72 protein-coding genes, 1 tRNA gene, 2 rRNA genes and 1 pseudogene (2 of these 76 running past the window's edge) are annotated in these 90,000 nt (G+C 59.7%); 37 read left to right on the top strand and 39 right to left on the bottom strand.

What is annotated here, in order from left to right; translation table 11 throughout:
* The 6 genes from ACP90_RS03890 to ACP90_RS03865 all read right to left on the bottom strand — a co-directional run.
* Window positions 1-695, bottom strand: the 5' portion of a protein-coding gene (locus ACP90_RS03890) for a dihydropteroate synthase (RefSeq protein ID WP_023000157.1). 190 nt of this gene lie to the left of the window's left edge; only the first 695 of its 885 coding nucleotides appear in the window; it begins with the start codon at window positions 693-695; its stop codon lies beyond the left edge, outside the window.
* A 99-nt stretch (window positions 696-794) separates the two neighbouring features.
* Window positions 795-1,193, bottom strand: coding sequence for a dihydroneopterin aldolase (locus ACP90_RS03885; protein ID WP_062486879.1), 399 nt, complete (start codon window positions 1,191-1,193; stop codon window positions 795-797).
* 117 nt (window positions 1,194-1,310) lie between these two features.
* The gene (gene uxuA, locus ACP90_RS03880; protein ID WP_062486877.1) at window positions 1,311-2,492 is read right to left on the bottom strand and encodes a mannonate dehydratase; all 1,182 of its coding nucleotides are present in this window, start codon (window positions 2,490-2,492) and stop codon (window positions 1,311-1,313) included.
* A gap of 80 nt (window positions 2,493-2,572) precedes the next feature.
* A complete protein-coding gene (locus tag ACP90_RS03875; protein ID WP_062486875.1) occupies window positions 2,573-3,313 on the bottom strand; it encodes an FCD domain-containing protein in 741 nt (246 codons plus the stop codon).
* Window positions 3,310-5,130: a glycoside hydrolase family 2 gene (locus ACP90_RS03870; protein WP_062486873.1), complete on the bottom strand. Its 1,821-nt coding sequence runs from the start codon at window positions 5,128-5,130 to the stop codon at window positions 3,310-3,312. Before ACP90_RS03870 ends, ACP90_RS03875 begins: the two co-directional genes overlap by 4 nt.
* A gap of 40 nt (window positions 5,131-5,170) precedes the next feature.
* Window positions 5,171-6,151 carry a TRAP transporter substrate-binding protein gene (locus ACP90_RS03865; protein WP_031269012.1) on the bottom strand — a complete coding sequence of 327 codons (981 nt, stop codon included), beginning with the start codon at window positions 6,149-6,151 and terminating at the stop codon, window positions 5,171-5,173.
* A gap of 247 nt (window positions 6,152-6,398) precedes the next feature.
* Here ACP90_RS03865 and ACP90_RS03860 point away from each other — a divergent pair, with 247 nt between their 5' ends.
* From ACP90_RS03860 to ACP90_RS03845, 4 genes are read left to right on the top strand one after another with little or no spacing between them, the layout of a single operon-like run.
* Complete coding sequence (locus ACP90_RS03860; RefSeq protein WP_088665207.1) at window positions 6,399-6,923, top strand: TRAP transporter small permease; 525 nt, start codon at window positions 6,399-6,401, stop codon at window positions 6,921-6,923.
* A gap of 25 nt (window positions 6,924-6,948) precedes the next feature.
* The gene (locus tag ACP90_RS03855; RefSeq protein WP_023000150.1) at window positions 6,949-8,250 is read left to right on the top strand and encodes a TRAP transporter large permease; all 1,302 of its coding nucleotides are present in this window, start codon (window positions 6,949-6,951) and stop codon (window positions 8,248-8,250) included.
* Between the two features lie 8 nt (window positions 8,251-8,258).
* On the top strand, window positions 8,259-10,649 hold the full coding sequence (locus ACP90_RS03850) for a TIM-barrel domain-containing protein (RefSeq protein ID WP_062486871.1): 2,391 nt from the start codon (window positions 8,259-8,261) through the stop codon (window positions 10,647-10,649).
* Window positions 10,646-12,082: a mannitol dehydrogenase family protein gene (locus ACP90_RS03845; protein WP_062486869.1), complete on the top strand. Its 1,437-nt coding sequence runs from the start codon at window positions 10,646-10,648 to the stop codon at window positions 12,080-12,082. Before ACP90_RS03850 ends, ACP90_RS03845 begins: the two co-directional genes overlap by 4 nt.
* A gap of 42 nt (window positions 12,083-12,124) precedes the next feature.
* On the opposite strand, the gene ACP90_RS03840 is transcribed toward ACP90_RS03845, so the two are convergent.
* The 11 genes from ACP90_RS03840 to ACP90_RS03790 all read right to left on the bottom strand — a co-directional run bounded on the left by ACP90_RS03840 (window position 12,125) and on the right by ACP90_RS03790 (window position 23,365).
* On the bottom strand, window positions 12,125-12,979 hold the full coding sequence (locus ACP90_RS03840) for a pyrroline-5-carboxylate reductase (protein WP_228148129.1): 855 nt from the start codon (window positions 12,977-12,979) through the stop codon (window positions 12,125-12,127).
* A 277-nt stretch (window positions 12,980-13,256) separates the two neighbouring features.
* Window positions 13,257-14,282 carry a proline racemase family protein gene (locus ACP90_RS03835; RefSeq protein ID WP_062491330.1) on the bottom strand — a complete coding sequence of 342 codons (1,026 nt, stop codon included), beginning with the start codon at window positions 14,280-14,282 and terminating at the stop codon, window positions 13,257-13,259.
* 25 nt (window positions 14,283-14,307) lie between these two features.
* Complete coding sequence (locus ACP90_RS03830; RefSeq protein WP_062486865.1) at window positions 14,308-15,411, bottom strand: cis-3-hydroxy-L-proline dehydratase; 1,104 nt, start codon at window positions 15,409-15,411, stop codon at window positions 14,308-14,310.
* 22 nt (window positions 15,412-15,433) lie between these two features.
* Window positions 15,434-16,684 carry an FAD-binding oxidoreductase gene (locus tag ACP90_RS03825; protein ID WP_062486863.1) on the bottom strand — a complete coding sequence of 417 codons (1,251 nt, stop codon included), beginning with the start codon at window positions 16,682-16,684 and terminating at the stop codon, window positions 15,434-15,436.
* Between the two features lie 76 nt (window positions 16,685-16,760).
* Window positions 16,761-18,191: an aldehyde dehydrogenase family protein gene (locus ACP90_RS03820; protein ID WP_062486861.1), complete on the bottom strand. Its 1,431-nt coding sequence runs from the start codon at window positions 18,189-18,191 to the stop codon at window positions 16,761-16,763.
* Between the two features lie 19 nt (window positions 18,192-18,210).
* Window positions 18,211-19,143: a proline racemase family protein gene (locus ACP90_RS03815; RefSeq protein ID WP_062486859.1), complete on the bottom strand. Its 933-nt coding sequence runs from the start codon at window positions 19,141-19,143 to the stop codon at window positions 18,211-18,213.
* A complete protein-coding gene (locus ACP90_RS03810; protein WP_062491327.1) occupies window positions 19,134-20,093 on the bottom strand; it encodes a dihydrodipicolinate synthase family protein in 960 nt (319 codons plus the stop codon). The genes ACP90_RS03815 and ACP90_RS03810 overlap by 10 nt, the downstream gene beginning before the upstream one ends.
* Before the next feature lie 92 nt (window positions 20,094-20,185).
* A complete protein-coding gene (locus ACP90_RS03805; protein ID WP_062486857.1) occupies window positions 20,186-20,908 on the bottom strand; it encodes an amino acid ABC transporter ATP-binding protein in 723 nt (240 codons plus the stop codon).
* Complete coding sequence (locus ACP90_RS03800) at window positions 20,905-21,567, bottom strand: amino acid ABC transporter permease (RefSeq protein WP_023000138.1); 663 nt, start codon at window positions 21,565-21,567, stop codon at window positions 20,905-20,907. Before ACP90_RS03800 ends, ACP90_RS03805 begins: the two co-directional genes overlap by 4 nt.
* A 10-nt stretch (window positions 21,568-21,577) precedes the next feature.
* A complete protein-coding gene (locus ACP90_RS03795) occupies window positions 21,578-22,240 on the bottom strand; it encodes an amino acid ABC transporter permease (RefSeq protein WP_055661559.1) in 663 nt (220 codons plus the stop codon).
* Between the two features lie 324 nt (window positions 22,241-22,564).
* The gene (locus ACP90_RS03790) at window positions 22,565-23,365 is read right to left on the bottom strand and encodes a transporter substrate-binding domain-containing protein (RefSeq protein ID WP_062491325.1); all 801 of its coding nucleotides are present in this window, start codon (window positions 23,363-23,365) and stop codon (window positions 22,565-22,567) included.
* 393 nt (window positions 23,366-23,758) lie between these two features.
* On the opposite strand from ACP90_RS03790, the gene ACP90_RS03785 reads away from it, so the two are divergent.
* Window positions 23,759-24,418, top strand: coding sequence for a GntR family transcriptional regulator (locus tag ACP90_RS03785; protein WP_055661557.1), 660 nt, complete (start codon window positions 23,759-23,761; stop codon window positions 24,416-24,418).
* A 17-nt stretch (window positions 24,419-24,435) separates the two neighbouring features.
* On the opposite strand, the gene ACP90_RS03780 is transcribed toward ACP90_RS03785, so the two are convergent.
* The 4 genes from ACP90_RS03780 to ACP90_RS03765 form a co-directional block, all read right to left on the bottom strand.
* On the bottom strand, window positions 24,436-24,762 hold the full coding sequence (locus ACP90_RS03780; protein WP_062486855.1) for a hypothetical protein: 327 nt from the start codon (window positions 24,760-24,762) through the stop codon (window positions 24,436-24,438).
* Between the two features lie 32 nt (window positions 24,763-24,794).
* Window positions 24,795-25,475, bottom strand: a complete 681-nt coding sequence (locus ACP90_RS03775; protein ID WP_023000133.1) for a L,D-transpeptidase — start codon at window positions 25,473-25,475, stop codon at window positions 24,795-24,797.
* Window positions 25,472-26,419, bottom strand: a complete 948-nt coding sequence (locus tag ACP90_RS03770; protein ID WP_228932626.1) for a glycine betaine ABC transporter substrate-binding protein — start codon at window positions 26,417-26,419, stop codon at window positions 25,472-25,474. Before ACP90_RS03770 ends, ACP90_RS03775 begins: the two co-directional genes overlap by 4 nt.
* 161 nt (window positions 26,420-26,580) lie before the next feature.
* Window positions 26,581-27,945: an MBL fold metallo-hydrolase gene (locus ACP90_RS03765; RefSeq protein ID WP_201030450.1), complete on the bottom strand. Its 1,365-nt coding sequence runs from the start codon at window positions 27,943-27,945 to the stop codon at window positions 26,581-26,583.
* Between the two features lie 390 nt (window positions 27,946-28,335).
* Between ACP90_RS03765 and ACP90_RS03760 the strand changes: the two genes are divergently transcribed.
* Window positions 28,336-29,478 (top strand): patatin-like phospholipase family protein, encoded by a 1,143-nt coding sequence (locus ACP90_RS03760; RefSeq protein WP_082809657.1) that lies wholly within the window; start codon window positions 28,336-28,338, stop codon window positions 29,476-29,478.
* 18 nt (window positions 29,479-29,496) lie between these two features.
* Here ACP90_RS03760 and ACP90_RS03755 read toward each other — a convergent pair whose 3' ends face one another.
* On the bottom strand, window positions 29,497-30,153 hold the full coding sequence (locus ACP90_RS03755) for a TetR/AcrR family transcriptional regulator (protein WP_055661552.1): 657 nt from the start codon (window positions 30,151-30,153) through the stop codon (window positions 29,497-29,499).
* Between the two features lie 283 nt (window positions 30,154-30,436).
* Between ACP90_RS03755 and ACP90_RS03750 the strand changes: the two genes are divergently transcribed.
* Genes ACP90_RS03750 through ACP90_RS03740 form a run of 3 tightly spaced genes read left to right on the top strand, consistent with a single transcriptional unit; the run spans window position 30,437 to window position 36,208 of the window.
* Window positions 30,437-31,555, top strand: a complete 1,119-nt coding sequence (locus ACP90_RS03750) for an efflux RND transporter periplasmic adaptor subunit (protein WP_205838739.1) — start codon at window positions 30,437-30,439, stop codon at window positions 31,553-31,555.
* Window positions 31,555-34,692: an efflux RND transporter permease subunit gene (locus tag ACP90_RS03745; protein WP_062486849.1), complete on the top strand. Its 3,138-nt coding sequence runs from the start codon at window positions 31,555-31,557 to the stop codon at window positions 34,690-34,692. The genes ACP90_RS03750 and ACP90_RS03745 overlap by 1 nt, the downstream gene beginning before the upstream one ends.
* A gap of 10 nt (window positions 34,693-34,702) precedes the next feature.
* On the top strand, window positions 34,703-36,208 hold the full coding sequence (locus ACP90_RS03740) for an efflux transporter outer membrane subunit (protein ID WP_062486847.1): 1,506 nt from the start codon (window positions 34,703-34,705) through the stop codon (window positions 36,206-36,208).
* 50 nt (window positions 36,209-36,258) lie between these two features.
* Here ACP90_RS03740 and ACP90_RS03735 read toward each other — a convergent pair whose 3' ends face one another.
* On the bottom strand, window positions 36,259-37,143 hold the full coding sequence (locus ACP90_RS03735; protein WP_023000125.1) for a LysR family transcriptional regulator: 885 nt from the start codon (window positions 37,141-37,143) through the stop codon (window positions 36,259-36,261).
* A gap of 105 nt (window positions 37,144-37,248) precedes the next feature.
* On the opposite strand from ACP90_RS03735, the gene ACP90_RS03730 reads away from it, so the two are divergent.
* Complete coding sequence (locus ACP90_RS03730; protein ID WP_062486846.1) at window positions 37,249-38,811, top strand: proton-conducting transporter membrane subunit; 1,563 nt, start codon at window positions 37,249-37,251, stop codon at window positions 38,809-38,811.
* A gap of 15 nt (window positions 38,812-38,826) precedes the next feature.
* Window positions 38,827-41,205, top strand: a complete 2,379-nt coding sequence (locus tag ACP90_RS03725; RefSeq protein WP_062486844.1) for a DUF2309 domain-containing protein — start codon at window positions 38,827-38,829, stop codon at window positions 41,203-41,205.
* Between the two features lie 55 nt (window positions 41,206-41,260).
* Here ACP90_RS03725 and ACP90_RS03720 read toward each other — a convergent pair whose 3' ends face one another.
* The 3 genes from ACP90_RS03720 to ACP90_RS03710 all read right to left on the bottom strand — a co-directional run bounded on the left by ACP90_RS03720 (window position 41,261) and on the right by ACP90_RS03710 (window position 43,053).
* The gene (locus ACP90_RS03720; RefSeq protein ID WP_062486842.1) at window positions 41,261-41,944 is read right to left on the bottom strand and encodes a YafY family protein; all 684 of its coding nucleotides are present in this window, start codon (window positions 41,942-41,944) and stop codon (window positions 41,261-41,263) included.
* A gap of 65 nt (window positions 41,945-42,009) precedes the next feature.
* A complete protein-coding gene (locus ACP90_RS03715) occupies window positions 42,010-42,405 on the bottom strand; it encodes a Rid family hydrolase (protein ID WP_062486840.1) in 396 nt (131 codons plus the stop codon).
* 216 nt (window positions 42,406-42,621) lie between these two features.
* Window positions 42,622-43,053 (bottom strand): nuclear transport factor 2 family protein, encoded by a 432-nt coding sequence (locus ACP90_RS03710; protein WP_055661544.1) that lies wholly within the window; start codon window positions 43,051-43,053, stop codon window positions 42,622-42,624.
* 171 nt (window positions 43,054-43,224) lie between these two features.
* Here ACP90_RS03710 and ACP90_RS28165 point away from each other — a divergent pair, with 171 nt between their 5' ends.
* From ACP90_RS28165 to ACP90_RS03655, 11 genes are all read left to right on the top strand, one after another.
* Window positions 43,225-43,734: a sigma-70 family RNA polymerase sigma factor gene (locus ACP90_RS28165; protein ID WP_201030449.1), complete on the top strand. Its 510-nt coding sequence runs from the start codon at window positions 43,225-43,227 to the stop codon at window positions 43,732-43,734.
* On the top strand, window positions 43,731-44,495 hold the full coding sequence (locus ACP90_RS03700) for an anti-sigma factor (protein WP_062486838.1): 765 nt from the start codon (window positions 43,731-43,733) through the stop codon (window positions 44,493-44,495). Before ACP90_RS28165 ends, ACP90_RS03700 begins: the two co-directional genes overlap by 4 nt.
* Window positions 44,496-44,649: 154 nt before the next feature.
* Entirely contained in the window at window positions 44,650-45,447 is a 798-nt protein-coding gene (locus ACP90_RS03695; protein ID WP_062486836.1) for a substrate-binding domain-containing protein, read from the top strand.
* A 188-nt stretch (window positions 45,448-45,635) separates the two neighbouring features.
* Window positions 45,636-46,733 carry a LacI family DNA-binding transcriptional regulator gene (locus ACP90_RS03690; RefSeq protein ID WP_062486833.1) on the top strand — a complete coding sequence of 366 codons (1,098 nt, stop codon included), beginning with the start codon at window positions 45,636-45,638 and terminating at the stop codon, window positions 46,731-46,733.
* A 399-nt stretch (window positions 46,734-47,132) separates the two neighbouring features.
* Window positions 47,133-48,185, top strand: coding sequence for a sugar ABC transporter substrate-binding protein (locus tag ACP90_RS03685; protein ID WP_062491318.1), 1,053 nt, complete (start codon window positions 47,133-47,135; stop codon window positions 48,183-48,185).
* 95 nt (window positions 48,186-48,280) lie between these two features.
* Window positions 48,281-49,087, top strand: a complete 807-nt coding sequence (locus tag ACP90_RS03680; protein ID WP_062486831.1) for an ATP-binding cassette domain-containing protein — start codon at window positions 48,281-48,283, stop codon at window positions 49,085-49,087.
* A gap of 14 nt (window positions 49,088-49,101) precedes the next feature.
* Window positions 49,102-50,349 (top strand): ABC transporter permease, encoded by a 1,248-nt coding sequence (locus ACP90_RS03675; RefSeq protein ID WP_062486829.1) that lies wholly within the window; start codon window positions 49,102-49,104, stop codon window positions 50,347-50,349.
* Between the two features lie 27 nt (window positions 50,350-50,376).
* Window positions 50,377-51,105 carry an SDR family oxidoreductase gene (locus tag ACP90_RS03670; RefSeq protein WP_062486828.1) on the top strand — a complete coding sequence of 243 codons (729 nt, stop codon included), beginning with the start codon at window positions 50,377-50,379 and terminating at the stop codon, window positions 51,103-51,105.
* A gap of 3 nt (window positions 51,106-51,108) precedes the next feature.
* On the top strand, window positions 51,109-52,725 hold the full coding sequence (locus ACP90_RS03665) for an FGGY-family carbohydrate kinase (RefSeq protein WP_062486826.1): 1,617 nt from the start codon (window positions 51,109-51,111) through the stop codon (window positions 52,723-52,725).
* Window positions 52,726-52,757: 32 nt separating this feature from the next.
* Window positions 52,758-53,411 (top strand): fructose-6-phosphate aldolase, encoded by a 654-nt coding sequence (fsa, locus tag ACP90_RS03660; RefSeq protein ID WP_062486824.1) that lies wholly within the window; start codon window positions 52,758-52,760, stop codon window positions 53,409-53,411.
* 126 nt (window positions 53,412-53,537) lie between these two features.
* Window positions 53,538-53,831 (top strand): hypothetical protein, encoded by a 294-nt coding sequence (locus tag ACP90_RS03655; protein ID WP_062486822.1) that lies wholly within the window; start codon window positions 53,538-53,540, stop codon window positions 53,829-53,831.
* A 27-nt stretch (window positions 53,832-53,858) separates the two neighbouring features.
* Here the strand turns inward: ACP90_RS03655 and ACP90_RS03650 are convergent, their stop codons facing one another.
* The 7 genes from ACP90_RS03650 to ACP90_RS03620 form a co-directional block, all read right to left on the bottom strand.
* Window positions 53,859-54,542: a hypothetical protein gene (locus tag ACP90_RS03650; RefSeq protein ID WP_062486819.1), complete on the bottom strand. Its 684-nt coding sequence runs from the start codon at window positions 54,540-54,542 to the stop codon at window positions 53,859-53,861.
* 317 nt (window positions 54,543-54,859) lie between these two features.
* Entirely contained in the window at window positions 54,860-56,371 is a 1,512-nt protein-coding gene (locus ACP90_RS03645) for a caspase family protein (protein ID WP_208993449.1), read from the bottom strand.
* Window positions 56,372-56,695: 324 nt separating this feature from the next.
* Entirely contained in the window at window positions 56,696-58,036 is a 1,341-nt protein-coding gene (locus ACP90_RS03640; RefSeq protein WP_031269001.1) for an HlyD family type I secretion periplasmic adaptor subunit, read from the bottom strand.
* A 42-nt stretch (window positions 58,037-58,078) separates the two neighbouring features.
* On the bottom strand, window positions 58,079-60,049 hold the full coding sequence (locus ACP90_RS03635) for a type I secretion system permease/ATPase (RefSeq protein WP_062486815.1): 1,971 nt from the start codon (window positions 60,047-60,049) through the stop codon (window positions 58,079-58,081).
* A gap of 12 nt (window positions 60,050-60,061) precedes the next feature.
* Complete coding sequence (locus ACP90_RS03630) at window positions 60,062-62,026, bottom strand: hypothetical protein (RefSeq protein WP_145915712.1); 1,965 nt, start codon at window positions 62,024-62,026, stop codon at window positions 60,062-60,064.
* Window positions 62,027-62,238: 212 nt separating this feature from the next.
* On the bottom strand, window positions 62,239-62,991 hold the full coding sequence (locus ACP90_RS03625) for a hypothetical protein (RefSeq protein ID WP_023000103.1): 753 nt from the start codon (window positions 62,989-62,991) through the stop codon (window positions 62,239-62,241).
* Window positions 62,992-63,128: 137 nt separating this feature from the next.
* Window positions 63,129-63,854, bottom strand: a complete 726-nt coding sequence (locus tag ACP90_RS03620; protein ID WP_023000102.1) for a hypothetical protein — start codon at window positions 63,852-63,854, stop codon at window positions 63,129-63,131.
* Between the two features lie 730 nt (window positions 63,855-64,584).
* On the opposite strand from ACP90_RS03620, the gene ACP90_RS28585 reads away from it, so the two are divergent.
* Together ACP90_RS28585 and ACP90_RS03610 are read left to right on the top strand one after the other, a co-directional pair.
* Window positions 64,585-65,304: a response regulator transcription factor gene (locus tag ACP90_RS28585; RefSeq protein ID WP_023000101.1), complete on the top strand. Its 720-nt coding sequence runs from the start codon at window positions 64,585-64,587 to the stop codon at window positions 65,302-65,304.
* A 2-nt stretch (window positions 65,305-65,306) separates the two neighbouring features.
* Window positions 65,307-65,816, top strand: a complete 510-nt coding sequence (locus ACP90_RS03610; RefSeq protein ID WP_228866363.1) for a hypothetical protein — start codon at window positions 65,307-65,309, stop codon at window positions 65,814-65,816.
* Window positions 65,817-66,050: 234 nt separating this feature from the next.
* On the opposite strand, the gene ACP90_RS03605 is transcribed toward ACP90_RS03610, so the two are convergent.
* Both ACP90_RS03605 and ACP90_RS03600 read right to left on the bottom strand, forming a co-directional pair.
* On the bottom strand, window positions 66,051-67,544 hold the full coding sequence (locus tag ACP90_RS03605; RefSeq protein WP_062486812.1) for an aldehyde dehydrogenase family protein: 1,494 nt from the start codon (window positions 67,542-67,544) through the stop codon (window positions 66,051-66,053).
* A gap of 2 nt (window positions 67,545-67,546) precedes the next feature.
* The gene (locus tag ACP90_RS03600; RefSeq protein ID WP_062486810.1) at window positions 67,547-68,653 is read right to left on the bottom strand and encodes a mandelate racemase/muconate lactonizing enzyme family protein; all 1,107 of its coding nucleotides are present in this window, start codon (window positions 68,651-68,653) and stop codon (window positions 67,547-67,549) included.
* Window positions 68,654-68,783: 130 nt separating this feature from the next.
* On the opposite strand from ACP90_RS03600, the gene ACP90_RS03595 reads away from it, so the two are divergent.
* The 7 genes and pseudogenes from ACP90_RS03595 to ACP90_RS03565 all read left to right on the top strand — a co-directional run bounded on the left by ACP90_RS03595 (window position 68,784) and on the right by ACP90_RS03565 (window position 77,398).
* Window positions 68,784-70,271 (top strand): PLP-dependent aminotransferase family protein, encoded by a 1,488-nt coding sequence (locus ACP90_RS03595; RefSeq protein ID WP_055661528.1) that lies wholly within the window; start codon window positions 68,784-68,786, stop codon window positions 70,269-70,271.
* Window positions 70,272-70,386: 115 nt separating this feature from the next.
* Window positions 70,387-71,463, top strand: coding sequence for an extracellular solute-binding protein (locus ACP90_RS03590; RefSeq protein ID WP_023000096.1), 1,077 nt, complete (start codon window positions 70,387-70,389; stop codon window positions 71,461-71,463).
* A gap of 129 nt (window positions 71,464-71,592) precedes the next feature.
* Window positions 71,593-72,717: an ABC transporter ATP-binding protein gene (locus ACP90_RS03585; protein ID WP_055661527.1), complete on the top strand. Its 1,125-nt coding sequence runs from the start codon at window positions 71,593-71,595 to the stop codon at window positions 72,715-72,717.
* Window positions 72,714-73,586 (top strand): ABC transporter permease, encoded by an 873-nt coding sequence (locus ACP90_RS03580; RefSeq protein WP_023000093.1) that lies wholly within the window; start codon window positions 72,714-72,716, stop codon window positions 73,584-73,586. The genes ACP90_RS03585 and ACP90_RS03580 overlap by 4 nt, the downstream gene beginning before the upstream one ends.
* Before the next feature lie 12 nt (window positions 73,587-73,598).
* Entirely contained in the window at window positions 73,599-74,459 is an 861-nt protein-coding gene (locus ACP90_RS03575) for an ABC transporter permease (RefSeq protein WP_055661526.1), read from the top strand.
* An 8-nt stretch (window positions 74,460-74,467) separates the two neighbouring features.
* Window positions 74,468-76,091 (top strand): annotated as a pseudogene (locus tag ACP90_RS03570) (choline dehydrogenase).
* Between the two features lie 8 nt (window positions 76,092-76,099).
* Window positions 76,100-77,398, top strand: a complete 1,299-nt coding sequence (locus ACP90_RS03565) for an FAD-binding oxidoreductase (RefSeq protein WP_062486808.1) — start codon at window positions 76,100-76,102, stop codon at window positions 77,396-77,398.
* 55 nt (window positions 77,399-77,453) lie between these two features.
* Here the strand turns inward: ACP90_RS03565 and ACP90_RS03560 are convergent, their stop codons facing one another.
* On the bottom strand, window positions 77,454-78,374 hold the full coding sequence (locus ACP90_RS03560; protein ID WP_055661523.1) for a LysR family transcriptional regulator: 921 nt from the start codon (window positions 78,372-78,374) through the stop codon (window positions 77,454-77,456).
* A 167-nt stretch (window positions 78,375-78,541) separates the two neighbouring features.
* On the opposite strand from ACP90_RS03560, the gene ACP90_RS03555 reads away from it, so the two are divergent.
* The 6 genes from ACP90_RS03555 to ACP90_RS03530 all read left to right on the top strand — a co-directional run bounded on the left by ACP90_RS03555 (window position 78,542) and on the right by ACP90_RS03530 (window position 87,471).
* Window positions 78,542-79,339 carry an alpha/beta hydrolase gene (locus ACP90_RS03555; protein ID WP_023000088.1) on the top strand — a complete coding sequence of 266 codons (798 nt, stop codon included), beginning with the start codon at window positions 78,542-78,544 and terminating at the stop codon, window positions 79,337-79,339.
* 59 nt (window positions 79,340-79,398) lie between these two features.
* Complete coding sequence (locus ACP90_RS03550; RefSeq protein ID WP_023000087.1) at window positions 79,399-80,589, top strand: efflux RND transporter periplasmic adaptor subunit; 1,191 nt, start codon at window positions 79,399-79,401, stop codon at window positions 80,587-80,589.
* Between the two features lie 123 nt (window positions 80,590-80,712).
* The gene (locus tag ACP90_RS03545; RefSeq protein WP_062491316.1) at window positions 80,713-83,901 is read left to right on the top strand and encodes a multidrug efflux RND transporter permease subunit; all 3,189 of its coding nucleotides are present in this window, start codon (window positions 80,713-80,715) and stop codon (window positions 83,899-83,901) included.
* Window positions 83,902-84,408: 507 nt separating this feature from the next.
* Window positions 84,409-85,401, top strand: a complete 993-nt coding sequence (locus ACP90_RS03540) for a TRAP transporter substrate-binding protein (protein ID WP_023014615.1) — start codon at window positions 84,409-84,411, stop codon at window positions 85,399-85,401.
* A gap of 182 nt (window positions 85,402-85,583) precedes the next feature.
* On the top strand, window positions 85,584-86,159 hold the full coding sequence (locus tag ACP90_RS03535) for a TRAP transporter small permease (protein WP_031268996.1): 576 nt from the start codon (window positions 85,584-85,586) through the stop codon (window positions 86,157-86,159).
* A complete protein-coding gene (locus tag ACP90_RS03530) occupies window positions 86,125-87,471 on the top strand; it encodes a TRAP transporter large permease subunit (RefSeq protein WP_201030448.1) in 1,347 nt (448 codons plus the stop codon). The genes ACP90_RS03535 and ACP90_RS03530 overlap by 35 nt, the downstream gene beginning before the upstream one ends.
* Before the next feature lie 521 nt (window positions 87,472-87,992).
* Here ACP90_RS03530 and ACP90_RS03525 read toward each other — a convergent pair.
* The 3 genes from ACP90_RS03525 to ACP90_RS03515 form a co-directional block, all read right to left on the bottom strand.
* Window positions 87,993-88,069: transfer RNA gene (locus tag ACP90_RS03525), tRNA-Met, on the bottom strand.
* Window positions 88,070-88,318: 249 nt separating this feature from the next.
* Window positions 88,319-88,433: ribosomal RNA gene (gene rrf / locus ACP90_RS03520) — 5S ribosomal RNA — on the bottom strand.
* Between the two features lie 201 nt (window positions 88,434-88,634).
* Window positions 88,635-90,000: ribosomal RNA gene (locus tag ACP90_RS03515) — 23S ribosomal RNA — on the bottom strand (it continues 1,357 nt past the right edge of the window).

Below are 90,000 nucleotides of genomic sequence, written 5' to 3'. Positions count from 1 at the left end.
GACTGGAGAATACTGTCGGTCTGATACCGGATCCGGTCCGGCCCGTCCGGCAAGTGCAGCGCAAAGCCGAAGCCGGGATCAACCCACAGGCGCTCGATCCCGGCTTCCGTGGCCAGATGGACCCTCTCGCGGAAGAATGTGAGCTGGTGATCGAAGATATCTTCAGCCGGCGGCAGGTAATCGTCGGAACGGGCATTCTTGCCCGGCGTGTAACACAGGACGATACCGGCCTGATGCTTCGCAATCGCCTCGTAGAAGGCCGGGTCGTCAACGCGTCCCGTCAGATTGACCACTCCTGCGCCGGCCTCCAGCAGGGCGACACCCACTTCCGGATGATAGGTTTCAACGGAAACAAGAATGCCTTCGTCGGCAAGAGCCTTTACGACCGGGCGCATGCGGTCGATCTGACGCTCGGCCGCGACGATGTCCGCAGTCTCGCCGGTCGACTCCGCGCCGATGTCGACCATCGCCGCCCCCTCCAGCGTCATGCGCCGACCACGATAAAGCGCCGCTTCGAAGGTATGGCAGACCGTTTCGCGATAGGTGCTGTCCGGTGACAGGTTCAGGACGCCCATCTGATAGGTGCGGTCCTCGAACCGCCGGCCAAACTTTTCAAATTCGAAGGTTCGGATCGGCGCTTCGAGAGCGTCGCGATATTTGAGCCAGAGAGGCAGCAGGCGGTCGGCGGAAATCATGTGAGGCGGGGCTCCCGGTGTCGAACCTCTTGCCCGGAAAAGCCGGGCGGGATCAGGCAGGTTTCAGGGCAGATAGGAAAATGCGGTGAGAGGGCAAGGTCAACGGGACGGCCGGCGGCGCTTGATGCGAATGCCGACACCCGCGGCTTCCTCAAAGATGTCCGGCTTGGTGACCTTCACGCTGACGCCTTCAACCAGCTCATTCGTCAAAACGAAATCCGCAACGGCTTCAGCCCAATCCTCGACCAGGTCGATATGACCGCCGGAGGCTGCCTTCTGCAGAATGAATTCGACCGCGTCGGCATAGGAAACAAACGCACCCGTTTCGCACACGATCCGGCGATAGCCGGTAACGGTCTGCATTTCGATATCGAAGCAGACGGTTTGTGTCCGGTTTTTCTCGCTGTCCAGAATGCCGATCTGCGTCGCGACTTTCAGTCCTTCGATGAGGATGACATCGTGCCCGTCCTCTACAAGGGTATCGACATTCTTTTCCATTCAGGTCTCCGGGATCTCGGGCATGACCGGTGCCATCGCCATTGCCGTGAAGTTTCTCAGCAGATGGATGTAATCGGATACCGCGCCCGGTCAAGGTTGTTGCCCTGCCCGAATGACCTATTCAGCCGCCGCTTCGACTGTGTCCAGAATATCAACCGCCCGGGTCACACCGCGCAGCTCCGCCAGTCCCCGCAACCGGCCGATCGCCGGATACCCGGGCGTCGAGGTTCCACTGAGATCGTTCAATATACGATGCCCATGATCCGGCCGCATCGGGATCCACTTACCCGTTTGTCGTTCCATGCGCCGCAGTGCACGAATGATGGCGACCATATCGACGTCGCCCTCAAGATGCGCATCTTCGCGGAAACTGCGGGGATCCTGCTCGCGCCTGGTTGCCCTCAGATGGGCGAAATGGATCCGCTCACCCAATGCATCGACGATTTCGGGAATATTGTTGCCGGCGCTGACACCAAGCGACCCGGAGCAGACGGTAAAGCCGTTTGCCATTGACGGGTTCATGCCGGCAATTCGCTGCAGATCACCGATCGACCCGACGATTCGCGGCAAACCGAAGAGAGACCTCGGTGGGTCATCCGGGTGGATGGCCAGTACGGCACCCTCCTCCTCGGCGGCCGGCACGACGATTTCAAGGAAGTTCTGAAGGTTCCGGAAAAGCTCTTCTCGGCCGATACCGCGATAAGACGCGAGGCGGTCCCGGAATGTCTCCAGCGTGTAGCTTTCTTCCGAACCGGGCAGTCCTGCAATGATATTGGCGGTCAGTCTGTCCCGCTCCTCGATGGACATCCGGGCAAAGCGTTCTTCGGCAAGCGCAACATCGGCAGCATCATAGTCCGCCTCAGCGCCCTCCCGCTGCAGGATGAACAGATCGAAAGCGGCATAGGCCGCGAACTCGAACCGCAGGGCGGTTGCACCGTCTTCCAGTTCGTAGTCGAGATCCGTCCGGGTCCAGTCCAGCACGGGCATGAAATTGTAGCAAATCGTCCTGATGCCCTGGCGCGCGAGGGCGCGAACCGTCTCCGCCCAGTTTACCGCCCACTTTTCCCATCCGGGCGCCCCGGTCTTGATGTCCTCATGCACCGGAATGCTCTCGGTGACGACCCATTCCAGGCCGGCTGCCTCGATCATGCGGCGGCGGGACGCGATTTCCTCTTCCGGCCAGAAGGTGCCGTTGGGAATGTCATGCAGGGCGGTGACGATGCCGCGTGCACCTGTCTGGCGGATATCCCTCAGGGAGATGGGGTCCTGCGGTCCGAACCAGCGCCAGCTTTCGATCATCGCCTGAAGTCTTTCTTGTTGTTATCGCTGCAGCGTTTTGTGTTTGGGGTCTTGCGTCTGGCGCACATGATGCCCGGCGCTCAGGGCGCGGCCTGTGCCGGGGTATAAAGGTAACCGTCGAAATCAGGGTCGCCGACGTCGGAAAGCTCAAGCAGGGTCAGGCGAACGTTTTCCAGGTGCTGCCACATGGCAAGGCGCGCCTTCTCGGAGTTACGGTGGCGCAATGCCTCCAGAATTTCGGCGTGATCATCCAGCCATTTGGCCCGGTAGCTGAGATCGAAGATGCGGTCATGCAGCCGAGCCCACATGGAACTGTTTTCACGCTTGTTCCAGAGGTCTTCCACCTGGTCCACCAGAACACTGTTCTGGGTTGCTTCGGCGATCTGCCGGTGGAACTGCCGGTCGGCGGTGTAATCTTCCTCACCGTGTTCGATCGCCCTGCGCTCCAGATCAAGCGTCTCCCGCAGATGAATGATGTCGCTTTTGGTGATCGTGTTGGCGGCAAAGCCGGCAATGCTGCTTTCCAGGAGTTGGCGGGCCTGCAGCAATTCGAAGGGGCCGTAGTCTGCTTTCGGAATATGAAGCGAAATCTTCTCGCCGGCGGCCACATAGCTGCCGGACCCCTTGCGCACATCGAGATAGCCCTCGATTTCAAGAACGATGAAAGCTTCGCGCACCAGGGAGCGGCTGATACCGAGTTCGACCGAAATCTGTCGCTCGGTCGGAAACTTGTCGCCGGGCCTGTAGCCCTCCTCCTCGATACGCCTTGCGAGAAGTTCGGCAATTTCCTGGTACCGGCGCTTTGCAGCATCGCTGGTCATGAGGCCTTCCTTGCACCCTCCCCGGCAGCTGCAATCTCGCGATAATGGTCGGCCAGGATATGGAATGCTTTTTTCTTGGTTTTCTTGTCGGCGGCAATCAGCCCCTTGTGGTTATAGCCGTTCTGAAAAATATTTTGGCGCCGCTCAACACGGAAATCGTAAAGTATCCACGGCGACATGCCTTTGATATATCCAAGTTCGCGCAGAGTTGCGATCTGCCTGATGTAGACTTCGGCCATGTAATCTTCGCTGAAGAGGCCAGACTTCGGACCTTTCTCACCGATAACGCCGTCAGCACCAGTTTCCGAAATCACCACCGGACGGTCCGGGTCCGAGTTCTCCCCGATCGCGGCAAGGTCATCGAAATTCTCTTCATACCATCCGTAATATTCGTTGAGGCCGATGATATCGATATGCGCCGCGAGCCTGTCTTCGATCCGGTTCCGGGCGTGGTTCACCAGACAGGCTGCGGAAGTCAGCCGGGTCGGGTCGAGACGTTTGCAGGTTTCGGCAAGGCCTTTCATGAAGGTAAGCCGGGCATCCGTGTCAGGATTCTCGTTTCCGACTGACCAGATGACGACACTTGCCCGGTTGCGATCCCGCTTGATCAGTTCAGACAACTGGTTTTCAGCGTCGCGATAGGTTGCCGGATTGGCGAAATCGATGGCCCAGTAGACCGGGATTTCCTCCCACAGCAAAAAGCCGAGTTCATCAGCAATCTGAGCCGCCCGTTCGTGATGCGGATAATGTGCAAGACGCAGATAGTTGCAGCCCAGTTCGCGCGCATCGGCAAAGCGGCGGCGCAAATCATCCTCATTTGTCACCTTGCCGAGGAGTGCATCGTCCTCGTGGACGGAAATCCCGCGAAGGAACAGAGGCGCCCCGTTCAGCAGAATATCCGTGCCGCGGCGCTCGATCTGGCGAAAGCCGATCCGGTCGCACACACGGTCTTCGCCGCACGAAACGCTGACATCATAAAGGACGGGCGTTTCCGGGCTCCACAATTGCGGCCGGGCTGAAATGTCGAGCGTTCCCTTGCCGTCCGCATCCAGCAAAATATCTTTTTCGATGCCAAGCCCGGGAATGGAAAGGGTCACATCACCAGCCGGCACACCGTCGACGGCGACTTCGGCTCGCAGCGTGGAATATGTGCCGTCCGGCACAAGGTAAAGAAAGAAGTCCTTGATAAGGGTCTTCGGAGTTTCGAAGAATGACACTTCCCGATAGAGACCACCATAGTTGAACCAGTCTGTATTGCGCATCGGCACCCGGTCGCGTGTCCGGGTGTTGTTGACGCAGGCCATGATCCAGTTGCGGCCGGTCTTCAGTTTGCCCGTCAGCTCGACGCAGAAAGGTGTCGAGGCACCGTAGTGGTTACCAAGGAACTCGCCGTTCAGGAAGATCTTGCAGTCGTAGCTCGCGGCACCGAACCTCAGAAACTGGCGCTTGGAACTGTCCACCGTCTCCATGTCGAGAGCCCGCGTGTACCAGGCGCTGCCTTCGAAGAAGTACCACTTCTCCTTAATCGTCGCCCAGTTGGACGGAACCGGAACCGTTTCCCCCATGTAGGGATCATAGTCCCAGGGTTCAGTGCGGTTTTCCGGCGCCTCCGGCAGCATGGCAAACCATTTCTGCCGGAGGCCGGTGTCGAGCAGATCGACACAGAAAGTCCAGTCGCCATCAAGGCTTTCCGATGCCCGCCCACCCATGAAGATCAGGCCGTCATGACACAAGGACTGCGTGTTGAAGGGCACGTCATAGTCTTCGTCATGCAGCGCCTGCAAGGCGTTGTCGGCGAGATGGGAGCGTTCGAGCATCGGTCAGGTCTCCGGCGGGACTTTCAGGTGTTTTCAGATGTTATTGCGCAGCTGCCTTGATGCGCTTGATCAGGTCGGCAACGACCGGAGACTTGGCCGCTGCTTCCTCATGCATCGGCAGGACCGCTTCGATGAACGGGCCCTTTTCCACTTCGACGAATTCCACGCCGAGTTCGCTCTTCGCAGTCTCGACCGCTTCCGCACTCATGGCGTCCCACTGCTCGCGGTGGAAATCCATGGATTCACGTGCGGCCGTGCGCATGGCTTCCTTCTGCTCGTCGGTCAGATCGTTCCAGGAGCTGGTGGAAATCATCACGACGGACGGGATCATGGTGTGGCCGTCGTCGGAATAGAACTTGGAAACCTCGCCGTGACGGGCGGACGTAAGCGCGATCGGGTTGTTTTCAGCGCCATCGACAACACCCTGCTGCAGGGCGCTGTAAAGCTCGCCCCAGGCAATCGGGGTCGGGTTGGCACCGAGCAGCTCAACCATGCGAATGGCGGACGGGCTCGGCTGAACGCGGATCTTCATGCCTTTCAGGTCGGCCGGGGAATGGATCGCCTTGTTGGCGTAGAAGGAACGTGCGCCCTCGATGTAATAGGCAAGGCCGATGAAGCCCTTGTCTTCGGACGAGGCAAGAATGTCCGCGCCGATGTCATTGGTCAGAACATCGTAGTAGTGGTCGGCACTGACGAAGATGTAGGGCAGGTTGAGCGCACCGTAGGATTCCTCGAAGGCCTCCAGCTCGGATGCGTTGGAACGGGCCATGTCCAGGGAACCGTTCTGCATCAGCTCCATGGATTCACGCTGGGTGCCAAGCTGAGCATTGGCATAGATGCGGATTTTCAGATCGCCGTCTGTCAGCTCTTCAACGCGCTCGGCCATGAACTGCATCGACTTGTGCAGCGGATGGTCTTCCGGGTTGTTGTGGTTGAGGCGCAGCGTCTTGGCGCTGGCGGCAGAACCCAGAGCGACGACGCCCGCGGCAAGAACAGCCGCCAGCTTAACGAATTTCGACATGATTTCCTCCCAATTGCAGCCTTGGCCGCAGGACTTGCGTTCCGTGCCGGAACGGATCGGTTGGCCGCGGGACTTGCAAGGCCAGACCGCCGCGGATGAGGAATTGTTCGTCCAATTTTCAAAATCAGTCAACCTTTTTTGGAAAATTGGTTGACCAATTTAATTTCCTGACGCATGTCTTAAAGTGTCGGAGCCCACGCCGCGCCTGTTGCCGCGGCAAGAACGAGGCCTGCGCGGGAGGAATATCGTGACAGTCATCACCAGAGGCGTGGACATGGTCCTGCGTCTCGTCATCACCATCGCCTTCGCCGTCCTGGTTGCCTGTGTCGTCTGGCAGGTCGTCTCGCGCTACGTGCTGCAAAGCCCGAGCACGGTGACAGATGAAATGGCCCGTTTCCTGTTCATCTGGGTTGCTCTGCTTGGCGGGGCTTACACCTTCGGCCAGCGACGACACCTTGCCATCGACCTGCTGCCCGTCATCACCACCGGCATCCTGCGCCTTCTTGTCAATGTCGGCATCATTGCCGCCATCGCACTCTTTGCAGGGGTCGTGATGGTCTACGGCGGGCTCGACCTGGTCAGCCGGACGCTGGAAACCCAACAGGTATCCCCGGCGCTGCGCCTCCCCATGGGCCTCGTCTATATCGCGATCCCGTTCTCCGGGCTCTGCATTCTCTACTACTGCCTGACATTTCTGGCCGACCTCTTTCGCACTGGCCGCGGCCCGAACGAGCAGGAAGGCACCGCCAGCGTCGGCGGCCCTCTGGACTGAAACCTGACCGGGAACGAGTAACTTCATGGATATCCAATCTGTCCTCGTCCTGTTCGGGACATTCGCCTTTCTGATGATCCTGGGCGTACCGATCGCCTTCGCCATCGGTCTTGCAGCTTTCGCCACTTTCCTGCTGTTCATGTCGTTCGACCAGTCGGTCTATATCGTCGCGCAGCAGGTCGCCTCCGGTCTCGACAGCTTCACCCTGCTGGCCATTCCGTTCTTCATTCTGGCGGGCAACATCATGAACCGGGGCGGCATCGCCATGCGCCTGATCGAGTTCGCCAAGGTTCTGGCCGGCCGCCTGCCCGGCGCGCTTGCCCACTGCAACGTCATCGCCAACATGATGTTCGGCTCCATCTCGGGCTCCGCCGTTGCCTCGGCCGCCGCTGTCGGCGGCGTGATGTCTCCGCTTCAGAAGAAGGAAGGCTACGATCCGGCGTTCAGCGCGGCGGTCAACATCGCCTCCTGCCCGACAGGCCTTTTGATCCCGCCGAGCGCAACCTTCATCGTCTATTCGCTGATTACCAACGGCACCTCCATCGCGGCCCTGTTCGTTGCCGGATACATTCCGGGCATCCTGATGGGGCTCAGCTTGATGGTTGTCGCCGGCATCATTGCCAAGCGCAGGGGATATCCGGTTGCCGAACGGCCCAGTGGCCAGGAAGTTATCGCCAAGACGCTGGACGCCATGCTGCCGCTTGGCCTGATCGTGATCGTCATGGGCGGCATCATCGGCGGCATCTTCACCGCAACCGAAGCTTCAGCCGTTGCTGTTGTCTATACGCTCTTCCTGGGCGTGATCTGGTACAGGGAAATCTCGCCGCGCGAACTTCCAGGCATCATCCTGGAAAGCGCGGTGACAACGTCCATCGTGCTGCTGATGATCGGCTGTTCCATCGCCATGTCGAAAGCGATGGCCTTTGCGGATATCCCCTATTCGATCTCCGATACGCTGCTGAGCCTTTCTGAAAATCCGCTCGTCCTGCTGCTGATCATCAACCTGGCGCTGCTTGTGGTCGGCACCTTCATGGACATGACGCCCGCATTGCTGATCTTCACCCCCATCTTCCTGCCGGTGGTGGAAGATCTCGGCATGGACCCGGTGCATTTCGGCGTCGTCATGACCTTCAACCTGTGTATCGGCATCTGTACACCGCCAGTGGGGTCGGCACTCTTTGTCGGCTGCTCGGTCGGCGGGGTGAAGATCGGCCAGGTACTCAGACCCATGCTCGGCTTCTACGCGGTTCTGGTCGCTCTCCTGCTGCTGGTCACTTACGTACCTGCCCTCAGCCTGTTCCTGCCGCGCGTTCTCCTCGGCTACTAGGATCTGTCATGAAAGTCCTCAAAAACTGGCGTTACCTGGGCCGCTCCAGCGCCGGGATCGCACTTGAAGTCGAGAACCGGCACCGCCTGGTGGTCAAGGTTCTCGAAAATGCGCTCATCCGCGTTGTTCTGCTGAAGGACGGGACCTATCGTCTGGATCGGACCTGGGCCATCGCACCGGAAGGCGACGTGCCGTTCGACGGCCGTACGCGGGACGACCTCGCAGGCTTCTCCTGCCCCGACTTCGTGCTGGAAGAGCAGGAAGGCAGGCTTGTCCTGGAAACGGAAAACCTGCGCCTGACCATCAATACCCCGCTTGCCTTGGTCTGGGAAAGCCGGCCCGCTGCCGGCGAACCCTGGCAGGAGATCGCCCGCGACCGGCCCCAGGACGCCTACATGATCGGGCGCCGCGACCATCGCAATCATCATTTCATGCGGCGAAACCCGGATGAGCGTTACTACGGTCTCGGCGAAAAGGCCGGTGGCCTGGAGCGCACCGGCAGGCGCTTCGAGATGCGCAATCTCGATGCCATGGGATACGACGCGCAAACCACCGACCCGCTCTACAAGCACATTCCCTTCACCATCACCGACAAGGGCCGGCTCGGCGCAGTCGGGCTCTACTACGACACGCTGGCTCCCTGCTGGTTCGACCTCGGCAACGAGAAAGACAATTACCACCTGCCTTTCCGCGCCTTCCGCGCTGCCGATGGTGACCTTGACTATTACTTCAGCTGGGCACCGAGCGTTCTGGATATCGTCAAGCAGCATCACGGGCTGACAGGCGGCACCGCCTTCATGCCGCGGTGGGGGCTTGGGTACTCCGGCTCGACCATGGCCTATACCGATTCCGAAAATGCACAGGAACGGCTGATGGAGTTCCTTGGCAAGCTGTCGGAAGAAGACATGCCATGCGACAGTTTCCAGATGTCCTCGGGCTATACCGCCATCAAGGGCAAGCGCTACGTGTTCCATTGGAACACCGACCGCTTCCCCGATGTCGAGACCATGACCCGCGCCTATGCCGAGGCCGGCATCAACCTCATCGCCAATATCAAGCCGGTGCTTCTGGACGACCACCCGCTGTTCAAGGAAGCAGCCGAGGCCGGGCTCTTCATTCGCGACAGTGAAACCGGCACACCCGAGCAGTCACCTTTCTGGGACGGCTATGGTTCACACCTTGACTTCACCAACGGGGACACTGTCCGCTGGTGGCAACAAAACCTGAAGGACAAGCTCTTTTCCAGGGGCATTCCCTGCACCTGGAATGACAATAACGAATATGAGGTGTGGGACGACGAAGCCGTCTGCGCCGGCTTCGGCAAGCCGATCCCGGTCAATCTGATCCGTCCGCTGCACAGCCAGCTGATGACACGGGCCTCGTTTGAGGCCCAGGTTGCCCACCAGCCGAAAAAGCGGCCCTACCTGATTTCCCGCTGCGCCTGCCCCGGCACGCAGCGCTATGCCCAGACCTGGACAGGCGACAATTTCACCAGCTGGGACACGCTGCGCTGGAACATTCCGATGGGCCTCGGCCTCAGTCTCTCCGGCTTCTACAACATCGGCCACGATGTCGGCGGCTTTGCCGGCCCCCGGCCGGAGCCGGAGCTGTTCCTGCGCTGGGTACAGAACGGCATTTTCCATCCGCGTTTCACGATCCATTCCTGGAACGACGACGGCACCGCCAACGAAGCCTGGATGTATCCGGAAATAACGCCGCTCGTACGCAACGCGCTGAAGTTCCGGGCGCAGCTGATCCCTTATCTTTACGGCCTGCTGCACCGTGCCGTGACCGAAGGCGAGCCGATGCTGCGGCCTCTGTTCCTGGATTACCCGAACGACCCTGCCTGCCGGGAGGCTGAATTCGACTTCCTGCTGGGCCGGGATCTTCTGGTCGCGACAGTGGTCGAGGAAGGCGCAACGTCGCGGCGGGTCACGCTGCCTGCCAACGAAGAAGGCTGGTGGGCCTTTGACGGCAGCAGCAGGCATGAAGGCGGCCAGGTGGTCGACGTGCCGGTGGCTCTTGACACCATTCCGCTGTTCGTTCGAGGCGGTACGGTGCTGCCGATGGCAGCCGAAAACCTGAGGTCGACACCGTCTTCCGACACCTTGCGCACGTGGCGCATCTATCCCCAGCCGGAAGGAACACCGGACAGGCACTCGCAATTTTATGACGATGACGGTGACACGGTGGACGCACTGGCAGGCGAGAGCTGTTTGACCCGGCTTTGCCTTTCCCTAACAGGGGAAACAGTCCATCTGGATTGGCAAAGATCCGGCAACTGGCAACCCGCCTTCGACAAGGTCACCCTTTGGCTCGCTGGTGCCGGCACGTTGACCGTCAACGGAACTGAGCGGAAAACGGGCGATACCATTGACTTCACGGTGAGCCAATCATGACCGGTATCAGTCACTTGGTTGAAACGGTCGACTACGACCGGACAAAGCTGCGCATCCGACTGCTGCACATCGGCTTTGGCGCCTTTTCCAAGGCGCATGTTCTGGTGTTTCACGACGAGATGCTGCGCGGAACAAAAAGCGACTGGGGTGTCGCGGTTGCCCGGCTCAACTCCGGTGCCGACGACCTGACGCGCCTTGACGAGGCTGACGGGATCTACACCGTCGGCGAAATGTCGGGCGATGACCTCTCTCTGCGCCAGGTCGGCGTCATATGCGCGACCGTCCACCCCAAGCGCGACGGCATCGATGCCCTGCCGGACCGGATCGCCGATCCGGACCTTGCCGTGATCACGCTGACGATCACCGAGAAGGGCTATTGCCTGAAGGACGGCAGGCTGGACGAAGACAACGCCGGCATCCGGCAGGACCTCGCAACGCCCGAAGCCCCTTCCACCGCCGTCGGCGTGCTGGTGGAAGGTCTCAGGCGGCGGCAGGCAGCCGGTCTCGCCGGTTTGACGATCCTTTCCTGTGACAATCTTCCCGCCAACGGCGCGCTGTGCCGCCGTGCGGTTCTGGACTTCGCGGCACTTCTGAGCCCTGCCCAGGCGGCCTGGATCGAGGACACTTGCACCTTTCCCTGTTCCATGGTGGATCGCATCACCCCGGCCATGACGGACAGTTCGTTCGAGACCCTGGAGAACGCTCTTGGCCGCAAGGACCGGAACGGCATCCTGTGCGAAACGTTCCGCCAGTGGGTGATCGAGGACCGGTTTGCCGGCCCGCGTCCGGACTGGCATCTGGCCGGCGCCGAATTCGTGGACGATGTCGCCCCGTTCGAAGACATGAAACTTCGGATGCTGAACGGCAGCCATTCGTTTCTCGCCTATCTTGGGGCGCTGGCAGACAAGGAAACGATTGCCGACTGCATGGCCGATCCCGTTTTCCGGCAAGCTGCCCTGGATCTCATGCTGAGCGAACAGGCCCCGACGCTGACTGTCCCGGACGGTGTCGACATCAAAGCCTATGCCGAGGCCCTGATCGCGCGGTTCGAAAACACCGCCCTTCACCACAAGACCACCCAGATCGCCTCCGACGGCAGCCAGAAACTGCCGCAACGGCTACTGGCGCCGATCCTGCAACACCTGAAGGACGGCAGTTCCTGGAAACTCTCCGCACTCGCCGTTGCCGCATGGATGCTCTATTGCCGCGGTGTTTCAAGAACGGGCGCCTCGCTGCCGTTGAACGACCCCCTGTCCGCAAGGATTGGCACCATTGTGCAGGAAACGGACGGCAACGCGTATGTCGACAGGATGCTGTCGCTCTCGGAGGTTTTCGGCGACGACCTGCCAGGATCAGCGGCCTTTGGCAGCACAATCAAATCCGCTTACCAACGGCTGCAAACCTCGGATATAGCCTCAGTTCTGAAGGCCTAGAGACCTACAGAAGAGCCAGGTGGGGTCTGCTGGAAACCGCCACTAGTCCCTGACGAGCCGCAGGGTCCGGGGCTGCTCGGCAGGTTTCAGTCCGGACAGTTCCTTGCAGCGCTCGGCAGCGGCTTCAACCGTGCGGCGGGCGAGATCCTGAATGCCGTTCTCGTCAGCCATGAACTCCAGCATGCCTGCTTCGGTCGTGCCGCCTTTGGACGTCACGGCGACGCGGAACCCGGTCGCATCCGCGTCTGGCTGCGCAAGCATGCGCCCGGCGCCGGCCACTGTGCGCACGGCCAACTCATGAGCAAGGTCCTCCGGCAGACCAAGGCGTGCCCCTGCCGCGGCAAAGGCCTCGGCCATGGCAAACACATAGGCAGGCCCCGCACCGGACAAGGCAGTAACCACCGGCAGCAGGCCTTCGTCCGGCAATTCAACAACCGAGCCGAAGGCGGCAATCAGCTTGAGGGCTTCCACCTTCTGGCTGGCAGTCAGCGCCTCGTTGGCAACAAAGGTCGAGACAGCAGAGCCGACCGTTGCCGGCAGGTTGGGCATCGCGCGAATGATTGGCGTTCCATCCGGGAATTGCTTTTCCAGCACCGAAATCGGTTTACTGGCCGCAATCGACAGGATCACCGTTTCGCCACCACCGAAGGAGCCGAGCGGCGCCAGAACCTTCTCCACGATCTGCGGACGAGTGGCGATGACAATCGCGGCCGGAGACGCCGGGAAAGGCTCGTTGATGTTGACGCCCGCCTGGCTTTGCAGCCAGCCGGATGGTCGGGGATCGCGCACGTAGATGGAACCGGCAGGCATTCCCTTTGCCAGCCAGGCTTCCACCAGAGCCTTGCCCATGAAACCGCAACCAATGAGGCAAACGCCTCTTTTCGCCAATTTGTCCATAATCATGCGTTCGCAAATATTCAGGTCTTGGCGCTACTAAAATGCTTTCCTGCACCACTCACAAGTCTTAACCGGCCGATACTGGTAATTTTTCCTTTCCTCCAAAATTCGCTTTAGAGGAATGGAGTTGAGGAATTCAGTTTACTTGACGTTTTTCCTTATAGACGAATGACGTAAGGAAGCTTGCCAGTAGAGCCATATCGATATTTATGACAAGTCCCGCTAGGGAAACACCCCAACAAGACCAGTCATTCTCTACGTCACCTCAGCCCGACAATCACGCACCCCAGGTATCGCTAAGCTTGTAGCCGCCAGGCCAGGGGTCGCTTGGGTCGAGCATGTGTTGGTGAATGCCGGTGACCCAGCCACGCCCGGAAATTTCCGGAATAATCCCGGCCCGGTCGCCCGCCATCTGTTGTGAAACGATCCGGCCGGTGAAGGTGGACCCGATGATGGAAACGGCTTCGAAGGTGTCGCCGACGTTCATTTGCCCCTTCGCCGCCATCAGCGCCATCCGGGCAGAAACGGCCGTACCCGTGGGGGAGCGGTCGACCTTGCCCGGCTGGATGGCAACAGCGGACCGACCGGAGAGGCCCGTCGGCGTCTTCGACAGCGGGCCGCAGAAGGCGCAGAAGGAGATGTGGTTCCAGTCGGCATTTTCCGGATGGGAAAAGCCGAGCTGTTCGTTGGCTGCATTGGTGATCCGGACACCCAGGCGGGCAATGTCTTTGGCCTCGTCTTCGACGATCCCGAACCCGAGCGCCTCGGCGTCGACGACCACGAAACTGTCGCCGCCATAGGCGGTGTCGACCGTCAGCGTGCCGATGCCTTCCACTTCCAGCGGCACTGACAGTTTGTCGGCAAAGCTGGTGACGTTCTGGACGAAGATGCGCTCCGCCTTGCCATTTCGGCATTCGGCCTTCACCCGCACCAGTCCGCCGGGTGCTTCCAGAACCATCTCCGTGACCGGTTCGACCATCGGAACAATACCGCCGTCAAGCAGCACCGTGGAGACGCAGATGGAGTTGGATCCTGACATCGGCGGCGTGTCTTCCGGCTCCATGATGATGAAGGCGGCATCCGCCTCCGGATGTTTGGGCGGGACAAGCAGGTTCACATGACGGAACACACCTCCGCGCGGTTCGTTCAACACGAAATTGCGCAGCGTCTGGTCCTTCGCAATGAAGCTTCTCTGTTCCCAGAGCGTTTCGCCCGGCGGAGGGGCGACGCCGCCGACGATCACGTCGCCGACCTCGCCTTCCGCGTGGCAGGAAATCACATGGATGGTCTTGCTGCTGCGCATGTCTCTGCCCTTGAGGTCAGCCGGTTCAGGAATAGCGAGCGACAGGTTCGCCCAAAGCATCGAAGATCGGCGTGACACCGAGGCCCGGCAGCTCGGAAGCCGTCATGCGGCCATTGACACGCTTGGGTGCGCCTTCCGCGATATCGACCGTGCCGTAGCTGTTGAAGTCCGTAGCCGAGAAAGTGAAATCCGATGGAGTCGAGCGCGCCAGATGGGCGATCGCCGCCGTAACGATGTCCCCACCCCAGGTGTCTTCGATCGTCATCGGAATACCGTGGGCAATGCAGAGATCACGCATCAGCTTGGCCTTGGTCAGGCCACCGACCTTCGAGATCTTCAGGTTGATGCAATCCATCGCGTCTTCGGAAATGCCGCGCACCAGCGTGTTCGGCCCGTCGATCACCTCGTCCAGAACGAAGGGCAGCGCCGTCCGGCGGCGAATGGAGACGCTTTCCTCATATGTGAGGCAGGGTTGCTCGATATAGACATCAAGCGAGGACACTGCCCCGACGACGCGCGCGGCTTCATGCCGGGTCCAGCCGGTGTTGGCGTCGGCCACTAGCAGATCCGATTTCTTCAAAACTTCGCGGGTGGCGTGGATGCGGTCGATATCGTCATTGGCATCGCCGCCGACCTTCAACTGGAACTTGGTATAGCCTTCGGCCGCATACCCCTCGATCTTCTTTGCCATGATCTCCGGCGCTTCCTGGCTGATCGCCCGGTAAAGCACCACGTCGTCCTGGGCTGCACCGCCAAGCAACGTATAAAGCGGCTGGCCCGTCGCCTTGCCCAGCAGGTCCCAGCAGGCGATGTCGATCGGCGCCTTGGCATAGGGATGACCGCGCAGCGCAGCATCCATCACCCGGTTGATTTCACCGATATTGAGCGGATCCTTCCCGATCAGGTGGGGTGCCAGTTCCTGAAGTCCTGACCGCACCCCAAGGGCATAACTCGGCAGATAGGCAGACCCGAGCGGGCAGCATTCGGCGTAGCCCTTGAGGCCTTCGTCGGTCTCGATCTCGACAACGGTGCTGTCGAAGACTTCCACGAAATTGCCGTTGGACCAGCTGTAGCGCCCTTCTTTCAGGGGAAGGTCGACCTGAAAGACGTTGATGGCCGTAATTTTCATGAAGTTCCTCCTCCAAAAGAGTTTAGAAGCGCCGCGCGGAAAAGGCGGCCATATCGACGGGGTTTTGTGTATCGGATACGAGATTGGCGACCAGTTCCGCCGTCCCTGCGGACTGCGTCAGGCCGAGGTGACCATGCCCGAAGGCATAGACGACCCGGTGGTCACCGGGTGAGCGGTCGATGACGGGCAGGCTGTCGGGCATGGAGGGCCGGAAGCCCATCCATTTCTTGCCGCCGTCCGTTTTCAGGGCAGGCAGGAACCGCCTGGCCTTGTCCAGCAGGATGTCGGCGCGCTTGAAATTCGGCGGAAGCGTCAGCCCGCCCAATTCGACGGCCCCACCGACACGGACGCCGCCATTGATCTTGGTAACGACGAAGCCGTGACCGGAAAAGGTCAGGTGGGTTTTCAGGTCAAAGGAACCTTCCGGCAACGTCGTATTGTAGCCGCGTTCGGTCTCAAGAGGGATGCGGTCGCCGATCGTCTTTGCAAGGCGGTGCGACCAGGCACCTGCGGCCACGACGACCTGTTTCGCCATCCCGGCCTTATCGGAAGCTTCGATCTGAACACTGTCTTCACTCGGCTTCAGACCTGATACGTCAGCGCTTTCGATCCGTCCGCCCCGCTGCAGGAAGACAGACGTCAGATGCGCCAGCCAGCGGGCGGGATCACAAGTGTTGGTCCAGTCCGGCGTGAAGGCGGCATGAGTGAAGCGACGGTCAAGACCCGGCTGAATGGCGGCGATAGCCTCCGGGCTCTCAAGCAATTCGAAGCGGATGTCATGTTGCTTGCGCAGCTCCCAGCCGGGCAGGCTGGCGCGGAATTCCGCTTCACCTTCATAAAGCTGCAGCTGCCCTTCGGCCTGGATCAGGGAGGCTGCTCCGGTGTCCGAAACCTGCCGGGCAAGGGCGTCCTGCGCCAGCTTCATCAAGGCGGCCTGTGCCGACATCGACGCCTGGTAGCGATCCGGCCAGCTTGCCCGCCAGAACCGCAGCATCCAAGGTGCGATCTTGAGGGCATAGGCGGGTGGAACGGAGAGAGGACCAAGCGGATCGAGCAACCATTTCGGTGCCTTGCGCATGATGCCGGGCGTTGCCAGCGGGACGATATCGGTAAAGGCGAAAGCTCCGGCGTTCATCTCCGATGCACGCGCTGTTTCTGCCTGCCGATCTAGCACAAGCACCTGCCGCCCCGTTGCCTGCAGGGCAAGCGCGGAACTGATGCCGATGATGCCGGCGCCGATCACGATGATATCCTGGACGGTCTCGTCCGCCATTTTCAAAGTCTTTCAAAAAGGCCTGCGAGGCAGGGCGAAGTGCCCCGCAGGCAGTTTGCTGCCCGTTGGCCACACTTTAGGGGAGCGTGTAGGCAGTCTTGACCGAAGTGTAGAATTCTGCTGCGTAACGGCCTTGCTCGCGCGAGCCGAAGCTGGATCCTTTGGTGCCGCCAAAAGGCACGTGATAATCGACACCTGCCGTCGGCAGATTGACCATCACCATGCCGGCTTCGGCATTGGCCTTGAAGTGGCTGGCGTGCTTCAGTGACGTGGTACAGATACCAGCGCTCAACCCGAATTCCGTATCGTTGGCGACGGCCAGCGCTTCCTCGTAATCCTTCACGCGAATAACGGATGCGACCGGGCCGAAGACCTCTTCGGTGTTGATCCGCATGGCGTTGTCGGTTTCGCTCACCAGGGCCGGCGCCATGTAGAAACCTTCCGTGTCGCGGTTGAGCCGTTCCCCGCCCTGAACCTTGCCGCCTTCCTTTGCCGCGATATCGACATAGGAAAGGTTCTGCTGCAGTTGCCGCTCATCGACCACCGGCCCCATCTGCACGCCATCTTCCAGGGCGTTGCCGACCTTCAGCGCCTGCATGCGCTCGGCAAGGGCTTCGACGAACCGGTCGTGAATGCCCTCGGTCACGACCAGCCGCGAGCTTGCCGTGCAGCGCTGGCCGGTCGAGAAGAAGGCACCGTTGAGCGAAGCTTCGACGGCGATGGCAAGGTCGGCATCGTCCAGAACCACCATCGGGTTCTTGCCGCCCATTTCCAGCTGCACCTTCTTCAGGTGCTGACCACAGGCCGCCGCGATTCCCCGCCCAGTCGGCACCGAGCCGGTAAAGGAAATCGCCTTCACCTTCGCACTTTCCACCAGGCGCGGACCAATCTGCGAGCCACGTCCCATCACGAGGTTGACCACGCCTTCCGGCAAGCCGGACCGGGACAGGATCTCGATGAGCGCATGTGCGCAACCCGGCACCAGCTCAGCCGGTTTCAAGATGACTGCGTTGCCGTAGCAAAGTGCCGGAGCAATCTTCCAGGCAGGGATTGCAATCGGGAAGTTCCAAGGTGTGATCAGCCCGACAACCCCGATCGGAAACCGGGTGACGTCAACTTCGATACCGGGCCTGACGGATGCCAGTCTGTCGCCAGCGAGGCGCAATGCTTCGCCGGCAAAGAATTTGAAGATCTGCCCGGCACGCGCCACCTCGCCAATACCTTCCGGCAGTGTCTTGCCTTCCTCACGCGAAAGCAGACGGCCTAATTCGGCCTTGCGAGCCAGAAGTTCTGTCCCGACGAAATCCAGCACATCAAAACGCTGCTGCGGCGTCGACGCCGCCCAGCCAGGTGCTGCCTGATGCGCTGCATCGATGGCCTGGTCCAGCTGATCGACACCGGCCTTCGCCGCGTAGCCGAGGATATCGCTGATATCGGACGGGTTGACGTTGGGCGTGCTGTCGGTTGTTTCGAGCCACTGCCCGCCGACTAAATTCCTGTAATCCATGACTTGGCTTATCCGGGGCTTAAAGGCGTATCCCTGCGCGGTAGGGGTCCGCCGGATTGAAAATCAGGTTGGCATCGGACGTGACGAAGGCCTGTCCGGTGATGGTCGGAATAACGCCGCCGCCCGGGCCGGGCTGGTAGCTGATCTTGTAGGTGCTGCCGATGACGCTTTCCTGCAGATAGTCCTCACCCGGTGCCAGCGCACCATCGGCGGCAAGGCAGGCCAGCTTGGCCGAACAGCCTGTTCCACAAGGCGAGCGGTCATACGCACCACCCGGGCACAGCACGAAGTTGCGGCTTTGCGCGGACGGGTCTTCGGCCGGCCCGAACAGCTCGATATGGTCGATCCAGGCACCGTCCTTACCGGTAACACCGGCCTTTTCCAGCGCATCGCGGATCTTCAGCGTGAGGTCGGTCAGCGGGCGGATATTGGCACCCGTCAGGGCAACCGGGCTGTTCTTGACCAGGAAGAACCAGTTGCCGCCCCAGGCGACATCACCGGTGACCGGACCAATGCCTTCGACCTCAAGCGTGACATCCTTCGCCAGTCGGTAGCTCTCGATGTTGACCACCGACACCGTGTTGGCGTCGATCAGATCGATCTCGACAACGCCCACCGGCGTTTCGAACTTGTGCCGCCCCGGCCCGATCCGGCCGAGGTGCGCCAGGGTGACACCAAGGCCGATGGTGGCGTGGCCGCACATGCCAAGGTTCTGCAGGTTGTTGAAGTAGATCACCCCGGCAACACAATCCGGATTGGACGGCGGCACCAGCAGCGCACCGATAATGGCATCGTGACCGCGCGGTTCCAGAACGACGGAAGCGCAGAAATCGAGATGCTCGGCTTCCAGCCGGGCGGCGCGTTCCGCCAGTGTCCCCGATCCGAGATTGGGGCCACCATCGAGCACGACGCGGGTCGGTTCACCCGCGGTATGGCTGTCGATTACGCGCATTCGGCGATCACGCCGCCTTGCGTGCTCCAGTCGGCGTACCAGGTCTTGAACAGCTTGTACTGCGCTTCGACATAGTTGCGCTGCGCATCGTTGAGGGCATCGGTCTCGTTGAAGTGCAGCGTGTATTCGGTGTCGCCGTTCAACACCATCAGGTGCTTGTAGTAGAGCACCAGGTCCGGGCCTTCATCGAAACTGGACAGAACAGCCAGCGCCTCTTCCAGTTCCTTTGCCCGCAGGCGCGCTTCCGCATGGCCTTCTGCGGCCTTCTTGCAAAGCGCCACCAGATGCAGGACTTCCTTGGGAATGGCATTGCCGATACCTGTGATCGCACCGGTCGCACCACAGTTGATGAAGCCGTGATAGACGGCGGTGTCGACACCGACCATCAGCGTCACCTGGTCGTCCTGCGAAGTGATGTTTTCAGCCGCATAGCGCAAGTCCGCAAGGCCGCCGAATTCCTTGAAGCCGATCAGGTTCGGGAATTCCCGGCGCAGGTCGAAGAACAGGTCGGCGCGGGTGGCGAAACCGTAATAGGGGCTGTTGTAGATTACTGCTGGCAGGTTCGGAGCCGCTTTCAGGATATCGCTGAAATGGTTGCGCTGCGCCGACACGGAAATGCCGCGAGACAGAACGCGCGGGATGACCATGAGACCATGCGCGCCAACCATTGCCGCATGGGCGGCATGGGCAACGGCGGATTTGGTGTTGACCGCCCCGGTTCCAACGACCACCGGTACACCCGCCTTCACCAGACGCTCGACGCCTTCCATGCGCTGCTCGTCCGTCAGGAGAGGCCAGTCGCCCATGGAGCCACAATAGACGACGGCGGACATGCCGGCTTCGATCAGTTCCTTGCCCTTCTTCACGAGGGCATCGAAATCGGGCGAACGGTCGGCCTTGCACGGGGTCATCAGGGCAGGCATGCAGCCGGAAAAGATATTGGACGTCATCATTCACTCCTGGATGGGTCGGGCCTGCCGGTTGGCTCCCACGTGCAAAGCACGGGCCTTGAGGCCTGACGGTAAGGTCTAGTTGCGCCGGGTCAGCGCACGTTAGCAAGAAATTTTCGGGTGTTCTCGGATTCAGGCTGACCGAAGATCTGGGCCGGCGGGCCGATCTCCTCCATTACGCCCTTGTGGAAGAAGGCGACCCGGTCGGAGACGTCCCGGGCAAAGCCCATTTCGTGGGTGACGCAGATCATCGTCATGCCTTCCTCGGCCAGCAGGCGCATCGTATCCAGCACTTCGCCGACCAGCTCCGGATCCAGCGCGGATGTCGCCTCGTCGAAGAGCATGTAGGTCGGTTCCATGGCCAGTGCCCGCGCAATCGCGAGACGCTGCTGCTGCCCGCCCGACAGATTGTTCGGATACACTTTCAGCTTGTCCGCAAGGCCGACATGACGAAGCTGCTTTTCCGCAATCGCCTCGGCTTCCGCTTTCGATTTGCCTTTCACGATCCTCGGCGCCAGCGCAACATTTTCCAACGCGGTCAGATGCGGAAAGCTGTTCCATTGCTGGAACACCATGCCGAGCTTCTGGCGCAGCTTGTTGATGTCCGTCGCCTTGGCGTGAACGTTGGTGCCGTCGACCACCACCGATCCCTTCTGGATCGGCTCCAGGCCGTTGATGCAATAAAGCAGTGTCGACTTGCCCGACCCGGACGCGCCGATGACGGAAAGCACTTCGCCCTTTTCGACATCAAGGTCGATGCCCTTGAGCACCTGAAGAGCGCCGAAATATTTCTCAAGGCCGCGTATCTCGATCATTGGGCCCACCTTTTTTCCAGTTTTGCGGCATAGCGCGAGATCGGGAAGGACAGCGCGAAGTAGAACGCGCCGGCGAGGGAGAGGATCAGGAAGGGTTCCTGTGTCCGCGTGATCAGGATCTGGCTGGCCTTGAGCAGCTCGACATAGCCGAGCACGGACACCAGCGCGGAATCCTTCATGACGCCGAGTGCAACACCGACCCAGGCCGGAAACACGGCCCGCCCGCCGATGGGCAACACCACGTAGCGCATGTCCTGCCAGTAGCTGAGCCCCAGCGAACGCGCCGCCCGGCGCATCGGCTTGCCAACAGCCTCGATGCCGCCGCGGGCAACGTTGGCTACCAGAGAAGCGGTGTAGGCGGTCAGGATCACCACGCCCGACGCAAACGGATCGAAATCCAGACCGACGATGGGCGCAAAATTGTAGAACAGCACAAGCTGGATAATCAGCGGCACGGAGCGGAACACATCCAGCACCGGCCCCAGCAGCAGCGTCGCCGCCAGCCGGCCCTCGTAAAGCATCCAGCCGAACAGACCGCCGAGCACGGTCCCGATGGTAATCGACACAGCCGAGATCCAGAGGGTCCGGAGTGCAGCTTCACCGAGGAACCAGAAATCGTGAATGTTGAAGCCTGAAAAGAAGCTGATGGATTCTTTCATGTCAGCCCCCTCAGTACCGGAACAGACGCATGGCAAGGAGCCGGGACGCCGCCAGGATGAATTTGACGATCACGTAGTAGATGACGGCCGTGACTGCGAAATATTCGAAGATGCGGAAGGTGCGGCTGGCGAAAAACTGGGTCTCGCCTGACAGTTCGCGGAACCCGACCAGCATGCCGAGTGAAGACATCAACACCGCCCAGACCATCTGGTTGGTGACCGGGTGATAGACGATGCGAAAAACCTGAGGGATGACGATGCGGGTATAAGCCTGCCAGGAGGTCATTCCCAACGACCGTGCCGCCCGCAGCTGCGTCTCGGGCACTGCCTGAAAGCCGCCGCGAAAATTCTCCGCCAGATAGCCGGCACAGTTGAAGCTGAGCCCGGCAAGCACGATGAAAAACGGCGTCAGGTGAATACCGAAGGCGCCGAGCCCGAAGCCGAAGAAGAACAGCTGGAACAGCGCAGGCGTATTGCGCGCCAGTTCCACCCACGTTGTCGCAAGCCAGTAGAGCGGCCCCTTCAGCTTCAGCCGGATCAGCGCCAGCGCAAGACCGACCACGATGCCGATCACCATCGACAGGGTCGCGACTTCAAGCGTCAGCAACCCGGCCTCCAGCAGATCGGGCAGGCTTTTCAGCACTGGCCGCCAATGGAAATTATAGTCGAACATTTGTTACGAATTGCTCCGGCTATCCCGCCTTATCGGGGCAAGGCATACGCATTCGTGAGATCCCGTCAGACAAGAGCACTGCCGAGGTTGGTATTCCGGGTGTCACCCCGGAAAGCGCGGCGCAGATCCGGGGTCTACTCTTGGTGAAACTTGCTGAAGCCGCGGATCTCTTCGCCGAGGATCAGCACACGCTTCAAACTTTCCGGGGGTGAGTGAGCCCCGGGTCTCCCTTCGGTCGCCCGGGGTGGCACTGTATTTGTCGCAAGTTGCAGGTGACCCCGCGCTCCTCCGAGGAGGATAGGATCACCCGTCAAGGCTTCACCCTCAGTACATCACGCCCGGGATACGCAGTTCCGGAGCTTCCCCACCGACATATTTGCCCCACAGCTCGGCATAGCGGCCGGAGCGGACCTGGTGGGTGACGAAGAGGTTGAGGAAGTTCAGCCAGGTCACGTCTTCGCGCTTGGCGACAACGGAAGTGTAATCCGTGGTCCAAGGCATGCGCGGGCCGGGCTCCAGCGTTTCATACTGGTCGGTAACCGGCTTGACGGCGGTGTTGGTGGTCAGGCCGATATCGGCCTTGCCCTGGGCAACAGCAAGAAACACTTCGTTTTCGGACTGATAGCCCTGGTAGAGATGCTCTTCGCCCCATTCGGCCGCTATCTTGAGCCACTCCTGCTCCGGCACGGTGCCGATGGCAGCAGCGACACGCTTGCCGCGGATATCTTCAAATGCGCTGATCCCGCTTTCCGTATTGACGACACCCTGCGCGTAATAGATCGCGTAGGGAATGGTGAAACCGACGGTACGGGCACGGGCGAGACTGTCGGAAGTTGCGCCGAACACCACATCCGCGCGGCCGGTCACGATCACCGGCAGGCGCTCGGCCCAGGTTACCGGATAGATGATCGGCTCGACTTCAAGCGCTGCGGCGAGGTCATTGCAATATTCAACGTCGAAACCGGCCGGCTCGTTGTTCTCGTCCCGATAGCCGATCGGCGGAAAGTCCAGCACGACGCCGCATTTCAGCTGACCGCGATCGACAACATCGTCCAGCATGTCGGCTTTGACCGGCAGCGCGGCGGCAAGCGAAAGGGCTGCGGCAGCCACAAATTTCCTGATCATGAGTTCCCCTCTTCCTTCTGAAGCATTCTGGCCCCGGCGCTTGCACGCTCCGGGTTTTTTCTTGCCCGGCCGGCGGATTTCCCGCTCGATCCGGACCAGGTCTTTGCCCGACAGCCTCCCGAGCTGTCGGGTATTCCGGCTCATCCGCCGGACGGCAGATGCCCGTCCCGTCGGTCTTCGCTCTTCGTGCGCCGGGCCTTCCGACCCACGGCGCACCGCCCCAGGACCTCGCAGCACCAGCTGTTCCATCAACTGCTGCCTGCTGCGTTCCCTTGGGCCCGAGATTGATAAACCAGATTGGATCCAATATTCAATATAAAATATTCGAAATCATTTTCGCTTCACCAATCAAGGGCGATCCCGTAAAAGATGGCTTCAGGGAGAATTGGTCCTATGAAACTGAAAACGATGGATATTTCCGCGACTGCTTCGGCATCGTCGATTGTGTTCGACGCGCTGCGGAAAGCCATTATCGAGGGCCAGCTTGAAGAAGGCGAACCTCTCCGCCAGGATGAAATCGCCCGCCTGTTCAACACCAGCCGCATTCCTGTACGCGAAGCGATCTCACGCCTGGAGGAACAGGGCCTCGTCAAGACCCAGCGCTACAAGGGGGCTGTCGTCGCCGGTCTGTCACCCAGGGAAACGGCGGAAATCTTTGACCTGCGTGCGCTGGTCGAACCGGAAATCATTCGCAATGCCGTTCCGCTGATGTCGAAGGAACTGCTGGCAGACGCACGGGAAAAATGCGCGGCGTTCTCCTCGGCCACCGATCCGATGGCCTATGGCGACCTCAACCGCGATTTTCACGAAACGCTCTACAGCGCCAGCGATCTGAAGTTCTTTCAGGAGATTGCCGACAACGCCATCGACCGGGTGGAACGACAGATCCGGGCCCAGCTGGTCATGTCCAACGGCATGGAACGGGCGGGACGCGAACATTTCGCCATTCTGGAAGCCTGCGAAAAAGGCGACGCGGACCTCGCCTCCAACCTCACCCGGGAACATATCCACGGGGCCAAGGCTTCACTCTTGAAGCATCTGCCGGAGGCCTGAAGCCGCCCGGCTCTTCCTTAAACGCGATTGATCGACTGAACGGTGCCGGCTTCGTCAATGACGCAAACCGCCTGCCCGCCATCGAAGGTCAGGTTGACCTGATAGGCGTTTTCGCCCGAAGGCATGGAGCTGACGGGCAGAACATTGCCGCCGGTAACCTGCAGCTCTTCGGCGGCCTTCGAGGCACAAAGCAGTTGCAGGTCGGTTGGTGCGGTTTCGCCTGACGAGCGCACGGCACCGGCGGTCGGTGTCTGGTTGGAGCTGGTGTTGCAACCCGCGACGACGGAAAGACAAAGCCCGGCGGCCAGTCCCGCAACAAGCCTGTTCGATACCCTGATATTCATTTCAAGTTTCTCCCACCCTTCACCGACAGGTCTCAGACGCCCTTGTAAAGGGCAGCCCCCTGCATCAGCACAATCACCTTCGCGCCAACTTCCACGCGGCTGTAGAGATCCGCGACATCCTCGTTGTTCAGGCGAATACAGCCCGATGAGATATTGAGACCGATCGTCCAGGGCTGGTTGGTGCCATGGATGCGGTAGATGGAATCCTTGTTGCCGATATAAAGATACATCGCACGGGCGCCGAGCGGATTGTCGGGCCCGCCTGGCATGCCGCCCGCCCACTGGGCGGATTCAGGATCACGGGCAATCATTTCCGGTGGCGGTGTCCAGGTCGGCCATTCCTGCATGCGGCCGATCTTGACGATGCCGGCCCAGCCGAAGCCGTCGCGGCCCACGCCAATCCCGTATCGGATCGCCTGAAAGTTGGGCTGAACCAGGTAAAGGAAGTGCCTGTCTCCATCGATGATGATGGTACCGGGCTTTTCAGCCGTGCGGAACGGAACCACCTGCCGCCGGAATTCTTCAGGCGACTGGCCATGCCGGTTATAGAATTTCGCCGCCGCGCGCGGGGTATAGTCCACCCATTTGCGTGTCGTCGGATCGTAGATCTGCGTCTGGAAGGATTGTGCCAGCGCCACGCCGGCAAAGGCCAGCACCGCAATGGCCGGCACCCAGTTCAAGACAGTGCGAAATGCGCTCGGCAGCCTGATCATTTGGTCCACTCCCCGATCCTGTCCGCATTCGCGGCAATCCAGTCCCTTGCAACATCTTCTGCCGGTTTGCCCTCGACAACGACGGCATAGCTCATCCCGGTCACATCGGCCGGTGTCAGTTCCATGGCTGACAGGAACGAGGCCACTTCGGGCATGCCGCTTTCAAGGGAAGTCGCAAACGCAATCTTGAAACTGGACGCGTCCCAGGCGGTGTCGGCGTGTGACTTTTCCAGCCAGTCGTTGTCCTGAGCGCGGGTGACGATTGTCCAGCGTGCCGGGTCGTACGCTGGCTCTTCCAGCTTCACGATGTCATGAAGTTCAAAAACATGGTGCGGTCCGTAGCAATAGAAGACCACGGGCTTGCCGAAGGATACGGCCGCATCAACGGCGGCCATGGCGACATCTTCCGGCATTTCCAGCAGCGTCATTGTCTGGTCGTAGCCATAGGAATGCGCCCTGATCTTTTCGATCTCCGTTGACGACCAGCTCGGGGCGCCAATCCAGATCTCGCCCTTGCCATCGCCGTCACTGTCGAATTGCGCGGCCATCTCAGGCTTCACGAGGTCGGCGACCGCCTTGATGCCGGTTTGTTCAACCGTTGCGCGTGTCGCGCAGATATTCTGCGTCGCGGCGACGCTCTTGGGGCTGAGCGACAGGACATGCTTTTCCTCGCTCAACCGCCCTGCCATTGCAGACAGGTTGGGGAACCAGACTTCCGGATGGACCTGGACCTCACCCCGGCCGATATCGGAGAGAATTGTCAGGGTGCCTCGATCACGCAGTTCCGTCTCTACACCGAGGCGCTCTTTGAGAATGTCATCGATGATGTAGGCGGTGACCTGAGCCGAGGGCCAGGCGGGCACGCCGATCACAACGGCATCGGCCCTGGCAGACGTGACGGCAGCGACCGCCATGATCGAGGACATGAGAACAGAACGCCACACAGCCAGCACTCCCTACACACCTTGGCCCCTACCTTAAACACTGCGACAAATATGACGCAACGGCAAATAGCAGAAACGATTATTTCCAGTGCCTCGCAGGTTCCGATACCGGCATTCATTCCCTCTGTACGGAAGCTGGGGGAAGGAGCTCTTGGCGATCGCTATTCCAGTTCAACGTCTTCCCGGTAGTCCGGCAGCCAGCACGGCCAATCCAGCTCGCTCTCGATCCTGTAGCGCAGGGCGTCGGCGGCATCCGGTTCGCCATGCGTGATGTAGGTCATCTTTGGCGGCCGCTCGAAGTTTTCCAGCCACCGCATGATTTCGTCCGCATCCGCATGCGCTGACAGCATGTGCAGGTTGCCGACCTCAGCCCGGATCGGCACGTCGGAGCCATGGATCCGGACACTTGCCACACCGGACGTGATCGCCGCGCCTCTCGTCCCCCCTGCCTGAAAGCCCGCGAACAGGATCATGTTGCGATGGTCGGGCGCATAGTGTTTCAGGTGATGCAGCACCCGGCCGCCGGTCGCCATGCCGCTGGCCGAAACGATGACCTTGGGCATGCGATTGCGATCGAGATCCTTGGATTCCTCCACATCGGCCACATAATGCGCCGCCCCGTTGGACCAGTCGCATTCTTCCGCCGTCAACCGGTGGTCGTCCGGGTGTTTGCCATAGATGTTGGAGGCGCTGACGGCCATGGGACTGTCGAGAAAGATCGGCAGGTCGGGAATTCGGCCATCTTCCTTCAGGCTCTGGATATGGAACAGCAGTGATTGCGCCCGGCCGACCGCAAAGGAGGGGATGACAACGGTGCCACCGCGCCGTGCGGTCTTGGTGATGGCTTCGGCCAGGATGTCCTCGGCATCAAGGTTTTCGTGCCGGCGATTGCCATAGGTGGATTCGACCAGCAGGTAATCCGCCTCGCGGATCGGCGACGGATCGAACATCGTCGCATCACCGTAGCGCCCGAGGTCTCCGGAAAAGACGATCCTTGTGCCACCCCAGGTCAGCTCAACAATCGCCGCCCCCAGAATATGACCGGCCTTGCGGAAGGTAACGCTGAAAGCGCCCAGCATTTCTTGCACGTCATCGAAGTCCACTGGCCGGAACCGGTCCAGCGACACTTCCGCATCCTTTTTCGTGTAGAGCGGCAGGGCCGGACGGTGCTTCGAGAACCCGTGACGATTGGCGAATTCCGCGTCCTTTTCCTGCAAGAACCCACTGTCCGGCAGGAGGATCGCGCACAGATCCCGCGTCGCCCTTGTGCAGACAACCGGCCCCTTGAAGCCGTTGCGAACCAAGAGGGGCAGATAGCCAGAGTGATCCAGATGGGCGTGCGTCAGGATGACCGCGTCGATCGTTTTCGGATCGACAGGCAAAGGCGCCCAGTTCTTGAGCCGCAATTGCTTGTAACCCTGGAACAGGCCGCAATCGACCAGCACACGCGTGCCGTCTTTCTCCAGCAGATATTTCGAACCTGTAACAGTGCCGACGCCTCCGAGAAAAGTCAGTTTCACGCTCATTGCGCTGCATCCTCCCGATCGTCTGCACAAAGTTTCAGCCAAAACGACATCACCTGCCCGCGCATTCCGGGAAGGTATCTGAATTCAGACATGGAATCAGGAACTTGCGCAAGTCTCCCTTTTGTCGCGCAGGCTTCGAGACATCGCATCGCAGCAGTATTTTTCCCGCGGAAGGCTGCCGTTTCTCACCGTAAAAGCCTGTCGAAACGCGTGCATGCATTGAAAGATGCTGCATTGCAGCATATCTTAGTCTTCCGATGCACCGGCAGGCCGTAAAATGGTTTACCGCCGAAATCCGCTCACCAGCGGCCGGGCACGAAACTCAAGCAAAAAATATCACGAGGAAACGTTTCGGGGCTGGACACTACTTCGTGGAAAGGAACCCGGACCTTGAAACATACTGTTTCACATAGCGCCAAAGGAGCGCGCAGGACACGTGTGAACCTGGCGCTCCAGGGTGGCGGTGCCCATGGCGCCTTCACCTGGGGCGTATTGGACCGTCTCCTGGAGGAAGAGACACTCGAGATCAACGCCCTTTCGGGCACATCCGCCGGCGCGATGAATGCGGCGGCTCTGCTGACCGGCCTTATGAAAGGCGGGCGCGAAGAAGCGCGCACGTCACTGGAGGGCTTCTGGAAAACGGTTTCCAAACGAAGCCGGTTTACCCCCTTCAACATGACGACATCGAGAGCTGTACTCGGTGGATTGGGAATAGATTTCGAAAGCCTGCCGTTTCTCTTCGGCGCGGGAATGAACTTCCTGTCGCCCTACGATCTCAACCCGGCAGGCTTCAACCCTTTACGGGAAATCATAGACGAAACGATCGACATCGACGCCATTGCCCGCTCGGCCATACCGCTGCATGTGACTGCGACCCATGTCGGTTCGGGTGAAGCGCGCATCTTTTCCAACGATGCCGTCAGCACCGATGTGCTTCTGGCATCGGCCTGTCTCCCGTCTCTCTTTCACGCGGTCGAAATCGACGGCGAGCACTACTGGGACGGCGGCTATACCGGCAACCCCAGCCTGATGCCTCTGGTTCTGGAGCCGGGTGATGCGGATCTGTTGCTGGTCCAGACGAGCCCTACCGAACGAGCTGCCCTGCCGCAGGATGCCCAGCAGATCGCCGCGCGCGAAAAGGAGATCTCCTTCAATGCGCCTTTGATTAAGGAACTGCGGTTGCTGGCGGAATTGCAACATCAAGCGGGCGCTGGCACACAGTCGCCCCGGCAAGGTTTCCTGCCGAGCCTGACAGGCCTCAACGCCAATCGTGCCGCCAGCCCGGCTTCCAATCCGGTCGCCAACCTGCGGATCCACCGGATTGCAGGTGCCGGCATGAATGGCCGCAGCGGTCAATCCAAACTCAACTCCACCTGGCCGTTCCTGGAGGAACTGCGCGAGGAAGGCCGCACTGCTGCCGATGAGTTTCTTGAAAAGAACCGTGCAGAACTTGGTCAGCGGTCGACCCTGGATCTCGGCCACTGGCTGCAAAGAGCCGATCCCGCCCCTCTTCGCAAGGCCAAGGCATCCTGATGCATCCCTCCTGAACGGTCAGCGTGGCAGCAGGCCGTTCAGGATAAGCTGGATCGTGTGATTGAGGTAGGTGCGAATATCCGACAGGCCCGTGATCATGTCGGGTGTCTTCGGGCGGAACAGCCGAGCCGCAATGAGGACATCCAGAAGATACTTTGCCGTGTCGCGCGAAGACTGGACCACGATCCGGCCTTTTTCGACCTCGTCCTCCACCCAGGCAGTCACCACATCATGCAGTTCGCTGCCGCAGTGTTTCCTCAAAAGCATGCCCAGCTCTTCGTTCGCGACGGCCTCCACATAGAACAGACGCATTTCGGCAGCCTGCTGATTGTGTTTTTCATCGCTCTGGTCAACCTTGAAGACCGCCCTCAGGGCTTCTTCGAGGGTTTCGGCCTTTCGGCCTGCCGGCACATCAAGAAGATTGGCACGGTGGCGTATTGCGAGTTCCGCGAAGAGCTCGATTTTCGACGGAAACAACTCGTAAAGCGTCCGCTTGGAAATACCGGCATTCTTGGCGACCAGTGCCATGGTCGTGCCGTTGTAGGAATGCTTCTGGAACGTGCCGAAGGCGACCTCGACAACGCGCGCCTTCAGCGTCGCCTCGTCATGGACCTTCTGCCGTCCGCGTTGCCGCTGCTCGTTACAGTCATCAAGTCCGCCTGGACAGGAACCCATTTGCACAATTTTTGTTCTTGAAGAGCTCATTTTGTCTCCTCCCCGTTACGAACTGATACCGAAAATCGATTGACGAGGGAACCTTGAAGAGAATAATGGTACCCGAGAGTTTTCTAATACTCCACAGCATTCGCTTCCAAAGAGGTTCCTCCCGGAAATGACGTGTACCCCTCTCGGTTCGAGCACTGCGTACCTGTGCTCTACGAAGAAGCCGTTCCGTGCTTTTCTCATCGCTTTCCTGATTTCCACCAGCCTGGGGTCCGGCATTGCTCAGGCCCAGCAGATGCGAGGGGCCGCACCCAAACCGGAAGTCGGCGTTGTCGAACTTGAGCCCGAGTCGGTCGCGATCACGGCCAAGCTTTCGGGCAGGATCGCAGCGTCCCTCGATGCGGAAGTCCGGCCCGAGGTCGGCGGCATCATCAAGGAACGCCTGTTCAAGGAAGGCACGGAGGTCACCGCCGGTGACGTGCTCTACCGGATCGAGGACGATCTCTACAAGGCAGCACACGACAGTGCCCAGGCTGCTCTCCAGAAAGCGGAAGCTGCCCTGCCAAGCGCCCAGACCAAGGTTGAGCGCTACGAGGAACTGATTACGCAGAACGCCGTCGCCAAGCAGGAGCTGGACGACGCCAAGGCGGCGCTCGCCCAGGCAAAGGCGGACATCGCCTCCGCAAAGGCCAGCGTGCAGACTGCGAGGATCAATCTCGACAACACCGTCATCAAGGCACCGATTTCGGGCCGCATCGAAGCCTCGACGCTGAACGTCGGCGCATTGGTGACCGCCAGCCAGTCGGCCCCGCTGACCATCATCCGTCAGCTTGACCCGATCAATGTCGACGTCACCCAGTCGAGCACCAACCTGCTGAAGCTGCGAAAGGCCGTGCGGGAAGGCCGGATCAAGTTGTCCGGTGACAACGTGCAGGTGCGCCTGCTGCTGGAAACCGGAGAGGAATACTCCGAAACCGGCAAGCTGGAATTTTCGGAAGCCCACGTTGACCCGACAACCGGCACCTACACGCTGCGCGCCGAATTCCCGAACCCCGATCGTTTGCTCCTGCCGGGCATGTACGTCCAGGCGATCGTCGAGGAGGGCATTGCACAGAACTCGTTCCTCGTGCCGCAGCGCGCCGTATCTCGCAACGCCAGGGGCGAACCGACGGCATTGTTCCTCGACCAGGACGGCAAGGTGGAAGAGCGCGTCCTGAGGGTCGAAGGCGACATCGGCAACAACTGGCTGGTCAACGAAGGCATCTCGGAGGGAGACCGGGTCATCGTTGAAGGCTCGCTGTTCGTGCGGGCCGGCCAGGAGGCAACAGGCACTCTGGTGACCATTGACGAAGCAACGGGGGAGGTGGAAAGCCGCGGTGAGGCGGTGTCGAACACAAGTGAGACTTCCGACTGATGTCAGCTTTCTTCATCGACAGGCCGATCTTTGCCTGGGTCATTGCCATTGTCACGATGCTGGCAGGCGCACTGGCCATCACGACGCTTTCCGTTTCGCAATATCCGCAAATTGCACCGACCACCGTCAACATCAGCGCCAATTATCCGGGCGCCGATGCGGCAACGGTCGAAAACTCGATTACCAAGGTGATCGAACAGGGAATGTCCGGGATCGATTACCTGGACTACATGACCGCGACGTCATCGAACTCCGGTTCAGCCCAGATTTCACTGACGTTCTCCTCCAAGGCGGATCCGGACGTTGCCCAGATGCAGGTGCAGAACAAGCTGCAGCTCGTCTCCAGCCAGCTGCCGCAGATCGTCCAGAACACGGGCATCACCGTCACCAAGTCGACTTCCGGCTTCCTGATGGTGCTCGGCTTCGTTTCGACGGACGGACGCCTGACCTCCACCGACATTGCCGACTATGTCGACAACACGCTCAACGACACGCTGAAACGCGTCGAGGGCGTCGGTGAAACCCGGCTGTTCGGGTCCGGCTATGCCATGCGCATCTGGCTCGACCCGACGAAATTGCTGAAATACAACCTGATGCCGAGCGATGTCAGTTCCGCCATCCAGGCCCAGAACACCCAGGTTTCCGCCGGCCAGCTTGGCGGTCTGCCACAGGCCGAGGGGCAGCAGCTCAACGCGACCATCACCGCCTCCAGCCGCCTGCAGACTGCACAGCAGTTCCGCGACATCATTCTGAAGAGCTCCGAAGACGGCTCTGTCGTTCGCCTCAATGATGTCGCCCGGGTGGAAGTTGCCAACGAAAGCTACAGCACCTCTGCCTTCTACAACGGCATGCCCGCGTCCGGCCTTGCGGTCTCGCTTGCGACCGGTGCAAACGCCATCGACACCGCCCAGCGGGTACGCGACACCATCGACCGGCTCTCCTCCACGCTGCCTGCCGGGGTTGATGTGGTCTATCCCTATGACACCACCCCCTTCGTGAAGCTCTCTATCGAGAAGGTGGTCCACACACTGCTGGAAGCAGTCGTGCTGGTGTTCCTGGTGATGTATCTCTTCCTGCAGAACCTGCGCGCGACCATCATTCCGACACTTGCCGTGCCAGTGGTTCTGCTGGGCACCTTCGGGGTGCTTGCGCTGTTCGGCTATTCGATCAACACGCTAACGATGTTCGCCATGGTGCTCGCCATCGGGCTATTGGTGGATGACGCCATCGTCGTGGTGGAAAACGTCGAACGCGTGATGGCGGAGGAAGGTTTGCCACCACGCGAGGCAACCCGCAAATCCATGAACGAGATCACCGGCGCCTTGATCGGCATTGCGGTGGTGCTGTCCGCCGTCTTCGTGCCGATGGCGTTTTTCGGCGGCTCCGTCGGGATCATTTACCGCCAGTTCTCGATCACCATCGTTTCGGCCATGGTGCTGTCGGTATTCGTTGCGCTCATCCTGACGCCTGCGCTGTGCGCCACCATGCTGAAGCAGGGTGACCACGGCCACAAGCGTGGTCCCTTCGCCTGGTTCAACAGGGGTTTCGACGCAAGTGCAAACGGCTACAGGGCGGCAAATGGCGGCATCCTGAAACGCGGCAAGCGCTTCCTTGTGCTGTTCATCGCAATCGGCGTTGCCATGGGCTGGATGTTCAATCGCCTGCCAAGCTCCTTCCTGCCGCAGGAAGACCAGGGCATTCTGATTGCCATGGTCAACCTGCCCGTTGGCGCGACCCAGGGCCGGACACTGACCGTGCTCGACAAGGTACGCACCCACTTCATGGAGAACGAGCCGGATGCGGTCGACAGCGTCTTCACCGTCGCCGGCTTCGGTTTCGGCGGCCAGGGACAGAATGTCGGCCTCGCCTTCATCCGCATGAAGGACTTCACCGAGCGCGAAGACCCGCGACTTGCCGCTCAGGCAGTTGCAGGCCGTGCCATGGGAGCCTTCTCGCAGTTCAAGGACGCTCGTGTGTTCGCCCTTGCCCCGCCTGCCATTCAGGGTATGGGCAACACCAACGGCTTTTCGTTCTATCTGCAGGACATCAATGGCGCTGGTCATGACCGGCTGATGGAGGTTCGCAACCAGTTGCTGGGCATGGCGGCACAATCCGGCAAACTGGCGGCGACACGGCCCAACGGCCAGGAAGACCAGCCGCAGTTCAAGGTCGACATCGACACGCAGAAAGCGCGCCTGCTCGACCTCGGCATCCCGGACATCAACGACACCCTGTCGATTGCCTGGGGGTCCGACTACGTCAACGACTTCATGGACCGTGGCCGCATCAAGCCGGTCTATGTGCAGGCCGATGCCCCGTTCCGCATGCAGCCGTCCGATCTGGACCTGTGGCACGTGCGCAATTCCAATGGCGACATGGTGCCCTTCAGCGCTTTCGCCTCATCGCGCTGGACCTATGGTTCCCCGCGGCTCGAGCGCTTCAACGGCGCGTCGGCTGTGGAACTGCAGGGCCAGGCGGCTCCCGGCATCAGCTCGGGTGACGCGATGGCGGAAATCGATGCGCTCGTGGCCCAGCTTCCGGCAGGCTTCGTTCATGAATGGACCGGCCTGTCCTATCAGGAACGGCTTTCGGGCGATCAGGCCGCATCGCTTTATGCGATCTCGATCCTGATCGTGTTCCTATGCCTTGCCGCCCTTTATGAAAGCTGGTCGATCCCCTTCGCGGTGATGCTGTCGGTCCCGATCGGCGTCTTCGGCGCCCTGGCGGCGGCCCTGATTTTCGGGCAAACCAACGACGTCTACTTCAAGGTCGGCCTGCTGACGACCATCGGCCTGGCGGCGAAAAATGCCATCCTGATCGTGGAGTTCGCCATCGAACAACAACGCCAGGGCAAGGACCTGCTGCAGGCGACACTGGACGCCGCTCGCCAGCGGCTTCGGCCGATCCTGATGACGTCCTTCGCCTTCATCCTGGGTGTGACGCCACTGGCGATTGCCACCGGGGCAGGTTCGGGTGCGCAGAACTCCATCGGCATCGGCGTCATGGGCGGCATGATCGCCTCCACCGTGCTCGGCATCTTCTTCGTGCCGCTTCTGTTCGTCACCGTGCGGCGCATCTTCAGCCGTAAGCAGACCAACGAAGCAGCCCCCGACACTTCAGGCAGCAAAGCCCATTGAGAGAGTTTCGATGACCCTTTTCAAACCTGAGACCGGCTCTGCCTGCGCCGTCCCCTCTCAACGCCGCAAGACCTGGTTGCGGCTGGGTGCGGGCCTGATGGCGGCGACCCTGCTGGGTGCCTGTTCCGTCGGCCCCGACTACCAGCGCCCGGATGTCTCCGTGCCCGGCAAGTGGCGCAACACGACAGGCGAAACGCCTGCCTCTGTGCCGCAACTTGCCAACTGGTGGACGCAACTGGGCGATGCCCAGCTCAACAGCCTGATCTCGCTCGCGGTTCAGAACAACCTGGATGTCCGCACCGCCAAGGCCAAGGTGCGTGAAGCCCGGGCCAGTTACAAACAGGCCTCCTCATCGCTCTTTCCGAGCCTTGACGGTGCGGCTGGCGTGACCCGCTCCAAATCGAGTGGGTCCGACAGCGTCGGCACGCTCTGGAACGGTGGTTTCGATGCCGCCTGGGAGATCGACATCTTCGGCGCCAACCGCCGAGCAAAGGAAGCAGCCAAATACGGTCTTGATGCTGCCGAGGAAGAGTTGCGAGCAAGCTTGCTGACCCTGATTGGTGACCTTGCCACCAACTATGTCGAAGCGCGCGGCTTTCAGCAGCGGCTGAAACTGGCGCAGGACACCGCGAAATCGCAGCAGTCCTCGGCCGATCTCATTCGCAAGCGGTTCCAGGCCGGTTCTTCCTCCGGTCTCGACGTTGCCAACGCGGAAGGTCAGGCGGCGTCGACAGAGGCCAATATTCCGGCCCTGAAGACAGCTCTCGCCGCTTCCATGCACCGGCTGAGCGTTTTGACCGGTCAACAGCCGACTGCCCTTACCGACCGGTTGCTGGCAAGCAGCCGGATTCCGACACCCAAGCTGCCAATCCCTGTCGGGATTCCGGCAAGCATCCTGCTGACCCGACCGGACGTTCGCCTGGCTGAACGCCAGCTTGCGGAGGCAACCGCGAAAATCGGTCAGGCAACGGCAGCACGCTATCCCTCCGTCAGCCTGACAGGTTCCATCGGTACCGCCGCAGCCGACATTGGCGATCTCGGCAAGAATTCCTCGATCAGCTGGGCCTTCGGCCCGTCGCTGTCCGTGCCGATCTTCAATGCAGGCAAACTTGCGGCAGGCGTCGAGATTGCCGAAGCCCAGCGCGATCAGTATTTCCTCGCCTACCAGGCATCGGTGCTGACAGCACTGGAAGATGTCGAGAACGCTCTTGTCGGCTTCACCCAGGAACGCAAGCGTGTCGCCAGTCAGCGGCGTTCGGCGGAAAGCTACAAGTCGGCCGCCGAGCTTTCCAGATCGCTCTACCAGACCGGTGCCGCCAGCTTCCTCGATGCCCTCGACGCTGAACGCTCGACCTACTCCGCCGAAGACACGCTCATCCAGAGCCGTGTCCGCCTGACCACCTATTACATCGCCCTGCAAAAGGCGCTTGGCGGCGGCTGGACCGGCAAGGTTGAAACCGACAAGCCGGAAGTGGTCGACAAGAACACCGGCCCGCATTTGTCGGTTGCGTACTGACGCGACCTCGGCGCCACGTTTCGGACTGGGCAAAGGCTTGAAACCCTTGCTCAGTCCGTCTTGTTTTTGAAAGCCTGAAGCAAGTCGGCGACCAGCGGGTTCGGGAAGCGCCGGTGCAGCGTGACGGCGAAGAACTCCTCCTTGAGCCCTTCCAGCCTGCCCAGCTCGATCAGCCGTCCCGAAGCAAGCTCGTCCCTCACGACGATCGGCGGAATGACGGCAAGCCCCGCGTGCGCACGCGCAAGCAAGCGGATCATCGCCATGTCGTCGGCTTCCGCGGCAACTTTGGTGACGACACCCAGTTGCTCGACCATCGCGTCGAAAGATGCCCTCAAGGCCGATTCCGGCGTCGGCAGGATCAGCGGCTGCGAAGACAGAAGCTCCGGCAAGGGCAGCCCCGCCAGATCGGCTGCGGTTGCGGGTCCGATCAGGCTGACCGGCTGTTCGGAAAGTCCATGTACGAGATAGGGACTGGAGGCATCCCGGGCTGGCACAAGGTTTGTCAGGACCACATCGATCGCCAATGCTTCCAGGGCCCTCAGAAGGTCTGCCTGCGCTCCGGAGCGCAGCACCACTTCGACATCTGATCGTCCGATCAGGGGTTCCAGGAAGCCGATCTGGAAATTTCGCGAAAGCGTTGCAAGTGCCCCCACCCGCAATGCCTTGCGCTCGGTGCCCGTGTTGCGCAGGGTCGCTGTCAGGTCCTCGGCGGTCCGAAAGATCGCTTCCGCGTGATCAAGGGCGATCCGCCCGGCCTCCGTCAGCACCAGACCACGTCCGCGTCGTTCAAACAGATCGTGTCCAAGGGAGGCTTCCAGCGTCTTGATCTGCGAGGATAGCGCCGACTGCGACAGGTTCAGCACCCTGGCAGCCCCCGTCAGTGTTCCATCCCGCGCAACTGCCCGGAAAAGCCGCAGATGATGAAGGTTCAGCACGAAAACACTTCCAAATTATAGAACGATTTTGATTATAATATGTAATTTTTTGCAAGAAAACGAGACGGTATATCCACGGCGTCTTTCAGCGTTCGTGAGGTTCCCATGCCGTACCTGTTCCCCCTGCCCCTTCTTGCGCCGGTGCTGTTGCTGGCTTCAGCGGCCGTTTCAACAATGTGTCCGGGCCGCCGCCCAGGGCTCTATCCCAAGGCTTCGGAAGCAAGTGCATTTATCGCCCTTGTGCTTGCCCTTGCCGGTCTGGTGCAGCTTCTGGTCTTGGGAGCAACGGAAGCAACCTTGTTCGAAGGTCCGTTTACGCTTGTTGCGCGGCTCGACCCCATCAGCGTGACGATGACCCTTTTGGTCGCCTTCATCGGCTGGGTGGTGATGCGTTACTCCCGGACCTACCTCGACGGTGAAGCGAGAGAAGGGGCCTTCCACGGCTTGATGCTCACGGCACTTGCGGCCGTACTGGTGGTCGTCCAGTCGGGCAGCCTGTTCCTGCTTGTCCTCGGCTTTGCCGGGATCGGCCTCTGCCTGCGCAGGCTATTGCTGTTTTACCCGCAGCGCGCCGCCGCCCAACGGGCCGCCACAAAATTCGCGCTTGTCTGGCATGCAGGTGACATCTCGCTGCTGCTGGCCGCCGGGCTGTTCATGGCAAGCGCCGGCACCGCACAGCTTGGACAGCTTTCTGAAACGGTCGGGCCTGATCTCTCCTTCGTAGAACATCTGGCTGTGGTGTTCCTGGTGCTGGCAGCCGTGCTGAAAACGGCCGCCTTCCCCCTGCACGGCTGGCTGACGGAAGTCATGGAGGCGCCGACCCCGGTTTCCGCCCTGCTTCATGCAGGCATCATCAACGCCGGCGGGTTTCTTCTGATCAGGACCGCAGATCTGGTTCAGGCCAGTCCTGGCGCCATGGGCACGCTCGTGGCTCTCGGTGGCCTGACCGCTCTCTTCGGGGCAGTGGTCATGCTGACCCAAAGCGCGGTGAAGACAGCCCTTGCCTGGTCAACGATTTCCCAGATGGGTTTCATGCTGCTGCAGTGTGGCCTCGGTCTTTGGCCACTCGCGCTGCTCCATGTGGTCGCGCACTCCCTCTACAAGGCCCATGCCTTCCTGTCCTCGGGTGGAGCGGTTCTGGCCGTTGCCAAGCTGCGGCGCCCCGGTCCGATCGCAATCCCCAGCGTTGCCAACGTGCTCCGGTCCTTCGCGATCGCCTTGTTTCTTTACGCGATAGTCTCCTTCGCCTTCTCGATGATCGCAGGCCCGAAAACCCCTCAGGCGCTTGCCATCGGAGCAATGCTCATCTTCGGTGTGGCCTATCTGGTGGCGCAAGGCCTTGCAGATGCGGCCCCCGCTGAACTGACGTATCGCACCTCGCTGGCCGCAGTCATCGTTGCCTTTGCCTATTTCGGCTTCCAGCAGGTTGCCAACCTTCTGTGGGGCGAAGCTCTGCCGCAGGCACCTGTCGCCGGCCCCCTCGAATGGGCACTGATCGTCCTGGCGGTGCTTTCCTTCGGCATCGTTGCCGTTGCGCAGACGCTTTTCCCGCTCTGGTCACACCATCCGTCGACCGCCGGCTTGCGCGTTCACATCGCCAACGGCCTTTACCTCAACGCCCTCCTCGACCGCTTCATCGGCGGATACCGGGTTGCAAACTCCAAGTAAGACGAGGCACTTCAGATGTTTATCAAGCACACCCAATTCAGCTCGCTCCGGGTTTCGGGCATCCTCGAAGCAGGCACGTCAGCCATAAGGGCCATCCCGCCCGCCTTTCCGCTGGATGCAACCGTTGCCGTCAATCCCTTCCTCGGCCAGGTTGGAGAAGGCCTCGCGGAAGCATCCACGCGCCTTGCCAGAACGAGCGGCATCAGCCTGACCCGGCCCAGAAGCAGCTACGGCGCCGAGATCGCCTGTGGCCGCATCTTGGATGAAGACCTGACGGCCGCCCTTGAGGCAAGCAACGCCGGCAACAAGCCGGCGGATGTCGCGCAGCTCAAGGCATTCGCCCAAATGGATGGACCGGCACCGACAGCCGTACCAACCATTGCCGAACTCGCAGCTTCTGTATCCGGCATCGACTGGCCGTCGGTTATCGAAAAAACCGTTGGTCTGTGGGCCGCCGGTTACTTCGACCGCGGCCAGGCGCTTTGGTCTCCAGCCCCAGGTGAGGGCGCTTATGCTGCCTGGCGGTCCTGGGCGAGCCGTGACCTGACACCCGAAATTGCCGGACTGACGGGGTTCTGCTCCCATGTAACCACGTCTCCGGACACTTCCGAACAGGCAATCCTGCGGGTAACCGACCGGCTGGGCATCAGCGTTCCGGCTGCCGAAACCCTGTTTCACCGGCTGCTGATGGACCTGGGAGGCTGGGCGCAGCATGCACGCTGGCTGCTGTGGCAGGCAGAACAGGACGGCACCACGGACGGCACGCTCGGCGACCTGCTGGCCGTCCGGTTGATCTGGGAAGAGGCGCTTTTCAACCGCTTCCCGGCTGTCGCCGACCAATGGCAGGCCACGCTTCAGCTTCACGCTGCACCTCTTGTTCCGGATCGGGGCCAGGTTATCGATGCCATATTGCAGGACGCGGCAGAGCGGGCATACCAGCGGTCTCTCGGCCAACAGTTGAAGGCGCAGACAAAGAACACCGGGGAGCGCCCTGCCCTTCAGGCGGCGTTCTGCATCGACGTGCGCTCGGAAGTCTTCCGGCGGGCGCTGGAAAACCAGAGCCCATCGATCGAAACACTCGGGTTTGCGGGTTTCTTCGGTCTTCCTGCTGCTCACAGGGACCACGGCTCCGATGTTGAAGAAAATCACCTGCCGGTCTTGCTGAAACCGTCCATGACCTCAACTTGCCACGGTTCTTCCAATGAGGAAAAGACGGCACGCATTGGTGCGCGGGCCATACGGGCACTGGACAGGTTCCGCCAGGCCGCTGTCTCGTCCTTCGCCTATGTGGAAGCTGCCGGCCCACTGTATGTCACCAAGCTGGTGAAGGATTCTCTCGGCCGCCCCACAAGGAAGGTCTCAACGAGTGCCGCCCCCAGGCTCGACCCGGCGCTTGATGCCGAGACGAAATCAGCGACTGCCGCTGCGGTCCTGAAGGCCATGAGCCTCACGAACGATCATGCGCAGGTGGTTCTGCTTGTTGGCCACGGAGCCAATGTGAAAAACAATCCGCATGAAAGCGCTTATCATTGCGGCGCGTGCGGTGGTCATTCAGGTGAAGTTTCAGCGCGGTTGCTTGCAAGCTTGCTGAACGATGCCGAAACCCGCGCCGGACTTGCCGCCCATGGTATCGACCTTCCTGACGACACCCGGTTCGTCGCGGCGCTCCACGACACGACAACGGACGAGATCACCCTGTTCGACAAGGACCAATCCGGCCCGGTGGATGAATTCGACCTTCTGAAAAAATGGTTGAAACGGGCGGGAGTCGAGGCACGGGCCGAGCGCGCCTTGCGCTTGCCAGTCACGAATGCTGCCTCCATTGCTGCCAGAGCATTCAACTGGGCCGAAATCAGGCCGGAGTGGGGACTTGCAGACTGTGCCGCGTTCATCGCTGCCCCCAGACATCTGACATCGAAGGCCAATCTGGAAGGCCGCGCCTTCCTTCACAGCTACGACTGGCAAACGGACAAGGACTTCAAGACGCTTGAACTCATCCTCACCGCCCCGGTGGTCGTGGCGAGCTGGATCAGCCTGCAATACTATGGCTCTTCAGTCGCGCCGGATGTCTTCGGTGGCGGCAACAAACTCATCCACAACGTGGTTGGCGGCATTGGCGTTGTGGAAGGCAACGGTGGGCGCCTGCGGCCCGGCCTACCTGCACAGGCACTGCATGATGGCGAGAAAGGAATGCACACCCCTCTCCGGTTGTCGGTTCTGATCGAAGCCCCCGACGAGGCAATAACTGCCATTCTGGATGCGCACCCGGATGTTCGGAACCTTTTCGAAAATGGCTGGCTGCATCTGTTCACGCTTCGGAACGGACGTATGGCCGCGCGCTACCAGCCGGACGGTTCCTGGGCAGAGGAAGAGATGACCAGCCTGGCAGCCTGAACCTGAAAAGGCAGGTCCAGTGGCCGGTGGTCGCTGGACCGGTACGGAGCTCCGGCTATCCCTCTTCCTCGCAAGGCTCGGTTGCCAGGAAAGCACGCAGTCCTCTTGTCTCGTCGTCCTCGAAAACCGTGCTTGTGACACTCAGTTTTACGACACGGTCGAAACGGAAGGTGCGGAAAGCCTGCCGCATTTCGCACCACGCACTGAACATCCACCCGTCTGTCATGTTCCAGATGACAAGCGGGCGGACGCTGCGCTCCGTGGGTTTTCCATCGGCATCCTCGTAACAGATGTCGACAACGAGCTGCATCCGGATGGCCTCGCGGATCAGACTGACGGTCGGTGGGGCGCTGTTCTTGATCTGCAGGCTGAAATACGGCGCGTCGGCCAGCTTGCGTTTATCGGGATCCGGCATGCCGGCCTGGATCATGGCACGCACTTCATGTGCCGCCGATGCCAGCGCCTGGTCGCCCGTGCGCTCCACAAAGGAAAGGCCGATCGCCAGCGCATCGACCTGATCATGGGTAAACGTCATGTTGGGCAGATCGAAGCCCGGACGCAGCAGATAGCCGATGCCGGCCTCCCCTTCGATGGGAAGACCGGACGCCTGAAGGTGGGCGATATCCCGGTAAATCGTGCTGAGGCTGACTTCGAACCGTTCGGCAAGTTCTGCGCCCCGGATAACGTCGCGGGTCCGCATCTCGTTGATGATCCGAAACAGTCTTTCCGCGCGTCGCATTCCGTTTCCTCACGCTCCAGAAAACCGGATGCAGCCGCTTCGAAGCTGCTTTCAGGTGTCGGGTCTCAGTCGGCAGCGGTCGCTTCGATCTCGAACATGAGAGGAGGAAGCGCAAGCCGGCTCACGCCAAGTAGTGTCATTGGCGGCGCAGCGTCAAGACGGCCGAACCGCGCTCCCAGGACGTCGAAGTTCTTCAGGGCCTCGTCCACATCCGTTGTGTAGACCTTGACCTGAATGACATTGGCCAGGGTCATCCGCGCTTCGGCCAGTACGGCTTCCAGGTTGTTCAGCGAAAGCTCGATCTGACCGCGCATATCCGCGGCATGCTGAGGATTTCCTTCCCCGTCGACAGCGGTCTGTCCGGCGCAGATCAGCTGCCGGCCCATGCCTTCAACAATTTCGGCCTGATTGTAGCCGAGCCTGAGCGACCAGGGCCAGGGATTGACGGGTGTTCTGTTCATCGGGCGTCCTTTCGATCTTCCAAAACAAGAGAACGCCTATCAACCACAGGCCTCCTGTCACCGTGGTGAGAGGAGTGATCGCACCTAGGCCAGATTTTGCAGAACCTTGGCCTTGCCCTGCGCAAAAAGACATCCTGCGTTCTTGCAAACGCAGGATGCTTGCGCGCCGGTTTCCCCTGCCATGCAAGCGGGAACAGCAGGCGGGGAAATGCCGGCTTACTTCGCGAGCTTGGGGTCGATCTGCCAGACTTCGCTTGCCAGCTTGCCGCTCCGATAGGTCAGGACGTAGCGAACCGGGATCGTGTTCTTGCCGGAAAAGCGCACATTGGCGGTCACCGTCACGCCAGCAGGATTGGCGTTTTCCTGAACATTCGAGACATCGACCTTCAGCTTGCCCTGCGCCCCTGTGAACTTGGTCCAGACCGTGCCTATGTCTGCAGCACCGGTATAGACACCATCCAGCGGGCCACCGACCCATTCCAGCACGGCCTTGTCGGAATAGGACGCCTTGAGGGCATCGACCTTGCCGGTTGCGATGTTGTTGAAATGGGTACGTGCCAGGTCTTCACCCGGCCCTGCCAGGGCTGCGGATGCAAACAGAACCGTACCTGCGAAGGCAGTAGCGGCAAATTGACTGATCGGCTTCATTTCAGATCTCCATTCGTTCACTGTTCCAGATGCGATCGGCCGCATCCGGTGCTGTCCACGCAGGTGGCGGTGTTTTCCTTCCCGAAGGAGCCGAAATTTCTTTTTTGCCGGCGACGGAATAATTCGCGCAGAACAGGCGTTGGTGTCAGTAGTGTCCACGAGGAAAAGCCCTTGCCCGACAATACCCAAAACCTGCTCAGGGAGACGACGGCGCTGCATCGCTACGCGGTAACGCTGACCTGCGACCAGGCGGAAGCGGAAGACCTTGTGCAGGACTGCCTGGAACGGGCCTTGCGCAAATGGAGCCTTCGCCGGTCGTCTGTACCGCTGCGGCCGTGGCTCTTCCGTATGATGCGCAATCTTCACGTCAGCCGCTGGCGGCGCTTGCGGCGCCATTCGAACCATATCGACCTGGACGATCTGGAAAACCAGCTTCAGGCGCCCGCCTCGCAGCAGGACAGCGCCGAGCTCAAGCATCTGCTGAACCGCATGCTGGCCTTGCCAGAAGACCAGCGCGAAGCACTGTTCCTGGTCGGCGTGGAAGGCTTTACCTATGCAGAAGCCGCCGCAATCCTGAACGTTGCCGAAGGAACCATCATGTCGCGCATCAGCCGCGCCCGTGCCAGACTGAGAGAAGACCCCCGCGCCTCCGAGCGTCCCCATCTAAGGAGCGTGACATGAATTCCCAGACGGAGCCTCCCATCCGGGAGGAAGACCTCGTTCGATACGTCGACGACGAGCTGCCTGCGGACCGCAGACGCGAGGTCGAAACCTATCTCAGGGACAATCCGGAAGCTGCCGCCCGGGTTGAGGCGGACCGCCGGATCTCGGCAAACCTGAAGACAGCCTATTCCCGCGTCACTGCAGAACCTCCCGGCCTGACCGCGCCTTCAGGGGGCAGATGGTTGCCGCGCGCTGGCATGGCCGCCTCCATCGCTGCGGCCCTGCTGGTCGGCGTCTTTGCCGGCTGGTCCCTGAAACCGGATGCAAGCCTGCCAGCGTATCAGCCCTTCCTGACCGATGCCCTGACGGCTCACCGAACATTCACCGTTGAGGTTGCTCATCCGGTCGAGGTGGCAGCCAGCGACCAGCGTCATCTGGCAACCTGGCTCGGCAATCGGCTGAACCATCCGTTCCGCATTCCTGATCTGCGGGTTGCCGGACTGACGCTGATGGGTGGACGCCTGCTGCCCAGCGGGGCGGATCCGGCAGCACAGCTCATGTATGACGATGCGGACGGCAACCGGGTGACCGTCTACCTGCGCCGCGGGGTCGACGGTGAACCGAAATTCCAGTTCGCGGAATCCGGCACGGAACAGGCGTTCTTCTGGAGCGACACCGGGTTCACCTACGCGGTGACCGGCGACATGCCGCGCTCACAGCTTTTGAACCTTGCCCACCTGATCCAGACCCAGCTCGACCCGGCGCAACAATCGAACTGAAAGTCGCCAGATCATTCTGAAAGAGACCTCGCGCTTTCGTGACCCCGCTCTTGGGAAGACCAGGCAGCCGGCTGGCGTAGTCAGGTGCGGGGGCAGCGCAAGGCCGCCTTCGGCGCGCATGCGTCACAAGCCAACAGAATTCAGGAATTCCGATATGAAAACTTCCCTTTGTGCGCTCGCGCTGCTGGTTTGCGCCGGCCCTGCACTCGCCCAGGAAAGCACACTCGCCGATCCATCCATCAAACACCGCCCCGCCGACGGAGTTGTCAGACTTTATGGTGCGGGTGGCCCGCACACGGCGTTCCAGAAAGTTGCAAAGGCCTTTGAAGAAAAAACCGGTAACAAGGTCGAAATCACGGCCGGCCCGGAAACCACCTGGTCCGCGAAAGCCCAGGCGGATGCCGATATCCTCTGGGGCACGTCCGAACAATCGATGACGGCGTTTCTGGAAACCTATGGCAATTTTGACTCTTCCCAGGTTCAGCCGATCTACATCCGGCCCGCCATCATCGCCGTGCGCGCAGACAATCCGAAAAAGATCGAGGGCTTTGAAGACCTGCTCAAGGACGGGATCAAGATCGTCGTGACCGAGGGTGCCGGTGTCGCCAACACATCCGGCACAGGTGTCTGGGAAGACATCGCCGGAAGGACCGGAAATCTCGGTGACGTGTCGGCGTTCAGATCGAACATCGTCGCGTTTGAAAAAGGCTCTGGTGCCAGTTTCCGGGCCTTCAAGGACCTTGAGGCCGATGCCTGGATCACCTGGCCGAACTGGCCTATCAACAACCCGGACGTTCTGTCCCTTGTCGAACTGGACGAAAACCGTCGCATCTGGCGCGATGTCAACGTCGTGCTTTCCCCCGACGCCGACCCGCAAGCCAAGGCTTTTCTGGACTTCCTCCAGACCCCGGAAGCCGCGGTCCTGATGAAAACCGAGGGTTGGAAGCGCTAACACCGCGCTTTCGCCTTTTGCCAAGCCCCCCTCCGCGCCCATGCCTCCCAGGGCGCGCAGAGGGGGGATGCAACGCCTTTCCGAAACGCGCTGAGCCTACCTTTCCCATTTTTCCGCTTGCCAACCTCAAACCGCACTGTTAAACGTTTAACTGTAAAACGTTTAACAGTGTTGGGAGGCGCTGGCAGATGTCCCGGAAAAAACCGTCCATCAAGGAAGTCGCTGCTCTTGCGGGCGTGTCGATCGCGACGGTATCGAACGTCTTTTCCGGACGCAAACCGGTCAACGACGAGCTGAAGGAGAGCGTGCACAAGGCTGCGCGCGAACTCGGTTACCAGCTTGACCGGGCTGCTTCCCAGCTGCGCTCGGGCCGAACCCGTATCATCGCGGTAATTGTCCCCGACCTCACCGACACCTTTTTTGCCACCATCGTCTCCAGACTGGAAACCGCCGCATCAGCGGAAGGTTACGACGTGATCGTCGCCAGCTCCCATAACGACCGCGCGGTGGAATCCTCACGTCTGAAGGCGTTGCTCGCATGGCGGCCGGAAGGGCTGATTGCCGTGCCCTGCTCAAGCACCATGCCGCCGGAACTGAAGGAAGCAAGATCCACCTTGCCGATGGTTCTGGTTGACCGTGTTGCTGCAGAAGGGGCAATTGCCGATACGGTGACCATCGACAACCGCGAGGCAGGCGAGATTGCCGCAAGGCATCTGCTGGAGCGTGGCCACCAGAACATTGCAATCGGCGTTTCCGACCTGGATCACCCTCCGATCCTGGAAAGAACGGAAGGGGCTGCCGCCATCATCGAGGCGCAAACCGGCAAACGGCCGACCATTCTCAATCTGGGTTCCGATATCACCGCAGGCACCAGGACGCTCCTGGACTGGATGGAACGCAATCCCCTGCCGGAAGCAATCATCGCGCTTACCAACGTCACGACACTCAGCGTGTTGTCAGCCCTCGCCGAACACCGGATCGACATCCCGAGCCGCGCGTCTGTCGTCGCGTTTGACGACTATGCCTGGATGTCCGCCCGCAACACCGGACTGACGGCCATCCGACAGCCTGTCGACAAGATCGCGGAAACCGCCTGGCGCCGGCTGCTGCAGCGGATCGAGGGTGACAGCAAGGCACCCGCTACCCCGGCGGTGCTGAACGCGAGCCTGATCGTCCGTGCCTCGGTGCGCGATCTCGAAGCAGGCGAAGACATGCATTCGCAAACACACACCCCGGCACCGAGGGACAGCGCCTCGGCGGAAGGGCAGGAAAAGAAGATCCACTGATGCCATCCGCCACGACAGGGCACGATGGCAGACAGGCGGCAAAGACCGCACGGACACATGGGAGGAAGAGGAGGAAAATCGGACTTCAGGATCAACGGACACTCAAACGCTATCAGTCCCGTTGATCCGGACGAGAAACGCGCGGAGTGCGGTGAGCAACCCCGCGCGTCGGCAAGATCGTCCTGAAATACCCACTAACCGAAGCGGCAGGTAGATCCTCTCATCCGCCGGAACCCGTAAAGACGCCCCGTGCCGTTGCACCGGCTAAAGCGTCAGGGTTTCTGCGCGGACTCGATCATGCTCGGCCAAGATTAGCAGTGGTCTTTCAGGAAACCAACCGGTCTTGAGCGCACCCGAGGACGGGGCCGACGGACCGTTTTATTGATGGAGGAAACTGAAATGAACCCGATGAACAAGAAACTTGCCGGCGCGGCCATCGTTGCCGCCGCCCTGCTGCAGGGAACCGCTGTCCAGGCTGCATCCGGCACCGTCGCATTCCTGATGCCAGACCAGGCATCGACCCGCTACGAGGAACATGATTTCCCGGGCTTCAAGGCGGAAATGGAGAAGCTTTGCCCGGATTGCACCGTCATCTACCAGAACGCGGATGCAGACGTGGCGCGCCAGCAGCAGCAGTTCAACTCCGTTCTGACACAAGGCGCCAAGGTGATTGTGCTTGATCCGGTGGATTCCAGCGCGGCCGCCTCGCTCGTCGCCCTTGCCCAGAGTCAGGGCGTGAAAGTGATCGCCTACGATCGCCCGATCCCGGACAAGACCGCCGACTACTATGTCTCCTTCGACAATGAAGGCATCGGCAAGGCAATCGCCGAGTCCCTGGTGCGCCATCTGGAAGAACAGGGCATCTCACCGGAGGCAGGCGGCCTGCTGCAGATCAACGGCTCGCCCACCGATGCCGCTGCCGGCCTGATCAAGGACGGTATTCATGCAGGTATCGCCACCGGCAAGTACAAGACCCTGGCCGAATTCGACACGCCGGACTGGGCACCGCCCAAAGCCCAGGAATGGGCTAGCGGCCAGATCACCCGCTTCGGCGATCAGATCGTCGGCATCGTAGCGGCCAATGACGGCACCGGCGGCGGCGCCATTGCCGCCCTGAAGGCTGCCGGCGTCGACCCGCTTCCGCCTGTAACCGGCAACGATGCCACCATCGCGGCCCTGCAGCTGATCATCGCCGGCGACCAGTACAACACGATCTCCAAGCCTTCTGAAATCGTTGCCGCGGCGGCTGCCAAGGTTGCCGTGCAGTTCCTGAACGGGGAAACGCCGGAAGCCAAGACAACGCTCTACGAAACACCTTCCGAGCTGTTCGTTCCGGCCGTGGTCACGCGCGAGAACCTGAAGGAAGAGATCATCGATATGGGCATCCAGACGGCTGAGGAACTGTGCACGGGCCGCTATGCCGAAGGCTGCAAGGAACTCGGCATCCAATAACTCCTCCTCCCAAGCAGGCCGCCCGACCCCAGGGGTCGACACCCGGAAGGCCGGGCGGCCATCCAGAGGACCCAGAAAACCATGAGCCGGACAAGATGACCGCCACTTCTCCCCACTCCGCCACGGATCGGCAGCCGATCCTGAGCCTCAAGGGCATTTCGAAGAACTTCGGCGCGGTGTCGGCATTGACCGATATCGAGCTGGACGTCCATCCAGGTGAAGTCGTTGCCCTTGTCGGTGACAACGGCGCCGGAAAATCGACCCTCATCAAGGTGCTCTCCGGCGTTCACGCGCCGACTTCCGGCACCATTCACTTCGAAGGCAAGCCGGTGACGATGCACGGGCCGAGCGACGCCCTGCACCTTGGCATCGCAACCGTGTTCCAGGACCTCGCCCTGTGCGAGAACCTCGACGTCGTTGCCAACATCTTCCTGGGCCAGGAACGCAGTCCCTGGCATCTGGATGAAGTGGCCATGGAAGTCCGCTCCTGGGAGCTGCTCAACGAACTGGCGGCCCGCATTCCAAGCGTGCGCGAACCGATCGCCTCGCTGTCCGGCGGCCAGCGCCAGACCGTCGCCATTGCCCGGTCCCTGCTGCTCAACCCGAAGATCATCATGCTGGACGAACCCACCGCCGCCCTTGGCGTTGCCCAGACGGCGGAAGTGCTCAACCTGGTGGAGCGGGTCCGCGACAAGGGCCTCGGCGTCATCATGATTTCCCACAACATGGAAGACGTGCGCGCGGTCGCAGACCGCATCGTGGTGCTGCGGCTTGGCCGCAACAACGGTGTGTTCTCGCCGCAATCGTCCAACGAGGAACTGGTCGGAGCCATTACCGGCGCAACCGACAATGCCGTCACCCGCCGCGCCAGCAAACGGGCGGCCGCAGGCGCCACGGCATAAACAAGGAAACCACCATGAACGGCTCCGCTCCCGAACCCCGGCTGCTCGACCGCAGCGATACGCGCGTCAAGCATGCCAACAGCCTGACCGACGTCATCAGCGCCTTCATCGATCGTGTGAAGGCAGGTGACCTCGGCTCCCTGCCCGTCATTGTCGGCCTCATCGTCATCTGGACGGTCTTCACCATTCTCAATCCGCTGTTCGTTACGCCGAACAACCTTGTGAATCTCTTGTTCGACTGCTCGACAGTCGGCGTCATCGCGCTCGGCATCGTCTGCGTGCTGATGCTCGGCGAGATCGACCTTTCGGTCGGCTCCATGAGCGGTGTCGGCTCGGCCCTGATCGGCGTGCTCTGGGTCAATCAGGGTGTTCCCCTGCCACTGGCGATCCTGGCGGCGCTCAGCACCGGCGCGGTCATCGGCTCGGTGTATGCACTGCTGCGCACTCAGCTTGGCATGCCCAGCTTCGTCTCGACACTCGCCGGTCTGCTGGCGCTTCTCGGCCTGCAGCTCTACATGCTCGGCTCCACCGGATCCATCAACCTGCCCTACGGCTCCTGGATGGTGAACTTCGGCCAGCTTCTGATGATGCCGGCCTGGGCCTCTCACGCAGTCGCACTGTTGCCTGGCGTCGCCATTCTCGTGATGGGAATTCGTAACCGGCGCCAGCGCCAGGCAGCCAATCTCTCCGTTGGCTCTGTTGGCGGGCTTGTGTTCAAGGCGTTGTTCACCACCATCGCCTTCGAAGCCGCCGTCTTCTATCTGAACCTCGGTCGCGGCGTGCCCTGGATGTTCGGCCTCTTCGCCCTGCTTGTCGTTGTCATGAACTATGTCTTCACACGCACTCAGTGGGGGCGGTCCGTGAAGGCAGTCGGCGGCAACGCGGAGGCTGCGCGCAGAGCCGGCATCAATGTCACCTTCACCTACCTCACGTCCTTTGCACTGTGCTCGCTGCTGGCGGCCCTCGGCGGTGTTCTGTCTTCCGCGCGGCTTGCCTCCGCCAGCCAGCAGGCAGGCACCGGTGACGTCAACCTCAACGCTATCGCAGCCGCCGTTATCGGTGGAACCAGCCTGTTCGGCGGACGCGGGTCGGCATGGTCGGCGCTGCTTGGCATCATCGTCATCCAGTCGATCTCCAACGGGCTGACGCTTTTGAACATGTCGTCCTCGCTCCGCTACATGATCACCGGCTGCGTGCTCGCCATTGCCGTCATCGTCGACAGTCTCGCCCGCCAGAGCCGCGTCTCTCACGGCCGCGCCTGACCGGATTTCAATTCAAGGATTTCGAACATGACCGATGAACTCAAAGGCAAGGTCGCGGCCATTACAGGTGCCGCGTCCGGGATCGGCCTGGAATGCGCCAGGAGCCTGCTTGCAGCCGGCTGCCGGGTGGTCCTGATCGACCGTGCCGAAGACAGACTGAACGCGATCTGCCAGGAACTCGGGCCGGACGCCATTCCACTGGTGGTCGACCTCATGGACGGGCCCGCTGTCGATGGCATGCTGGACCGGATCGTGGATAAGACCGGACACCTCGACATCTTCCACGCCAACGCGGGAGCCTATGTCGGCGGCAGCGTCATCGACGGCGACCCGGACCAGTGGGACAAGGTGCTCAATCTCAACATCAATGCCGCCTTTCGCTCCATTCGCGCCGTGTTGCCACATATGGTGGAGCGCAAGACCGGCGACATCATCGTCACCAGTTCCATCGCCGGCCTTGTGCCGGTCGTCTGGGAGCCGATCTATACCGCCTCGAAATTTGCCGTGCAGGCCTTCGTTCACACGGTACGGCGCCAGGTCGCCGAACACGGGGTGCGCGTTGGAGCGGTCGCGCCGGGACCTGTGGTTACAGCCCTTCTCGATGACTGGCCCAAGGCAAAGATGGACGAAGCCCTTGCCAACGGCAGCCTGATGCAGCCCCGGGAAGTCGCTGATGCCGTGCTGTTCATGCTTAGCCGCCCGCGCGGCGTCACCATCAGGGACCTTGTCATTCTGCCGCAAAGTGTGGACCTTTGAGGCATGAGCAAATTTCTGATTGGTATTGATGTCGGCACAGGCAGTGCCAGGGCTGGTCTGTTCGACCAGTCCGGCAATCTGGTTGCATCGGCAAAACGTGACATCGCCCTCTTCAACCGGGGGCCAAACCTTTACGAACAGTCTTCCAACGACATCTGGCAAGCCGTGGCCGCCACCGTACGCGAAGCGGTTGGCACGGCCGGGATCGATCCGGGCGATGTGGCCGGGATCGGCATGGACGCCACCTGTTCGCTGGTGGTCATCGGCCCGCAAGGCAGCCCGCTGCCGGTGGGCGATACGGACCACCCGGAGCGCAACATAATCGTCTGGATGGATCACCGCGCTCTTGACCAGGCCGAACGCATCAACGCCGGTGGCCACGACGTGCTGCGCTATGTCGGCAGCCAGATTTCACCGGAAATGGAAACTCCGAAGCTGCTCTGGCTGAAAGAGAACCGGCCAGAGATCTTCGGCAAAGCCGAGCATTTTTTCGACCTGACCGATTTCCTGACATGGCGGGCAACCGGCAGCCTTGCACGGTCCATCTGCACGGTTACCTGCAAATGGACCTACCTTGGTCATGAGCGCCGCTGGGACGCCGACTATTTCCAGTCCATCGGTCTTGCCGAACTCTGCGCGAATGATTTTGACCGCATCGGCACCACCGTTGTCGATGCGGGAACGGCTCTGGGCAGCGGGCTGACGGCAGAAGCGGCCGCAGACCTGGGTCTGCATGAAGGGACACCCGTTGCTGCCGGGCTGATCGATGCACATGCGGGCGGTGTCGGCACGGTCGGGTGGCAGGACCAGACTGAGGCGGGATCCGCGACAAGCCGGATGGCCTATGTCTTCGGCACCTCCGCCTGCACCATGACCTCGACAACAGAACCGGCCTTCGTGCCAGGCGTCTGGGGACCTTATTTCTCCGCGATGGTTCCAGGCCTCTGGCTGAACGAGGCAGGCCAGTCGGCGGCAGGTGCCGCCATCGACCATCTGGTCCGCTTCCACCCGGCCTCCACTGACGCCCTCAAGCAGGCAAAGGAAGCAGGCCTAGGCCTCAACCAGTGGCTTGCTGCGGAAGCCGAGCGGCTTGCACCGGAGGGGACAGACATTTCAAGGCTGGCAGACGGTCTGCATGTGGTGCCTGAATTTCTCGGCAACCGTGCGCCGTTTGCCGATCCGGAAGCCAAGGCCGTCATTGCGGGCCTCGATATGGACACATCCGTCGCCGCTCTCGTCAGGCTCTATGTCGCGGGCATCTGCGGTCTCGGATACGGCCTCAGACAGATTGTCGAGGCGCAGTCCGCAAAGGGCATCCGGACGGACACCATCGTCGTCAGCGGCGGTGCAGGCCAGAGCCCTTTGGTGCGCCAGCTTCTGGCGGATGCCACGGGCCTCGTGATCGCCGCTCCCAAAACCGCGGAACCGGTCCTTCTCGGCTCGGCCATGCTCGGCGCTGTCGCTGGTGGCCTGCAAAAAGACATTCCGGCCGCCATGGCCGCCATGTCGGCAGCCGGCGAAACCTATGCACCCGGCGGCGCTGAGGCCACATCCTACCACAACAAGCGGTACGAAGCTTTCGAGCTGCTCCAGCAGGCCGCCCGCAAGATCCGCGGATAACGCTGCCCGCCATTCCAAACGGAAAGAGAGACATGAAGTTTTTTGTCGACACGGCGGATGTCAGCGACATCCGCGACCTCACAGAACTCGGCCTTATCGATGGTGTTACCACCAACCCGTCCTCGATCCTCAAGTCCGGCCGGGACATCACCGAAGTGACCCGCGAGATCTGCTCCATTGTCGAAGGTCCTGTTTCGGCCGAAGTGACGGCGACCGAATTCGAGGCAATGGTGCGGGAAGGCAAGACCCTTGCAAGGATCGCCCCCAACATCTGCATCAAGCTGCCGCTGACGCTGGATGGTCTCAGAGCCTGCCGTGCACTGACTGCCGAAGGGTTCAAGACCAACGTCACCTTGTGCTTTTCCGCCAATCAGGCGCTGCTGGCGGCCAAGGCCGGAGCAACCTTCATTTCCCCTTTCATTGGCCGACTGGACGATATGGCCATGGACGGAATGGAGCTGATCCGCGAGATCCGGCAGATCTACGACAATTACGGCTTTGAGACCGAAATTCTTGCCGCCTCGATCCGCACGGTCAATCACGTCAAGGAAGCCGCGTTGATCGGCGCCGATGTGGCAACCGTGCCGCCGGCAACGATCAAGGCGCTGGTCAAGCACCCGTTGACCGACAAGGGACTGGAGCAGTTCCTTGCGGATTGGGCAAAGACCGGCCAGACCATCGCCTGATCGACTGAAGAGTACGTACAAGCAACTTGCCGGTTCCACCCATGGGCGGAGCCGGTCAATCCGCTCGAATTGAACCCGATGACGGTTCGGGCGTTTCCAATGGAGAGACATCCATTGGAGGATAGTATGCGCCCGCACGAAAATGTCCGGACGATTGCAGCCCTTGCCACCGCACTGGCCCTTGTGTGCGGCACCGCTCTTGCAGACGACAAGAGCGGCGACTGCCAGGTTGAACCCGGCGCAAAGTCGCAAGACAGGGTTCCCACCGATACCGAAGAAACTGCCAGCCTCTCGGACTGCGACGGTGTTTTGACGCCAGCCCCGGTCGGAGACCGCGAGCTTGTCGAACCTGCTCCCGATGTCGGTGAAACGCCTGTCATCACTCCGGAGGAGATCCCGGATCAGCAGCCGGCGGACTGAGGCGACCGCCAGCTAGGTCGATGATACTTACGAACGAAGCAAACGCTTGGTGGACCCGACAGCGGTTGCGATCTGGGAATAATGCGTCTTGCGCTTTTCCGAGTTTCCGGCCGAACGCAGCAGTTTGGTGACGCTTTCGTCGATGGCTTCCGATGCTTCACGGCGAGCCTGCTCGAGATTGGCCGAGGAAACGGCCCGGTAGGTACGCTGACCCACGGCCGCGCGTGGAGCGCTCCGGTCCTGGTATTTTGAGACAATGCCATCAAGCTTTCGGGAAAGGCTCCGCAATTCCCGCGCCGCGTCGCGATAGTTTGGCCGGTTTTCAATTGTCGAGGCGGCGCGCCCCAGAACATTCCTCAAACAGTCGAAGCGGTATTCGGGCCGGATGGAATTGCGGCACTCGTTGCTGCCGTTCTGGATTATCCAGATGACACCGCGGGTGACCCTTTCATCGAGACCATAAGATGCGCTCAGCTTCGGGTCGCGTTCCTGCCGATCGACATCATAGGAAGGGGCAGACGGTTCGCTGCTCATGGAAGAGCTGTACTGGGCAAGCAGTAGCTCCTCCAGAACCGAACCCAATGGATCTGCCGGCGCAAGCGACTGCCCCCCCGGGACGGCGACCGCATAAGCAGGCACACTGGCAGCCGTCACGACTTGTCCGGCGAGCACGGCAACCGCCACACCTGCGCAAAACCTGTTTCCAAACATGACTTCCTCCAATCAACTATTCAAACACATCGAACAAATCACCAGAGACAACTGATCGAACCGGGCAGCAATCACGATTGGCGCGACACCTGCTATCGGAAAAGCAGCAAAAACCTGCAATATGACTTAGAAAAACGTCTGCACTGTCTACTTTGAAATCAGGGATTGATATTTCCCGAAATGTTTCTTTTGATTGTTCTTTTTCAATTTTAACCCCTTGGAATAAAAGAACAAGTCAAAAATTACCCAGCGTCAGCAGTGTGCAATAATGGCTTTGGAAGGCGCAAACCCATCTCAGCCGGAAAACGCTCTGGCCCCTATTCGGAAAGCCCGTAAGCTTTGCGCAGACCTCTCTGGGTCTGCGGGCCGAACTGGCCGTCGATGGTCCCGGTATAGAAAGAGCGTTCTGAAAGTTTCCGTTGAAGGGAGCGCCGTGTCGTGGCCTTGAACATCTTCGGGTTTTCCGAGAGCTGGCTCAAAACTTCCTCGTTGCCGGATCTCAAGGCGCGATAAAGATATTCTGCCGCATCGTCCGGTTCCTTGCCATCGACCACGCCGTCATCGATCAGAGCTGCGTAATTGAACATTGCTTCCGGGTGCCGCTGATCGGCAGCCTTTCCGAACAGCTCGATTGCCTTTTTCGGATCACGCGCAATCCCCAGGCCACCCTGATAATAAAGGAACCCGAGATCGTTGATGGCATCCGCAAAGCCCTCGTCTGCGGACTTGCGAAACAGTTCCAATGCCTTTTCGACATCCTGTTCGACGCCAATGCCGCGCTCATACATGCGGGCAAGTTCGAACATGGCTTCAGGATCACCTGCTTCCGATGCAGTTTCCAGAAATGCTGCCGCGCGGGAGGGATCGTAGCGGTCCTCGCTCGGGTTGAGGCGCATGTAGGCAAGGCCTTTCAGCGCCCTGCTGTCGCCCTCCCTTGCCGCCACCTGCAACTGCTCTTCCTGGCTGACTTCAAGGCGCCCCCAGGCGTTAAGACGGTCTGCCGCCGCAAGCACGTTGACCTCCTGGCTGCCGCCCGCAAGGAAGTAGGGTTTGCCGGACAGCGAGCCGTAGGTGTGCGGCTCCTGCGCGTTGGCGGTGGCTTTCAGCACGGAATCGCGCACCTGCCGGAAGGCAAGGCCTATTTCCAGATCCCTGATCTTCAAGGTCTGGGCCAGTGCCGATGCAAACGGACTGTTTTCACCTGCCCCGTCCAGTGCAACGGCTCCTGCTTCGGCGGCGTAGGCCACCAGCGTCCCGCGTTCGGGAGAAGGTGCTGCCAGCCCGCGGCCGTAAGCCCCCTGATTTACGGTGAGCGTTTCCTGCCCGCCCACATCGGCAAACGGGTCATTCCGGCAGGAATCCAGGATCACGATCCTGAGCTGCCGGGCCTTGTCGACCGCTTCCAGAATGTCATCGAGAGAAATCGAGGTATCGGCAACCTGCTGCCTGCTTCCGGCCTTGGCGTCGGAGGGAACCAGGAAATTGCGCCCGCCGACTTCGATCCCGTGGCCGGCAAAATAGACGAGAGCCACATCCGCCGTTTCCGCCTCGAAGGCGAAACGGTCCAGAAGTTCCCGGAACTCCGCAAGCCCGATGTTGAAATGCTCGGACACTTCGAAATTCAGTTCGTTCAAGGTATCCGAAATCAGCTTGCCGTCATTGGTGGTGTTGCTCAGATCGGGAGCGTTCTCATAGCCCGCAATGCCGACCACAAGCGCCATGCGCCGTTCCGCGAACGGGTCCGTCGCCGCGTGAGCTGACAGGCCTGCCAGCACCAGAAACACCACAACAGACCAGACAGCCAATCCGTTGATTTTAAAAGTCTTCAACAGCAGTTCGACCCGGTTTCGCATTGGCGCAATCACATGAAAACCCTGTTTCCGGCTTAGTACAAGTCCCGGAAACACCGCTTTCATAATTGGCGGATTACCTTGCGAAAACAACCCCTCTTTTCGCAACGTCACATGACTGCAGCTGTCCCCCTCCAACCGGAACATTCCCAAAAAAGCGGCCGGTCCGCGACTAACGAACCGGCCAAGGCGGACATTGCCTGAAGACCACATCAGACAATCCGGGTTGATCAGCCACTGCATGCAATCCCGCGCAATCTTGCGCTGAAAAGCGGCCGTCGACCGTAAAATGCCTCCAGTTGCCTACTCCTCCCGGAAGGCACGTGACATGCTGTCGACGATCGGCTTGGTCAGATACTGCATGAAGGTTCGCTCGGCCGTCTGGATCATGATTTCCGCAGGCATGCCCGGGGTCGGAACGAAGTTCAGTACCCTTGTCAGTTCGCCCGGCGAGATATCGATGCGAGTGACGTAAACCTCACGCATGATGCCCGTACTGTTGTCGGTGATTGCATCTGCGGACACATATTGCACTTCGCCTTCCAGCACCGGCGTGGTGCGTTGATTGAGGGCGGACAGGCGAACAGTGGCCTGCTGGCCGATATGGACGCTGTCGATATCGGTTCGCGAAATCAGTGCCTCGATGATCAGCGGTGCGTCGGACGGCAGAATCTCGACAATCGTCTTGCCGCTTTCGATAACCCCACCGGCTGTGTGGTAGTGCATGCGTACGATGGTGCCCGAAACCGGTGCCTGAATGACGGCACGCTCGAGAACGTTGCGCGCCTTGCGGGACTGCTCTCTTGCCGCATCCAGCTCGGCCTCGATGGATTGCAGGTCATCAAGCACCTTCTCGTTATAGGCAGCCCGTGTCTGCTTGACCTGTTCCTGGTGCTGCAGCACCTGGGCATTGGCCTCCTGCATGGACGATGCCAGCCTCCCGATCTGCCCTTCCGCTTCTGCGATCGCTCTTTCCAGTGCATTCAGGGTCGGCTTCAGCAGAAGGCCTTTTTCGAAGAGAAGTTTTTTGCCCGTGTGTTCTTCCTGCAGGATCGCAAGCTGCCTGATCATGGCATCATGCTGTTCACGGTAGCCGTCGCGGCGGTGCTGAAGGGATTCGATCGTGCTCTCCAGAATCCTGATATCGCTCGTCAGCTTGGCCTGTGATCCGATGAAACTCAGCTTCTGGCCGGCGATGATGGTGGCAATTTCCTCATCGTCCTTCAGGTCCAGCAATGTTTGTGGGAATTCCACCTCCTTCAGCCAGAGATATTCGGCGCGCAGACGGGCGTTGATCGCTTCCAGCCGCGCCAGCTTGAGTCCCAGCTGTCGCTCGTTTGCGGATGCGACGGTTTCGTCGAGACGAACAATCGGATCGCCTTTTTGAACGCGCTCGCCTTCCTGCACCAGGATCTCCTTCACGATCCCGCCTTCGTAGTGCTGAATCTGCTTGTTCTGTCCGGTTGCGACAAAGGTTCCGCTTGAAATCACGGCGGCTGCCAACGGCGCGGTAAAGGACCAGGCGGCAAAGCCTCCTATGAAGAAGACCAGCATGAAAACGCCGATCAGCGTGTGCCAGAAAATCGATCTCGGCACTGCCGAATACCAGTCCATCGGTTCGTGATGTGTCAGAGCGTTGCTCATCTTTTCCCCCTGGCTTGAGCCGTCCCTGGCGGCTGCCAACGCTTATCCTTGTTGCTGAACCGCTCTTTGTTTCTTCCGGTCGGCAAGGAGTTCCAGCACCTCGTTGCGGAAACCGAACATGCTGATGGAGCCGTCGGCCAGAACGAGGATCCGGTCGACACATTTCAGCAGGGACGGCTTTTGCGTGATCGCGACGACGGTGATGCCTTCGGCCTTGGCATGTGCCATTGCCCGTGCAAGTGCTTCGTCGCCATTGGTGTCCAGATTTGAGTTGGGTTCGTCCAGAACGACGAAACGTGGATTACCGAAGAATGCCCTGGCAAGCGCGATACGCTGCTTCTGACCGCCTGACAGCGGTGCACCGTCGGCCGCAACGACCGTTTCATAGCCGTGGGCCAATTCAGAAATCATGGCGTGCACGTCGGCCAGACAGGCAGCTTCATAGATCTGTTCGTCCGAAGCATCTTCGCGCATACGGCCGATGTTCTGCTTGATCGTGCCCGGGAAGAGCTGAACGTCCTGCGGCAGGTAACCGATGTTCTCACCCAGCTGCCGCTGGTTCCAGTTGCGCAGATCCATCAGGTCCAGACGCACCGCGCCCGATGTCGGCAGGATGGACCCCACCAGCATCTTGCCGAGTGTGGTTTTGCCGGCTCCCGAGTTGCCGATGATCGCAAGAGAGTCCCCGGCTTTCAGCGAGAAGGTGATGCTGTTGAGCACGACCCGCTTGGTCCCCTGGGGCACGTAAAGCAGGCGTTCGACATCAAGCCGGCCTTGCGGCTTGGGCAGAACGAGACGTTCGGAATTGAGCGGCGAGGATTTCAGCAGTGTCGAGATCCGGCCATAGGAATTGCGCGACAGCAGATACTGGTTCCAGCCCTCGATCGCGCCCTCGATGGGCGACAGAGCCCGGCCGCCGATAATGGAGGCGGCAATCACCATGCCCCCGGTCAGTTCACCCTGGATGGCAAGGAAGGATCCCCACCCGAGCATCGCCACCTGCGTCAGAAGCCGGACAGCCTTGGTGATGGAGGCCGAAACAATGTTTCTGTCCTGCGCACTGACCTGCGCGCGCAGCGACGCAGCCGTATCGCGCCCCCACAGGTGCACTGCTTCCGGGATCATGGCCAGGGCGTTGATGATCTGCGAATTCCTGGACATCGCGTCCAGATGCAGGTTCGCCTTGCTCTGGTTCTGGTTCGCATCACTGAAATGCCGGGACGTGATCTTCTGGTTGATCACCGCGATCACAAGCAGGATCAAACAGGTGCCACCGACAATCATCCCCAGGTGCGGATGGATGAGGTAGATCGCCACCAGGAAAAGCGGCGCGAAGGGACCATCCAGAAATGCCATCATGGTGCCGGACACCAGAAAACCCCGCAATTGCTGCAGGTCGTTCAGGATCTGATACTCCTTGCCGTTACTGTTGAGCGAAGCTCGTGCGGCGGCTGCGAGGATGGGTGAACCCAGTTGCGATGCGAGTTCGACCGCCGTGCGCATGAGGATGAAGCGGCGGATGGCATCGAAGGCTGCCTGCAGCAGAACCGCCCCGACGATCACGCCTGTCAGCATGACCAGCGTGTCCAGCGAGCGGCTGGTCAGGACCCGATCCGAGATCTGGAACAGATAGACCGGAATTGACAGCACAAGCACATTGATGACGCAGGAAAACATCAGCACGATGAGTAGATTGCGCCGAACGGCGGCGACCCCGTTTTCGAGTGCCTTGGAAAGATCGGGCGGTGTCGTCCGTTGGTGGAACTCGGGCTTTTCAGCCTTGGCTTTGCCTGTGCCTGTGCCTGTGCCTGTGCCAGCACCTGTCCGGGCGGACTTGCCGCCGTCCGCCGGTTTCGCCCTTGCGTCTCCCGCGTTCAGAGCTGGTCCGCCTGCAGCGGCTGTCTTTGCGCCGACAAGCCGTGCATCACCCTTTTTCGCATCGGGGCCCAGCACCTGCGGCTCACCCGCCCGGTTCGTCCGCTGCCCATCGGCAACATCGTATGAAATGGTCATGACCTGCCTCCCCTAAGCGACCATTGTCGCCATCGGATCGACACAGACCTCGTCCGGCACCTGGTTCAGGTTGACGGTTTCGAGATCGTTGTCACCATTGGTCAGCATGCCGTCAGCCAGGAAGACAACGGCCTCCGACGCAAGACCCGCCCCGCCGTGCGCAGGTTGCTCAACATCTGCGGTCAGGATCTCCGCCTGGTAAAGCAAAGCTTCCGAATAGGTGTCGCCACCGACGCGAACAACATTGTCCACGCTGGCTTCCTGGATCACCGCGGCATTGTAGAGAAGGTTTGAATCGCCGTTGATGCTGGTGCCTTCGCTTGAGACATCGACCCCAAGCGTGGCGATGCTGTCGCTGTCGCCCAGGATATTGACCTGTTCGAGGTAATTGATGTCGTAGACATCACCGGAGATATAAAGAACGTTCAGCTGGTTGAAAGGCGAGGTTTCGCCGCTGAAGAGCCCGGACAGGAAGTCATCGCCGAGATCCTCTTCACCTGCCGTTGCGAGCCGGTTCGCGCTTGCCGGATCCAGGTCGACGACGGAACTGTTGTAGTTGGAAACGATATAGGCCTCGTTCCAGAGCAAATTGTCGATCTGCCCGTCAGGCATCGGCATGGAAGCGTCTTGTGTGCCTTCGGCAATGACCTGATCGAAATTGACCATGACGTTGGTCTGGCTGATCACATTGGCCGAGTAATAATCGCCTCCGATCAGGATCAGATCGAAAAAGGTGCTCAGCTCCGTAAGGTTGAGAGCATTTGTCAGAATATTGCCACCGGACATGATCGTCGTGCCCGAGCCGTCTTCCTGGTAGACGATGGTGTCGTTGTCGACCAGGTAGTTCTTCTGGGTCAGCCAATTCACGAAGGTCATGTCACCTTCGTGGAAAGTGATATCCCAGAGTGAATGATTGCCGACCGGAGCAACATCCATGGGCAGATCCGAACCGGTGTTCATGATCGATGCGATGTTGTAGCTGCCGGTACTCGGATCCGTCGCCCACTCGCCAAGACCCGCCAGATGCGGCGCTGCCAGAACATTTGTCTGGCTGATAATGTCGAGATCGTAATAATCGCCGGCCACAGCTATGGTCGCGGCCTTGCCCCAGACGTCCACCAGAATGGCCTGATTGATCAGTGTGTTGTTGCCGGCACTGATTTGCAGCGAAGCGGAGGTTCCGGCGGTGTCCACCAGCGAAGTCAACTCGCCCGAGGCGCTTTGCGGTCCCTCGAGCACCACGTCATCGGAGTTCGCTTCGGCGTCATCGTCCGGAGCACGGCCCTTCAAATGCTTGATGACTTCGTCAAGACGGGCGGCTTCCTCGACAACGATGCCGTTCTGATAGAGCTGCCCGGTGTCATCTCCGGTTGCCAGAACCTGTTGCCCGACACCGGGAGCGCCGGCTTGCATGGTTTGGGCTGTTTCCGTCCAGGCTGCGACGGTCGCGCTCAGATTGCCTGCCGGATTGTCTGCTTCCGTAAAGCTGAACCTGCCGGTGATCCCGGCGGCCTCCAGCGCATCGAGGAAGGAGATGAGTGATGGTGCTTCGTAATCGAAATGATAGTGGAGACCCGTGTTGGACAGATAGTCGTTGTCCTCCAGCACGTTTTCGGACCGGGACACAACGGCAAAGCTGTTGGGCAGCACTTCGTGCTGGAACGTTATGAAGCGGACACCGCCTGTCAGCGCGATGGTGTAGGGATTGAAAGTCCCCTCAACCGGCGGCGGCATCAGATGTGCCCGCATGCCAATGCCATCCCACTCATAAAAGTTCAGGGCGGCGGGAACGTCGTCATAGTAGCTGTAACCATCGAATTCGTAATGGATATTCGGATTGAGGTCGAGCAGCTGATAGTCGGGCCAGACTGTCAGCAGCGCCTCCATCGCCTCACCTTGCTCTGCCTGTTCGGCAGCAAGCTGTGCCGCGCGGAATTCAAGATACTCAAGGCGGGCGCGGGCCTCCTCGAGTGACATGGAAAAGCTTCCTACAAAATGCGAAATCGCTTCACGCGTAAGGTCATCATAAAAAAACATGTCAGCCCCCTAATCTGAATGAAGGGTCGTTTTCGCGGTCAAACTCGCGCGAATCTAAATACGAGAGGCCGCGTTCAGCAGGCGCGGAGCAAGTGAGCTCCGCGCCTGCTGCTGTTTTCCGGAATTGAAAATCAATTCAGGAACAAACCGGATCAGCTCAGGGAGCCGAGATCTTCACCGGTCATCAGGCTGTCCATGTTGCCGCCGACAATGGTCATGTCGACAGAGTTGTTCAGGATGTTTTCGCCCTGCACCAGCGTGTTGGTGAATGCCGATGCATCGTTGGAAGCGGATGCTTCAGCCGCATTCATGCCCTGGACGAGCGCATCGTCATCAGCGATGACGCTGACGCTGCCGGAACCGAGGTCATCGATTTCCAGATTGCCTTCCAGGTCGACCGACATGCCATGGAAACCGGCATGACCGAACCAGGTGCCGACATGGCCACCGAATGCCTGCATGTCAGCATCGACGTATGCCGACCCGCTGGAGCCGCCTGCCGAAATACCGTCATCGGTTTCGGCATCGCCACCCTTGGCACTCAGGGTCTGGTTGAAGCCGGCGTTGTTGGTTGCCGTCGTACCGTTGGCCCAGTCGTTGTCTTCCAGCTGGTTGCTGTTGTTGAGCACGACACCGGCATCATTGCCGCCACCATTGAGGGCTTCGTTCAAAATGTCTTCAACGGTGATGTCGTCGCCCGGGCTGTAGTCGATGCCGCCGTTGACGCTCACGAGCATCTCGTCGACTTCAGCGCATTCTTCCAGGTCGATGTCCACGACATCGTCGTCGTCATAAACAAAACCTTCTTCGAAGTTCATCACGACTTCGGCCTTGTTGATGATCTTCGAGTCATCGACTGCATCGAAATCAGAGTAGTTGAATTGAGTTCCACGCTTACCAGACATGATAATAGTCCTTGTTCATCGCGGCGAGCCGGGTCTCGCAAGACCGGCGTTCACACCGCATTCTGACTTGGAAACGGGCGCAGCTGGCGTTTCGGAAACAGGTTCGAAACAGAAAACCGCAGCGCCGATCGAACATCTTAGAGCTCGTCTTCACCAACGCTGTCGGTGTAGAGATCGCCGCCGACAATCGTCGTGTCGACCGAGTTATTGAGAATGTTCGCACCCTGCACCAGCTCGTTGACGAACGCTTCGGTTGCGTTGGCGGCATTGGCAGCGGCCATCACTTCACCAATCACCGTCGCATCATCGAGGGCATCCACGGTCATGGACGACCCACCGAAAGCCAGACCGTCATCAGCTTCCGCCGAACCGCCGTTGGCAGTCAGCTTCTGCGTGAAGGACCCTTCATTGGCGACAAAGGTGTCTTTTGCCCAGTCGTTGTCTTCCAGCTGGTTGCTGTTGTTGATTGCAATGCCGGTATCGTTCCCAAGGCCGTTCAGCGCATCATTGAGGACGTCTTCGACCTTGATATCGTCGCCCGGGTCGAAGTCGATGTTGCCTTTCGCAATCAGAATGTCCTCGACACTCGCATGGTCGCCGATGTCCAGGTCAATGTTGTCGACGTCCGAAGGACCGTTCTCGAAATCCACATTGATCACGGGATCGAAGTCACTGTCGACATACTTGAACACCTGGTTGTTCACATCCTGGGTGTTGTCGTCGTCCGAGTATTCCCACTCGTAGCTCTTCGAATTGTCGATGTTTATTTCGTGATTATAGTTGGTGTTGTACTCGCTAGAATAAGTCGGATTGAACGACTTATCGATGTTCAGCTCGTTTTTATGCCAAACGTATTCGCTCATGGTTCTGTCCTCAGATCGGACAGCTCGGCAGATCGTCTTCTATCGATTTGCATAGGGCTGTCGTGGTTAAGAGGAGCGTTACCGCCCCAGATCAAATGGAAAATGGCAAAAACAACCACTTCAGCTAATCAAAGTAGATTTAGCTGCTCCATTTACTCTTCGGCTGGAAGTCAAATTTGAGGATTAGGATCCACAAACCGAGGATTTACACAAATACGAGAATCTCCCAGCCGGTAAAAACAATGACAGAACAGGGGGTTTGCAATAAGCCGGAAATCTTAACTAAACATTTACCATTCAAGTTTCGCGGATATCTAGCGACATAGGTAAATCACGCGAGGTCAAAAAAAGTATTTAATTGCAATATCTTGAAGCAAAATCTGATCCGCGACTAAATCGAATTATTAATATAACCTAAGGTAAGTTTGTTATATACAAGTTATGGGTGAGGAGAAATTCAGACTAGGGGGTCACTGCACAAATCCCTGTTAATACTGCGATTTGGACGGCATGTTCATTTTCCGACAGCCACCCATTTCCCGCACCTATCCTTGGTCTGAACAAACAAGATAAGAAATTTTATTTTTTTAAAAACCGCATGGCTAATGCCGACGGCAGAATAAGCCGGATGAATATTTACAAAAACGCTTCTCCCAGGCCCTGTTTCTGGCAATTGCAAGTGAAAGAGAGTCCAAATTAAATTTTATCTTAGTTTGTAGGGGTGACAGTAATGACTAGCGTAAATTACGAGAATAAAGGTTCAATCTATTATATTGGAGCGTCCGAAAAGTTTCCGAAGGAACTGGAAGGAGTAATCGACCGGGAAATAGAGGATGGACGTTTTATCCGTATCACTCAGAAAATCGATCTTTATCGCTCGGAGCGCCGTGGGGAATTTTCAAAACGCCTTTTCCTGATTGACGAAGGCTTCAGCGCGGAGCGCAAGGAAGCTATTGCCTGCCTGCGGAAAAACTTCCCCGAAGCAAACCTCTGCATGCTGATCAATGATGATCTGTCGTTCCCCTCGATCATCAGCGATTATTTCCAGGAAGGCCTGATCAAGAGCGTGCTGCCGATGAACCTTCGGATCGATCTCTGGCTAGGCGCTATCCGTCTCATGCTCAACGGCGGCCATTATCTGCCGGCTGATGCCATCAAGTACATGGGAATGGAAAGGCCTTACGGCGCAGCCCCGGCCATGCATCAGCGCAGGCACCGCAGCCGTACCAGGAACCGCTTCGGCAAGCTGACGAAACGGGAAACCGAAGTTCTATGCCTCATCTCCGAGGGATATCAGAACAAGAACATCGCCGAAAAATTGTCCCTGTCGGAGCACACCATCAAGCTCCATATTCATCACATCATTTCAAAGCTCGGCGTTTCAAACAGAACGGAAGCAGCCGCGATCTACATTCAGACGGAACAACGACCACCCAACCTAGAGGCCTGAAGATGAGCGCGGCAGATGCGCCCACAATGGCGGACGAATTCCAGACGTTTCTCGCCCTCATGGGTCGGCTGAATTATACGTGGACCAACACGGAGAGCCTGCTGATCCACATGATCGCGGGCCTCGCCGGCGTCACCAAGGAAGTCGCGACGGTGATCTTCCTGACCCTCAACACGTCGCGTGCCCGAATTGATCTGGTCGAACGGCTGGCCAAGCTCGACGCGCAAAAACCGGACTTGAGGGAAGAGGTGCTGAGCCTAACTCGGGACATGCACAAGACATTGAAATTGAAAAACAAATATAATCACTGCATCTATTCGTTCGACAACGAGGGGCGCAATGCCTCAACCATCCTGATGCGCATCAGCGACCAGAAACACAAGATCGAATACGGCAAGTCCAGCCCGATCAATGCCCGGGAAATCACGCTCGTCAGGGAAACGATCCAGAAGACACAGACGCTGAACAAGTCGCTCTGGGAGTTCTTCAAGCAGCGCAAGTTTCCGGTGTGAGATCCTCCCGCGCTGCACGCAACCTCAACAAAAAAGAGGCCGGATCGGTAAACCGAACCGGCCTTTCAGGGGAGGTAACAGGATGTTTGAGCAGGTTCGGATCGCTCTGATCCGGCTGACTGAACTCTGCCCTGGAGCGTGCCGCGTCTAACTGGAAAGATCTTGCATCGCTTTTTGCACCGAAATCCTCGATTTCAGGCGGTGAAAAGCGATTCCGACGAAACGCGACAAGTTCTAGCCGATCCTGGCGGCAATGCTTTTGGTCTTGCAGTAGCTCTTGAGACCTTCGAGACCTTTTTCGCGGCCGAAACCGGATTTCTTGTTGCCACCGAACGGCACCTCGATCCCACCGGCGAAATACTCGTTGATGTAGATCTGGCCGGCATCGATCTTGCGCGCGAGCTGATGGGCTTTTGCGAAATTCGACGTGTAGATGCCTGCGACCAGGCCGTACTGGCAATCGTTGGCAAGTGCCAGGGCGTGATCGGCATCATCAGCCACCTGCACCGTCAGCACCGGCCCGAAGATTTCCTCCTGCGCCAACTCGTCACTCGCAGAAACGCTGTCGACGATTGTCGGCTCATAGAACCAGCCCTTGCCGGTTTTCGGGTCGGCGGCTATGGCGCCACCCGTCACGATATCAGCTCCCCGCGCCCTTGCGCGGTCGACAAAACCAGCAACCTTCGCAAGATGTCCCGCAGAATTGACCGGCCCGACATCCGGGTTGCCAAGACCGTGCCCGAGTGTCAGCGATTTTGTGCGTTTCACCAGTTCCGCAACGAAGTTCGCGTGAATGTTCTTCTCGATCACAAGACGAGATCCAGCGGAACAGATCTGGCCGGCATTCTCGTAGATCGCACCGAGAACACCGGATAGCGCCTGTTCCCGGTCACAATCGCCAAGCACCACCACGGGCGATTTGCCACCAAGCTCCAGCACCACGCGGGTGATCTCGTCAGCTGCCGCCTTCATCACCGCTTTGCCCGTCTGGACCGAACCGGTGAACGTGATGTGGTCGACATCCGGATGGGATGTCAGTGGAGCACCGGTTTCGGCGCCGGTTCCGGTCACGACATTGCACACGCCTGCCGGCAATCCGGCATCATGCAGGATCTTCGCAAGCAGCAGTGCGGTGAACGGCGTTTGTTCGGCAGGCTTGGCCACAACCGTGCAGCCGGCTGCAAGCGCCGGCGCAAATCCGCGCGCAGCGGTGGAGATCGGAAAGTTCCACGGAATGATGTGGGCCGTGACCCCGACCGGCTCGTGAATGGCGTAACCGACATAATTCGGCCCAAGGGGAAAGCTGTCTCCCTGCAGTTTGTCGCAAGCGCCCGCGTAATACTCGAACGTACGAGCCGCACCGCGCACATCGCCTTGAGCTTCCTGCAGTGCCTTGCCGCTGTCCAGCGTTTCGGCAACGGCCAGAAGATCGAGATTTTCCAGGATAAGCCTGGACGCTTGCAGAAGGATCCGGGACCGCTCCACCGGCGCCATGTCTCGCCAGACCGTCTCAAAAGCAACCTTTGACGACTTTACCGCCTGATCGACATCCTCGGCTGTGCCCGCCGTGAAGCGGGCGAAGGCCTCACCCCGGCCCGGATCAAAACTTTCCATGGTGCGGTTATGGGATGGCTGCGTGAAGCTGCCGTCGATGAAATGGCCGAGGGGCAACGCCTTCAGCGTGCCCGTGGCCTGATATTCCGCGATGAGTTCGCTTGCTCCGGACATCGTTAGCCTTCCAGGGAACTGATCTTGTATGTGGATTTCGCCAGCCACTCCGGACTGATCTCGACACCCCACCCCGGCGCATCTGTCACCGTGGCATGCCCGTCGACAATCTCGTACGGCGACGCGGTGAAGAGGCCGTATTGCCAGGGATAATAGTCGGCTTCCTCGATGGAGAATTCGAGATATTTGCCCGCATTCGGGATCGCCCGCAGCAGATGCATGGTGAACAGCGTCACCAGCGACAGGTTGGCTGCATGCGGTGTGCAGGGAATGCCTGCCTCATGCGCCATTTGTGCCACCTTCATGGTGCGGACCATACCACCGAGATAACAGACGTCCGGCTGAATGATATCGACAACTCGTTCATCGATCATCCGCTGCCAGTCCACCAGAGAGCAATCCTGCTCCCCCCCTGTCACATCGATGTCGAGAGCATCTGTCACTTGCCTGGTCTGGTCATAGTGCCAGTAGGGGCAAGGCTCCTCGTAATGGGAAATGCCGTTGGCTTCCAGGAACCGGCCGATCTCGATGGCCTTGGCTGGCGAATAGCAGGAGTTGGCATCGACCAGCAGTGCGGTGTCGTCACCAAAGGCCTTGCGCATGGTCGGCACGATTTCTTCCGTCCGGCCCGGCCATTCGTCCTGGTCGCGGCCGCATTCGGCACCGATCCGGAACTTGAAGGCATCGAAGCCGTAAAGGTCCTGCTGCTTCTTGAGGCGACCCGCCTCGTCTTTCGCCGTGATGTCACGCTTCATCGACGACCCGTAGGCCCGCACCTTGCCCGGCGTTCCGCCGAGCAGTTCGCACACCGGCTTGCCTTCCAGCTTGCCGCGAAGGTCGAACAGGGCAGTGTCCAGCCCCCCCATCGCCCGGCGCAGATAGGATCCGGGAAACTTGTGCTCCCGTTCCGGGATGATCTCCATCAGGTGTTCAATGTCGAAAGCGTCTTCGCCCAGCGCATAAGGTGCAACCTGACGGTGGACGACCTCTGCGGTGATATCCGCGTAGTAAGGCGCTACCTGCCCCCATCCGGTAGCACCGTTTTCGGCGGTTGCACGAACGAAGCAGACAAACTCATTGGTAAATGTTTCTATTGATTGTATTTTCATTGTCTTATCCGGTCCTCGGACGGACGGTCCCGATGGATTGGGGTTGGCTCGTGAACCGACCCTTATCCAGAATTGGACTTGATAGAAGGTCCGTTTTGCGCAAACTCTCATACCAATTTGGGAGAATGCGATGAAACGGCATGCCGGCGCTGTGCTCTCGTCGATCAAGATCGACAAGACGGCCGAAAAGAAAATTTCGATCCAGCTCTACATGGCCCTGCGCGACCTGCTGCTGACGGGGGCATTGACCCCGGGTGACCGGATGCCGGCCACACGCACCCTGGCGCAGGAGATCGGCGTCTCCCGCACGACGGTAATCGATGCGACCGACCGCCTGATTTCCGAGGGTCTTCTGGAGGCAAGGGTAGGCGCTGGCACGTTCGTGAGTGAAGCGCTGAACGCCCGCCTTGCACCGAAGCCGTCACAGGAGGCCAGCGACATCACCCCCGTCGTGCCGCGCCTTTCCCACGCGACCCGGCACGCCATCCCGGACTTCACCTTGCGCTCGCGCCTGCCGCACAAATCGCAGGCCTTCGTCACAGCACTGCCGGCGCTCGACGCCTTTCCGATGGCGCAATGGGCAAAACTCTCCGCACGGCACTGGCGCAAGGACCGCGACCACATTGCCGGCTATGGCGAGCCCTTCGGCTACATGCCGCTGCGCCGGGCGATTGCCCGTCAGCTCAATGCCTCCCGCGGAATCAAGTGCGACCCCGAACAGATATTCATCACCAACGGCGCCCAGCGCGCATTTTCCCTGGTCGGCGGCATGCTGGTCAATCCGGGCGAGCCGATCTGGTTTGAAAATCCTGGCGCAATTGGTGCGCGCAACGCTTTTGTTGCCATTGGCGCAAGGCCAATTCCTGTCGCTGTTGACGAGGAAGGCCTTTGCATCGAGGACGGCCTTGCCAAGGCGCCCTACTTTCGGCTCGCCTTCGTAACGCCATCCCACCAGCAGCCGCTTGGCCACGTCATGAGCCTTTCCCGCCGCCTGGCGCTTCTGACAGCCGCCAATGAAGCCGACGCCATGATCGTGGAGGACGACTACGACGGCGAGTTCTATTTCGGCGACCAGCCACCACCAACGCTCAAGAGCATCGATACCCACGGCCGGGTAATCTATGTCGGCACCTTCTCCAAATCCCTGTTTCCAGCACTCAGGCTCGGCTTCGTTCTGGTGCCGGAAGGCTTGGTGGAAAGCTTCGAACGGGTCTGCCTGACCTGGCTTGCCGGTGTTCCGACCGTCACCCAGGCGATCGTTGCAGAATTCATGGATGAAGGCATGTTCGCAACCCACATCCGCACCATGCGCCAACTCTACAAGCACCGTCACGATACCTTGATGGCAGAAAGTGCCAGTCTTGCAGGAGACATCGACCTGCAGCCAACCAGCAGCGGCTTTCACGCTGTCGGCCTTTTGTCGAACCGATACGACGAAGACAGGATCGTCGCTGAAGCGGCCAAACACGGCATCACCACCGCCCCCCTGTCTCGCTACGCTCTCGGCCGGATACCGCAGCGCGGCATTGTCCTCGGCTTCGGCAGCTCCGCGCAGGATGACATCCGCAAAGGCATGAAGGTTCTCAAGAAAATCCTGCCTGTTTGCTGCACCAGCTAAGGTGCACCCTCGGTCAATTGGACTGCTAAATTATCTGCAATGGATATATTTGGCAGGCCAATTCCAACCTAGGCTTTTTTCCGGTTAGTACGCTGAGTGCATTCAGGAGGACGTCATGCATTTGAAAACAACACTAACCGGCCTGTTGGCCGCAACCATGCTTGCCGGTGCCGGCTCTGCCCAGGCAGAGACCCTGCGCCTGTTGACCTGGGGGTCTTACGCTCCCGACGAACTGGTCCAAAAATTTGAAGAAGAATATCCGGACATTGATGTTGAAGTCACCTTCTCAAACAACGAGGAAATGATTGCCAAGCTGCGCGCCACTGGTGGTGCCGGCTTCGACCTTGCCCAGCCAAGCCACGACCGCATCTACGCGGCCCAGCTGGAATATGACATCTACAAGCCGCTGGATCTTTCAAAGATCGACACCGGTGCGATGGAAGCCAAGCTGCTTGACGGCGTGAAGGCAAACACAACGATCGAGGGTGAAGTCTACGCGGTTCCCCACCAGTGGGGCACATCCGGCCTAATGGCCGACAAGACAAAGGCTCCGGACCTTTCAAGCTGGGCCGACCTGTGCGACCCGGCCTACAAGGGCAAGACCTCGATGCGCCTGAAGCGCACGATCCTGCTCGGCACGGCCTTCTCGATGGGTGAAGACCCGTTCGCGGCCTACGCGGACCTTGAGAAATACCAAGGCATCCTGGACAAGGTCGCCGACAAGCTGATCGAGTGCAAGGACAACATCAAGGCCTACTGGAAAGGCGGCGACGACCTGTCCGCCATGATGCTGTCAGGCGAAATCGTGGCATCCGAAACCTGGGATTCCACCGCCTACAAGCTCTACGACCAGAACCAGAACATCGTCTTCGTTCCGCCGAAGGAAGGCGCGCTAGCCTGGATCGACACCTTCGCCCTGCCGCGCAAGGGCAAGGCGGATGATGCCGCCTACAAGTGGATCAACTTCGTGCTGCGGCCGGAAAACGTGACCATCATGTCCGGCAGCACCGGCGCGATTGCCGCGGTCAAGGGTGGTACCGACCTGCTGCCGGAAGACAAGAAGGCAGCCGTCAATGCGGCCTTCACCGCAGCCGACATCGACAATCTCAAGTTCTTTGCCAACATTCCTCCCGGCGTGGAAGACATGGAAGGCAAGACCCTCGAGAAGATCAAGGCAGCCACAGGCGGCTGATCAGGTTCAGGGCTGCCGGAACCATTCCGGCAGCCCTTTCCTTTTTTTGAAAAAATCAAAACACCGGAGAGAAGCAACCGGGAACACCCGGCGCTCCAAACCCCGACCCCTTCCAGTTGGCCCGCATTGATGAAACACACCTCACCCGCCTACGATCTTGAATGCCTCGACCTTGCCAAGAGTTTTGGAGGATTTCGCGCCGTCAAAGGCGTCTCCTTCGAGATCCCGAGCGGTTCGTTCTTCTCCATTCTCGGTCCGTCGGGCTGTGGCAAGACAACCCTGATGCGCATGATCGCGGGTTTCGAGGACCCGACCTCCGGCGATATCAAGATCAAGGGCAAGTCGGTGCTCGGCGTGCCGCCCAACCGGCGCAACGTCAAGATGGTGTTCCAGCATCTGGCGCTGTTCCCGATGATGAACGTCTACGAGAACATTGCCTATGGCCTCAGGTGCGCAGGCGTGGGCAATGCGGAAATAAAGCGCAAGGTCCAGGACGTACTGGAGCGGATCGCCCTGCCCGACGTTGGCGAGCGGGAAATCCACCAGTTGTCCGGCGGTCAGAAACAGCGCATCGCCATTGCTCGCTGCATGGTGCTCGATCCGGATGTGCTGCTGCTCGATGAACCGCTCGGCGCGCTCGATCTGAAGCTGCGCGAAGCGATGAAGATCGAGTTGAAACTGTTGCAGCACCAGTTCAACACGACCTTTATCTACATCACCCACGATCAGTCGGAAGCACTGGTGATGTCCGATAACGTCGCCATCATGAACCAGGGCATTTTCGAACAGATCGGCACGCCGCAGGATCTCTATCATCACCCCAAGACCGCCTTCGTCGCCGGCTTTGTCGGCGACAGCAACCGCTGGTCCGGCACGGTGAAATCCGCGGATGGCACGGGTGGCAAGGTGGAAACGGACCAGGGGCTTTCGATGAGTTTCAGTGCCGGCGCGGATCAGACCATTCGTGATGGCGACAAGGTGGAGATTTTCGTGCGGCCGGAATTCATCCGCACGGTGCGCGCATCCGAAGCGGACCAGGCCGTGACAGAAGGCGACAACCAGATGAGCGGTGTCATCGACAGCCTGCTCTTCAACGGTGCCAACAGCCGTGTGCTCGTACGGACCGGCAGCGGCGAGCTTATCGAGTCCGATGTGACGGTAACCGGCAACAACGACCTGAAACCCGGAGAAGACGTGCGCCTGATCTGGTCGTCCCGGCAAGCCATGTGTTTTGCCCGCGCGGAGAGCGCATGATGCAGAACAAGGACATCAAACGGCTGTCGCTGATCCTGTTGTTTTCGCCTTTCGCGCTCTGGATCCTGCTTCTGATCATTCTGCCGCACATCGGCATGGTGCTCCTCTCCTTCCGCGAGAAAGTGGCACCGCGCGTCTATGAGTACAGCTTCGCCAACTATCTGGATTTCATAAACGAACCGATCTACTGGAACACGCTTCTTCGAACCGGGTCCATGTCCCTGCTGGTCACTGCACTGGCGCTGCTGATCGGCTTTCCCATTGCCTATTACATCGCCAAGATCGCCGGCCCCAGGGCGCGCGGTGGACTGTTCCTGCTCTGCCTGATCCCGCTCTGGGTCAGCGACCTGATCCGTTCCTTCGGCTGGATCCTGCTGTTGCGCGAAACCGGTGTGATTTCGAATTTCCTGCTCTGGACCGGACTGGTCGGCCAGCCTGTCGAATTTCTCTACAACGACATCGCGGTCATCATCGGCCTCGTCTACACCGTGATCCTGTTCATGATCGTCCCACTGGTTTCGACGCTGGACGGCATGGACAATTCAATGATCGAGGCCGGGTACAATCTGGGCGGCAGCGGCTTCACCGTGCTGCGCCGGATCATCATTCCCTACGCGATGCCGGGCATCGTGGCCGGCTGTATCGTCACCTTCATGCTGACAGCAGGTTCCTACCTGACGCCGATCCTGCTCGGCGGCAAGAATTCGAGCTGGTTTACCGAACAGATCTACAACCAGTTCATCACCCGCTTCAACTGGGAGGGAGGCGCGGCCTTCGGCATGCTGCTTCTGATTTTTACCTCCGTCGTGATCTGGCTCGGACTGAAACTCTCCGGTCAGACCCTCGCCAACACCGTGGCCAAGAGCTGAGGAGGACAGACGATGCTTGCGCAAAAGAACTCCTCTCCGTTCCTGATGGGCTACCGACTCTATGTCGTTGCCTTCTTCATCTTCCTGGCAGCGCCGCTGATTTCAGCCGGAGCCTTCGCCTTCAACGACAGCCTGTTCCCGGCACTGCCCTGGCAAGGTTTCACGCTGGACTGGTTCTTCAGCGACACCGAACCAAAACTCGGCATGTTCCATGACCGGCGTTTGCTGCAGGGGCTTTATTATTCCTTCGTCATCGCAATCTTCGTGGCGGCGCTCTCCGTCTTCGTCGGCACAACCAATGCGTTCCTGTTCGTGCGCGGCGAGTTTCCGGGCAAGAACTTCTTCTACATTCTGATGGTGGTGCCGCTGGTGATCCCGGGTGTCATCCTCGGCATCTCCATCCTGGTCCTGGCCAGCGACACCGCGAACTACATGGAAAACAGGTTCGATCTGGAGCTTGAGTTCCTGAGGCCAGGCCTTCTGCTTGTCGTGTTCGGGCAGTTTTCCTTCATCACCACCATCACCTCGCTGGTGATCACGGCCCGGCTGAAGAAATTCGACGCCACGATGGAAGAAGCCGCCTTCAACCTGGGGGCAAGTCGGGTCCGCGTGTTGCGCACCGTCACACTGCCCTTCCTGCGACCGGCGATGATCGCGGCCGGCATCGTTGCGTTCCTGGTCTCGTTCGAGAACTTCAACACCACGCTATTTCTTGTCGGCTCGGAAGCGCCGCTGACGATCACCATGTATGACCGGATGGCAAAGGTCGGCTCGACGCCGGTCCTCAATGCCGTCTCCTTCGTGCTCATGGTCGGGTCCGGACTGCTTGCGCTGCTATCGATTGCCATCCAGCGCGACAAGACCTCTCAATAGGAGCATTCATGGCGGAGTTCGACTTTGTCATCGTCGGCGCGGGCTCGGCAGGCTCGGTGCTTGCCGACCGGCTGTCGGAGGACGGCAAATACACCGTCTGCCTTCTGGAGGCAGGCGGCTCGGATCTCAATTTCTGGATCTGGATGCCGATCGGCTACGGCAAGGCTTTCTATAACCGGAACATCAACTGGATGTACCACACCGAGGCGGACCCGGGGCTCAACGACCGCTCCGGCTACTGGCCGCGCGGCAAGGTGCTGGGCGGGTCCAGTTCGATCAATGCCATGGTCTATATCCGCGGTCAGCATGCGGATTTCGAGGACTGGAAGGCCCTCGGCAACACCGGCTGGGGCTGGCAGGACGTTCTGCCCTATTTCAAGCGCTCGGAAACCAATTGCAACGGTGCCGACGACTATCGCGGCGGGGATGGCCCCCTTTATGTCTCCTCCATGGACAAGGACGTCCACCCGCTGTGTCAAAACTTCCTGGCAGCCAGCGAGGAAGCCGGCTTCAGCCGTAACCCGGATTTCAATGGCAGAAGCCAGGAAGGTGTCGGCCTCTACCAGATAACCGCGAAAAAACGGATTCCGCATGTCGACGGCCCGTGCCTATCTTTCACGCGCGAAAAAACGTCAGAATGTCTCCATCCTGACCAACGCACACACGACCCGGCTGATCCTTGAAAACGGACGGGCGACCGGCGTCGTCTACAGCCGAGGCGGCACCGAGCAGACCGTGAAGGCCCGCCGGGAAGTGATCCTCAGTGCAGGCGCCGTCAACTCGCCGCAAATCCTCATGCTGTCCGGCATTGGTGATGGCGCGGAACTGCAGGCCAAGGGCATCACCTCCACCTTGCACAGCCCTGCTGTCGGCAAGAACCTGCAGGACCATCTTGGCCTCGACTATCTCTACCGGTCCAAAGTGCCGACGCTGAACCAGCAGCTTTATCCCTGGTGGGGCAAGCTCGCCCAGGGCATCCGCTATGTTCTGACCCGCAGTGGTCCGCTGTCGCTCAGTGTCAATCAGGCCGGTGGCTTCGTCAGAAGCAATCCGGATTGTGAACGGCCGAACATTCAGCTGTATTTCTCGCCCGTCAGCTACACCAAGGCGCCGAAGGGGAAACGTCCGCTGATGAACCCGGACCCTTTCCCCGGCTTCCTCCTCGGCTTTCAGCCGACACGGCCAACCAGCCGCGGCCATATCTGCCTGCGCTCCACCGACCCGTTCGACATGCCGGAGATCCACCCGAACTCGCTCAGCACCAACCGTGATCTCACGGAGATGATCGAAGGCAGCAAGCTGATGCGCAAGATCGCCGAAAGCCCTGCCATGCAATCGGTTATCGACGAGGAGATCACACCCGGCCCGAGTGTTCAGACCGACGAGGACATGCTGGCGGATGTCCGCAGCCGCTGTTCCACGGTCTTCCACCCTGTCAGCACCTGTCGCATGGGACCGGACGCGAGCGAAAACGTCGTCGACACGCGCCTACGGGTTTACGGGGTCGAAGGGCTTCGGGTTGTCGATGCCTCGATTTTCCCGACGGTCACGTCCGGCAACACCAACGCACCTGCGATCATGGTCGGCGAAAAAGGCGCGGACCTTATCCTGGAAGACACACGAGCGGCGTAAGGCACGTAATGAACCAGCCTCTTTTTGCGGACAACTACAAGACGACACCATACTGGCAGGATATCGCGCCCAAACTCGCATTGCCGGATACCGGTTTGCCGGCAGAGGTCGATGTGTTGGTGGTTGGCGGTGGGAACACCGGCCTGAACGCCGCACTGCAGACCGCCCGTGAAGGCCTCGGCACACTGGTTCTCGACGTGGAAGACCCGGGTTGGGGCTGTAGCATGCGCAATGGCGGCCAGCTTTCGACCAGCCTCAAGCCGTCCTTTTCCAACCTGGCGGGCCGCTATGGCAGGGAGCTCGCCACCCAGCTTTGCCTGGAAGGCCAGGCGTCTCTTGACTACATGCACGCACTTTCAAGGGAAGATGGACTGGAGATGGGCTTACGGGAAACCGGCCGCTTCCACGGCGCCCACAAGCCCCATCTTTACGAGAGCCTTGCCAGAGATTGTGCCGCCGGACACCCCGTGTGGAAGACCGATGCCTTCATGGTGCCGAAAGGCGACATGGCACGGGAGCTTGGGACCGACGCCTATCATGGCGGTATCGTCAATCCGCATCATTGCAGTATCGATGTCAGCAAGTACCATCCTTCACTTTTGAACAAGGTGCTGGCGGAAGGCGCGATGGTGCGCGGCAAGTGCCGGGTGGTGTCGCTTGAACGCGAGACGTCAGGCTTCAAGGTCCTGACAAGCGACGGCTCCCTCAAGGCGGGCAAGGTCATTCTGGCGACCAATGGTTACTCCGGGCCCCTGTCGCCCTGGCTTCAGCGACGGCTGATCCCGATCGGCTCCTACGTGATCGCGACGGAAGAAATCCCGAGTGAAACGATCGACCGGCTGTTTCCGACGGACCGGGTCCTCTCCGACACCAGAAAACTGGTCTATTACTACCGGCTGTCCCCCGACCGGAAGCGCGTGCTGTTTGGCGGCCGGGTCTCCTTGAGCGAAACGGACCCGCGCAACAGCGCGCTAAAGCTCCACCGCGATATGACGGCCCTCTTTCCGGAACTTGGCTCCGTTCGGATCAGCCACGCCTGGATGGGGTTTGTCGGCTACACCTTCGACACACTCGCCCATGCTGGCGAAGACAACGGCCTGTTTCACGCGGGCGGCTATTGCGGGTCCGGGGTGGGTATGGCGAGTTATCTCGGCATGCGTATGGGCCAGAAAGCTGCCGGCCGAGAAAAATCACTCTCCGCGTTCGAGAAGATCCCCTTCCCGACCCGGCCGCTGTACCAGGGCAATCCGTGGTTCCTGGCACCATCAGTGCTGGTCTACCGGCTGCGGGACAGGTTCGGCATCTGATTGGGGTCAGCCTTTCGGAGGATAGCCTTCTTGCGCTGCCCCCCTTGCCAGCATTTCATACCGAAGACCGGGCGGGCGCCGGCACATCGGCAAGCAGGCGCACCAGCCAATCGACAAAAACGCGAACCTTGTTCGAAAGGTGCCGGTTGGGCGGGTAGACGATATAAAGCGGAATGGTGTCGGCAGACCATTCCGTCAACAGCGGCACGAGGTCCCCGCGCTTCAGCTCTTCCCGCACCATGAAGTCAGGCAACTGCGCGATGCCGTGACCGGCAACAGCCGCCGCCACATAGCTGCGGGCATCGTTGACCGAGCAATGATAGCGTCCGTCGACCAGAATTTCCTCACCGTCCTTGCGGAAGGTGAACGGGTGTGTGCGTCCGGTGGCGGCAACGAAATAGTTGACGCAATAGTGGTTCGCCTTCACGTCTGCCGGGGTTTCCGGTGTACCCGCCCGCTCCAGGTAGGAAGCTGCCGCGCAAGTGGTCAGGCCGACCTCCGCCACCCGCCGTGCAATCAGCGACTGATCAGCCGGCGCACCACCACGCAAGGCACAATCGACATTCTCTGCCAGGTAGTCGACTGTCCTGTCGCCGATCCCGAGGTCGATACGGATATCCGGGTATTTTTCGTAAAAACCGCCAAGCTCCGGTATCACGAACCAGTCGGCAAAGGCCCCTGACATTTCAACGCGCAGCCGCCCACCCGGATTGCTCTGGGCCTGGGACAGGCTGGCATCAAGTTCGTCGACCTCCGAAACAATCTGAACGGCCCGCTCATAATAAAGCGCGCCGTCCGTCGTCACGATGACGCGCCGCGTTGTCCGGTTGAGCAATTTGGTCTGCAGATGTTTCTCGAGATTCTGGATCAGGTTGGTAACCGTCGCCTTCGGCATCTGAAGGGAATCGGAGGCTCGGGTGAAATTTCCTGTTTCAACCACCCTCACAAAGGCGCGCATGGCCGAGAGTTGATCCATTTCTGGGCGTCCTGATCAAAAAATAGGCTTATTATTCGAAAATTCGAATAGTGAAACCAATAATACACCCCTTATTCCAGAGTTGGAACAACAATACCTATCGGGCATGCAAGAGAGCTGGTGTACCCAGTTCTCCCTCAACCAACAGACACGAAACGGCGCTGAAAATGACGGTGCAGATCAAGGATATGACACTCGACAAGGTGGCCATCGGCCCCGTGGCGGCACGTGTCTACCAGGGCGCCGAATACAGCAAGTCGCCGCCAGTCCTCATCTATTTTCATGGCGGCGCTTTTCAAGGCACCGTCCCGCAGGAAAGCGAGTTTGCGCATCTCATTGCCGAAACCGGCGCCATTGTTGTGATGCCGGATTACAATGTACCGCTTGGCAGCGTCTTTCCGAAGCCGCTGGAAACGGGGTTTTCGATTTTCTCCTATCTGGCGAAAAAGCGCGCCGGCCTTGGGAACCGAAAATCCCTGCTTCTTGTCGGCGGCGTCGAGGCTGGCGGCAACATCGCCGCAGCGGTCGCGCTGAAGGCACGGGATCATTTCGCCGATGAACTTGACGGGCAGATCCTTCTGTCACCCCTGCTTGATCCTTTCATGGGCTCTGCATCGTTTCAGAAGGCCGGCGAGTTCGGCATGAAGGACATCTGGGCCGACGGCTGGAGCCACTATCTCAGCACCGGCATGTGCCACCCCTATGCGGCCCCATGCATGTGCTCACGCCTGACCGGCGTTGCCCCCGCGCTTGTTCTGTCTTCTCAGGACGACCCGCTCAAGGACGAAACACTCGGCTTTGCGACCTGCCTGAAAAATGCAGGCGTTGAAGTTCACCAGCATGTTCTCCCCGCCGGGACAGGCTGGCCATCACTCTACGGCGGAAAGACGGACGAGACCCCATCCTGGCAAGAAACCGTAAGCACGCAATTTTCCGGTTTCGTGCAGTCCGTCAGCGTCCACTGATTTGATATCCAAACCCTTCTGAAGGTTGTGTTTTCAGCAGGGTTTCCAAGGAGAGACCAATGACATCAAGAAGCAAGCGCTGGGCCCTGACGGGCGCCAGTCTGGCAGTTGCTGTCTCTGTTTCAGCCGCTGTCCTCATCATGAACCTTCCGGCAAGCAGCCCTGCAACGGCCGCGGGCGGTACAGTCGCCATCCCGGCGGTGCCGGTGACCGTTGCCGAGGTCAAATCCCGAGAAATAACCGTGTGGGAAGATTTCTCCGGCAGGCTCGAAGCCGTTGACCGGGTGCAGATCCGCTCCCGTGTGGCCGGCTCCATTCAATCCGTCGATTTCCGTGAAGGCGCATTGGTGGAAGCAGGTGACCTGCTCTTCACCATTGACCCGGCTCCCTACGAGGCCGCCGTCGCTCAAAGGGAAGGTCAGGTTGAACTTGCGCAAACACAGCTCAACCTCGCCAAGCTGGAACTGGACCGTGGCAACAAGCTGATCGAAAACCGGACCATCTCCCAAAGCGTCCTCGACCAGCGCCGCAACACCTACGCCGAAGCACAGGCCAACCTCAGAACCGTCAAGGCAGCTCTCAGGTCGGCCAAGCTGGAACTTGGTTACACCAAGGTGCTGGCACCCGTGTCGGGTCGTGTCGGCAAGATCGAGATCACCGTCGGCAATCTCGTTGCCGCGGGCTCCGCATCGCCGGCATTGACAACCCTAGTCTCTGTCGATCCGATCTATGCAAGCTTCAACGCAAGTGAAGACCTGGTCTCGCGGGTTCTGGCCGAGTTGCCGCAGACAGATGCTGCGGTGCCACCACTGGACATGATCCCCGTCGAAATCGAAACCTCGTCAACCGCCGGGCACCCGGTGAAGGGCAAGCTGCAACTGGTCGATAACCAGGTTGACGCCGTCAGCGGCACCATTGGCGTCAGGGCGGTCTTCGACAATCCGGGCGGCAGGCTGATCCCGGGCCAGTTCGTGCGCATCCGCATGGGTGAGCCAAGGCCGGAACAGAAGGTCCTGATCAGCGAACGCGCCATCGGCACCGACCAGGACAAGAAATATGTCTATGTCGTCGGTGACGACAACAAGGTGGCCTACCGGCCGATCGACCTTGGCAGGACCGCGGAAGGTGCACGTATCGTCGACAGCGGCCTCGAACCGGGTGAACGGATCGTCGTCAACGGCCTGCAACGGATCCGCTCTGGTGCTCTCGTCGATCCTCAGCTCGAAAACGACGTTGCCGCTGCAAACTGAGTGAACAGGTGGAGCGCAAGGCGCTCCACCTCCCCTCTTCAACAATTCAAGTCATGATTGCCGGTGGTGCCGCCACCGGCCGGGGACGTGTTGTCCCGATTTCCGACCGGAAAGGGCCTGGATATGAATATCTCGAGATTCTTCGTCGACCGCCCGGTCTTTGCCGGTGTGCTGTCTGTCCTCATCCTCATCGCCGGCCTGATCGGTCTGCGGGCGCTGCCGATCTCCGAATACCCCGAGGTGGTGCCGCCATCGATCGTCGTGCGCGCCGCCTATCCGGGGGCGAACCCGAAGGTCATTGCCGAGACGGTGGCAACGCCGCTGGAAGAACAGATCAACGGTGTCGAGGGCATGCTCTACATGTCCAGCCAGGCGACCTCTGACGGCGTCATGACACTCACGGTGACGTTCGAGCTCGGCACTGATCCCGACCAGGCCCAGCAGCTTGTCCAGAATCGCGTTTCGCAAGCCGAACCCCGTCTCCCGGCGGAAGTACGAAGCCTTGGCATTACCACGGTGAAAAGTTCACCCGATCTGATGATGGTCGTGAACCTGACTTCGCCGGACAATCGCTACGACATCACCTACCTGCGCAACTATGCCGTCCTCAACATCAAGGACCGGCTGGCCCGCCTGCAGGGTGTCGGCCAGGTGCAGGTGTTCGGCTCCGGCGATTACTCCATGCGTGTGTGGGTCGACCCTCAAAAGGCTGCCGGCCATAACCTGGCAGCCAGCGACATCACCAACGCCATCCGCCAACAGAACGTGCAGGCCGCAGCCGGCATTATTGGCGCTTCGCCAAACCTGAAGGGTGTCGACGTTCAGCTCAGCGTCAATGCGCAAGGTCGTCTTCAGACGCCGGAAGAGTTCGGCAACATCATTGTCCGTACCGGTGAAAACGGTGAGGTCACCCGGTTGCGCGACGTTGCCCGGATCGAGCTCGGTGCAGCCGATTATTCGCTGCGCTCCCTGCTCGACGGCAAACCGGCCGTCGCCATTCCCGTGTTCCAGGCACCCGGTTCCAACGCTATTGCGATCTCCGACGCAGTGGTCGAGACCATGAACGACCTTCAGGTCGCCATGCCTGACGGCGTCAAATACGAGATCGTCTACGACACCACAAAGTTTGTGCGATCCTCCATCGAGAAAGTGGTCGACACGCTGCTGGAAGCCGTGGTGCTTGTGGTCCTCGTCGTGATCCTGTTCCTGCAGACATGGCGCGCATCGATCATTCCGCTGATCGCCGTTCCCGTGTCGATCATCGGCACCTTCGGCGTCATGTATGTCTTCGGCTTTTCCATCAACGCTCTCAGCCTCTTCGGGCTGGTTCTCGCCATCGGCATCGTGGTCGATGACGCGATCGTGGTCGTTGAAAACGTCGAACGAAACATCGAAAACGGGCTGAACCCGCGCCAGGCAACCTACAAGGCCATGAAGGAAGTCTCCGGACCGATCATCGCCATTGCACTGGTGCTTGTGGCGGTGTTTGTCCCGCTGGCCTTCATCACCGGCCTTTCGGGTCAGTTCTATCGCCAGTTCGCGCTGACGATCGCAATCTCGACTGTCATCTCGGCTATCAACTCGCTCACTCTGTCCCCGGCCCTGGCCGCCCTTCTCCTGAAGGATCACCATGCGCCCAAGGACTGGCTGACACGTTCGATGGACTTCCTGTTCGGCTGGTTCTTCAAGGGCTTCAACCGGGCCTTCGGCGCCGGTTCCAACACCTATGGCAAGAGCGTCGGCGGCCTGTTGTCCCGCAAGACCATCGTCATGGTGGTCTACATGGCACTTGCAGGGGCAACCTACAGCCTCTTCACAACAGTCCCCGGCGGCTTCGTGCCGGCACAGGACAAACAGTATCTGATCGGCTTTGCCCAGCTCCCCGACGCTGCCACGCTGGACCGGACCGAAGACGTCATCCGCCGGATGAGCGAGATCGCCATGGAGCAGGAAGGTGTCGAACACGCCATCGCCTTCCCAGGCCTGTCGATCAACGGCTTCACCAACTCTTCCAACGCGGGCATCGTCTTTGCCACTCTGACGGATTTCGAGGAACGCAAGTCTCCGAAATTATCCGGCGACGCCATTGCGATGCAGCTGAACCAGAAGTTCGGCACGATCCAGGACGCGTTTATCGCCATGTTCTCGCCGCCGCCTGTTCAGGGCCTTGGCACCACTGGCGGTTTCAAACTGCAGATCGAGGACCGGGCAGGTCTCGGCTACCAGGCACTCGACGCGGCCAACAAGGCCTTCCTCGCGAAAGCCTATCAGACGCCGGAACTGGCTGGATTGTTCTCCAGTTTCCAGATCAATGTGCCCCAGCTTTATGCGGATCTTGATCGCACCAAGGCGGAACAGCTCGGCGTATCGGTAACGGACGTATTCGAGACGCTGCAGATCTATCTGGGTTCACTTTATGTCAACGACTTCAATGCCTTCGGTCGCACTTACAGTGTCCGGGTGCAGGCGGACGCCCAGTACCGGGCGCATGCCGACGATATCGGCAAGTTGAAGGTCCGCTCTGCCACCGGCCAGATGATCCCGCTCTCCGCCCTGTTGAAGGTGGAGGCCACCACCGGGCCGGAACGGGCAACCCGCTACAACGGTTTCCTTGCGGCTGACATCAATGGTGGCCCGGCTCCTGGGTTTTCCTCCGGCCAGGCCCAGGCAGCGGTCGAGCGGATTGCGGAAGAAACCCTGCCCAAAGGCATCGCCTTTGAGTGGACGGACCTGACCTACCAGCAGATCCTTGCCGGCAGCTCCGGGTTCCTGGTCTTCCCTCTGGCCCTGCTTCTGGTCTACCTGGTGCTTGCCGCCCAGTATGAAAGCCTGATGCTTCCGGTGGCGATCGTCATGATCGTACCGATGGGTGTCCTTGCCGCCCTGACGGGCGTCTGGCTGACCCATGGCGACAACAACATCTTCACCCAGATCGGGTTGGTGGTGCTGGTCGGGCTTTCGGCGAAAAACGCGATCCTGATCGTGGAATTCGCAAGGGAACTGGAGTTTGAAGGCCGCACACCGGTTGAAGCGGCAGTCGAAGCCAGCCGGTTACGTCTGCGCCCGATCCTGATGACCTCGATGGCCTTCATCATGGGTGTGGTTCCGCTGGTGCTTTCCACCGGCGCCGGTGCGGAAATGCGAGCCGCGATGGGCATCGCGGTCTTCTCCGGCATGATCGGCGTGACCTTTTTCGGGATCTTCATGACGCCGGTGTTCTACGTGCTGGTCCGCAAGCTCTCGGGCAATCGCCCGCTTGCACAACACGAGGAACCAGCAGAGCAGCCGCAAGCGCAGAACACGGCCGCTTGAACCTGGACCAAATGACAAGAAAAACGCCCTGGAAGCATTCGTTTCCAGGGCGTTTTGTACTTGGGTAGCCCTTCACAGGCGTGAGGAATGCAATCAGCTGGCGTCGGTGTCGGCCGCACGCACGCTCCATGCAATCAAGGCAAGATCTGAACGCCTCCCTCGAGCCCCCCGTCACGCAAGGTCGCCGCACTCAGAACCCCCCTCACATCCCTGAGATGCAATGCCGGCAACGACACCCAAATTGCGGGTTCCCGCAAATGGATTGCGTGAATTGACCTGTCATATTTGGTTTCTGGCCGCGTAACGTGACGTGCCTGGCGTTGGCTAGCCAACTTGTGGCGATGTATGTGGGAGGAAAACATGCAATCGAATAATTATCACCAAGACAGGAAAACGCTGCGCGGCGGTGTGCAATTTCAGCACCTTGCAGCACGCATGAAACAAACTGTGACTAGAGAGGGATGTTTTGCGCGTCTGTCGTCACTGAAGACCGGAATTCTAACAAGCTTGTTTGCCCTGTCGGTCTTTTCAGCACCGACCGCCGCAACGGCCGCCGACTACAACTGGACCTTCCAGACCTCGGAAACGGCTGGTGAACCCGGGTTCATCAACAAGCAGAAGTGGGCTGAAAACGTCGAGAAAATGTCCGGTGGGCGGATTGAGATCGAGATTTTGCCGATTGGTGCCGTTGTCCCGCATACCGATACGCTTGACGCCGTTGGCTCCGGCATTCTTCAGGGGCATCTGACCGATCCGAGCTATTTCGCCGGCAAGGATCCCGCTTTCGCGATGATGGGCAACCTGGTCGGTGCCTGGAGCGATCCGTTCGAATTGATCGGGTTCATGCAATCCGGTGGCGGTCACGAGCTTTACGCCGAATTGGTCGAGCCCTATGGCGTCCATTTCATCGGAGCGGCGGCAACTGAGCCGGAAGCTTTCGTCTCCAGTGTTCCGATCCGCTCCGTGGAAGACCTGAAGGGCGTCAAGATGCGTGCACCGGAAGGCATGGTCTACGAGATCTTCTCCAAGGCAGGTGCCTCTCCGGTAGCACTTCCCGGTTCAGAGGTCTTCACGGCTCTCGACAAGGGCGTTGTCCAGGCGGCCGATTACACGGTTTTTGCAACCAACCAGTCGCAGGGCATGAACGACGTTGCCCACTATCCGCTGTATCCGGGCTTTCATTCTCTGCCGCTGATCGACATTTCGATGACCAAATCGATCTGGGATGAACTTCCGGACGACCTGAAGGCCGTCCTGAACGCCTCCGTTGACCAGTTCATTTTCGATCACGTTTATTCCGTACGCAAACTCGATGCGGCCGCAGTCGAGGAAGCCAAGGCAAACCCGGAGATCGAAATTGTCAACTGGTCCGGCGACGAGCGAGCGAAGTTCCGCAGGATCGCGCAGCAGGAATGGGAAAACTGGGCCGGCAAGAACGACCTCACCCAACGCTACTACGATGCGGTGGTCGCTTATCTGAAGGGCCGGAACCAGCTCTGATCTGACCGACGTTCCGTTGACGCAGCCGCACCCGGACCGAAAGGTTCGGGTGCGGCCTGACCTTGTTTCTATCTGTCCATAACGGGTGAAACGAGATGCCCGTTCCTGGCCGTCAGCCAAGACTGATTGGCCATCCCCTATTTCCACAACAGCTTGCCAACTGCGCGACGGGAGAAGAATCCATGCCGGACAATCCGGATGTGAGTGACCTGGAGGACAATGGCCAGGCGAACCTGCGAACCGGGCTCGACCGGTTCATTGCCGGGTCCGCGAAGCTCTTTGCCTGGGCTATCTTTCTGGCGTTTGCCATCAGCGTATATGAGGTTATCGCCCGCTACGTTTTTGATAGCCCGACGTATTGGGCTCACGAGAGCACGACCTTCCTCATAGCAGCCATCTTCCTGATCGGCGGCCCCGTAGCGCTCGCTCGCGACAAGCATATTCGCGTGCGCATGATTTATGACTCGGTTTCGCCCCGGGTGCGTCGATGGCTGGATATCGTCAATTCTTTGATCGCGATGATCTTCTTTGCAGGACTGGGATACGCAGGCGCGACAATGGCCTGGAAGGCTACCCACCGACCCAACGGCGATATCCATCTGGAGGGCACGGGTACGGCGTGGAACCCACCGACACCGGCACTGCTGAAAATCATTATTCTGATCTGCGTTTGCCTGATGTTCGTTCAGACCCTGATGCACCTGATCAAGGCGATCCGCGGCGATGACGCTGCCTACAGCGAACGCGGAGGCCAATGACATGGGCCTCAACGATCTGGGTATTGAATACGGTACAATTCTGCTCGTTGGCAGCATCTTCGTGTTGTTGCTTACAGGTCAGCCTCTCGCCTGGGTGACGGGGCTCGTAGCTCTGGTTTTCACCTTCGGCTGGTTTGGAGGAAATGCGCTGCCGCTGGTTACGGCTCGCATCTTCGGCTTCATTACGGAATATTCCCTCGTCGCCATTCCGATGTTCATCCTGATGGCGGCGCTCCTCGACAGATCAGGAATCGCGAAGGACCTCTTCAACGGAATGAGGGTGCTTGCCGGACGGTTGCCAGGTGGTGTCGCTGTCCAAACGCTGATCGTCGCCACCCTGATGGCCGCCATGTCCGGCGTCATCGGTGGTGAGATCGTTCTACTGGGAATTCTGGCATTGCCCCAGATGTTGCGGCTTGGATATGACCGCGACCTGTCAATCGGGGTCGTCTGTGCTGGCGGATCTCTAGGAACAATGATGCCGCCCTCCATTGTCCTGATTATTTATGGGCTGGTGGCAAGTGTTTCCATTGCCGACCTCTTCGTCGCGGCAGTCACACCTGCCCTGATGCTGCTCGGCTGCTATATCGCTTATGTTCTAGTACGCTGTTTCCGAAACCCGGACCTCGGGCCACCAATTTCCGCGGAAGAACGCGCCGAAGAAACAATAGGAAGTGCGATCCGGTCCCTGATCGCCCCTGTGTTCATCGTGGTAGCGGTCCTGGGTTCCATATATGGAGGCATCGCCTCTATCACCGAAGCAGCTGCGCTCGGGGTTTCGTCAGTGCTCATTATTGCACTGCTTCGCAGGGAACTTAACGCCCGTATGCTTCAGGACAGTCTGGTCCACACGCTGGAAACCTGCGGCATGATCATCTGGATCGGGATCGCCGCAGCCGTGCTCGTCGGTGTCTACAACCTGATGGGGGGCAACCGCTTCGTCTCCGCGGTCATGCTTGGTCTCGACGCGTCGCCGGTGGCCGTCATTCTGATCATGATGGCAATCCTGCTTGTGCTGGGCATGTTCCTGGACTGGATCGGGATCGCCCTTTTGACCTTGCCCATCTTCGTGCCGATTGTCGTTCAGCTGGGATATGATCCGATCTGGTTCGGCATCCTGTTTGCAGTCAACATGCAGGTCTCTTACCTTACCCCACCGTTTGGACCGGCGGCCTTCTACTTGAAAAGCGTGGCACCACCGGACATTACACTCGGCAACATTTACGGAGCCCTGCTTCCGTTTATCGTTCTGCAGCTCTTTGTTCTCGCAATCTTGCTGTTCTTCCCTGGCATCGCGACCTGGATGCTGTAACTCAAAGGCGTGTCGCGTTCTTTCAATTGGATGCGGCACGCCATAACACATGAAGACTTCTTTGCCTTTTCAGCAGGCTTGCTGATCCGCGTTACAGGGGACATCATCGCGCTTTCCCCGCCTTTGATTGTTGAGGACGGTATGATTGAGGAGATGGCGTTGACGTTGGGCGGTGTTTTGTTGTCGACGGCTTAGGTTTGGTTTTTGGATCTGAGATACCCGGAGCCCCGCCAGTAATGTTGGCGGGGCTTTTGGATTTTTGGAGCGGTTTAGATTTGTTTCCGGCGCTTCTTTTGGGCTTTGCCGTTCGGGTGTCCCTGGAATGGTTCCGGTCGAGTTGCGTGATCCAACAAAAAAGGCCGCCCTTTTTGGGCGGCCTTTTGTTTATTTGGTTGCGGTAGTTTGCTTTGAGCGTTTTTGTGCCGGTGCGTCGGGCATAGCGCTTTTTGTGGGGGCGCTGGTCAGTTTAAAATCTGTATCCGTTACCAACAAAAAACCCGGCGCGAGGCCGGGTTATTTGTTGGTTGCGGGAGCAGGATTTGAACCTGCGACCTTCAGGTTATGAGCCTGACGAGCTACCGGGCTGCTCCATCCCGCGTTGTTTTTTTGTTTGTCCTTGGCGCGCTGGGCGTTTGGTCAAACTGGGTTTGGTCCCTGTTGGGGATACCCTTATGTTTCGGTTTGACCGGAAGACTGCGCTGATATGGGATAAGAGATCCGGAGCGCAGCGGAGGCAAGGCCGAGTGGCCGCCGGCCGGTCAGGCCGCCCGCGCGGAGCGCAGCCCTTTAGGGCGGTGCGCGCGTGAGCGACAAACAAGTTGAAGAGGTTTCAAATTGCGATTTGCAGGCCTGGCGGCGACCTACTCTCCCACACCTTAAGATGCAGTACCATTGGCGCTGGGGAGTTTCACGGCCGAGTTCGGGATGGGATCGGGTGGGGGCTCCCCGCTAGGGCCACCAGGCCGGCGAAGCGCAATTTGCGTGAACTGGTCTATATATTTTTTTGATGTTTTGGTCGGCCTCGCCTGGGACGAAGGTTCCAGGACGTTGGCCGTATGGATCATTTCAAACGCGCTCAAGCAGCCCGAAGGGCGGTAGCGCACTTAAAATGATCTTTTTGATGCGCCAGGGGCGCATCCAAAAGATGAACATTGACTAATGAGAGGATCAAGCCGAACGAGCTATTAGTAAAGCTAAGCTTCATGCGTTGCCGCACTTCCACACGCTTCCTATCGACGTGGTGGTCTTCCACGGCTCTTCAGGGAGAACTGGTTTTGAGGTGGGTTTCCCGCTTAGATGCTTTCAGCGGTTATCCCTTCCGTACATAGCTACCCTGCAATGCGGCTGGCGCCACAACAGGTCCACCAGAGGTACGTCCATCCCGGTCCTCTCGTACTAGGGACAGATCCTCTCAATTCTCCTACACCCACGGCAGATAGGGACCGAACTGTCTCGCGACGTTCTGAACCCAACTCACGTACCACTTTAATTGGCGAACAGCCAAACCCTTGGGACCTGCTCCAGCCCCAGGATGTGATGAGTCGACATCGAGGTGCCAAACAATGCCGTCGATATGGACTCTTGGGCATCATCAGCCTGTTATCCCCGGCGTACCTTTTATCCGTTGAGCGATGGCCCTTCCACGAGGGACCACCGGATCACTATGGCCGTCTTTCGACTCTGCTCGACTTGTCAGTCTCGCAGTCAGGCAGGCTTATGCCATTGCACTCAACGAGCGATTTCCGACCGCTCTGAGCCCACCTTCGCGCGCCTCCGTTACCATTTGGGAGGCGACCGCCCCAGTCAAACTACCCGCCACACACGGTCCCGGATATTGTTGTACCGCGGTTAGATATCCATGACGACAAGGGTGGTATTTCAAGGGTGACTCCACAAGAGCTGGCGCTCCTGCTTCAACGTCTACCACCTATCCTACACATGTCGTGACGAATACCAGTGTGAAGCTGTAGTAAAGGTGCACGGGGTCTTTCCGTCTGACCGCAGGAACCCCGCATCTTCACGGGGAATTCAATTTCACTGAGTCTATGCTGGAGACAGCGGGGAAGTCGTTACGCCATTCGTGCAGGTCGGAACTTACCCGACAAGGAATTTCGCTACCTTAGGACCGTTATAGTTACGGCCGCCGTTTACTGGGGCTTCAATTCGGTGCTTGCACACCTCCTCTTAACCTTCCAGCACCGGGCAGGCGTCAGACCCTATACGTCGCCTTACGGCTTCGCAGAGCCCTGTGTTTTTGATAAACAGTCGCCACCCCCTGGTCTGTGCCACCCCACAACGGTTGCCCGTCGTGAGGTCTCCCTTCTCGCGAACTTACGGGAGCATTTTGCCGAGTTCCTTCAGCATAGTTCTCTCAAGCGCCTTGGTATTCTCTACCAGTCCACCTGTGTCGGTTTCGGGTACGGTTTATACGGTGGAGCTATTTCCTGGAACACCTTCGCTGCACCCCCAATCCAATAAGGAGATACAACACACGGCATCCGTCACTACCACCAAGCTGCAGAATATTAA

It is taken from the genome of Labrenzia sp. CP4 (genome assembly GCF_001579905.1).
Taxonomy (GTDB): domain Bacteria; phylum Pseudomonadota; class Alphaproteobacteria; order Rhizobiales; family Stappiaceae; genus Roseibium; species Roseibium algicola.
This window is presented reverse-complemented; position numbering and strand designations above follow the sequence as displayed.

What these genes read in the sequence shown, in the direction of transcription:
- ACP90_RS03815 (WP_062486859.1), bottom strand. Translation starts at nt 19,143, where the DNA reads ATGCGCGTAATCGACAGCCATACCGCGGGTGAACCGACCCGCGTCGTG.
- ACP90_RS03590 (WP_023000096.1), top strand. Translation starts at nt 70,387, where the DNA reads ATGCATTTGAAAACAACACTAACCGGCCTGTTGGCCGCAACCATGCTT.
- ACP90_RS28585 (WP_023000101.1), top strand. Translation starts at nt 64,585, where the DNA reads ATGACTAGCGTAAATTACGAGAATAAAGGTTCAATCTATTATATTGGA.
- ACP90_RS03625 (WP_023000103.1), bottom strand. Translation starts at nt 62,991, where the DNA reads ATGTCTGGTAAGCGTGGAACTCAATTCAACTACTCTGATTTCGATGCA.
- ACP90_RS03720 (WP_062486842.1), bottom strand. Translation starts at nt 41,944, where the DNA reads ATGCGACGCGCGGAAAGACTGTTTCGGATCATCAACGAGATGCGGACC.
- ACP90_RS03640 (WP_031269001.1), bottom strand. Translation starts at nt 58,036, where the DNA reads ATGAGCAACGCTCTGACACATCACGAACCGATGGACTGGTATTCGGCA.
- ACP90_RS03725 (WP_062486844.1), top strand. Translation starts at nt 38,827, where the DNA reads ATGTTTATCAAGCACACCCAATTCAGCTCGCTCCGGGTTTCGGGCATC.
- ACP90_RS03820 (WP_062486861.1), bottom strand. Translation starts at nt 18,191, where the DNA reads ATGGATTACAGGAATTTAGTCGGCGGGCAGTGGCTCGAAACAACCGAC.
- ACP90_RS03670 (WP_062486828.1), top strand. Translation starts at nt 50,377, where the DNA reads ATGACCGATGAACTCAAAGGCAAGGTCGCGGCCATTACAGGTGCCGCG.
- ACP90_RS03850 (WP_062486871.1), top strand. Translation starts at nt 8,259, where the DNA reads ATGAAAGTCCTCAAAAACTGGCGTTACCTGGGCCGCTCCAGCGCCGGG.
- ACP90_RS03685 (WP_062491318.1), top strand. Translation starts at nt 47,133, where the DNA reads ATGAACCCGATGAACAAGAAACTTGCCGGCGCGGCCATCGTTGCCGCC.
- ACP90_RS03755 (WP_055661552.1), bottom strand. Translation starts at nt 30,153, where the DNA reads ATGGGTTCCTGTCCAGGCGGACTTGATGACTGTAACGAGCAGCGGCAA.
- ACP90_RS03745 (WP_062486849.1), top strand. Translation starts at nt 31,555, where the DNA reads ATGTCAGCTTTCTTCATCGACAGGCCGATCTTTGCCTGGGTCATTGCC.
- ACP90_RS03620 (WP_023000102.1), bottom strand. Translation starts at nt 63,854, where the DNA reads ATGAGCGAATACGTTTGGCATAAAAACGAGCTGAACATCGATAAGTCG.
- ACP90_RS03855 (WP_023000150.1), top strand. Translation starts at nt 6,949, where the DNA reads ATGGATATCCAATCTGTCCTCGTCCTGTTCGGGACATTCGCCTTTCTG.
- fsa (WP_062486824.1), top strand. Translation starts at nt 52,758, where the DNA reads ATGAAGTTTTTTGTCGACACGGCGGATGTCAGCGACATCCGCGACCTC.
- ACP90_RS03635 (WP_062486815.1), bottom strand. Translation starts at nt 60,049, where the DNA reads ATGACCATTTCATACGATGTTGCCGATGGGCAGCGGACGAACCGGGCG.
- ACP90_RS03600 (WP_062486810.1), bottom strand. Translation starts at nt 68,653, where the DNA reads ATGAAAATACAATCAATAGAAACATTTACCAATGAGTTTGTCTGCTTC.
- ACP90_RS03595 (WP_055661528.1), top strand. Translation starts at nt 68,784, where the DNA reads ATGAAACGGCATGCCGGCGCTGTGCTCTCGTCGATCAAGATCGACAAG.
- ACP90_RS03810 (WP_062491327.1), bottom strand. Translation starts at nt 20,093, where the DNA reads ATGACGTCCAATATCTTTTCCGGCTGCATGCCTGCCCTGATGACCCCG.
- ACP90_RS03835 (WP_062491330.1), bottom strand. Translation starts at nt 14,282, where the DNA reads ATGCGCAGCAGCAAGACCATCCATGTGATTTCCTGCCACGCGGAAGGC.
- ACP90_RS03805 (WP_062486857.1), bottom strand. Translation starts at nt 20,908, where the DNA reads ATGATCGAGATACGCGGCCTTGAGAAATATTTCGGCGCTCTTCAGGTG.
- ACP90_RS03530 (WP_201030448.1), top strand. Translation starts at nt 86,125, where the DNA reads ATGACGCTGCCTACAGCGAACGCGGAGGCCAATGACATGGGCCTCAAC.
- ACP90_RS03560 (WP_055661523.1), bottom strand. Translation starts at nt 78,374, where the DNA reads ATGGATCAACTCTCGGCCATGCGCGCCTTTGTGAGGGTGGTTGAAACA.
- ACP90_RS03545 (WP_062491316.1), top strand. Translation starts at nt 80,713, where the DNA reads ATGAATATCTCGAGATTCTTCGTCGACCGCCCGGTCTTTGCCGGTGTG.
- ACP90_RS03655 (WP_062486822.1), top strand. Translation starts at nt 53,538, where the DNA reads ATGCGCCCGCACGAAAATGTCCGGACGATTGCAGCCCTTGCCACCGCA.
- ACP90_RS03565 (WP_062486808.1), top strand. Translation starts at nt 76,100, where the DNA reads ATGAACCAGCCTCTTTTTGCGGACAACTACAAGACGACACCATACTGG.
- ACP90_RS03610 (WP_228866363.1), top strand. Translation starts at nt 65,307, where the DNA reads ATGAGCGCGGCAGATGCGCCCACAATGGCGGACGAATTCCAGACGTTT.
- ACP90_RS03885 (WP_062486879.1), bottom strand. Translation starts at nt 1,193, where the DNA reads ATGGAAAAGAATGTCGATACCCTTGTAGAGGACGGGCACGATGTCATC.
- ACP90_RS03825 (WP_062486863.1), bottom strand. Translation starts at nt 16,684, where the DNA reads ATGGCGGACGAGACCGTCCAGGATATCATCGTGATCGGCGCCGGCATC.
- ACP90_RS03575 (WP_055661526.1), top strand. Translation starts at nt 73,599, where the DNA reads ATGCTTGCGCAAAAGAACTCCTCTCCGTTCCTGATGGGCTACCGACTC.
- ACP90_RS03790 (WP_062491325.1), bottom strand. Translation starts at nt 23,365, where the DNA reads ATGATCAGGAAATTTGTGGCTGCCGCAGCCCTTTCGCTTGCCGCCGCG.
- ACP90_RS03845 (WP_062486869.1), top strand. Translation starts at nt 10,646, where the DNA reads ATGACCGGTATCAGTCACTTGGTTGAAACGGTCGACTACGACCGGACA.
- ACP90_RS03650 (WP_062486819.1), bottom strand. Translation starts at nt 54,542, where the DNA reads ATGTTTGGAAACAGGTTTTGCGCAGGTGTGGCGGTTGCCGTGCTCGCC.
- ACP90_RS03775 (WP_023000133.1), bottom strand. Translation starts at nt 25,475, where the DNA reads ATGATCAGGCTGCCGAGCGCATTTCGCACTGTCTTGAACTGGGTGCCG.
- ACP90_RS03700 (WP_062486838.1), top strand. Translation starts at nt 43,731, where the DNA reads ATGAATTCCCAGACGGAGCCTCCCATCCGGGAGGAAGACCTCGTTCGA.
- ACP90_RS03830 (WP_062486865.1), bottom strand. Translation starts at nt 15,411, where the DNA reads ATGAAAATTACGGCCATCAACGTCTTTCAGGTCGACCTTCCCCTGAAA.
- ACP90_RS03765 (WP_201030450.1), bottom strand. Translation starts at nt 27,945, where the DNA reads ATGAGCGTGAAACTGACTTTTCTCGGAGGCGTCGGCACTGTTACAGGT.
- uxuA (WP_062486877.1), bottom strand. Translation starts at nt 2,492, where the DNA reads ATGATCGAAAGCTGGCGCTGGTTCGGACCGCAGGACCCCATCTCCCTG.
- ACP90_RS03715 (WP_062486840.1), bottom strand. Translation starts at nt 42,405, where the DNA reads ATGAACAGAACACCCGTCAATCCCTGGCCCTGGTCGCTCAGGCTCGGC.
- ACP90_RS03555 (WP_023000088.1), top strand. Translation starts at nt 78,542, where the DNA reads ATGACGGTGCAGATCAAGGATATGACACTCGACAAGGTGGCCATCGGC.
- ACP90_RS03865 (WP_031269012.1), bottom strand. Translation starts at nt 6,151, where the DNA reads ATGTCGAAATTCGTTAAGCTGGCGGCTGTTCTTGCCGCGGGCGTCGTC.
- ACP90_RS03695 (WP_062486836.1), top strand. Translation starts at nt 44,650, where the DNA reads ATGAAAACTTCCCTTTGTGCGCTCGCGCTGCTGGTTTGCGCCGGCCCT.
- ACP90_RS03665 (WP_062486826.1), top strand. Translation starts at nt 51,109, where the DNA reads ATGAGCAAATTTCTGATTGGTATTGATGTCGGCACAGGCAGTGCCAGG.
- ACP90_RS03870 (WP_062486873.1), bottom strand. Translation starts at nt 5,130, where the DNA reads ATGCTCGAACGCTCCCATCTCGCCGACAACGCCTTGCAGGCGCTGCAT.
- ACP90_RS03875 (WP_062486875.1), bottom strand. Translation starts at nt 3,313, where the DNA reads ATGACCAGCGATGCTGCAAAGCGCCGGTACCAGGAAATTGCCGAACTT.
- ACP90_RS03730 (WP_062486846.1), top strand. Translation starts at nt 37,249, where the DNA reads ATGCCGTACCTGTTCCCCCTGCCCCTTCTTGCGCCGGTGCTGTTGCTG.
- ACP90_RS03690 (WP_062486833.1), top strand. Translation starts at nt 45,636, where the DNA reads ATGTCCCGGAAAAAACCGTCCATCAAGGAAGTCGCTGCTCTTGCGGGC.
- ACP90_RS03605 (WP_062486812.1), bottom strand. Translation starts at nt 67,544, where the DNA reads ATGTCCGGAGCAAGCGAACTCATCGCGGAATATCAGGCCACGGGCACG.
- ACP90_RS03740 (WP_062486847.1), top strand. Translation starts at nt 34,703, where the DNA reads ATGACCCTTTTCAAACCTGAGACCGGCTCTGCCTGCGCCGTCCCCTCT.
- ACP90_RS03795 (WP_055661559.1), bottom strand. Translation starts at nt 22,240, where the DNA reads ATGTTCGACTATAATTTCCATTGGCGGCCAGTGCTGAAAAGCCTGCCC.
- ACP90_RS03630 (WP_145915712.1), bottom strand. Translation starts at nt 62,026, where the DNA reads ATGTCACTCGAGGAGGCCCGCGCCCGCCTTGAGTATCTTGAATTCCGC.
- ACP90_RS03680 (WP_062486831.1), top strand. Translation starts at nt 48,281, where the DNA reads ATGACCGCCACTTCTCCCCACTCCGCCACGGATCGGCAGCCGATCCTG.
- ACP90_RS03750 (WP_205838739.1), top strand. Translation starts at nt 30,437, where the DNA reads ATGCGAGGGGCCGCACCCAAACCGGAAGTCGGCGTTGTCGAACTTGAG.
- ACP90_RS03800 (WP_023000138.1), bottom strand. Translation starts at nt 21,567, where the DNA reads ATGAAAGAATCCATCAGCTTCTTTTCAGGCTTCAACATTCACGATTTC.
- ACP90_RS03535 (WP_031268996.1), top strand. Translation starts at nt 85,584, where the DNA reads ATGCCGGACAATCCGGATGTGAGTGACCTGGAGGACAATGGCCAGGCG.
- ACP90_RS03840 (WP_228148129.1), bottom strand. Translation starts at nt 12,979, where the DNA reads ATGGACAAATTGGCGAAAAGAGGCGTTTGCCTCATTGGTTGCGGTTTC.
- ACP90_RS03675 (WP_062486829.1), top strand. Translation starts at nt 49,102, where the DNA reads ATGAACGGCTCCGCTCCCGAACCCCGGCTGCTCGACCGCAGCGATACG.
- ACP90_RS03585 (WP_055661527.1), top strand. Translation starts at nt 71,593, where the DNA reads ATGAAACACACCTCACCCGCCTACGATCTTGAATGCCTCGACCTTGCC.
- ACP90_RS03785 (WP_055661557.1), top strand. Translation starts at nt 23,759, where the DNA reads ATGAAACTGAAAACGATGGATATTTCCGCGACTGCTTCGGCATCGTCG.
- ACP90_RS03550 (WP_023000087.1), top strand. Translation starts at nt 79,399, where the DNA reads ATGACATCAAGAAGCAAGCGCTGGGCCCTGACGGGCGCCAGTCTGGCA.
- ACP90_RS03780 (WP_062486855.1), bottom strand. Translation starts at nt 24,762, where the DNA reads ATGAATATCAGGGTATCGAACAGGCTTGTTGCGGGACTGGCCGCCGGG.
- ACP90_RS03710 (WP_055661544.1), bottom strand. Translation starts at nt 43,053, where the DNA reads ATGAAGCCGATCAGTCAATTTGCCGCTACTGCCTTCGCAGGTACGGTT.
- ACP90_RS03580 (WP_023000093.1), top strand. Translation starts at nt 72,714, where the DNA reads ATGATGCAGAACAAGGACATCAAACGGCTGTCGCTGATCCTGTTGTTT.